Consider the following 115,343-nt stretch of genomic DNA (forward strand, 5'->3'; position numbering starts at 1 on the left):
AGATATCAAAGCTTCCGAACCAGCTCTCACCAGCCCACAAAATCCCCAATACCAGGCCAAGCCAACCCCAAAACGCTCCCGCGTCAGGCTAAGGGCGCCGCCAACGTATCCCTTCCATTCCATATGCTACTGTCAAAGAACCACAAGGCAAAAACGCGACCGCAGCCCACTTTCAGTAGGCCCGCAGCCCGGATTGCTTTGCTTGAGCACCCAATCCGGTACAGACCGGAGAAGGTAGTCTGCGCGGCGAACCGAAGCAAGTGAAATCGTCCGTCGCGGTGGACGGCGATTTAGGCCGATCGCCCCACCCCGTCAAGCGCGTTTTTCAAAATTTTTGCCCCAACCCGTCGGGCTCCCCCTCCGACCACGCCTTGAACCACGCCACAAACCGTGGAATTCCCACCGAAAGCGACGTCGCCGGCGCAAATCCCGTCAGCGCCGAAATCGCATCGATCGAGGCATACGTCGCCTCCACATCCACCGCCGGACGCGGCGCCGACCGGATCACCGCCTTCCGTCCCAGCCCCTCCTCCAGCAACCGGACCAGCTCCCTCACCTCTTCCACCCGGTGATTTCCGATATTCAGCAGGCGCGGCGGTGCCCCGGTCTGTGGCGGGCGATCCAGGCTCGCCACCACGCCGGCCGTGATATCGTCGACAAAGGTAAAATCACGTCGCAGCCGCCCGCCGTCGTACAGCGTGATCGGCTCCCCGGCGACGATCGCTCTGGCGAAGCCGAAATAGGCCATGTCGGGCCGCCCCCACGGGCCATAGACGGTGAAAAAACGCAGGCCGGTCTGCGGCAATCCGAACAGATGGCCATAGGCGTGGCTCATCAACTCGTCCGCGCGCTTCGTCGCCGCATATAGCGACACCGGTGAATCCACCCGGTCCGTCTCCCGGAACGGCATCTCCGTATTGCTGCCGTAGACCGAGGAGGTGCTGGCGTAGACCAGATGCCGCAGCCGCGTCAGCCGCCGCGCCGCTTCCAGCACCACCAGATGCCCCATCACGTTGGCCTGCACATAGGCATACGGGTCCACCAGAGAATAACGGACCCCCGCCTGCGCGGCCAGATGCACGATCCCCTCGATATCCGGATGGGCGGCGACCATGGTTCCCACCGCCTCCCGGTCCGACACATCCAGCCGTGTGAAGGCAAATCCGTCCCGCGGAGTCAGCCGGTCCAGCCGCGCTCGTTTCAGCCGCACATCGTAATAGTCGTTGAGATTATCGACCCCGACCACCGCGTCACCGCGCGCCAGCAGCGCCTCGGCTACGTGGAAGCCGATGAAGCCGGCGCAGCCGGTGACGAGGATCTTCACGAAAGCGGCCGAGCGACGAGCCGATCCTCGAGCAGTTCCAGCACGGCGTGGCCGAGGGCGATGTGGCATTCCTGGATGCGCGCCGTCTCGGAGTCCGGCACCAGCAGGGCCAGGTCGCACCGGCTCAGCGCCGGCTCACCCGCGCCACCCAGCAGGCCGACGGTCACGATGCCCATCTCCCGCGCCGCCTCCATCGCCCTGACGATGTTGGGAGAGCGGCCGGACGTCGTGATACCGAACAGCACATCGCCGCGCTGGCCGATGCCGCGCAATGGCCGCTCAAACACCCGATCATAGCCGTAATCGTTGCCGCAGGCAGTCAGCATGGCGGGATCGAGCGTCAACGCCAGCGCCGCGATCGACGGCCGTTCCACGCTGGAGCGCAGGCGGATCAGCATCTCCGTCGCCAGATGCTGACTGTCGGCCGCCGACCCGCCATTGCCGCAGAACAACAGCTTGCCGCCCTGCCGCAGGCTGGTCTCACACACATCGACGACCTTGATCACCGCGTCGGCCAGTTCCACGGCGATGCGCCGCTTCAGGTCAGCCGACTTGGTCATCATCGCGGCGAAACGCGCCGCTTCCTGCGTATGCATGAAAACTCCGGGGTCAATTCAAGACCCCGGTCGTTTACACAATTACTGGGCTGTCCATCCACCATCGATCGACAGCGGCACACCCGTCATCGTCGCTGCGGCGTCGGAGCACAGGAATACCGCCAGCCCGCCGATCTGAGCCGGCGTGGTGAACTGCACCATTGGCTGCTTTTCCGCCACCAGCGCATGGGTCTGGTATTCGACGGTGGTTCCCTCCTTGTCGGCGCGATCCTTCAACTGCCGTTCCACCAGAGGGGTCAGCACCCAGCCGGGGCAGATGGCATTGACCGTGATCCCGGCGTTCGCCAGTTCGATCGCCGCGACCTTGGTGGCGCCCATGACCCCGTGCTTGGCCGCGACATAGGCGACCTTCTGCGCGCTGGCGACCAATCCGTGCGCCGAGGCGATGTTGATGATCCGTCCCCACCCCTTGGCCTTCATGCCCGGAATGACCGCCTTCATGCCGTGAAAGACGCCGGACAGGTTGACGGCAATCACCTGGTCCCATTTCTCGTCGGGAAAATCCTCGACATTGGCGGTGAACTGAATCCCGGCGTTGTTCACCATGATGTCGACGCCGCCCAGCGTCCTCGCCGTGTCCGCAACCATCGCCGCGATCGCCGCCGGCCGGCTGATATCCGCGCCGTTGTAGCCAACCCTGACGCCATGCGCGGCCGCGATCCCGGCCCGCAGTGTCTCGATCACCGCCGCGTCACCGAAGCCGTTGAGCATCACGTCCGCGCCGGCACCGGCCAGCGCCCGAGCGATGCCAAGACCGATCCCACTGGTCGAGCCCGTCACCAGGGCGACCTTTCCCTTCAAAGTCATCCGCGTCTCTTCCTTCCGCGCCATCACGTATTGCCCATCACGTATTGCCCGTCACGTATTGCATTGCATCATGGACGAACGGCGCCACCGCGAACAGGCTGCCGCGACAGCACGGTTCAGCGCGTGCGCAGCAAGTTGCGCGCCAGCCCGTACAGGCTCATCGCTCCCCAGAATGCCTCCAGGATAACCGAAGGCAGGTTCCAGGCGTCATACAGCGACACCAGCACCAGCAGGGCCCCGGCCAGATTCAGGGCCGGGAATCGCCAGTTGTTGGGCACAACCCACCCTTGCAGCGCCGCGAAATAGGCAAAGATGAAGAAGCCTGCGCCGGCAATGCCGGCCAGGGTAAAGGGATCCAGTTGCATCCCGCCCCTTTACCGTCTGCCACCGCCAGCCGAAACCATCCCTTATATGCCTCCCTCCAGGGCCGCGTTTCCCGCGTTGCACCCGCGGGCCGGCAGCGCTACCCACCGGCCAGACCATCCCGCTGGAGGCGGCTCGACCCGATGAACCTGCCCAGCAGCTTCCTTCTGACCGTGCATGGTTCCGCTGTCTGGTTCGATGAACAGACCAACACGCTGCGCCACGGTCCGGTGGAGGCAACCCCCCGCACCCTGCGGATCGAGAACCGCTTCGGCCGCGATGCGCTGATTGCCGCGACGCCCAGCGGACCCGCCGCGATCGACGGCCTCCGACCCGATGGCCGGCTCGGCCGTTCCCCTGGCGGCGCACCGCTGACGCTGCGGCGGCACCAGTTGCAGGACGGGTTGTTCGCGCTGGAGGCGAACGGTATTTTCCTGTGCGCCGAAGCCGATGGCACGCTGTCACTGACCCGCTCGCAGCAAGGCGCCTGGGAGGTTTTTGCCCCAGTCGACGAGACCGACCTCGACTGGCTGGCGGAACTGGTTCGGCGCGCCTGGCTGTCGGCCAGCCACGACACGGTGCTGCCGGCCGGAAGCATCCGTCCGACGACCGGCTTCACCGTGCAGGTCGGACAGATCACGATCGGGCTGGCGGAGGTCCTGGCAGCCCGGCCGGCAGCGACGGCGCGGCACGATATCACCCTGCATTACGACGGCTGGAAGGTCGAACGCCTTTCACCGTGGCGCCCACTGGTCTATCTGACCGCATTCGGTGCGGATGATGTTTTCGAGCGACTGAGCCTGGCACTGCAGTCATTGCGCCAGTTCGGACGGTATGACGGGGAAATCCTGCTGTTCACGGATCGAATGCCGGAGCAACTGGGCGGGGCGGTCCCGCCCGGCATGGAGCGGCAGATCACCCTGGCCACCGCGCCGGCGCGTGACAGCCTGGACCACGCCGCGGCGAAGTACCGCATCCACGATATTCCGGCTTTAGCCGCCCACCGGCCACTGCTTTATCTGGCTCCGGATGTGCTGTGCGATCAGCCGATCGGCGGTCTGCTGCGGGCGATCCATCGCGCCGATCGCTTATGTCTCGCGTTGGAGGATGACCTGCTTGGCACCCACAATCTTTACGGCGCCAACCTGTTTGCGGCCGACCAGACCGCTCGGCCGCGCAACGAACGCGGCGCGACGGCAGGGCTGATCGGCATTCCCGACATCCATCTCGCGCGCCGCAGCTTTCCGGTGGTGCTGTCCTGCCTGTACGCCCTGGCGCGCGGCACCGGCACCCGTCAGCCGCTGGAATGGTATGATCAGCCAGTGCTGAACTACGTCCTGCACAAGACCGATGCGGCGGCGTTTGACGTACTGACCCCGCGCGTGGTGCCGCAGGTCGATCCGGCCGTCTCGCCATCCGGTACACGCCGGCTGGGATTCGCTCATTTCGGCGGCGATGCCGGGGACAGGCTGGCGGCGATGCGCGGGTACCTGGCATGGCTGCGCCAGAACGGGTGAGATATAACGGATGAGATATGTGGATGAACAATCGACGCCGCGTGGCGGGCTGCGGCAAGGGTGACTCTGTCCGGATGGGTCTGGTGGGGGTGACTCTGGCCGCGGACGGGGTTAGGAGTCGCACCCTGTCGTTCCTATGGCTATGGCAGGTATTCCGGTAACACTTGCGGGGAGCAAGCAACCATGACGATCAAGGTCGGTGACACAATTCCGTCAATGAAACTGACGGTCGCGACCGCGGACGGCCCGAAGGAAATTTCCACGGATGACATCTTCAAAGGGAAGAAGGTGGTGCTGTTCGCCGTCCCCGGCGCCTTCACGCCGACCTGCAGCGCCAAGCATCTGCCGGGCTTCGTGCAGAACGCCGAGGCGATCAAGAGCAAGGGCGTCGATGAGATTGCCTGCGTGGCGGTCAACGACGCATTCGTGATGGGCGCCTGGGGCAAGGACCAGGGCGCCGGCGGCAAGGTCACCATGCTGGCCGACGGCGCTGCCGCGTTCGCCAAGGCACTGGGCCTGGAACTCGACCTCAATGCGCGTGGCATGGGCATCCGCAGCCAGCGCTATGCCCTGATCGCCGAGGACGGCAAGGTGACCTATCTGGGCGTCGAGCAACCCGGCGGCTTCGAGGTCAGCAAGGCCGAAGCCGTCATGGCGGCCCTCTAAACCGGTTTGGCGGTCGGGCCGCGTCTGTCGTCCGGCCGCCACGCCATCCCTAGGACACGTGCCGCCATGCGCGCACGAAGAAGCCCAGCGTCACCAGGGCACTGAGTGCCACGATGAACCGGCGCAGCATCGGCGCCGGCAGATACAGCGCAAACCGCGCGCCCAGATAGCCGCCCAGGATGGCTGACAGCATCATCGCCAGCATCTCCGGCATCCGCACGGCACCGGCCAGCAGGAAGCAGATGATCGCCGCGCCATTGGCGGTGCTGACCAGCAAAGTGCGTGTGCCGGCCAGCATCTTCAGGTCGGCCGCGTCGATCAGCGTCCACACCGCCAGCATCATCAATCCGACCGCACCACCGAAATAACCGCCGTACACAGCCAGCAGAAACTGGATCGCAATCAACGTCGGCCGTCCGATCCGCGCGTGCTGACGCAGCCAGGCGCCCGGCCGCGGCCCGGCCGCGAAGGTCAGCGTCGCCAGCAGCAGCAGCCAGGGAATCACCAGATCGAAGGCGGCGCCCGGCGTCACCAGCAGCAGCACCGCGCCGGTTACACCACCCGCCAGCGTGATCGGCAGCAGCAGGCGCAACGAAATCCCCGCGACGCCAGGCAGCGACGCACGATACGCCCAGGTGCTGGCGATCGTCCCCGGAAACAATGCCACGGTGTTCGTCGCATTCGCCGCGATCGGGGGCAATCCGGCCAGCACCATCGCCGGAAAGCCCACGAAGGATCCACCTCCGGCGATGGCGTTCATGGTCCCGGCAACCAGTCCCGCAACAATCAGCAGGCCATAGCGAGCGAGATCACTGTTATTCAATCGGTACCTTCCGTTCCAGCTCCGCCAGCCACGCCGCCGCGTTGCCGTCGGATGGTGCGCGCCAGTCGCCGCGTGGCGACAGCGATCCACCGGCCGACACCTTCGGGCCGTTCGGCATCGCGCTGCGCTTGAACTGGCTGAACGCGAAAAACCGGCTGAGGAAGACCTGCATCCAATGGCGGATCTGCTTCAGGTCGTACGCCACGCGCCGATCGTCGCTGAAATGCGGCGGCCACTTGCCGCGCCCCGCGTCGGACCACGCATGCTCCGCCATGAAAGCGATCTTCGATGGCGGGAAGCCGTAGCGAAGGATGTAGAACAGGGTGAAATCCTGCAGGGCATAAGGGCCGATCTTTGCCTCGGTGCTTTGCGGGATCTCGCCCTCCGCCACCGGCACGAGCTCCGGAGAAATTTCGGTCGATAGAATCGCGTTCAGCGTTGCCAAGACATCATCGGGAAAGCGCTTGGTCCCGATGATCCAACGGATCAGGTGTTGAATAAGCGTCTTCGGCACACCGGCATTGACGTTGTAATGCGCCATCTGATCGCCCACGCCGTAGGTGCACCAGCCCAGCGCCAATTCAGACAGATCGCCCGTGCCGATCACGATACCACCGTTGTGGTTGGCTAACCGGAACAGATAATCAGTCCGCAGGCCGGCCTGCACATTCTCGAACGTGATGTCGTAGACCGACTGGCCGGCGGAATACGGATGGCCAAGATCGCTCAGCATCTGTTTCGCGGCAGGCTTGATATCCAGCTCGTTCGCCGTCACGCCCAGCGCGCGCATCAGCTTCCAGGCATTCGACTTGGTATGATCGGACGTGGCGAATCCCGGCATGGTATAGGCCAGGATGCCCTTGCGCGGCAGGCCGAGCAGATCGAAGGCCTGGGCGCAGACCAGCAGCGCCTGCGTGGAATCGAGGCCCCCGGAAATGCCGATGACGACCTTCTTCAATCCGGTCGCGCGCATTCGCTGCGCCAGGCCGGAGACCTGGATATTGTACGCTTCGTAACAATCCTGTTCGAGCCTGGCAACGTCGGCGGGCACGAACGGAAATCGTTCCAGCGTGCGGCGGAAGCCAATGTCGCCCGTGGGCGGCGCCAGCGTAAGGCCGACCCGGCGGTACGGGCGGGCATGCCGACGGCGATTGGTATCGAAGGATCCCATCTGCAGACGCTCCTGCAGCAGAAGGTCCAGATCGATATCGGCGATTGCCGCCTGGTCCGCCACCGGAAACCGTTCGGTCTCGGCCAAAGTATTCCCATTCTCGAATACCGAGGCCTGACCGTCCCATGCCAGGTCGGTGGTGGATTCGCCCGCCCCCGCCGCCGCATAGACATAGGCGGCCAGACAACGCGCGGATTGCGAGCGGCACAGCAGCCGCCGCGTTTCCGCCTTGCCGATGGTGATATTGCTGGCCGACAGGTTCGCCAGCACCGTTGCCCCGGCCACGGCGGCCTCGCCGCTGGGCGGGTTCGGTACCCAGACATCCTCACAGATTTCGGCATGGACGACGAAGCCGCGCAGATCGGCGGCCGCGAACAGCAGGTCGGCGCCGAATGGGACGGTTTCGCCGGCCAGGACGATGCAGCCGCCGTCATGGCCGTCGCCGGATACGAAATGCCGCGGTTCATAGAATTCACGATAATTCGGCAGGTGGATTTTCGGCACCACGCCCAGCACCTTGCCACGGTGGATGGCGACGGCGCAGTTGTACAGTGCACCCAGGTGACGCAGCGGCGCACCGACGAGCAGCAGCGGCAGCAGCTCGACCGATGCGGCGCGAATGGTCTCGATCTCCGCCTCGACCTGGTCCAGCACCGTCACCTGCTGCAGCAGATCGCTGATCGCATAGCCCGACAGGCCCAGCTCCGGAAACACTGCCAGAGCCACGCCCTGCCGGTCACAATCCCGCGCCATGCGCAGGATCGCCTGAGCGTTCACCGCCGGATCGGCGAGCGATGTGCGGGTGGTACAGGCGGCCACACGGACGAAGCCGTGTCGGTAGAGGGAGCGGAAACTCATGGCGGGAACCCGGATGATCTCAGCGGCCACTATGCCGGGACGGTGCGCATCGCGCCATCCGAAGGCGGGCGATCCAGGGGCGGGCGGTCAAAGGGCGGGCGGTCAAAAGGCCGGCGACCAAAAGGCCGGCGACTGTGGCGCTGATAGCCCCATGGCGCAGATAGCCCCTCGGCGCAGGCAGCTCTCCGGCTTGGACCTCCTAGACGACCCCGGCCGGTAGCCCCGGCAGTCCCGACCGTCTATCACCCGCCAGTGCCGTTCGACCGTCCCGCCCTGCCCGTCACCGAAGCCCTCCCGGCGCTGCTCGATACGCTGGCCACCGGCCGCAACGCCGTGCTGATTGCCCCGCCTGGCGCCGGCAAGACCACGCTGGTGCCGCTCGCCCTGCTCGATACCCCCTGGCGCGGCGATCGACGCATCCTGATGCTGGAACCAAGGCGCCTCGCCACGCGTGCCGCCGCCACCCGCATGGCCGCTCTGCTTGGCCAAAAACCAGGCCAGACCATCGGCTACCGCACGCGGCTGGACGGGGCGGGCGGTCCCGACACGCGCGTCGAGGTGATCACCGAGGGCTTGCTGCTCCGCCGTCTGCAAGCGGATCCCGGCCTTGAAGGCGTCGCCGCCGTCATCCTGGACGAAATCCACGAACGCTCCCTGGAATCCGACCTCGGCCTGGCGCTGTGCCTGGACCTGCAGAAGATGCTTCGGCCTGACCTCCGGCTGCTGGCAATGTCCGCGACCGCCGACGGCGCCCGCCTGTCCGGCCTGATGGACGCCACGGTGATCGAAAGCGCTGGCCGCCTGTTTCCAGTGGCGGTCGAGCATCAGAAGCGTGACATCGCCCATCCGCGTGACCTGCCTGAAGCCGTGGCTCGCGCGATCAAGGCCGCGCTGGCGCAGCATGCGGGCGATATTCTGGCCTTCCTGCCCGGCATGGCGGAGATCAGCCGCACCCAGGCGGCACTGGCAGGCTGTGGCGCCCTGGTCCTGCCGCTGCATGGCGCGTTGCCGCCGGCGGAGCAGGACCGGGCGCTGCGTCCCGCCGAGACACGCCGCGTCGTGCTGGCCACGTCGATCGCCGAAACCTCGCTGACCGTTCCCGGCGTTCGCATCGTCGTCGATGGCGGCTGGCGGCGGTCGCCGCGGCTGGATCCCTCCACCGGACTGACCCGGCTGGCGACGGTGCGGATTTCCAAGGCCGCCGCCGACCAGCGGGCCGGCCGAGCCGGCCGGGAAGCGCCGGGCGTTGCCATCCGCGTGTGGTCGCAGGCGCTGCATCGCGGCCTGGCCCCGTTTGACCGGCCGGAGATCCTCGAGGCCGAATTGTCCGCGCTCGTGCTGGACTGCGCTGCCTGGGGCACGCCGCCGGCCGAGCTGCGCTTCCTGGATCCGCCGCCGGCCGGCGCACTTGCCGCCGGAGCGGCGCTGCTGACGGAGCTGGGAGCGCTGGACGGCCAGGGTCGCATCACTGAAGCGGGTTACGACATGGTGCGGATCGGCGCACATCCGCGTCTGGCGGCAATGATGCATGCGGCCGCGACGCCAGCGCAGCAGGCCCTGGCCGCCGACATTGCCGCGCTGCTGGAAGAACGTGATCCGCTGCGCGCGCAGGATGCGCCGGCGGATATCGGGCTGCGTCTGGACGCCATCCGGGATGGCGATCCTGCCGCCGATCGAGGCGCCTTGGCCAGCATACGCCAAGCCGCCAGACAATATCGCCGCCGTCTGCAGGTGCCGCCAGACGTCATCGCCGCAGGCGATGCCGGTGCCCTGCTCGCGGCGGCCTTCCCCGACCGCGTCGCCCAGCGGCGGGGCGAACCGGGCTCCTTCCGCTTCTCGGGCGGCGGCGGCGGCCGGCTTGGGATCACCGATCCGCTGGCGAGGGCCGGCCTGCTGGCGGTCGCGGCAATCGACGTCAGGGCGTCCGCGCGTATCCGCCTTGCCGCCCGGCTGGACCCCGATGCCTTGCCCGAGACCATTCTCGCCCGCTGCACCGAGTCGGTGGAGACCGGGTTGGACCCGGTCAGCGGAGGATTTTTATCACGGCGCCGCCGGCGGTTGGGCAGCCTCGTGCTGTCGGACCGTACCGAACCGGCGGACCCGGCGCAGATCGCCGCGGCACTTGCCGCCAAGGTGGCCGCCGATGGCCTGCGACCGCTGCCCTGGACAGACGCGGCGCGACAGTTCCAGGCGCGGGTCGCTTTGATGCGGCAGGTGGAACCGGACGGGCCGTGGCCGGATCTGAGCGACCCATCCCTCATGGATTCCATCCAGAGCTGGCTGCCGCCCTATCTGGCCGGCATGTCCCGGATGGCTGATCTGCAGCGGCTCAACCTGCAGGATATGCTGCGCGCCCAGCTCCCTTGGGCCCTGAATGTGCGCCTGGACCGCGATCTGCCGACCCATCTGCCCCTGCCGGGCGGCCGGGCGGCGATCGATTACATGGAATCGCCACCGCTGGCGTCGGCGCGGGCGCAAGCCTTCTACGGGCTGGCCGCGACTCCGCCGCTGGCCGGCGGCCGGATTCCCCTGCGCCTCGCCCTGCTGTCTCCGGCCGGCCGGCCTATCGCCGTCACCGCCGATCTGGCCGGTTTCTGGAAGGGGGCCTGGGCCGATGCACGCCGCGATATGCGCGGCCGCTATCCCAAGCACAATTGGCCGGAAGACGGTGGCAAGCCGACCTGACCGGCGTTCGTCCGTTCCACCGAAAACTGATCGCAGCGGATTCTTGTTACGCCGACGTGGCCGTGCCATCTGGAGGCGGGCGTATCAGCCCGCATCGGAGGCCGATTCCCTTATGCCCGCCGTTCCCTTTCTATCCTCGGCCGCCACGGCATTGTCTCGCCGCGGTGTGTGGCGTGGCCTGGTTCTCAGCGTCGTGCTGACCACCGCCGCTTGCTCCGGCGCAAACAATGCCACTGCCCGGGCGGCTCCGGACAGCTTCGCCCCGTTGGTGAAAAAGATACTGCCGGCCGTCGTCAACATCGCGGTGACGGAGACCGTTACGGGTAGCGAGATCGCCAGCGACCTGCCGCCGGAGCTGCGCGATACACCGTTGGGGCGGGAGTTCCGCCGACGCTTCAACAACCGCCGCCAGCAGGTCGCCGGTGCGGGGTCAGGGTTCATCGTCGACCCAACCGGAATCATCGTCACCAACAATCACGTGGTCGGACACGCCGACAAGATTATCGTGTCCCTGGCGGACGGACGGCAATTGCCGGCGAAAGTACTGGGCCATGACGAATTGACCGACGTTGCCGTGATCAAGGTGGATAGTCCTGGCACTCTGCCGGCCGTGTCCTGGGGCGATTCGCGGAAGGTGGAGGTCGGCGACTGGATTCTGGCCGCCGGTAATCCGTTCGGGCTGGGCGGCTCCGTCTCGGTCGGCATCATCTCGGCTCGGGGACGCGATCTTGGCGCGGGGCCGTTCGACAACTTCCTCCAGCTCGATGCCCCGATCAATCCGGGTAACTCGGGCGGTCCGGTCTTCAATATGGAGGGACAGGTGATCGGCGTCAGTTCCGTGATCGTCTCTCCAACCGGCGCCTCGGTCGGCATCGGCTTCGCCATCCCGTCCGATACCGTCAGCCATATCGTCGCGCAATTGCTCGATCAGGGCTCCATCGCGCGCGGCTGGCTCGGTGTTTCGGTTGAAGACCGGGAGAACGCGGTTATCATCGCCGCGCTGGACCGCAACGGGCCGGCGGCGAAGGCTGGTATCCGGGCGGGCGACCAGGTCGTGGCGGTCAATGGCGACCCGATCGACAGCTCGCGCGGGTTGATCCGGGCGGTCGCGGCGGAACGGCCGGGAAGTGCCATTCGCGTGACGATTCGACGCAGTGGGCGCGAAATGGATATTCCTGTGAGCGTCGGCCGACGGCCGGCGGAACAGGCAGGCTAGGGAGAGGATCATGCGTATCCTGGTGGTCGAGGACGACAAGGACGTCGCCGGCTTTGTCGTTCGGGGCCTGCGAGAGGCCGGACATGTGGTCGAGCACGCCGACAATGGACGCGACGGCCTGTTCCTGGCTGCCAGCGAGAGTTTCGACGCCGTGATCCTGGACCGCATGCTGCCCGGCGGAATCGATGGACTGAAGATCCTGGAAACACTGCGCAGCCAGAAGAACAGCGTGCCGGTGCTGATCCTGTCGGCGCTGGCCGACGTGGATGACCGCGTGAAAGGCCTGAAGGCCGGCAGCGACGACTATCTGACGAAGCCCTTCGCCTTCGCCGAGCTTCTTGCTCGGGTCGAGGCCCTCGCCCGGCGGGGCAAGGGCGAGGGGCCGGTCACCAAACTGGAGGTCGAGGACCTGGAACTGGATCTGCTGTCCCGCCAGGTCAAGCGCGCCGGGCAGAAGATCGACCTGCAACCGCGCGAGTTCCGGCTGCTGGAATACCTGATGCGCCACGCCGGCCAGGTTGTGACCCGCACCATGCTGCTGGAGGGTGTGTGGGACTATCATTTCGATCCGCAGACCAATGTGATCGATGTGCATGTCTCGCGGTTGCGGCAAAAAGTGGACAAGCCCTTCCCGTCCCCGCTGATCCACACCGTCCGCAATGCCGGCTACATGCTGCGGGCGGAGCCGACCTGATCCCCGTCCCGGGGCGGATGTTGAGCCGTCGCCTGTTTCGCTCCGCCGGCTTTCGCTTCGGCGCGATCTATGCCGCCCTTCTCGGTGCCAGCGCGATCGCCCTGGCGGTGTTCGTGTGGTGGACCACGGCCGGCCTGTTGGATCGGGAGACCCAGGCGACAATCTATGCGGATGCCTCCGACCTCGCGGCCCGTTGGACAGAAGGCGGGCTGCCCTTGCTGGCTACGACGATCGAGGATCGGTTGGCCCAGAATGTCGATGACGATGCCGTCTATCTGCTGGTCGACCGCTCCATGCACCGGATAGCCGGCAACCTGACCACGTGGCCATCCGGCATCACCGAACCCAACACCGCCTATGAGTTGATGCTGCGCCGCGCCGGCTTGCTGTCGATGGCCTATGTCCAGCGTTACGATCTGCCGAACGGCTTCCATCTGCTGGTCGGCCGCGACGTGAAGCTGCGCTCCCAGCTGCGTGACCTGCTGACCGACGCGTTGATGTGGGCGATGCTGGTCGTCATGGTGCTGGCAACCGTGGGTGCGCTGATCATCCGCAGCCTGATGCGCCGCACCCTGGCCGACATCTCGGCTACCGCCAGCGCCATCGCCGCCGGCGATTTTGCCCGGCGCGTGCGCATCAGCGGCCGGGGTGACGAGTTTGACCAGCTCGCCGAGGTGCTGAACGATATGCTGGATCGTATCGGCCGGCTGATGGACGGCGTGCGCCAGGTCTCCAACGCCATCGCCCATGACCTGCGGACCCCGATCACGCGCGCCCGCACCCGGCTGGAGGACGCGGCCCTGCATGCTGAGACGACCGACGACCTCCGCGCCGCGATCGAACGGGCGATCGCGGATCTGGATGGGATCGTCCAGGTCTTTCAGGCGTTGCTACGCATCGCTCAGATCGAGGCCGGTTCTCGCCGCTCGGCCTTCACCAACATGGATGTCGTGCCTGTGCTGGCTGAAGTGGCCGACCTGTACGACGCCGTGGCCGAGGATCGCGCCGTGGCCATCCAGGTCGATGCATCCGGCAGCGTACCGGTCTTTGGTGATCGGGCGCTGATCCAGCAGGCGATCGCGAACCTGGTCGACAATGCCGTGAAGTTCTCGCCACCGGGCAGCACGGTGCATCTGACCGCCGTCGACGGCGACCCGGTAACCGTCACCGTGGCCGATGAGGGGGCGGGCATTCCGGAAGTCGACCGTCACAAGGCAACGGACCGCTTTTTTCGTGGCGAGACGGCACGGCACACCCCGGGGGCCGGGCTGGGCCTGTCCCTGGTGCTGGCCGTCGCGCAGCTGCACGGTGGACGCCTGCTGTTGGAGGACAATCAGCCGGGACTGCGTGCCAGCCTGATCCTGCCGCATCCGTCCGGAAGTTCGCCCAATCAGCCTCAGTCCCCCGCCGAGGACGGGAGGCCGATTGTTCCCTAACCGCTTTGTCACCTCCGCAACAGGACGGTGTGACCCAAGCTATGGAAAGAGGCGGGCTATGCTGCGTGCGGCCCGCTTTACTGGACTGACCACCGTGCTTGCCAGCCTCTGCTTCCTGGCGGGCGCGGGTGTGGAGGCCGGCGCCCCGTCCGATGCGGTGGACGTGACGACCGACACGCTGACCTATTGCCACCATTTGTCCGATGAGGTGAGCGCGCGGGTCAAAAGCGCGGCGATCGCTCCACCGCCGGAAGTGGCGGTGCTGGCCGGTGAAGGCGATCGGCTATGCGATGAGGGTCAGGTGCGTGGCGGCATCCAGCGGCTGCGGCGCGCCTGGCTGCTGGTGACGCATCCGGAGCGGATCGGGGTCCAGCAGTAACGGCGATCAAAAAGGAAGGTGCCTGGCGAGTGGTCCGGGGGCCTCGGGCTGGCGGTGAAATGGAAAATGAATTGGAAAATCGTTCATTGTCCGCAGTCCGGTTCGCAGCCGATCACCGTCACTCTGGTCAACGTAACTCTGGTATATTTTTCAAAGATTTCTTGGTGAGCCCGGTGGGAATCGAACCCACGACCCCAAGATTAAAAGTCTCGTGCTCTACCGGCTGAGCTACGGGCTCCGAAGGGCGCCATCAACGCCAAGAATCCCCGCGGGTCAAGCACCACCCGCGGGGGCGTCATAAATTAACCAGCGTCGGCGGCGATCTGCGCCTTCACCAGCTTGTCGGGATCGGAAACCATCCCGTTGCCGCCGGCGCCACGCTTGATCGCGTCCACATGCTCCATGCCGGATACGACCTGGCCCCAGACCGTGTATTGGCCGTTCAGGTGCGGCGCCGGTTCGAACATGATGAAGAACTGGCTGTTGGCGCTATGCGGGTTCTGGCTGCGCGCCATGCCGCAAGTGCCCCGCACGAACTTCGCGTTGGTGAATTCGGCCCGAAGATCGTCCAGATCGCTGCCGCCCGTGCCGGTGCCGGTCGGGTCGCCGCCCTGGGCCATGAAGCCCTCGATCACACGATGGAATACCGTGCCGTCGTAAAAACCGCGGCGCACCAATGTCTTGATCTGGTCGACGTGCTGGGGCGCAAGATCGGGCCGTAGCTGCACCACCACCCGGCCGCCCTTCAGGTCCAGATACAGTGTGTTCTCGGGATCGAGGTTCGCGTCGCTCATGGAAAATCTCCTGTCCTGACCCAGCCTACTTCACATCCGCCGCGACCCGCATCTTCAGGATGCGGTCGGGCTGCCCCTTCACGGCACCGTTGTCGGACGCATCGCCACGCTTGATCTGGTCGACATACTGCATGCCGCCGATCACCCGGCCAAAGATCGTATACTTGCCGTCAAGAGACGGCGCCGGCGCGAACATGATGAAGAACTGGCTGTTGCCGCTGTTCGGATCATTGGTGCGCGCCATGCCAAGCACGCCGCGCACGAAATGCATCTGGCTGAACTCGGCCGGCACGTTCGGTAGCTTGCTGCCGCCGGTGCCGGTGCCTGTCGGGTCGCCGCCCTGGGCCATGAAGCCCTCGATCACACGGTGGAACGGTGTTCCATCGTAGAAACCCTGCCGCGTCAGCGTCTTGATCTGCGCCACCGTCTTCGGCGCCACGTCCGGGAACAGCTCGATATACACGTCGCCGTTCTTCAGCGTCATGATCAGCGTGTTTTCGCGATCCTTGATCTCCGGCTTGCCTTGCGCCAACGCGGGCATCACGGACGCGGCCAATCCGGCGGCACCGGCAAGGCTGGACAACAATAGGCTGCGGCGGTTCATGCGCCCTCCTGGGGAAACAAACGGATGGGGATGTGTGCGGTTCAGCCCCTGATCCGCTGCAGCACGCGCTGCAGCGTGGTCGGCGGAACGAATGACGCGATATCGCCGCCCAGCTTCGCCACTTCCTTCACGAGGCGGGAGGCGATGAACTGATGCGTCTCGCTGGCCATCAGGAACACGGTCTCGATATCCGGCGCCATGCGATAGTTCATGCCCGCCATCTGGACCTCGTAGTCATAGTCGGAGACGGCGCGCAGTCCGCGCACGATCATGCTGGCGCCGACTTTCCGAGCGAAATCGACCAGCAGCGATTCGAACGGCAGAACCTCGATGATCATGCCGTTGCGGCTGGCGATCGGCGCAATCTCCATCTTCACGAGATCCACCCGTTCCTCGAGAGAGAATAGCGGCCCCTTGCCGGTATTGATCGCCACGCCGACCACCAGCTTGTCCAGCAGCCTGGCGGCCCTGCCGATGACATCGAGGTGCCCGTTCGTGACCGGATCGAACGTGCCCGGATACAACCCGATCCGCTGCTTGTGGGGCACTATCTTCTCAACCATCGCTTCCATCCTCGGGGGGGCCTGGCGCATCGTCTTCCGCGGCGCTGCCGTTATCGTCTGAATCCTCTTCCAACACAGGGAAGACGCTTGTCACACGCTCGCCCGCGTCGACCCGCAGCAGGGTCACACCCATCGCCTGCCGGCCGGTCACGCGCACCTGGTCACCCGGCACGCGGATCAACCGCCCGGCATCCGTCACCATCATGATGTCGTCGCCCGGCCGCACCGGGAAAGTCGCGACCACCGCCTTGCCGGTGCGCGCACCCAGCGTGACGTTGGCAATGCCCTGGCCGCCGCGCCCGCTCACCCGGTATTCATAAGCCGAGGTCTTCTTGCCGAAGCCCAGATCGGTGACGGTCAGCAGCATCTCCTCCCGCTCCGCCATCTCGGCTTCCCGCTCCGGCGTCAACGTCACGGCAGCCGCGGTTTCCTCCTCATCCGAGGCCGCGGAAGCAGTCTCCGCCTCTTCCTCCGCCGCACCGACCGCCCGCCGGCGGGCATTGGCGGCGCGAACATAGGCTTCGCGTTCCGCGATCGTGGCATCGACATGCTGCAGCACGGACAGGCTGATGACCTCGTCCTTGTTCAGCAGCCTGATACCCCGCACGCCGGAACTGTCGCGGCCGGCGAACACCCGCACCTGGTCGTCGGTCAGCTGGAAGCGGATGCAGCGCCCGTTACGGGTGGCCAGCAGCGCGTCGTCGCCTTCCCGGCAGGTGGCAACGCCGATCAGGTGGTCGCCTTCGTCCAGCTTCATCGCGATCAGGCCGGAGGCTCGGACATTGCGGAAATCCGACAGCCGGTTGCGGCGGATGTTGCCGGACGCTGTGGCGAATACCAGATGCAGGCTGTCCCACAGGCTTTCATCCTGCGGCAGCGGCAGCACGGTGGTAATCTCGTCGCCGCCCAGTTCCGGCAGCAGGTTGACCAGCGCCCTGCCCTTCGCGGTCGGTCCGGCCTCGGGGAGTTTCCACACCTTCTCCCGGAACGCCTTGCCGCCGGAGGAAAAGAACAGCACCCATTGGTGGGTATGGGCGTTGAAGCTGCGCGTGACGATGTCGTCGCCGCGCGTGGAGGCGCCGGACCGGCCGCGCCCGCCGCGGTTCTGCGCGCGATAGGTTTCCAGCGACGTCCGCTTGATGAAGCCATCGCGGGTAATGGTGACCACCATCTGCCCCGGCTCGATCAGGCTTTCATCATCCTGATCAGCCGGCGCGTCGGCGATGTCCGTCATGCGCGGACAGGCGATTTCCTTGCGCGCCTCGGTCAGCTCCTCGGTCATCACCTCCATGCGGCGGGTGCGGGAGCTTAGGATCTCCAGCAATTCGCGGATCTTCTCAGCGACCTCCTGCATGTCGGCCTGAATCTTCTCCCGCTCCAGCCCGGTCAGGCGTTGCAGCCGCAGTTCCAGGATGCCGCGCGTCTGTTCCTCGGTCAGCCGGACCGTGCCGGCGGGGGAAATGACGTTGCCGGGCTCATCGATCAGCGCCAGCAGCGCGCCGATATCGGCGGCCGGCCAGTCGCGGTCCATCAGCGCCGCGCGCGCGGCGGCCGCGTCGGGGCTTGCCCGGATCAGCCGGATGACCTCGTCGATATTCGCTACGGCAATCGCCAGGCCTACCAGGTTGTGAGCCCGGTCGCGTGCCTTGCCGAGTTCGAAGCGGGCGCGGCGGAGGATCACATCCTCCCGGAAGCGGATGAAGGCGAGCAACGAGTCCCGCAGCCCCATCTGCCGCGGCTGACCGTTATCCAGCGCCAGCACGTTGACGCCGAAGCTGACCTGCAGCTGGGTGAAACGGAACAGCTGGTTCAGCACCACCTCCGGCGTGGCGTCGCGCTTCAGCTCCATGACGATGCGCATGCCGGAGCGATCGCTTTCGTCCCGCATCTCGCCGATGCCCTCGATCACCTTGCTCCGCACCAGCTCGGCAATCTTTTCGATCAGCACCTTCTTGTTCACCTGGTACGGGATCTCCGTAACCACGATGGCGGTGCGGTCCTTGCGCAGTTCTTCGAATTCGGTCCGCGCCCGGATCGTGATCGAATCGCGGCCGGTCTCGAACGCTCCGCGGATGCCGGAGCGGCCAACGATGATACCGCCAGTGGGAAAGTCCGGGCCCGGGATGATCTTCAGCAACTCATCCAGCGGCGTTTCCGGATCGCGGATCAGCGCCAGCGTCGCGTCAATGATCTCGCCCGGATTGTGCGGCGGGATGTTGGTCGCCATGCCGACGGCGATGCCATTGGCGCCGTTGATCAGCAGATTGGGGAATTTGGCCGGCAGGACCCGCGGCTCATGCTCCGATTCGTCGTAGTTCGGCTGGAAATCGACCGTATCCTTGTCGATATCCTCCAGCAGCAGCGCGGACGCCTTGGCCAGCCGGACCTCGGTGTAGCGCATGGCCGCCGGATTATCGCCGTCGACCGATCCGAAATTGCCCTGCCCGTCGATCAGCGGCACACGCAGCGAAAACGGCTGCGCCATGCGCACCATGGCATCGTAGATCGCCGCGTCGCCATGCGGGTGGTACTTACCCATGACGTCGCCGACGACACGCGCCGACTTGCGATATGGCTTATCCGGCGTGTAGCCGGCCTCGTGCATGCCGAACAGAATGCGGCGATGCACCGGCTTCAGCCCGTCCCGGGCATCCGGCAATGCGCGGGCCACGATCACGCTCATCGCGTAGTCGAGGTAGGAGCGGCGCATCTCTTGCTCGAGCGTCACCGGCTGCATGTCACCCTGCGGACCGGTCGGCTGTGCCTGGGGATCGTCTGTGTCGCTCAACTCTCACTCGATGCGTTGCCGTGCGCCGTCGCGATACGTTTGTACGCGCCGTCGCACGATACGTCTGTACACGCCCTCATGGCCCGTAACGGGCCGGCAGGCGCAAATGGATGCACGGTAGATAGGCCGATTCCGTCGTAAAGGCGAGGGGCACGGGCCGATCCGGCCGGTTCAGGCGGTCTCCACTATCGAATTGTCCCAAGATTGATTTCGGCCGCCAGTCTGTCGACCAGGGCGCCGGTCAATGCCACGACGTCCTGGTCGGTGCCGACCGGCCCGTCAAGAACGATCCGCGTCCGTTGTCGGCGCTCCGGCGACCGGTCATCACGCGGGACAACGGCCCAGTCCGCATCCAGTACGCCCGTCCCGTCGGAACCGACGGTCAGGCGCGAGATGCTGACCCGCAGCGTCATCGCCGTCGCGTCGGTTGGCTCCTGGCTCAGGACCAGAGCCTGCGGGTAGCGTGCCGCCAGGCGTTCCACCAGCCGATAGGTGATGCCGATCGCCAACCGGCTGCCCCAGCGGCCCGTGATGCTTCGCCGCAGCACGCTGCCGTCACGCACGATCAGGTCGGTGTTGTCGACTTCCGCTGGCAGCAGTACCCGCGGTACCGCGACGATCGGCGCCTGGCGGCTGCTCGGCACCTCCGGCGTAACGTTCGGCGGCAGGGTGATCGTATAGGTCGTGAGCGGCGGCCCGGCGCAGGCGGCCAGCCCCAGCACGGTCACCCCCAGCACGGCCGCCCCGACCACGCCTCTCCATACATCCACGTGCGACCGGGATCGGATGGACGCCTGGCGTGTCAGGCCCTGGTGGCTCATTTGCTTGTCCCCCGCCCGGTCAGCAGCAATTGCGGGTTCTGCTCGATATCGGCGGTGAAGCCGCGCAACGACGCGGCCGCCGCGGCGAGGTCGCGCAGCAGTGAATCGACATTCTGGCGTGTCGCCGCGCGACTCGACCCGAAATCCTTGGCTTCGTTCAGTACGTCACGCGCCTGGGTAACGGCCTGGTTGGCGTTGCTCAGCAGCGTGTGCAAATCGGCTCCGCGCTGGTTCAACTGCTGGTTGCCGGTAACGGCAAGCGTGTTGACCTTGGTCAGCGTACTGTCCAGGTTGGCCAGCACCGGCTCCAGCCGCGCCTGCAACGTCTTGATCGCGCCCGTGGCCGCCTGCATCGTGTCCCCCGACCGGTCGGAGGTCACCTTCAGACTCTCCAGCACCGCCGGCAGCGTCTTTTCCAGACCGTCAGCCAGCTCCGTCAGGGCTTTCAGCGCGTTGTTGGCGTTGCCGGCAAGTTCGCGCAGCGGCAGGTCCTGCAGCTGCTCCCGTGCTTTCTGGAAGGCTGAGGCGCGCGTCGGAATTTCCGGCAGATTGGCAATGCCCGGATGCATGTCCTCCGGCGACCGCGGATCGAAATCCAGATCGATCTGCGCCTGGCCGGTGACGAAGCTTTGTGTCTGCAACTGCGCCCGCAGGCCGCGCTTCACCAGGTCCTCGACATCGAAGGCGGCGTCCGGGGAGCCGACATTGGCGATGATCGTACGGGCCACCTCCAGCCGGACCCGCACCGGGATGTAAGCGGTATTGGTGGATGGCTGATACTTGATGGAGATCCCCGTCACGGATCCGATCGGCACCCCGCGGAACGTCACCGGCGCGCCGACCGACAGCCCGGCGATGGAGTCCTGGAACACGACCACCGCCGCCACCGACCGGCTGAACAGGCTGAAATTGCCGAACATCACGGCCGCCGCGACCGCCAGCGCGACACCGCCCAGGACGAACGCGCCGACCGTCGTGTTTCGATCCAGTGTCATGCCGCTCTCGGTTCCCCTTCGTCCCCGGGTCGCTCTCGCCGCATGAATGCCTCCACTTGTGGATCGCTGCAGTGGTCACGCATCTCCGCCGGCGAGCCATGGGCAATCGCCGTCTTCGTCTGCGCGTCCAGGAATACGCCGTCATCGGCGATCGCAAACAGGCTGGGAAGTTCATGGCTGACGATGATGATCGTCGCGCCCAGACCGTTGCGCAGGTTGAGGATCAGATCGTCCAACCGGCTGGACATGATCGGGTCCAGACCAGCCGACGGCTCATCGAAGAACAGCACGTCAGGGTCGAGTGCCAGCGCCCGCGCCAGGCCCGCCCGCTTGCGCATGCCGCCACTGAGTTCCGACGGATACTGGTCAATCGCTTCCTCCATCCCGACCAGACCCAGCTTCACCCGCACCATGCGCCGGATCGCGTCGGGCGGCATCTTGGTGAACATCTGCATGGGCAGAGCCACGTTCTCCCCCACGGTCATCGAGCTCCACAGCGCCCCGTTCTGGAACAGGACGCCGAAGCGGCGGCCGATCTCGGTGCGCCTGGCATCGTCCGCGGCCCAGTAGTCCTCCCCATCGATATGGATCGACCCGACCCGCGGGCGGACCAGCCCGACCATGGATTTCAGCACCGTGCTCTTGCCGCAGCCGCTGCCGCCCATGACGGCAAAGATGCTGCCGCGCTGCACATCGAAGGACAGGTTCTGCTGGATGATCTTCGAGCCGAAGGCCAGGGTCACGTCCCGCACGGCGAATAGCGGCTCATCCCCATGCTGTCCGGGGGCATGTTGTCCGGGGCTCTGTTGTCCGGCGCTCTGTTGTCCGAGGGTATGTTGTCCGGGGGCGCTCAAGCGACGGGCCTCACAGGTCGATCATGGTCGCGAACACCGCGAAGGCGGCATCCAGGGCGATGACGCCGACGATACCGGTTACCACCGCGCTGGTGGCGGCGGAGCCGACATCGGCAGCGCTGCGGCCAGCCTTCAGGCCGATGCGGCAGCTGGTCACGCCGATCAGGATGGCGAAGGCGATGCTTTTTACGAAACCGAAGACGAACTGGTCGAATCCGACCGCCCCAATCGTCTGGTTCAGGAAGCCGGCGCCGGTGATCGTCAACATGGAGATCGAGACGATGAAGCCACCGAAAATCCCGACCAGGCACCCATATAGATAGAGTAGCGGCATGGTGAACGCCAGGGCGAGAATGGCCGGCAGAACCAGATAGTCAGAGACGGGGATGCCAATCACCGTCAGGGCGTCGATCTCCTCATTGCCCTGCATCGTCGCTATGCGGGCGGCATAGGCGCCCCCTGTGCGGCCGGCCATGATGATCGCGGTCATCACGGCAGCCATTTCCCGCACCATCGCGAGGCCGACCAGATCGGCCACGTAGATGTCGGCCGCGAATTTCCGCAATTGGACGGCGCCGACGAAAGCCAGGATGGCACCCACCAGGAAATTCACCACGCTGACGATCGCCAGCGCCGACGGCCCCGCCGCCCGGATGTTCCCCAGCAGATCGACGGTCCGCATCCGCGCTCGGCCACCCAGCGCCCGAGCGCCGCCATGCGCCGTCGACCCCAGCAGCAGGATGACGATGCCGAGTTCCGACAAAGACCGCAGCACCGTCGCGCCCAGCGTGGCCAGGGGGTTGAAGCCGGGGCGCCGGGGCGCCACCGGTTCGGGCGGCTGGTCCGCCAGCAACCCCAGCAGCGTACGGGCCGATTCCGGCAGGCTCTGCTCGTCCAATGCCACGCCGGACGACGTGGCCGCGACCTTGACATCGCGCAGAAACGCGATGAGGCCGGAATCCCACCGGCCGACATGTTCCGCGTCGAACCGCAAGGCTGACCCCGCGCCAAGCTGCTTCAGCCCGTCCGCGGGGAAAACAGGGATAGTCTCGGCCTGCGCGATCCAGTCACCGCTCAGGCTGAGGCTGGGCTTGCCTGCTTCGGTTTCAAGCCGCCAAGCAGGCGCAACGAGAGCGGTCGCGTCGATCGTTCGAATCCAGCGATCTGTCGAGAAAGGGGCTTCCCTCTACACCCCGCGCCGGTTCTTGGCCACCGAAAGTGAGTCCGCACGGCCACGCTCGTCCGCTGATCCAGACCAGGCATGTCCGGGCGGGGCGTGGTTGCTTGACTGCGGCGGCACCAGACCCAAAAGTTAAAAATCACACATCCTTCGCGGGGTGAGCACGATATGCCGTCTCTGACGCAGACATTGCTGGAAAGCGTCCTGCGCGGTTTCCTCACAAGGGGCCGCATGGTCGTGACGTGGCCCGATGGCGACACGAAGTCCTATGGACCCGGCTCCTGGAAAGAAGCCCGGTTCGCCATCCGTGACTCACGTACGGTCCGCCGCCTGCTGCTGAATCCGGAGCTGGCGGTTGGTGAGGCCTACATGGATGGCACGCTGGAGCCGCTGGAGTGCACCATCTACGACGTGATGGAAATTCTTCTGGCGAATGTCGCCCACAAGAGCCCGCCGATCATGCGGCTGCGGGAGAAGCTGAAGCAGGTGTCGCGCCGGCTGGTGCAGAACAATACGCCGCGGCGGTCGCACCGCAACGTTGCCCATCACTACGATTTGAATGGCGCGCTGTATGGGCTGTTTCTGGATCCCGATCGCAATTACTCATGCGCCTATTTTCCGGACGGCGACGAGACGCTGGAGGAGGCGCAGGCGAAGAAGCTGCGCCATATCACCGCCAAACTGCGGATGGACCGGCCCGGCCTGCGGGTGCTGGATATCGGATCGGGCTGGGGCGCGATGGCGATGTATCTCGCCAGCCAGCACGGTGCGCGCGTGACCGGCGTCACCTTGTCCAGGGAGCAGCTGGAGGAAGCGCGCGGCCGAGCGGCGGCACGTGGGCTGAGCGACAAGGTGAATTTCGAGCTGCTGGATTATCGCAAGGTGACCGGAACATTCGACCGGATCGTCTCGATCGGGATGTTCGAGCATGTTGGCGTCCCGCACTATAAGGCGTTCTTTGATACGGTGCGGGCACGGCTGGAGCCGGATGGCGTGGCACTGCTGCACTCGATCGGCAACAGCGGCGTGCCGTCATCGTCGAACAAGTGGCTGGAAAAATACATTTTTCCCGGCGGCTACTCCCCAGCCTTGAGCGAGGTGGTCCCGGCGATAGAAAAGTCCGGCTTGATTGCCACCGATATCGAGATCCTGCGTCTGCACTATGCGCACACGCTGCGCGAGTGGCGCCGGCGGTTCGACGCCAAGCGAGACATCATCAAGAGCCTGTATGATGAACGCTTCTGCCGGATGTTCGAATTCTACTTCGTCGGCTGCGAGCTGGCTTTCCGCTATTGGGGAGAGATGAACTTCCAGATCCAGCTGATGCCGCCGGAGGCGCCGATGTTGCGTAACCGCGACTACATGATCGACGATGAGCGCAAGGTGCCGTTGTCGAAGCCTGCCACCCAGCAGCTGGAAGCAGCGGAATAGGGACGGCCGGCGACCGGCCCGTCTCCCCAACGCCGCTACGGACCCCCGACCGCTTTCTTTGCGAACAGGCTGTCGATCTCGGCGGCGGAGTAGCCATGCTCCGCCAGGACATCCCGCGTATGTTCCCCCAGACGCGGCGCATGGGCGCGGCGCGTGCCGCTTTCGAACGGCGGCAAGCCCGGAATGTTCGGCATCGGCACCTTTTCCGGCACGCCGGGCTGTTCAAGCCAGGAGATGATGCCGGTGGCGGCAACCTGGGCTTCCTTCAGGAATTCCTCGTAGGTGTTGACCTTGCCATTCATGATGCCGTTCGCCGACAGCCGCTCCGACAGCCAGGCGGTGGTTTTCGAGGCGATGACCGGCCGCAACACCTCATAAAGCTCGTCCAGGTTCTGGGCGCGGGCGGCATGCGTGGCAAAGCGGGGATCGTCGAGCAATTGCACCTGGTCGATCGCCTCGCAGAACGGCTTCCAGTCCTGCGGTCGCACCATGGTGATGTTCAACTGCCCATCCGCCGTGTTGTAGACGGCGTTTGGCATGCTGGTGCGCTGGGTCTGCCCCCGCTCCAGGTGATGCGCCATCAGGCGGATGACGGACAGCATCGCGCCGCCCTGCATCAGGCTGGCCTCCAGATACCGGCCCTGCTTCACCTTCTGCTCCCGCCGCACATACAGCGACGTGGCGATCGCCTGGAACCCCAGCAGGCCGGTGAACATGTCGATCAACGAGATGGCGATGCGGTGCGGGTGGTTGTCGTACTCGCCGCGATTCTCGTTCACGATGCCGGTCATCGCCTGCAATACCGGATCCATTGCCGGGCGTGCGGCCATCGGCCCGGTCTGTCCGAAGCCGGAGATCGAATAGTAGATGATCCCCGGTTCCTTGGCGCTGACCGCGTCATAGCCGAAGCCGTAGCGCTGGATGGTGCCAGGCCGGAATCCCTCGATGAACACATCGGCGCCCTTCACAAGGCGCCACAGGATCTCCTTCCCCTCCGGCGTCTTCAGATCGAGTGCGACACTGCGCTTGCCCAGCGTGCCGTACAGCGAAAATGCCGAGTGATCCTGATAGGTGCGGCCCAGGATGCGGGACCAGTCGCCGCCATTGTGGGGCGTCTCCACCTTGATCACGTCGGCGCCGTGCTGACCCAGCATCATCGCGCAGGACGGACCCGCCACGCCGCCGCTGAGATCGATGACTTTCATGCCGGCGAATGCCGAGTGGTAGTCCATGGGTCCCCCCGTCTTCATTCCTTCGGATCGGATGATAGGGGCTGGTCCGGCCGGTAGGCTAGAGGCGCCCGCCGCGTGTCGCCCCGCCGCATCAACGTCGGCGCTTGACATGCAACCTTTTAGTTGCATATAGATGGCCATGGATGACGACGCCGTCTTCAAGGCGCTGGCGGACCCAAGCCGCCGGATGCTGCTGGACTGGTTGCGAGAGAGGAACGGCCAGTCCCTGGCGGACCTGTGCCAGGGACTGGCCATGAGCCGGCAGGCGGTCGCGAAGCACCTTGGTATCCTGGAGGATGCCAATCTGGTCGCCACGCGCCGCAGGGGGCGGGAAAAGCTGCACTACCTCAACCCGGTGCCCATAAACCGGATCGCGGAACGATGGATCAGCCGGTTCGATCAACCGCGACTGGATGCCTTGTCCAATTTGAAACGAAGACTGGAAGGAGAGGAGTCATGACTGCTGCTGGAAGCTCCGAATTCGTCTACGTCACCTATATTCGCACCACGCCTGAACGTCTGTGGTCAGCCCTGACCGAAGCCGACTTCATGCGGCAATACTGGTTCGGAATGCATATCGAGTCCGATTGGAAAGCCGGATCGCCCTGGCGGCTGCTTTTCACGGACGGCCGCGTGGCGGACTCGGGCGAGGTGCTGGAATCGGACCCGCCCCGCCGGCTCGTCCTGCGGTGGCAGCATCGCCTGCGCCCGGAACTGGAGGCGGAAGGGCCGGCCCGCTGCGAGATCGAGATCGAGCCGGTGGGAGACGCCGTGAAACTGGCAATCGTCCATACAATGGACCGCCCGCGATCGGGTCTGATCGGTGCGGTCGGCGATGGTTGGCCGAAGATCCTGTCCAACCTGAAATCGCTTCTGGAAGCAGGGCGGGTGGCGCTGGATACGAAGTTGTAAAGTCCGCGGCATCGGCACCGCCCCCATGTCCCGCCCCGTGATGCTGGCCATGGAATGCCATTCAAGCTTTTGCCGAAACGGCGCCGTCCCGGACCGAAACTCCGATCGCACGGCGTAACCGGTTGGCCCACGCCAACCATGAGGGGTGGCTCTGTCCAGGCAGCGTCAAGCCACCCGGGGTGATGGCCTTCCGCCGGCAGGCCATCACCCGCCATGGCTACCGCTCCGTCTGCAGAACGGCCGGATTGGTCACACGCACCGGCTTGCCGTCCAGAAATGCCAGCGCGTTTTCCACCATCTGCGGGTAGAACGTATCCCAGGTTTCCTTGATGCAATAACCCAGATGTGGCGTCAGCACGGTGTTCGGCGCACTGCGCAGCGGGTGGTCGGGCGGCAGCGGCTCATGATCATACACATCCAGCGCGGCGATGATCTTGCCGGCGTGCACCGCGTTCAGCAGCGCCGTTTCATCGATGATCGGCCCTCGCGACGTGTTGATCAGGATCGCGCCCGGCTTCATCCGAGCGATGTCGCCGGCGCCGATCAGGCCGCGGCTGCGGTCGGAGAGGACCATGTGGATGCTGATCGCATCCGCGGTCGTCATCAGCTCATCCTTCGGGACGTAGCGCGCGCCCGCCGCCTCGGCTTTTTCCGGGGTCAGGTTCTGGCTCCAGGCGATCACGTTCATCCGCAGCGCCTTGCAATAGGTGGCCATGTAGCTGCCCAGCCGACCCAGGCCGACGATGCCCATCGTCTTGCCGGCCAGTCCGATCCCGACCGGCACACCCATCTGGAAGCCCCCCGCGCGGATTCGCTCATCCCCCACCGCAAGCCCGCGCGCCGCCGCGATCAGCAGGCCCAGCGCCAGTTCTGCCGTCGCCGAATCGCTGTAGCCGCCGCCCTGCGTGTTGCAGACAGGAATGCCTCGCGCGGTGCAGGCCGCGGTGTCCAGGGACAGGTTGCGCGCCCCGGTCATGCCCAGCATCCGCAGCTTCGGCAGGCGGTTGATCAGCGACGCCGGCAGCTTGGTCCGTTCCCGCATCGACAGCACGATGTCGAAATCCGCCAGCCTGGCGACCGCGTCGTCCTCGTCGGCGAAGGCATCGGCGAAGAACACGACATCGGCACGCGCCTCCAGCCTGGACCAGTCGGCCGCACCGCGCGCGACACCCTGCCAGTCGTCCAGCACCGCCACCCGCGACCTGTTGCTCATCGTCGTCTCCTCCTGCATCTCTGGCGCGGACACTGACAACCAAACCCCGCGTCGCGCAAGCGGCGGGACAGGCAGGAAGGAGTCGCCATGACCAATGTCGCCGTCATCGGGGCCGGGCTGATCGGCCGCGCCTGGTCCATCGTTTTCGCGCGCGCCGGGTTCAGTGTCGCGCTTTGGGACCGGTTCCCGCAGCAGACGACGCAGGCCAAGGCCTATATCGCCGACCGGCTGCCGGAACTGTACGCGGCCGGCCTGTTACAGGACGATCCCCAGACGGTGCTGGATCGCGTCACCCCGATGGCATCGCTATGGGAAGCCGTCCGTTCCGCCGATTACGTCCAGGAGAACGGGCCGGAGCGGGTGCCGATCAAGCAGAGCATCTTCTCCGAACTGGACCGCGCGGCACGGCCGGAGGCGATCATCGCATCTTCATCGTCCGGCATTCCGGCCAGCGCCTTCACCGAAGGGCTGAAGGGCTGCGCCCGCTGCCTGATCGCGCATCCGGTCAATCCACCCTACCTGATCCCGGTGGTGGAGATCTGTCCGGCGCCCTGGACATCGGCCAAGGCAGTGGAGACGACGCGGGAGGTCATGACGCGGGCAGGCCAGGTGCCGGCCACCGTGAAGAAGGAGATCGACGGGTTTGCCCTGAACCGGCTGCAGGGTGCTTTGCTGGCCGAGGCATTCCGGCTGATCGCCGACGACGTGATCTCCCCCGCCGACCTGGATGCGCTGGTCAAGCACGGCCTTGGCCTGCGCTGGAGTTTCATGGGACCGCTGGAGACCATCGACCTGAACGCGCCGGGCGGCCTGGCCGACTACTGCAACCGCTATGGCCCGCTCTACGCCACGATGCAAAAGCAGATGACGCCGCTGGACTGGGATGAGGCGCTGGTCGGCCGGCTGCACGACGCGCAGCGGGCACAGTTGCCGGCCAATATGCAATCGGTGCGTCAGGAATGGCGTGACCGCCGGCTGATGGCGCTGTTGGCGCACAAGGCCACGCAACCGGAGTGACGGACGGGGATCGCCCCAAGGGAGCCGGCGACAGAGACTCGCTTCGCCCTGTCGCCGGGCCTTGCACGCCGCCGGTTCCACCGCCAGATCACGCGGATGCGGCAGGCGATCCACGACATCCAGGTGTGCACGCAGGGGCAAGATCTGTACGATGTCACCGGCCTGATCCGTGCCTGGATCGCGCAACAGGGCATCCGGACCGGATTGCTGACGGTCTGGTGCCGCCATACCTCGGCTTCGCTGACGGTGCAGGAGAATGCGGACCCGGATGTCCGTGCCGACTTGCTGGATTTCTTCCGCCGAACGGTCCCCGAGAGCACGCGTTACCGCCATCAGGAGGAAGGGCCGGATGACATGCCGGCCCATATCAAGGCGGCGCTGACCCAGCCCTCGGTGTCCATCCCGATCCGCGACGGCGAGCCCGCGCTGGGTACCTGGCAGGCGGTCTATCTGTTCGAACACCGGGATGCTCCGCACACGCGCGGCCTCACCCTCCACCTGATTGGCGTCTGAATACAGGTCAGGCGCGCCGCGCGCCCTCGCCCAAGCCACCGAACAGCCCGCGCACCCGCTGGAACCAGGCCTCGATCGGATCGTCGTCGGCCAGCACGGCGAACCGGCTGGCGCAGCGCGGCCACATCAACGTCCCCGCCACGATAAAATCCGCATAACTCGGCGCCGTCCCGCCCAGCCAGGGCTGGCTGCGCAGCACCAGCCGCACAGCCTGCAGGGAGTTGCGGAATTCCGCGACGCCTTCCTCCCGCCCCACCTGCACGTCTTCCAGCCTGCGACCGAAACGCTGTTCCCGGCTGGTTCGGAAATAGTCCCGATGCGCCGGATCGATGATGTCCAGTATGTCCCGCACGATCAGCCGGCCGATCCCGCCCGTCAGAACACTATCGGCCCAGGCGTTGACGAAGCGCGCATGCGCCTTTCCCAGCGCGCCGCCGAACAGGGCTGGTCCGTCATATCGGTCCTCGAGATATTCGGCGATCGCCCAGCTGTCGGAAACCACGCGATCCCCGTCCCGGATCACCGGCACCTTGCCCTGACCGGAGAAAGCCAGCTTGTCGGTCTCGGTGAAGCGCCACGGAACCGTCTCCACCGGCAGCCCCTTGTGCGCCAGGGCAAACCGGATCCGCCAGCAATAGGGGCTGAACCGCAGCTCAGGGTCCGCGCCCGCCAGGTCATACATCACGATGCTCATACCCGCAGCATGCTGTGATGCTTGAGCTTCGTCCAGTTTCGCTGGGCCGAGCGCGCGCCGGCATGGTAACGACCGGACCGTGCCAGAGACACCCGCCACCACCGATACCCTGCTGCACCGCACGGCGCGCGGAGCCGGCTGGGTCATGGCCTGGCGCTGGGGCATGCGGGCGCTCGGCCTGGTTTCCACGCTGATCCTGGTGCGCCTGATCGCGCCGGCGGATTTCGGCATCATCGCCCTGGCCACCAGCTTCATGCAGACGATCGACGGCATGCTGACCCTGGGGACCGAGGAAGCCGTCATCCGCGAACGCGCCCCTGGCCGTGACTTCTATGACACCGCCTTCACCATGAACCTGCTGCGCGGCCTGTCGGTCACCGCCCTGGTCGCCGCGCTGGCATGGCCGGCGGCCCATTTCTACGACGACCCCCGGCTCGGACCCGTGCTGCTGTTCATCGCCGCACTGCCGCTGCTGGACGGGCTGTCGAACATCGGCACCGTCGATTTCCGCCGCGACCTCACCTTTCACAAGGAATTCGCGATCATGGTGCTGCCCAAGCTGGCCGGCATCATTGCTGCCATCAGCGCGGCTTTCCTCACTCATTCCTATGTCGCGATGCTGTGCGGCATCGCCGCCAACCGTTCCCTGCGCGTGGTCATGAGCTACGTGATGCACCCGTTCCGCCCCCGCCTGTCCCTGACGGCATGGCAGGGCCTGGCCGGCTATTCGGTCTGGACCTGGGTGCTCAGCCTCGCGGTGCTGGTGCGGGACCGAGCCGACAGCCTGATGCTGGGGCGCATGATGAACACCACTGCGGTCGGCTTCTATGCGGTGGGTGCCGAAATCGCCGCTCTGCCGATGACCGACCTGATCGAGCCGCTGGGACGGGCCGCCTTCTCCGGCTTCGCCGCCGCTCGGACGCATGCAGTGGACCTGGCCGAGACGTGGCTGCGGCTGATCGGCTCCGCCGCCCTGCTGACCCTGCCGGCCGGCGTCGGCCTTTCGCTGGTGGCCGCGCCGCTGGTGGCGCTGGCCTTCGGACCCGGCTGGGACGAGGCGGTACCGGTGCTGCGCATCCTGTCGCTGAGCTTCACCATCCTGGTCTTCGGCCACATGAGCGAGCACCTGCTGAGCGTACATGCCCTGCTGGGACGGCTGGTGGGCATGACCTTGCTGGGCGCGGCGGTGCGCGTCGCGCTGTTGTTCGCGCTGATCCCGCCGCTGGGCCTGACCGGCGCGGCACTGGCCGCGGCCATTGGCATCCTTGTGGACCAGACGTTGCGGGTCGGCAGCACGATGCGGCACTTCCGCATTCGCGTCACGCGGTTGCTGGCACAGGTGTGGCGACCCGCCTGCGCGACCGCGGCAATGGCCGCCGTGCTGATCTGGACCGGCCTGGGCTGGACCAACGCCACCGGCACCCTGCCCCTGATCGCCGCCACTATTCTCGGCGCTGTCGTGTATAGTGGCATGCTGCTGCTGTGCTGGTGGGCCGCCGGCTCCCCGTCCGGGCCGGAGCGCGATCTGCTGACGGTGCTTCGGCGCAAGGCGGCCTCTCTGTAGCCAGCCCGCACCATCCGGCCACCCCGGCGGCGATTACTTGCCGCTCATTCCCAGCTGCGCCTCCTGCACGAGACCGGGACACAGCACCGCAACGTCGGACTGGAAGCGCGACAGCACAGGCTGGCTGACACCCAGCGCCTGCACCGACGCTTCGTCCGCCCCGGCGAGCAGATGTTCGTCTTCATGCGAGGTCACATTGAACAGGTCGCGGATCATGTGAGGAAAGGAAAGATGCACCTGACAATCCTTTTTCTGGAATCCGTCAGCGGTGGCAGCATGACGGATGTCCATACGGTGGGCACAGTCATGCTGCATTGCAACATGATCCTGCCCGACACATGGCTGCCTTTCCGAATCCGGGGGAGCAGATCAACAGGGACCAGTACGCTCCGCGACCTCATCAGATGGCAGCCGTACCGGCCGGTTTCTCACGGGTGCCGGGCGCTTGGTCTTCGCCGGCCGCCGCGCTAACAAAGCCGCAGGACAAGGAGACGTTCCATGAGCCGGCTCTATCGCATCGCCTCGATTCCCGCCGACGGGATCGGACCCAAGGTCATTGCCGCGGGGCTGGAGGTGCTGGACGCTGTCGCCTCTCGCGATGGCGGCTTCGCGCTGGCGGTCGACCATTACGACTGGGGATCGGACCGGTATCGCAAGCATGGCGCGTTCATGCCGGCCGACGCGCTCGCCTGGCTCCGCACCGCCGACGCGATCTATTTCGGCGCGGTGGGCGATCCGGACATCCCCGACCACGTCACGCTATGGGGCCTGCGCCTGCCGATCTGCCAGGGCCTGGACCAATACGCCAATGTCCGGCCCACGCGCATCCTGCCGGGTGTCACCTCACCGCTGCGCGATGTCGGGCCCGGCGACCTGGACTGGGTGATCATTCGTGAAAACTCCGAGGGCGAGTATGCCGGTCAGGGTGGACGCACCCATCGTGGGCTGCCCGAGGAAGTCGCCACCGAGACCGCCATTTTCACCCGTCGCGGGGTGGAACGCATCATGCGCTACGCCTTTGCGACGGCGCAGGCTCGTCCCCGCAAGCTCCTGACGGTGGTGACCAAGTCCAATGCGCAACGGCATGGCATGGTGTTCTGGGATGAGATCGCCGCGCTGGTCAGCCGCGACTTCCCCGACGTGACCTGGGACAAGGAACTGGTGGACGCGATGACCATGCGCATGGTCCGCAAGCCGCAGTCGCTGGACACGATCGTCGCGACGAACCTGCACGCCGATATCCTGTCTGACCTGGCGGCCGCGCTCGCCGGTTCCCTGGGCATCGCCCCGACCGGCAACGTGGATCCGGAGCGGCGGGGGCCGTCCATGTTCGAACCGATCCATGGCTCCGCCTTCGACATCACCGGCAAGGGCATTGCCAACCCGGTCGCGACATTCTGGACCGGCGCGATGATGCTGGAGCATCTGGGCGAGAAGCCCGCCGCCGAGTTGTTGATGCGCGCCGTGGAGCAGGTTTGCGCCGCCGGCGTCCTGACACCCGACCTGGGCGGCAAGGCGACGACCAGGGACGTGACCGCGGCGGTGGTGGAGGCGGTGCGCGGGATGAACCGGTAGGCGGCGGATCGCCCTGGACCGTGGACGCCGGCCGTGCCACCGAGGTGATGGCGCCGGCTGACCCAGCCACGACACCGATCTGAGGGGTTCGTCGTCCAGGCCGGACTTGATCTCATCCGGTCGGTGCACAAGCATGCCAGAGCGCGATCGCCTGAAGCCGGCGGCTGGAGGGCGTCAATCATGCTCTTGAGTCAAAGCGTTGATAGAGCATGACAGGGTCAACCTGAGCCTGTCATGCTCTATCCCGGCTCGCGACCAGAGGGACGTTTCAAAGGAACCGTCATGGACATCGGTGCCACGAAGGTTTTGCCGCCCGACTGTGACGTGCTCGCACCCGACGGAGCGGAGGTGCGGGTGCTGCTGGCCCGCGCCGGCGGCTCGATGGCGCATTTCCGCCTGCCGGCGGGCCAGGTGTCGCGCGCGGTGCGGCACCGGACGGTGGAGGAGATCTGGTACATCCTGTCCGGAACCGGTGCGTTCTGACGCGGTGCCGGCGGCAACCAGTCCTTCGCTACCCTGGCCGCCGGAGTCTGCCTGACGATCCCGGCCGGGGTTGCGTTTCAATTCCGCGCCGATGGCGACGCCGCACTGGAGGCCATCGCGATCACCATGCCGCCCTGGCCTGATCCCTCTGGTCCCAATCCCTCGGGTCCCAATCCCTCTGGTCCCAATCCCTCTGGGCCGCACGAGGCGGAGCCGGCGGAAGGGCCATGGAAGGAGACGTCGGATGGCGCTTGAGTTACGTCCCAACTGCGAGTTCTGCGACAGGGATCTGCCGCCCGAGGCGGGGGATGCGCGTATCTGCTCCTATGAGTGCACCTTCTGCGCCGATTGCGTCGAAACACGTCTGCGCAATGTCTGCCCGAACTGCGGCGGCGGCTTCGTGCCGCGGCCGATCCGGCCGGCGCACGAATGGCGCCCCGGCGTGTCCCGCGCCCGGCAGATGCCCGGCACGAAGCGCGCCGCGCTAAAATACAGCGCAGACGATATCGCCGCCTTCATGGCCCGGGTCTCCGGCATTCCGCCAGCAGAGCGGTAGCGCTGCCTACTCCGCGCCCCAGCCGCCATCGATGACGAGGCTCTGCCCGGTCATGAACGCCGAGGCATCGCTGGCCAGGAACACCACGCCGCCCGCCATGTCGCGCGGCGTCGCGAAGCGGCCCAGCGGGGTGCGCTCCAGCATCCGCTTGCCGTGCACGTCATGCGTCAGCAACTGGTGCGTCAGCGCCGTATCGACCCAGCCGGGCGCGAGCGTGTTGGCGCGTATGCCGCGCTGGGCCCAGTCGATCGCCAGCGCCTTGGTCATCATCTCCACGCCGCCCTTGGACGCGCAATACGGCACGGAGCGGGGCAGCCCGCCATGGCCGGCGACCGAGGACACGTTGATGACGGAGCCGCCTTGCCCCATCGCGCCGCCGAGATACTTGCAGCACAGGAACGTCCCGGTCAGGTTGATGTCGATGATATGCGTCCACTCATCCAGGCCGGTCTTCTCCGCGGTCTTGAAGATCGGATCGACGCCGGCGTTGTTCACCAGCACGTCGATCCGCCCGCAGCGGGCCAACACGGCGTCGCGCAGCGCGATCACCTGATCCTCCCGCGATACATCGCAGGCGATCGGGATCGCACGGTCTCCCATTGCCGCGGCGGCTTCCTCCAGCACCGCCAGCGTGCGGCCGGAGATGACGACGGTAGCGCCGTGGCGGTGCAGGCCCTCGGCCATGCCGCGGCCGATGCCGCGGCCGCCGCCGGTGACGATGCAGACCTTGCCCGTCAGGTCGAAATCCCGGGTCGCGCTCACCAGTTGGCTCCATTGCGGGCAATGCGCTGGGCGATGCTCCAGCGATGGACCTCGGACGGACCGTCATAGATGCGGAACCCACGCATCTCGTTGAAGATGCGCGAAACCAGGGTTTCGCCGGTGACGCCCTGGCCGCCCAGCACCTGCACGCAACGATCGACGACGCGCCAGACCGCTTCCGAGACGAATACCTTTGACATCGAGGATTCGACCGTGCCGCGCGCGCCCTGATCCAGCGTCCAGGCGGTATGCAGGATGGACAGTCGGCTCATGCGGATATCCATTTCGTTGTCAGCCAGCATGAAGCCGACGCCTTCGTGCCCGATCAGCTTCGATCCAAATACGTCCCGTTTCAACGCATAGGCCGTGGCGATGTCGTGGGCGCGCCGCGCGGCTCCCAGCCAGCGCATGCAATGGGTGAGCCGAGCGGGGGCGAGGCGGACCTGGGCATAGCGGAATCCCTTGCCGGGCTCGCCCAGGATGTCAGCCGCGGGGACCCGCAGATTGTTGAAGCGGACGACGCCGTGGCCGCCGGCGAAAGCATGGTCCAGGCTGTCCATCTGGCGCACGATCTCGATGCCCGGCGTATCCATGTCGGCCAGGAACATCGTTGCGTTTCCGTCCTCATCCTTCGCCATGATGATGGCGAAGGCGGCGCCGGTGGCACCGGTGATGAACCATTTCGTGCCGTTGATGACATAGTGGTTGCCATCCTTCACCGCCGTGGTGGCCAGCGCCGCAGGATCCGATCCGGCGCCGGGCGCGGGTTCCGTCATGCAGAAGCAGGATCGCGTGGCGCCGGATGCCAGCGGGCGCAGCCAGCGTTCTTTCTGTTCGCGCGACGCAACGGCTTCCAGCAGGTGCATGTTGCCTTCGTCGGGGGCGAAGATGTGCATCGCCACCGGGCCCAGCAGCGAGTAGCCGGCTTCCTCGAACACCACGGCCTTGCCGACATGCGACAGACCCAGGCCGCCATACTCGGTGCCGACATGCGGCGCGACCAGCCCCTCGGCGGCGGCCAGGGCCACCAGCTCTTTCCGGAATTCTTCCGTCGGACCGTGATGGGTCTGACGCGAATCACCTTCCAGCGGAATGATCTTGTCGCGGATGAAGGCTTTGGTCCGTTGCCGCAGTTCCTGCAGTTCTGGTGAAAGCGAAAAGTCCATCAGGCATTTCCTTGCAATTGCTCTGGGTCATTCGCTGCGGGCGCGAGCGCCGCCCAATCGGGTTCGGTTGCGCGCGGGGCCGGACGGCCGGCGATCAGCGCCCACCAGCCGGAGAGGCCGGGATGGCGCGCCAGCATGACCGCTGCCGTAGCGGCGGGCCTGGAAAGGCCTCATCGACGGAGCGTGTGATCGCCACGGTTTCGTAGCGGACGAAATCGCCATGCGCCAGCATCGGTACGCGGCCAAACGGGTGCATCGCGCGATCCGCCGGTAGACGCTGAATATGTAGCCATGCAGCCCGCCGCTCATGGTTCCGGGCCGCTTCAGAACGCCCGTCCTTGGGCGATCTCGTGGGTGAATTCCAGGATGCCGGTACCGATCCCGGTCAACGGTGCATAGCGCGGCTCCCGCGTCACGCCGGTGCGATAGCGCAGGCCGAGCTGCAGGAAGATCACCGACAGCTTGTACATGGCCAGCACACGGTGGAACAGGAAGTCGGACATATCGCGGCCGGACAGCCGGGCATAGGCCGCGACCGCGTCCTGGCGGGGGCACAGGCAGGCCTCCACCGCCGGCATCTGTTCCATGTCGTGCATCGCCGGCGGATCATCGGCATGCACCCAGTAGCTCAGCAGGGTGGCGAAATCGAACAGCGGGTCGCCGCGCGTGCCCTGGTCCCAGTCCACCACCGCGCGCGGGGCGAAATCGTTGGGATCGAGGATGATATTGTTCAGCTTGAAGTCGTTATGCAGCAGCGCCGGCTTGCCGTCGGGCACCAGGTTTGCCTCCAGCCAGGCGCCGACGTCCCGGTGCAGCGTTTCCGTCCCCTCCTCCAGCGCCGCCAGGCCGCGCTTGCGCCAGCCAGCGACGCCGCGTGCCAGGAACCCCTCCGGCCGGCCAAGATCATTCAGCCCCACCGCCTTCGTATCCACCGCATGGATCGCCACCAGCGTCTCCAGCAGCACCTGCGACAGCCGCGCGCCGATTTCCGGCCGATGGGCGAGATCGGGGGGCATGTGCTCACGGATCACCAGGCCCGGCCGGTATTCGATGATCTGGAAGCGCTGCCCGATCACCGACGGGTCGTCACACAGGAACAGGCCGCGCGCGATGAACGGCAGTGCGTCCGGCAGCCGCGACAGGATGCGGAACTCGCGCGCCATGTCATAAGCGCCGGCAGGCAGCTCTCCCATCGGCGGGCGCCGCAGCACGGCCGGCTTGCCGTCGAAGCTGACCAGGTAGTTCAGGTTCGCCAGCCCCCCGGCGAACTGGCGCGGCGGCGGATCGGCATCAAGGCTGTGCCCGTTGGCGGCCAGATAGGCGCCGACCGCCGCCCAGTCCAGGGACACGCTTTCGGCGACGGACCGCAGGCCGGTATCGGATGCCACGCTTCCTCCTGCTGCTGTTCAGGGTGTCATACAGCAGGCCGCGAAACGCGCAACCGGATCGATCGGCCCGCCCCCGCCGTCCTGGACAGGGGACGGGGCGCGGGGTACGGTACGACGAACCATCAACGAGGAAACGCCGTGGCGGACCTGTCATGAAGCTGGGCGTGTTCGACCACATGGATCGCGGGCAGGCGCCACTCGACCGCCTTTATGAGGAGCGGTTGGCACTGGTGGAGGCCTATGACCGCGCCGGCTTTTACGGCTATCACGTCGCGGAGCACCACGCGACGCCGCTGGGGGTCGCACCGTCACCCGGGGTTTGGCTGGCCGCCGTGGCGCAGCGGACAAAGCGATTGCGGTTCGGACCGCTGGTCTACCTGCTGCCGCTGTACCATCCGATCAAGCTGCTGGAAGAGATCTGCATGCTGGATCAAATGAGCAGCGGGCGCTTCATGCTGGGCGTCGGGCGCGGCATCTCACCCATCGAGATGGGTTATTACGGCCTGGACCCGGAACAGACCCCCGCGATGTACGCCGAGGCGCTGGAAGTGATCCTGCACGGCATGACCGGCCCCGTGCTGAATTTCCAGGGTAAGCACTACCACTATCGTGACGTACCGATCGAAATGACGCCGTTCCAGCGGCCCCACCCACCGTTGTGGTACGGGCTCGGCCGGCCGGAAGCGATTCCCTGGGCCGCGCAGAACAAGGTCAACATCGTCGGCAACCTGCGGGGTGAGGGCATGCGGGCGCTGACCAGCCGCTACCGCGAGGAATGGGTGCGGCTGGGTCACGACCCTGCCGACATCCCGCTGATGGGCGCCGGCCGACATGTCGTCGTTGCCGAAACGGAAAAGGAAGCGTTGGAGATCGCCCGGCGCGGCTACACGAAATGGCGGACAAGCTTTCTGAAGCTCTGGCTGGCGCATGGCCAGATGCCGTCGCCGCACGCCGTCTTCCCGGAACGGTATGAGGATGCCGAGGCGCAAGGCCGCGCGGTGGCCGGGCCGCCAGACAAGGTGCGCGAGGTGCTGATGCGGGCGGCCGACGATGGCGGCCTGAACTACCTGCTATGCCGGTTCGCCTTCGGCGACATCACCGGCGCCGAGGCGTTGCAGTCGCTCGACCTCTTCACCCGGCACGTGATGCCGGACCTTGTGTCCTATCAGCCCAAGGCATGACCGATGACCGCTGAATACGAACTCTTCGCCCTCCGCTATGCCACGCGCCAGGCGCGGCGGCATGAGCATTTCATCGGTGGCGACCCGCATGACGGGCCGATGCCGATGGACTACTTCGTCTGGCTGGCCCGCAACGCGGACCGGGCGGTGGTGATCGATATCGGCTTCACCGCCGAAAGCGGCGGCAAGCGGGGTCGGACGCTGGAACGGGACCCGATCGATTCGCTGACATTGCTGGGCGTCGATCCGGCCACGGTGAAGGATGTGATCCTGACCCATATGCACTACGACCATGTGGGCAACTTCCATAAATTCCCCAACGCGCGGTTCCATCTGCAGGAGCCGGAGATCCATTACGCGGTCGGTCGCCACATGCGGCACAAGCAGCTGGCCAAGAGTTTCGAGCCCGACGATGTCTGCGGCATCGTGCGGCTGAACTTCGACGGCCGGGTGCACTATCATAACGGTCCGGCCGACATCCTGCCCGGCATCAGCCTGGTGCCGACCGGCGGCCATTCGGCGGGGCTGCAATTCGTGAAGGTGAATACGCGGCGCGGGGTTGTCGTGCTGGCCTCCGACGTCTCGCACTACTATGAGAATATGGAGACGTACCGGCCGTTCACGACGGCGTTCCATATCGGCGACATGCTGGATGCGTTCGATACGCTGCGTACCCATGCGGCCTCGCCCGACCTGATCGTTCCGGGCCACGACCCCCTGGTGATAAAACGCTATCCGCCGGTGTCGCGGGAGCTGGAGGGGATCGCGGTGCGGCTGGACGTGGCACCTACGGTATAACGGCCCGGGCTGAAGGGTCCGGCCACAGACGCGGCTGCCACAGGCGCTGCTGTCCGACGGTCTCTCCCGGCGGGAGATTCCGGTTCGGTCTGGGTTCGATGGTAAGGTCCGCCGCCATGCAGAGACGGCACGAAGAGAGGGATGATGCAATGAACGCCGACGAGCTTCGCGCCCTGCAGGCACCGCTTAAACAGTCCTACCGCGACGATCCGGCGGCCGCGCTGGTGAAGGCCCATGCCGAGGGCAGCCTGGACCCGAATGATATCGCCATCGAGGTCGATGCCTGGCACGGCAAGGTGACGGCCGGGCTGCATCCGGCCGGCGGCGGTACCGGCAAGCTGGCCTGCTCCGCCGATATGCTGCTGGAGGCGCTGGTGGGCTGCGCCGGCGTCACGCTGCGCGCGGTGGCAACCGCGATGGGTGTGACGGTGCGCGGCGGCAAGGTGACCGCCGAGGGCACCTGGGACGCGCGCGGCACGCTGGGCGTGGACAAGGCCGCGCCGGTGGGACTCACGGACATCACGCTGACCTTCGACGTGGATTGCGACGCCGACAAGGCGAAGCTGGAACGGATGATCCAGACGACGGAACGCTACTGCGTCATCCTGCAGACGCTGAAGAACCCGCCGAAGGTGGATTTCAAGGTCGCCTGAGAGACGACGGGCCGCCACGCGGCGGCGGAGCTTTCTCGGGCGGAGGCTGCCTACCCATCCCATACGCTGGACGGCATCGGCAGATCGGCGAAATCCGCCTCATCCAGCCTGACCACGGGCGTGATCCCCGCCCTGTCCAACAGCATGAACCACTGCCGCACATGCTGGCCGCTGTGCCAGGTGGTCCGCTCCATCAGCTCATGCAATGATTGTGGACCGTAATAGGTTTGCACCGTATCGCATGCGGTTTTATCCGCCCGCCCACCCCACCAGGCTTGCAGCCGCCCCAGCACATCCTGTCCATAGGCAGCGATCGCGGTGAAGGACCGCATGTCGTCCGGCGGCGGCAGGTTGCTCGTCTGGCTGTCCAGATAGCCGCCAGCCGCCACCTCCAGCATTGCCTCGGGGATACGGAAGATGTGGTGTCCCAGCACGCGGTAGCTCCGTGGACGGTTCGGCACCTCGGTGTCGAGCGCCGCGTCCGGCATCTGCGCGACGATCCGCACCGCCGTGGCCAGGAAGGTGGTCAGCCGCCGCACCAACTGGTCCGGCGGCAGAACCGGCCCGACATCCTCGGTCAATCCGATGAACTTGACGACATGGCCCAGGTTCTGCGCGAACACCCAGTCGTCGCCGCGCGAGAGCACGGGGACGGAACGGGCTCCGAGCCGGCGCAAGTCCGCAAGCCCATCGGGGTCTTCCAGCACGTTGATAGAGGCGAAAGCGACCGCACGGGCCGACAGAAACTCCTTGAGTTTCAGGCAGCTCGTTCATCCAGGCTGCCAGAACACCTTCAGCTGCGAGTCGCCCTGCATCGCCGCCCCTCCGACACACTGGATTCCTATGAACCCGCGCCTGATCAGCGTCAACGCGATCACGCCTCCCGCATCGCCCGAGCTTGCTTCGCTGCCGGACGGGACCAGCAGCGTGTCAGCCAGTCCTGGACATGCGGCCAGCGCCCCAGATCCATCGAGAGCCCGCGATACAGCGCGCTGGCGACGTTCAGGTCCGCCACCGAGAAATCCGGACCGGCCAGCCAGGGCGTCTTGCCCACGGCGGAGTTCAACACATCCAGTGCCGGCTGGACCGCTGACCAGGCCGCCTCGGCGACCGCCGCGTCGCGCTGCTCGGCCGGCAGCGCGCTGGTGTGGTTGACGTAATTGACGAGCTGACGGTCCAGCTTGTCGGTCTCCCACAGGCTCCATTGCCAGGCCAGGGCCTCATGCCGCGGGTCGGCGGGATACAGCGGACTGCCATGCTTCTTCGCCAGATACAGGTTGATCGCCATCGATTCCGCCAGCACGAACCCGTCATCGTCGATGACCGGCACCTGGCCGTTCGGGTTCATCGCCAGAAACGCCGGTGTGCGTGTTTCGGGGGAACGCGGCAGATAATCCTCATGCCGATATGCGATGCCCAGTTCCGCCAGCATCCATAACGTGCGCACCGCGCGGGAGCGAGCCGACCCGTACAACGTCAACATCGATGTTTTCCCTCTCGTGTTCCGCCTTTGCCGGTCAGTGTGCCGGCGCGACCGCAATGTCCAGCCAGCCCCTTCTGTCGAACCGCGCCTGATCGCCCGGACGCAGCAGGACGGTGGTCGTATCCGATTCGACCACCGCGGGACCGGGCACGACCTGGTCACCCGCCAGCTCCCCGAAGGCGAACACCGGCACCGACCGCCAACCGCCCAGGAACACACGGCGCTGTGCCTTGGGCACCGCCCGCGCCTCCATGTTGCCGCGCAGCGCGGAGGGAAGCGGCCGCAACCGACCCACGGCGGACAGCCGAGCGTTCACGAGGACGACTTCCTGGTCACGCAGGGCGTACGTGTACAAGGCTTCATGCGCGGCGTGAAACCGTTCGGCGAGCCGGACCGGCAGGTCGGACGCGGACCATTCGATATCGTCCAACGGAACCGCGATCTCGAATACCTGCTCCCCATAGCGCATGTCGGCGGAACGGTGCAGCACCACGTTCCCCTCGAACCAGGCCAGCCGCGCGCGGCCTTCCTGTTCCATCGCGGAGAAGGCATCGGTCAGCGCCCCGATGTCGATGGCGCCGGACTGGCCCAGGCTGCGGCTGAGTTCGACGCGCAGATCCGTGTTCAGCATGCCCCAGGCGGACAGCACCGAGGCCGTTTCCGGTACGGCAACCCGCGCCATGCCCAGTTCGGCGGCGACGGCAGTGACGTGAAGGCCGGCGGCGCCACCGAAGGCCAGCAAGATGAACCGCCGCGGATCGACCCCGCGCCGCACTGTCGCCACGCGCACGCCATCAGCCATGCGGCTGTTGACCAGCCGATGGATGCCCCCGGCCGCCTCGGCCACGGAAACACCCAGTTGCTCCGCCAGCCGCGTGACGGCGGCGGTCGCGGCGTCCAGGTCCAGGCGCGTTTGGCCACCCAGGAAATTCGCCGGATCCAGATAGCCCAGCACCAGGTTCGCATCGGTCACGGTCGGCGCCGTACCTCCCTGCCCGTAGCAGGCCGGCCCTGGCACCGCGCCAGCGCTTTCCGGCCCCACCGCCAGCAGCCCGGTCCGGTCCAGCTTGCCGATCGATCCACCGCCGGCGCCGAGGGTGACGATATCGAGGCTTTGCAATGCGATGCGGGCGGTACCGACGGCCTTGTCGCCAGCCAGCAATGGCCGGCCATCGCGCACGACGGCGATATCGGTCGACGTGCCACCCATATCGAATCCGATCACGTTCTCGGCCAGTCCCGCTCGGCTGAGCGCCACGGCCGCCGCGACGCCGCCAGCCGGACCGGACAGCGCGGTGCCGGCGGCCAGCCGCGTGGCCTCATCGACCGAGGCGACCCCACCATGCGACAGGATGACCAGCAGTTCAGCACCGAACCCCGCCGCTCGCAGGCGGGTTTGCAGCCGGCCCAGATAGTGGCGGATCACCGGCCCCACCGCGGCATTGGCAACGGTGGTGGAGAACCTCTCGAACTCCTTGATCTGCGGCAGCACGTCGAAGGAGGTGGTGACATAGACGTCCGGCATCGCCGCCCGCACCGCGTCGGCCGCCTGTTGTTCGTGCGCCGGATTGCACCAGCTATGCAGGAAGCAGATCGCCACGGCCTGGACACCGGATTGTGCCAGCCTATCGATGGTGTTCTTCAGCGAGACGGCGTCCAGCGGCGTTTCGACCGTGCCGTCCGCCCGCATCCGCTCCCGCACCGCCAGGCGCAGATGGCGCGGCACCAGCGGGGCCGGCGGCGCCATGCGCAGGTTGTAGCGCTCGGGCTTCAGCCCTTCCCGCATTTCGATGACGTCGCGGTGACCCTCCGTGGTCAGCAAGCCGACCGGTGCGGTTTTGGCTTCCAGCAGGGCATTGGTGCCGGCCGTGGTGCCATGGACGATGCGGCTGGTTGCCTGAAGCAGGGAGGCGGTAGAGAGGCCGAGACGCTTCGCCGCCAGGGCGATGCCGTCCAGCACGCCGTCCGACTGGTCGGCGGGCGTCGTGGGGGCCTTGGCGATGATGGTCGCGCCGGCGGCGTCGGCGACGACGATGTCGGTGAAGGTGCCGCCGACATCGATGCCGATCGTATAGGAATCCGTCATGGGTTCGTCATGCAATCAGATCGGTGCCGACATAGATGTCGGCCAGCGGGACGCGGAAACCGATGGCGCTCAAGACCAGATCGCCGTCGGTGATCCGCTCCGGCGTCTCCGGCCAGGCGCCAGTCGCGTCGCGGCCCAGCAGGTGGGCGCCAACGGCGTCACTCAGCAGGACGAGAATCTCCCGGACCGACGGAATACTCGTATAGGTCCAGACATTCGACCACGTTTCGGCGCGATTGCTGGTCGACAGGATCTCGATCAGCAGGATGGGATCGGTGATCGTCTGTTGGCCTAGCCGGACAGGCGTGCAGGTTACGCCAAGATCCGGAACCCGAACATTATCGGCCGACAATACACCCGACAATACACGTGGAATGACGCCTGGCGCGGTGATTACCTGACAGCCTTTTCCCTGCCGCCGCAGATGGTCGCGGATCAGGCCGGACGACTCGCTCTGCAGCAGACCATGCAGGAGCAGACCATGCAGGACGTTCGCCGGCGCCATCGCGCGCGGCTGTCCGTCGACCAGCTCATAGCGCTGGCCGTCCCCGGGTTCCCAGCGGAGGAACACGTCGGCCGTCATCTGATCCGGCCGTTCCAGCGATACGATCATACCATCACCCTACCACCCCGCCCCCATCCGGTCACGCCAACCCCGCTTTTGCATCCGCCGCACGCGCCGCGTCATCCCGCGACGCCGGATCGCCCCAGCCGCCACCGCCACCGGACAGCACGTGAATGACGCTGCCCGTGGGTACCGGCACGTTCACCTCCTTGCTCTTCAGCTTCCGAGGTTCGGCGTTTGGTGCCAGCAACGTGTAGTCATGGGGCGTGCCATCGCATCCGCCGCACATGCCGCGGGCGCCGTGCACCACGCCCTCGCCGGCGGTGTTGGCCATCGTGGTGCCGGCCGCCTCGATCCGCAGCCGCATGTCGCCGCCATAGCCGCCGCGGAACTGGCCATCGCCCGCCGAACCGCGGCGGTATTCATGTGTCTCGAACACCAGCGGGAAGCGGGTTTCCGCGACTTCTATGCTGCCGAACTTGATGCCGCCCGCACTGTGCCATTCGCCGATCGTGGAATACCCGTCGCCGGCGACCGAACCGCCGCCGCCCGGCCGCGCCTGAAACATGTGCCAGATGAAGCGCCGTCCGGTGCGCGGATCGGTGCCGTTCAGCGCGATGCGCAGACGCCGTCCCCAGCCGCCCATCGCCCGTTCGGGACAGGCTTGCGACAGGGCGACGATGATCGCCTCGATGACCTCGTTGGAGCAGTGGCTGGTACACATCGTCACCGGCGCACCTTCCCGTGCCCAGACAATCGTTCCCTCTTTCAGCTTCACCGTCAGCGGCCGGAACGCGCCCTCGTTCTTGGTGATGTCGGGATCGAGCAGGAAGGCGAAGGCGATCGCCACCGCCGACTGGGTGTTGGCGTGGGAGGAGTTGATGAAGCCGGTCACCTGCGGGTCGGACTCGGTCAGGTCCACCGTCACGTCGCTGCCAGCCTTGGTCACGCGCGCACGGATGACGATGTCCTTGCGGTCAAAACCGTCATCGTCCAGGACGGCCTCGCCATAATAGACCCCGTCCGCCCAGCCGGCGACGATATCTCGAGAGTAGCGTTCGGTCGCGTCCAGCATCGCCTCGATCGACGCCGACAGGGTTGCCGCGCCGAATTCGGCGATCACCGAAGACAGCCGCACCTCGCCCAGCCGCGCACTGCCGATCTGCGCGGCAAGATCACCACGGAAGTCGCGGGGATGGCGGACATTCAGCGCCAGCATTTCCAGCAAATCCTCGCGCAGCACGCCGTTCTCGGTCAGCCGCACCGGCGGCAGGCGCAGCCCCTCGTGCCAGATTTCCGTCGCCGCCGGGTTGTAGGCGCCATGGGTGGCGCCCCCGATGTCGGAATGGTGCGCGCGCACCACCGACCAGAACATCAGTGCGCCGTCGGCAAAGACAGGCACGAAGACGGTCAGGTCCGGCAAATGCGACCCGCCGCGATACGGGTCGTTCAACAGATAGACATCGCCCGGGCGCGGATCCGGGAATCGCGCCGCCAGCGCCTTCACCGCCCAGGCCATGGCGCCGACATGCACCGGGATATGGTCTGCCTGTGCGACAAGACGGCACTGCGCATCCACCAGTGCGATCGAGAAGTCGCGGGACGAGTTCAAGATCTGGGAGTAGGCGGTCCGCAGCATCGCCTCGCCCATCTCCTCGGCGATGGCATTCAGACGATTCTGCAGCACGGCGATGGTGATCGGATCGGTCATGCCGCCATCGTGCACCCGCGGAGGCCTGGCGGAAAAGCCATCATCGCGACCGGGAGCGCCATTTCAACATTGTTCCGCCACGGAGCGTTTGCGTTGCCAGGGGGCTCGTGCCAGGGGGCTCGTGCCAGGGGGCTCGTGCCAAGGGGTCGTTGCCCCCAAAGCCGGCGGCCTGTAGCTTGCGTCCAGAAAAAAGGAACCGGAACCCCGTCCGTTCATGCCCGCCCGCTCGTTTCTGGCCGCCGTGGCTGTTGCCTGCGCCACTCTTCTGGCCAACCTCCCGGCGTTTGCCGGCCCTGGCGATCTGGTGATCGTGACTCGGGAGGCATCCTTCCAACGGTCCCTGCAGGAGGCCTATGTCCAACCCTTCACCGCCTTGACCGGCTTTCCGGTACAGCAGCAGACCTGGGAAGGCGGCATCGACGCGCTCCGCACACAGCTCAAGTCGGCCGACAATGACTGGAGTCTCGTACTGGTCGATCCCGATGAGCTCGCCGTCGGTTGCAGTGAAGGGCTATTCGAAAAGCTGGACTGGTCCGCCATCGGCGGCAAGGACCACTACATGCCGCTCGCCGTCAGCGACTGCGGCGTGGGCGCCCTGGTGTCCAACACCGTGCTGGCCTGGGACCGCGACAAATTTCCGGTCACGCCAACCTGGGCCGATTTCTGGGACGTCGCCAAATACCCGGGCAAGCGCGGCCTGCACAAAGGCGCGCGCGGCAATCTGGAGATCGCGCTGATGGCCGATGGCGTCGCGCCTGGAGACGTCTACAAGACCCTGGCCACAGCCGAGGGCGTGGACAGGGCCTTCCGCAAACTCGATCAGCTGAAGCCCTATATCCTGTGGTGGACCAAGGACGATGAACCGGCGAAGGCACTCGCGTCGGGCGGGGTGCTGATGACGACCGGCCCGAGCGGCTCCATCGCGACACGCGGGCGGGAAGAGCATCGGAATTTCGGGCTGCAGTTCGCCGGCAGCCTGTATGAGGTTCAGTCCTGGGCCATCGTCAAAGGCAGCCCCGCCCTGAAGCAGGCCCAGCAATTCCTGTATTTCACCGGCATGCCCGCGGTGGAGGCGCGCCTGCTGCGTGAAGCGGGCACCACCGGCCTGACGAAAGGGTTGAATGACAACCTGCCGACCGACGCCCAGGCGATCTCCCCCAGCAATCCGGCAAGCTTGAACAACGCCTTGCGGACCGATCCCGGCTTCTGGCGCGACAACGGCGCCAAGCTGCGCCAGCGCTTCGAGGCATGGCTGGATCACTGACGCCTGACAAGGTCAGGTTGATCCGATCATGCTCTATCAACTTGTTGATTCAACAGCGCGATTCACACCTTCTCGCCGCCGGCTTCAGGCGATCACGCTCCAGCCCGCCACCCGATTTGGTTGAGCGTTTGACGTGTCTACAACCATAAAGATGGGTATCCTCGCTCGAATCGCGGCGATTGGCACTTGGCGCGGCGCGGAGAGCGATGCAATAAAAACCTGGGATGCGCATCCTTCATCACCTTCCCCTGTCGCCCTATTGCCGCAAGGTTCGTCTGGTTCTGGCGGAAAAGCGCCTGCCTTTCGACTTGCGGGTCGAGAAGGTGTGGGAGCAACGGCCCGAGTATCTCGAGCTGAACGCCGCCGGGACGGTACCGACCCTGCAGGAGGATAACGGGCTGGTCATCCCCGACTCCTCGGTGATCTGCGAGTACCTGGACGAAGCCTACCCCGACCAGGGGCTGCTGGGCCGCACCCTGGCGGAGCGGATCGAGGTCCGACGGCTGAGTGTCTGGTTCGATGGCCGTTTCGCGCAGGAAGTCACCAACAACCTGTACGGTCAGAAGCACCTGCGGCGCTTGACGGGTCGTGGCAATCCGGATCCGGCCGCGATCCGCACGGGCTACACGGCACTGCGGTATCATCTGGACTATATCGGCTGGCTGGCGGAGACCCGGAAATGGCTCGCCGGCAGCATGCTGTCACAGGCCGATTTCGCGGCTGCCGCGCATCTGTCCACCCTGGACTTCCTGGGGGAAATCGACTGGTCGATCTCCCCGCCAGCCAAGGAATGGTATGCTCGGATCAAGTCCCGCCCGAGCTTCCGGGGCTTGTTGGCGGACCGGGTGGCCGGCGTATCGCCGCCGGCGCATTACACCGACCTGGATTTCTGAGCCCTCGACGGTCGGGGGCGCCTGGTCTCGGCGCCTCCGGTCCGCGCCGGATCAGGCCGGGTGTCGGCCGCCGGTTCCCATCAACAAGGCAATCGGGTTGGACAGCAGCAGCCGCACAAGCTCCGCCTGCCGGTTCGTATCGGTCTTGAGGAATACCTGCTTGAGTTGCGTATTCGCCGTGTTGACGCTGATGCCAACTCGTCCGGCGTATTCCCTCACCCGTTCACCGGCCAGCAACGGATCCAGCAGACGCGCCTCGGCCGGCGACCCGGGACGCTACCGGACCGCTTCGGCCACGATCTCCAGGGCCTGGCGGATATCGGCCGCATTCACGTCCAGATGCGTGCAGGCGCGCATGCGATGGCGCCCAACCACGGAAATCGACACGCCATGGCGCCGCAGCCGCGCGGCCAGTTCGTCCGCCGTCAGGCCCGTCCCGCGCGTGTCGAAGAACACCAGGTTGGTCTCCGGCGCCTCGACCGCCAGGCCGGCGATGCCACCCAGCCCCTCGGCCAGGACGCGGGCATTCGCGTGGTCCTCGGCAAGCCGACCGATATTATGGTCCAGCGCATACAGACAGGCAGCCGCGCAGATGCCGCCCTGGCGGAGCGATCCACCCAGGCGCTGCTTCCACCGCCAGGCCGCATCGATGAAGGGCGCGGACCCACACAGCACCGCCCCCAGGGGTGCACCAAGGCCCTTGGTGAAATCCAGCCACACGGAGTCGCAGCCCTGCACCATCTCCGCGGCCGGCACACCGGCCGCGACCACCGCGTTCATCAATCGGGCCCCGTCCATATGCGTCGCCAACCCGTTCGCGTGGCCGGTTTCCAGCACGTCCGACAGCATGGCCAGAGGCCAGACCGACCCGCCGCCGGCATTGGATGTCTGCTCCACCGCCAGCAGCGTCTGCGGCGGGGCATTCCGCCGCTTCTCGCGCAGTGCAGCGGTCACGGCGGCACTGTCGAACATGCCGCGGGCGCCGCGCAGTCCGTTCACGACAGCCCCGGCCAGGGCAGCAGGACCGCCGCCCTCATTGGCAATGATATGAGCGCTCTCATGTGCCAGGATCTCATCGCCCGGCCGGCAATGCGTCAGGATCGCGATCTGATTGCACATGGTACCGGTGGGGAGGAACATCGCCGCTTCCTTCCCCAGCAAGGCCGCCATGCGGTCACATAGCGCCTGGATCGTCGGATCATCACCGTTTTGCTCGTCACCGACCTCGGCGCGCATCATGGCGTCCTTCATCGCGGCCGACGGGCGGGTTTGCGTGTCGGAAAACAGGTTGACCCGGACCGGCGGCAGGGACCGGTCGAGGCGCGGCGGCGCGAATGTCATGAGACTCTCCTTGTCCCCACGGTTTCCGGCGCGGCCTTCGCCGGCCTTGCCTCGCCCCCTTGTGCCGCGGGTGGCGGGCCATAGACGTCGCGCGCCCGCTTCAGAAAGGCATTCACCATCCGCCGCACGGCTTCGTTGAACACGACGCCGATCGCGGCTTGCAGGATGCGGCTGCGAAACTCGAAGTCGACGAAGAACGCGACTTCGGTGCCGCGCTCATGGCGCCGGAAATCCCACTGGTTGTTTAAATAGCGGAACGGGCCGTTCTCGTAGCGGACTTTGACCCGATGCGGCCGATCCAGCACGACCCGGCTGGTAAAGGTCTCCCGAAACGGCCCGAAGCCGATCGTCAGGTCGGCGACCAATGTCGTATCGGTCGCCCCGCGTACCCGCGCGCCAATGCACCACGGCAGGAACTGTGGATATTTGCCGACATCCGCGACCAGATCGAAGAGCTGCTCCGGCGTATAGGGGACGATCTGGCGTTCGGCGTGGGTGGGCATCAGGCGGCGGGAGCCGTTGCCGCGACACGCAGACGGTCCGCTCGGGCCGCGCGCAGGGCGGCAAAGTCAGCATCCGCGTGGTAGGAGCTACGGGTCAGCGGTGTCGCCGACACCAGCAGAAAGCCCTTGGCGCGGGCAATCGCCGCGTAATCGGCGAATTCTTCCGGCGGAACGAACCGATCCACCGCGGCATGCTTCACCGTCGGCTGCAGATATTGGCCGATCGTCAGGAAATCCACATCGGCGATGCGCAGGTCGTCCATTACCTGGGTGATCTCCGCCTTGCTTTCCCCCAGCCCGACCATCAGGCCGGACTTGGTGAAGATCGACTGGTCGATCTGCTTCACCCGGTCCAGCAACCGCAGCGACTGGTAGTAGCGCGCGCCAGGGCGGATAGTTGGATACAGGCGCGGCACCGTTTCCAGATTGTGATTGAAGACGTCCGGTCGCGCCGCCGCCACGACCTCGACAGCGCCGGGCTTGCGCAGGAAGTCGGGCGTCAGGATCTCCACCGTCGTGTCCGGCGCGGCGGCGCGGATCGCCTGGATCACCGCGGCGAAATGCGCCGCGCCGCCATCCGGCAGGTCATCCCGGTCCACCGAGGTGATGACGACGTGCCGCAGCCCCAGCCGCGCCACCGCGTCGGCCACGCGAACGGGCTCGTCGCCTTCCAGCGCGTCGGGCTGACCGGTGCGGACGTTGCAGAAGCTGCAAGCGCGCGTGCAGGTATCGCCCATGATCATCATCGTCGCATGGCGCTGCGACCAGCATTCCCCGATATTTGGGCACGCGGCCTCTTCGCACACCGTCACCAGCCGATTATCGCGGATCAGGGCACGGGTCTGGTGATAGACCGGGTGGGTCGGTGCCTTGACCCGGATCCAGGCCGGTTTCCGCTGGATCGGATTGTCCGGCCGATGCGCCTTCTCCGGATGCCGGGCGACGGCGGCCGGACGCGCGAGGCGATGATCGATCGTGAGGCGGGTGCTGGCCATGTCGGTCGACACATGGATGGCCGCCTTGGAACCGTCAAGCGCGCTGTTGGCCGTCGCCGCCACGCCGCCCCGTAACGGCGCGCGATGGGACGTCATGCTCCCGGATCGGACGCATTGTATCGTGCGGGGTATCGTGCGGGTCAGTATTGCCATGGCGGCACGACCCGCGGGCCCGGTTGACGCGCAAGCTCCTTGCGTTGGCGTAAACCCGTCCAATACAATGGGACGTAACGCTTTATTATTGGCACATGCCCCCATCGTGCCTTCCCTGGCGTCGCCTTCTCGGTTTTTGGGGACCATGCATGGGTCTGGAGTGTGATCTTACGATCAGGTTCGGCACGGCGGGCAACAGCCTCGCCTATCTGGGCGGCGGCTGGGCGCCGTCCGAGCCGGAGTTCACCTGGTGCCTCGGGGCGGAGAGCCATATCATGCTTCCGCGCCTGGACATGGCCGACGAGTACATCATCACCCTCGATGTGGTGCCGTTCGTACACGCGCCGGAACTGCCGGGCCAGCGGCTGATCGTCTCGGTCAACGACGCGGTGGTGGGAACCTCCAATCTCACACGGCCGACCTTGCTGGGATTCCGGCTGCCACGCGCCATGGTGAACGGATCGGAGAGGGTCCTGATTACCCTGCAGCACCCGGACGCCGCGCGCCCAAAGGACTTCTCGGACAACGGGGACAGCCGCGAGCTGTCGTTTTCCTTGTCCGAGTTCAAGGTCTATCGCGTCACCGACACTGCCGGCGCCTACCCCAAATTGCCGCCCGGACTCATGCTCGGTCCGGGCTTCGACCGGCTGCATGCGCGCGGCCATGTCGACATCGTGGAGTGGGCGACGCAACGGACCGGGCTGACGATCCCGCAGATCGCCATGCGCTTCGAATCCGTCGGCGAGAATTGTGAGTTCGGTTTGTTCCAGCGTCGTTGCGATTCCGAGCCGCTGGGCCTGCTGCGCTTTTCCAGCACCTTCATGCGCAACCTGATCCGCGGGATCGACGGCGGCTTCCAGGGCCTGGGCACGATCGAGGATATCGAGCCGCGGCTGGAGGGAGGTCCGCCGCGCGAGTACATGATTCACGAAAAGCGCTATGGGCTGGTCTACCACACCTTCGTCTACGAAGGGCAGCGCAGCATCTGGCTCATGCGGGAACAGGAGTCCGCCCGGCTGAAATTCCTGCTGCGCAAGTTCATGGAGGAGCTGGAGGCCGCCGAGAAGATCTTCGTGTACAAGCGCGACGCCATGGTCTCGGAGGAGGAGGTGCTGCCGCTGTACATGGCGCTGAACCGGTATGGCGACAACACGCTGCTGTGGGTGATGCCCGCGGCCCCGAACCGTCCTCCCGGCACGGTGGAAGTCGTGCGGCCGGGGCTGCTGAAGGGCTACATCGACCGCTTCGCCCCCGACGACAACGCGCATGATTTCTCCTTCGACGGCTGGTTGCGGATCTGTGCGAATGCCTGCGCACTGACCGGATTGCAGCGCCGGGGCGCCGACGGCGCGTGAGTACGCCGACCGAACGTCCCACCGTTCTGCTGTACGACTGGGACAATACTTTGGTGGATGCCTGGGCAGGCATCACCGCGGCGCTGAACGCGGCTTTCGCGGCCTTCGCGTTGCCGGCCTGGACCGTCGAGGACACCCGCAACCGAGTCCGCGTCTCGATGCGGGAGAGTTTCCCGGTGATGTTCGGCGACCGGTGGGAGGAGGCGCGCGACATCTTTTATCGGTCGCTGACCCGGAACCACCTCGACCACGTCACGCCGATGCCCGAGGTGGCCACGATGCTGCGCGCCGGCTCCCGCTTGCCGCAGGGCGTCGTGTCCAACAAGAACGGGACGTTCCTGCGCCGGGAGGTCGCCCATCTGGGATGGGCTGACTATTTTGGAGCTGTGGTCGGCGCGGGCGATGCCGTCATCGACAAGCCCGACCCGGCTCCCTTGCTGCTTGCCCTGGGCAGAATGGGCGTCACGCCCACCCGGTCCGTCTGGTATATCGGCGACACGGCCCTCGACATGGTGGCGGCACGGGCGGCGGGGCTGACCGCGGTGCTGCTGGGCGATGCCGGACATGACGGGGGCGTTGACCGCGCGTCCCCGGACCTGCATTTTCGCGACGCCGGGGCTCTTGCCTCCCGGATTTGTGACCTTACCTGACTGATTTCTTCGCGTACATGGACGACTGGACGGCCGTGCCACGAGCCGTCGAGACACTATGGACCGCCCCCACAACCCCCAGGCGCAAAAAACACGCCTGGGCAACAAGAAGGAAGATGGCCGTGGCCAATGAGAAGTCGCAGAACGTTCAGGACGTGTTCCTGAACCATGTGCGCAAGAGCAAGACGCCCGTGACGGTCTTTCTCGTCAACGGCGTCAAGTTGCAGGGAATCATCACCTGGTTCGACAATTTCTCCGTGCTGCTGCGCCGGGATGGACATACCCAGCTGGTCTACAAGCATGCCATCAGCACGGTGATGCCGGGCGCGCCGATCCAGCTGTTCGACGCCAGCAAGGTTGAAGGCACCGCCGCCGCACCGGCGCGGGAGATGTCCACCGCCGGGGGGAACGACTGACATCGCGCAAAGCCTGACGGGACAAGCCCCGGGATCGGCCAGCGCCTCCGTCAGCGCCTCCGGCGCGACGCGGGCCGCCATCATCTTGCCGTGGGAACGCGGTGCTCGCGGCCCGGACGGCGGGCCGGTCGACCAGACGCGCGCTGCCGATGCCCGGCTGCAGGAGGCGGTGGGACTCGCCGCCTCCATCGGGCTGGTCATTGTCCACACCGCCATCTTGCCACTGCGGGCACGCCGGCCCTCCACCCTGCTGGGCGAGGGCCAGGTGACGGAACAGGCTCGTGCCCTGGCGGAGGCCGGCGTCGAGGTCGTGGTGGTGGACACCGCGTTGACCCCGGTCCAGCAGCGAAACCTGGAGCGTGCCTGGTCCTGCAAGGTGATCGACCGCACAGGCCTGATCCTGGATATCTTCGGCGAACGAGCGGCCACGCGCGAAGGCACCTTGCAAGTGGAGCTGGCGCATCTGGAATACCAGCGCTCGCGCCTCGTCCGGTCCTGGACGCATCTGGAACGGCAGCGGGGCGGCTTCGGCTTCCTGGGCGGTCCGGGTGAAACCCAGATCGAGGCCGACCGGCGGCTGATCGGCGAACGGCTGGTCAAGCTGCGCAAGGAGTTGGAGCAGGTGCGCCGCACCCGCGGCCTGCATCGCTCCGCCCGTCGGCGCGTGCCGTTCCCGGTCATAGCCCTGGTCGGCTACACCAATGCCGGCAAATCGACCCTGTTCAATGCCATGACCGGCGCGACCGTCGTCGCGCGGGACCAGTTGTTCGCGACCCTGGACCCGACCATGCGCGGTCTGGTGCTGCCGTCCGGCCGGCGTGTCATCCTGTCGGATACGGTGGGCTTCATCAGCCAGCTGCCGCATGAGCTGGTGGAGGCGTTTCGCGCCACGCTGGAGGAGGTCGCCGAGGCGGACATCATCCTGCACGTCCGCGATGCCGCGCATCCCGAGAGCATGGCGCAACGGTCAGACGTGATCCGCGTGCTGGAGGACATGGTGCATGATGGGACACTGGATGCCGCGTGGCCGCAACGCACGATCGAAGTGCTGAACAAGGCGGATCTGCTGGGCGGCGTCCAGCAGGTGCCCGCGCGGCCCGGTACCGTTGCCGTGTCGGCGATCACCGGCGAAGGGCTCGACACGCTGCTGGCGGCGATCGACCACCGCATCGGCGAGGGCATGGAGACCGCCGATTACGACCTGCCCGCCGCGGACGGTGCGCGCCTCGCCTGGCTGTATCGCCACGGGGAAGTGGTGGAACGGCACGATGACGACGGTGCGATTCACCTCAAGGTCCGTCTCCTTCCGGCCGATCGCGCGCGGTTCGAGCGGTCGTCGCCGCAGGATTTGAGTCCGTAGCGTTAATCCAATCTTAAGGGTCGGGCGGCAAGCTTCGGGCACGTCATTCAGAAGGAGTGATCCGTGCCGAACCTGTTGCCGTATGTTTTGCTGCCGGTCCTGTTTGTGCCGGTGCTCGCCAATGAAACGGTCCCGTCGATCCCGCCGCCGGCGCAGACGCATGCCGTCGTGCAGCCGGTATCGCCCGGCGCATCAGGTGCCAGCACGGCGGCACCGGCGCCCGACCCGACGACCACCACGGCCGCACCGCAGGGAAGTTCGGCCGCCGCGGCCACCACGCCGCACAAGCGCAGCAAATGGGAAGAACGTTTCGCCCAGGCCAATCTGGCCCATGACGGTCATCTGACGATGGAGGAGGCCAAGACCGGCTACAAGGCCATCGCGAGGCATTTCGGCGCCATCGACACCACCAATAAGGGATATGTCACGCTGGACGACATCCGCGCCTGGCATGCTCTGCGCCGGTCCGGCAAGCCGGCGGCCGACCCGGCCGAGTCAGCACTGCACCCGCGGCCGGCGTTCCAGCCGCAGGTCCCGGCGGAGACGCCGCACCGGCTCAACACCAGCGCGAGCCAGACGATTGGCGCGAGCCAGACCATTGGCGCTAGCCAGACTGTGGGCGCGAGCCAAACAATTGGCGGAAGCCAGGCCATGGGCGGACCGTCCAGCCAGGCGGAGGAGCCCAAACCCCCCGCAGCCGGGGAGCCGTAGACGCCAGGGGCTGGGGAGCTCGGCACCCTATGCCCCGGCAGCATCGGCTTGTCACACGCGGTGGATCGTGCTTTGCGAACCGACTTGGTACGCTGACCGATCTGCCGCGAGGAGCAACCGATGTTCCACTATCCTGCCGATACGATTACCGGCCTGCTGGCACGTGGCTCCGACCAGGCGCCGGCGATCGGCGCGCCGGGGCGTCCCTGGCTAACGCATGGCGGGCTGCGAACCCTGGCCGAGAAGACGGTGGCGGCGCTGAATGGCATGGGCATCGGCCGCGGCGACCGCGTGGCGCTGGTATCGCCGAACGGGCCCGAGGCGGCTTCCTCCTTCCTGGCGATCGCCTGCGGGGCCACCACGGCACCGCTGAACCCGGCCTATAAGCAGGAAGAATTCGCTTTCTACCTCGGCGACCTGAGGGCCAGGGCGCTGGTGGTGCAAGCGGGCATGGACACACCGGCGCGGGCGGCGGCCGCGACCCAGAACGTGCCGGTGGTGGAGCTGGCGCCGGATGCCGGCGGGCCGGCCGGCACCTTCACCCTCACTCCCAACCCGGCATTGACCGGGCCGGCGGCGCGACCCGGCTTCGCCGAAGCCCAGGATGAGGCGTTGGTGCTGCACACCTCGGGCACCACTTCGCGGCCGAAGATCGTGCCGTTGCGGCATATCAACGTCACCGCCTCGGCCTATCATATCGGCGCAACCCTGGCGCTGACGCCGGACGATGTCTGCCTGAACATCATGCCGCTCTTCCACATCCACGGGCTGATCGCGGCGACCCTGGCATCGGTCGCGGCAGGCGGCGCGGTATCCTGCTCCCCCGGCTTCAACGCGTTTCGCTTCTTCACATGGTTCAATGAAGTACGGCCGAGCTGGTACACCGCCGTTCCGACCATGCATCAGACGATCCTGGAGCTGGCGGCTCGCAACAAGGACGCGATCGCGGCGGGTCGGCTGCGCTTCATCCGCTCCTCCTCCTCCTCGCTGCCGGGTCCGGTGATGACGGCGATGGAGACCATGTTCGGCGTGCCGGTGATCGAGGCCTACGGCATGACCGAGGCGTCACACCAGATGGCCTCCAACCCGCTGCCGCCCAGGCCGCACTATCCGGGCTGTGTCGGCGTCGCCGCCGGGCCGGAAATCGCCATCATGGATGAGGCCGGCAACCTGCTGCCCCCCGGTGGGCTGGGGGAGGTCGTGATCCGCGGCCGCAACGTCACCGCTGGCTATGAGAACAATCCGGCCGCCAACGCCGCGGCCTTCACCAATGGCTGGTTCCGCACCGGCGACCAGGGGACCTTGGACGCAGACGGGTATCTGCGCCTGACCGGCCGGTTGAAGGAGTTGATCAACCGCGGCGGCGAAAAGGTGAGCCCGCTGGAGGTGGATGAGGTCCTGATGGACCACCCCGCCGTCGCCCAATGCCTGACCTTCGCAATGCCGCACGCCAAGCTGGGCGAGGAGGTCGCCGCCGCCATCGTCCTGCGCGACGGGATGGCGGCGAAGGACACCGAACTGCGCGATTTCTGCGGCGAGCGCCTGGCCGGCTTCAAAGTGCCGCGCAAGATCGTCTTCCTGACGGAAATCCCCAAGGGCGCCACCGGCAAGCTGCAGCGTATCGGCCTTGCCGAGAAGCTGGGGCTATCGGCGTGAAGGTCGCGATCTTCGGGGCGGGCGCCATCGGCGGCTTCCTCGGCGTGAAACTGGCGCAGGTCGGCGCCGATGTCACCTTCATCGCGCGCGGGCCTCACCTCGCGGCGATGCAGGCCAACGGCGTGGTGCTGCGGTCCGGCGGCGACACGGTCACGGTCCGCCCGCGCTGCGTCGGTTCGGCCGCCGAGGCCGGTGTGCAGGATTATGTCCTCGTGACACTGAAGGCGCACGGCCTGCCCGGCGCCGCCGACCAGATCGCCAGCATGATGGGCCCGGACAGCGCGCTGGTGACCGGAATCAATGGCATCCCGTACTGGTATTTCTACGGGCTGGACAGCCCGTACCGCGACCGGGTGGTACAGAGCGTCGATCCGGGCGGCCGCCTCTGGCAGGTACTGCCTCCGCGCCAGGCGATAGGCTGCGTCGTGTATCCGGCGGCGGAAGTGACCGAGCCGGGCGTGATCGAGCATACCTATGGCGACCGCTTCACACTGGGCGAACCGGACGGCGCGCGGACGCCGCGGATCGAGGCGCTGTCGAAACTGATGATCGCCTCCGGCCTGAAGGCACCGATACGCCCGAAGATCCGTGACGAACTATGGGTCAAATTGTGGGGCAACCTGGCATTCAATCCCATCTCCGCCCTGACCTGCGCGACCTTGGACCGGATCACCGGCGATGCGGAGCTGCGAGCGCTTTGCCGCGGCATGATGCTGGAAGCGAAGGCGGTGGCAGAGGCGCTGGGGGTGCGTTTCGCCATCGACGTGGACAAGCGCATCGCAGGCGGCGCCGAGGTGGGCGAGCACAAGACGTCAATGTTGCAGGACCTCGAGCGCGGCCGCCCGATGGAGATCGACGCACTGCTCGGCGCCGTGGTCGAGCTGGGACAGGTCGTCAGCCTGCCAATGCCGCTCTGTGCCGCCGTTCTGGGACTGGTGCGCGAACGCGGCCGCCAGGCGGGATGCTACGCCGGACCGTAGCCCGAACGGCCGTCTCCCGCTCCGGATGGCGGGAGACATGACGGTCCCGGATGCAACGATGGCCGCCGGCCGGTTCAATTGGCGTATTTGAACGCGGGCAGACCCTCCAGCGCCTGCCTGGATCCGCCAGGCAATTCGACCTTGTCCTTCACCATTTTCAGCGCCGTGACCGGCACGACCACGTATTTGCTGCCGATGCCCAGGAAACCGCCCACCGACAGCACCGCGTAGGGTGCCTGACCGCCCGGCGTCACGATCAGGTCATCGATGGTGCCGATCGTCTGATTCGCCTCGTTGGCGACGCTGCTGCCGATGATCTTCGACGCGCGGAAGCCGGTGGCCAGGCTCTGCGGGTCCACCTTCATCAGCACGACGGTCTGCGGCGTACCTTGCGCGAGGGCCGGGCCGCCGAAAGCCGCGACGATCATGATGGCCACGGCAAGCGTGGCAAGGATGTGTTTCATGCGATTCTCCCTCTTGGCATCCTCTTGGCATCCGGGTCCAGGCCCGAGAGGCCGACCGCAGATGGGTTGCCGGCGGCGGGGCACAAACCGGTGCATGCCCACACAAACCGTTGAAGGGCGAAACGTACACGCGCAGTTGACGCTCGCGTGCCGCCGCCACAGGCCATAACCCATCTTCCAACGCGGGTCATTGGGGGAAAGGCTGGGCCTGCCATGGTCTGATGGCGACGGGATCGGACGAGCCGTGGCACGTGATTATGCCACCGGACCAGATGATCGTGTCACGATCGGGGGCAATCAGGTATCAGCCGCGAACAGGAGCCCATCGAGGTGCCGAACGATCTGCTGGGGTTGAATTCCCGGCCCAACATGAACATTCCGGCCGCTGAAACCCCCAGGCCAGGCGCCCTGCTGAGCCTCGCGACCGGCGTGGTCATCGTGGCCGCGCTGTATCTCGCCCGCGAAATATTGATCCCAATCACGCTGTCGATCTTCCTCAGCTTCTTCCTAGCTCCGCTGGTGCGTCTGCTGCAGCGGGCACGACTGCCAAAGGTCGTTGCCGCGATCGCTTCCGTCGTCGCGGCACTGGCCGTCGTCCTGCTGATCGGCATGCTGATCGGATCGCAGCTGGCGACGCTGGTCGGCAACCTGCCGCAATACCAGGCGACTGCCTTGCAGAAATATGAGACCATCCGAGGCACGGTTACCGATGCGGTCCACGGCTTGACGCGCCATCTGGGCACCACCCCGGGACATCCGCTGCCGACGGCCGAGTCGCTGACCGGTGTGAGGCCGGCGCGCGAACCGATGCCGGTGGTGATCGAATCGACGCCCACCACCTATCTGGAGGCTGGGCGTGAATTCCTGGCGCCCATCCTGTCGCCATTGGGTACTTTGGCGATCGTCCTGGTCGTAACGATCTTCATTCTGACGCAGCAGGAGGATCTGCGGGACCGCCTGATCCGGCTGTTCGGGTCGAACGATCTGCACCGCACCACCCTGGCGATCGATGATGCCGTGCACCGGCTGACCCGGTATTTCATGACCCAGGCGGCCATTAATGGCAGCTTCGGCCTGTTCATCGGCTTCGGCCTGTTCTTCATCGGCCTGCCAAGTCCCGTGCTGTGGGGCGTGTTGGCGGCCTTGCTGCGGTTCGTGCCGTATATCGGCGCCGTCAGCTCCGCCTTTTTCCCGGTCGCCCTGGCGGCGGTCGTCTATCCGGGCTGGTCGGTCATGCTGTGGACCGCCAGCCTGTTCGTGGTGGCGGAACTCGTCACCAGCCAGGTGCTGGAGCCGCTGCTGTACGGCAGCAGCGCGGGATTGTCGCCGACCGCTGTCGTGCTGGTCGCGATCTTCTGGAGCTGGATCTGGGGTCCCATCGGCCTGATCCTGTCGACACCGTTGACGTTGTGCCTGGTCGTGCTGGGACGCCATGTCCGGCACCTGGAATTCTTTGACGTTCTGCTGGGCGACCGACCGGCGCTGACACCGACTGAGACGTTCTATCAAAGGTTGTTGGCAGGCGATCCGGACGAAGTGGTCCAACAGGCGGAATCGCTGCTGCACGCACGCTCTCTGTCCGCCTACTACGACGACGTCGCCTTTCCGGCCTTGCAGTTGCTCGCCCGTGACGTGTCGCGGCGGGCGATCCTGCCCGCACAGCTGGCCAAGATCCGGGATGATATCGACAGCGTGATCGAAGATCTGGACATGCACGACGACGTGACGCCTGACACCAGCAAGGCAAGGACGCACGGCTCGGCCGTCGAGGTGTCGGGCGTTCCACGTGGCGATGCCCGCCCGTCGGCGATCTTCGAGATCACGAACGACCATGGCGAACCCGTCGGTCCGGCCTGGCAGGCCGAGGGCAGTGTGCTGTGCGTCGCCGGCCGCGGGCCGCTGGACGACACGGCGGCAGAAATTCTGAGGCAACTGCTGCGGAAACGAGGATTCGGCGCACGCGCGGTGCCACATCAGGAGGTCTCGCGGGCATCCATCGACCGCATCGATCCAGCCGGCGTCGGCCTGATCTGCATCACCTACCTGGAGATCGCTGATAACCCGCCGCACATGCGCTACCTGATTCGCCGGGCACGGCAGCGCTTTCCCGATCGTCCCATCCTGGTGGGTTTCTGGTCGCCGGACGACCCGTTCCTGCGCGACCCTTCGGCGAAGGAAATGGCCGGCAGTGCAATCTTTGTCGGCTCGCTCCGCGACGCGGTGAACGAGTGCCTGGCGATCGCCCATAAGCCGGGTCAGGGCGTGGCTGCCTGAACGGCCTGAACCGCGTCGCCGCCGTTTCGTACCAGCATTGGATGAAAGGTGGCCGCGGTTCGGTCATGCAGTTGTGATCGGTCTCTCGGGAGGTTCACAAACTGTTTGGTGCCCCGGCAACGCGGGCGATGCAATGCTTCCGACCACCTGATGAAAGGCCTGTGTTTCCGGAGGGCGAAGTGGCAGTCACCAGTGCTTTCGATACCGAGTTTCCCGATCGATTTCCGGCCATGACCCGGCAGCGGCGCATCCTGGTGGTAGAGGACCAGGAGCCGCTGGCCGTGGTCATCGCCGACGTGCTAGGCGATTCCCATGAAGTCGTCTGCGTCTCGAACGTGACGGACGCCGTCGACTACCTGTTGAGCGATTCGATCGATCTCGTCCTGCTGGATTGCGTGCTGCCCGATGGTCCAAACTGGCAGGTTGCATTGGAAGCGGATCGCCAGCAGATTCCGGTCATCCTGATGACGGGGGATGCAGAGCAGGCGAAGGAATTGATTGCCGGCCAACGCATCTATCTGTTGAAACCCTTTGCGATCGCGGCCCTGCTGGACGCAGTGCATCGCGCCGACGCGTCGCCGGCGGTGTAACGACGATCACAATGGGGACTGAGGTGTTGGACAGGGCGGGCCATGTTCTCGGTGATCTTCGAAGTCCAGCCTCATGCCGAATCCTGGGACGCCTACATGGCCATCGCTGGAAGCCTGCGGCCGGAACTGGAACGGATGGACGGCTTCATCGACAATATCCGGTACCGCAGCCTTACCCGCCCGGGCTGGCTGCTGTCGCTGTCCTGCTGGCGCGATGAAAAGGCGCTGGTACGCTGGCGAACCCAGGCCCGCCACCATGCCGCGCAGGCACAGGGACGGGATGCGATTTTCCAGGACTATCACCTGCGCGTCGGGCAGGTCGTGGCGGATACGCAGCCGCCGCCGGGTCACACGCTGCGGGAGCAGCGCCTGGATGAGACCGAGGTGGGAGATGCCCCGGCAATCACCCTGGTCGATGCTCCGGCGGATACCTCATCCGCCGGCGCCGACACGGCGGACTCGATTGCCCGCCGCCTTGGATGGGCGCCGGATGCATACGGCCTGGTCGGCTGGGATGTGTTCGATGCGGTCCTGACGCCGGGCGCCGCCATTCTGATGCTGGCATGGCACGACCGGGCGGCGGCCGACGCGTTCCGGACCGCGGCTCGCCTCCCCTCGCGCGGACGGCTGCGCCAGATCCGCGTGGTGCGGGATTACGGTTTGCGGGACCGGCGGGAGGCGCCGCAATATTTTGCGGATCCCCGCTGATCCGACGATAAGGCCGTCGGAAACCGTTCCATAGCTGTGCCTTTTCGGCGAAGGTGCGGATGGCTTGAGGCAACGGCGAAACGGAACAGCCGGTATCAGCGCCGTTTGATGTCAGGCCGGCCTCGTCCGCCGTGCCCGCCGCAACCGGAACTGCTTTACCTGCCACGCATCCCGCCACTGCTCATAACGGATCGTGCCGCGGGGGTGCGGGTTGTCGGCCAGGCTCTCTCCGACCTCATCCGGCGTCACGGTGCGATCCCGCTCAATCCGCGTCTCGATGTGCCGGATCTGCCAGCCCCGGCGCCAGTCGTCGAACCGCATCGTGCCCGGCGGATAGGGGTTCCGATCAAGGCCAGATCCGGCCTGGGCGGCGCGATAGCCTTCCTCCTCCTCCCGATCGGGGTCGCATAGGGCCACGTCATTCTCCCTCCCGCCGCCAGAGCACAACAAGCTGCAGATCCACCCTATTGTGCGCTGCAATCTTTGATTCGAGAGCGCCTTCGGCGCCTTCCGGCCGTCGGCCCCCGGCGCTCGCGGTGTAGGCTATACGAAAGCGGGCCAACGCCAAACCGGACGGCCGGCGCGGAGGTGAGCGGGGCACGAAGCTAGCCCGCGCTGCGGCCTCTCCACGCCCGCAAGCGCTATTTCCGTTTCATTACAGCGATGCGAGCGATACGGCGGAGATACAATCAGCGGCGTGCCGGACAGGCGTGTCGGGGGCAGGCGTGTGTTGGACAGGCATGCCGGACAATCGGCCATATGGAGAAGACACGCATGCAGTATCGGCGACTGGGAAACAGCGGGCTGGTGGTGCGCGATATCGAGGAGGAACTGGTGCCGGCCTGCGCGCCGAAGGGCGTGGGCATGGTCGTGTGGTCGCCGCTGGCCGGCGGCTTGGCGGGACATGCGGCGGCCGACATGCGTACGCCAGCCGCCCTGTCTCCGTCATGCCGTCAGGCGCGAAACGTTCTTCACCACCGTGTAGCACTGCAGCCCCTCGACCCCGCCTTCGCGACCGATACCGCTATCCTTGACACCGCCGAACGGCGTTTCGGCGGTGGAGGCGGTGAAGTGGTTGATCGACAGGTTGCCGACCTCGACCCGTTCCGCCAGCAGATCGGCATTGCGGGCTGAGTTGGTAAAGGCATAGCCGGCCAGGCCATACGGCACCGCGTTTGCCTTCTCGATCGCCTCATCCAGATTGCGCACGCGGCTGATCAGCGCCAGCGGGCCGAAAGGCTCCTCCCGCATCGCGCGGGCATTGTCGGGAATATCGGCGATCACGGTGAGCGGGTAGTAGTATCCACGGTTACCGATCCGGCTGCCGCCGGTGGTGACCCGAGCCCCCTTGGCCTTGGCATCGGTCACCAGCGCATCCATCGCCGCCAGCCGGCGTTCGTTCGCCAAGGGTCCCATCTCGATCGCCGGATCCAGGCCGTTGCCGATCTTCAAGGCCGCGGCCTTCTGGGTAAAGGATTCCACGAAGCGGTCATGGATTGCGTCCTCGACGAAGAAGCGCGTCGGGGAGACGCAGACCTGGCCGGCATTGCGCGACTTGCCGACCACGGATTTCGCGGCCGTCGACGCCGGATCGACGTCGTCGCAGACGAACACAGGCGAATGGCCCCCCAGTTCCATGATCGCGGGCTTCATGTGCGCGCCGGCCAGGGCGGAGAGATGCTTCCCCACCGGCACGGAGCCGGTGAAGGTGACCAGCCGGACCGAAGGCTGCGGGATCAGGTATTCGGAAATCTCCGACGGAACGCCGAATACGAGGTTCAGCACGCCGCGCGGCAGGCCGGCATCGGCGAAGGCCTGCACCAGCTGTACCGCCCCGGCGGGCGTTTCCTCGGACGCCTTCAGAATGATGCTGCAGCCCGCGGCCAGCGCGCCGCCCACCTTGCGCGCAGGCGAGCTCATCGGGAAGTTCCACGGAGAGAACCCGGCCACCACGCCGATCGGCTGGCGCAGCACGGAATGGCGCATGCCGGGCTCGCTGGGGATGATCCGTCCATAGACGCGGCGGCCTTCCTGCGCGTCCCATTCGATGATCTCGCAGCCGCGGATGATCTCCAGCCGGGATTGGGCGATCGGCTTGCCCTGCTCCAGGGTCATGGCAACGGCGAGGTCCTCGACCCGCTCGCGGATCAGCTGGGTCGCCCGCAGGATGATTTCGGCGCGCCTGGCTGGCGCGGTGCGCGACCAGGCGCGGAACCCGTCCTGGGCGGCGGCCAGCGCGTCATCCAGGTCGGCGCGGCTGGCATGCGGGACGGTGCCCAGCGTGGTCTCATCCGCCGGGTTGATGACAGGCGCACCGCCCGCTGTCCGCCATTCCCCGGCGATGAACAGCTTCAGATCCGGATATTGTGCCATGGCCACGCTTCCTTTCGGTTCATGCGCTTCGATGTGTGCGCTTCGGTTCATGCGATCGCCATTCCCTTGCGCTATTCCTTTGTGGATATATCGAAGATGGCCTGCCGTCCAGTCCGGGTGACCCTGGCCGGCTTTGCCTTACGGCGTATCCCGCCGTATATAGCGTCGGTCGAAACCCGCCCCGGAGGAGGCAGCACGTGCAGCACGAACGCCAACATTATGTAAACGGCCAATGGGTCGATCCGTTGCAGCCTTCCCTGGTGGATGTGGTCAATCCGTCGACCGAGGAAGCCTTCACCCAGATCGCCGTTGGCGGGCCCAAGGATGTCGACCGCGCTGTCGCGGCCGCCAAGGCGGCCTTTCCATCCTTCTCCCGCACTTCGCGCAAGGACCGGCTGGACCTGCTGCGGGCCATCCTGTCCGAATACAACAAGCGGAAGCAGGACATCGCGGAAACCTTGTCGCAGGAGATGGGCGCGCCGCTGAAGTTCGCGTTGGAGCGTCAGGCCGCCACCGGCACCGGCCACCTGACCCGGATGATCCAGGTGCTGGAAACCTACCCGTTCGAGGGCGTGGAGGGCACCACGCTGATCGCACGCGAGCCGATCGGCGTCGTCGGCCTGATCACGCCCTGGAACTGGCCGATCAACCAGATCGTGTGCAAGGTGGCGCCCGGCATCGCATCCGGCTGCACCATGGTGCTGAAACCGTCCGAGGTGGCGCCGCTGAACGCCATCATCTGGTCCGAAGTGTTGCACGCCGCCGGCGTGCCGGCCGGCGTCTACAACATGGTGCAGGGCGAGGGCGCCGTGGTCGGAGAGGCGATGTCGTCTCATCCCGATATCGACATGATGTCGTTCACCGGCTCGACCCGCGCGGGCATCCTGGTGGCGAAGGCCGCCGCCACGACGGTCAAGCGCGTGTGCCAGGAACTGGGCGGCAAGTCGGCCAACATCCTGCTGCCGGACGTCGATTTCCAGACCGCCGTGACCAAGGGCGTGCTGGGCATGATGGGCAACAGCGGCCAGTCCTGCAACGCGCCGACCCGGATGTTCGTTCCCGCCGACCGGCAGGACGAGGTGAAGGCGATCGCCAAGGCCGCCGCCGCGCGCGTCGTGGTGGGCCACGTCGACGACCCGAACACGACGATCGGCCCGGTGGTCAGCGAAGTGCAGTTCAACAAGATCCAGCGCCTGATTCAGGCCGGAATCGATGAGGGCGCGGAACTGGTGTGCGGCGGCCCCGGCCGGCCGGAAAGCCTGAACCGCGGCTATTTCGTCCGCCCCACCGTCTTCGCCAATGTCCGCAACGACATGACCATCGCGCGCGAGGAGATCTTCGGGCCGGTGCTGTCGATCCTGCCGTACAAGGACGAAGCGGAAGCGATCCGGCTGGCGAACGACACGGTCTATGGCCTGGCCGCCTATGTCCAGTCCGCCGATCTGCAGCACGCACGCCGCGTCGCCGCCGAGATGCGGGCCGGCAACGTGTTCGTGAACTATCCGGCCGGCGACACGGCGGCCCCGTTCGGCGGCTACAAGCAGTCGGGCAACGGCCGTGAATACGGCAAATGGGCGATCGACGATTTCACCGAAATCAAGGCCGTCATCGGCTACGACGCCGCCTGATCCCCTCCCGCTCGGCGGTTCCCTCCGCCGAGCGGGTCGATCTGATATCGTTTTATGATCAGATCGGCTGTCGTTTCTTACGATAAAATATCTTTTAGCGGAAATCCCTGCGGCGGCGGCCAGGAGTCGTGATCAGTGCAGCGATTTCCTCGGGACAGGCGCCGCGCCGCCGTAAGTGGCGATGGTCGCCATTCCAGCGACCTGCCATGGCTTCAGCGCGAACGTCATGGCCTGCCCTCGCGGGGTGCGCAAGGTCAGCAACAGATCCTCCCCATTGCCGCGATCGATGCTCCAGCTTGCCACCGCGTGGACTTCGTCACCCTCGGATGGCCACGGCAGCGCCGCCAGCATGGCGCCCAGCCAGTCGGACGGCAGCGTGATCGTCCTGGGCCGCCCGTTCCGGTCGCGCAGCCGCAGCCGCAAGCCCCGGCCTCCATCCATGGCTCTGACGCTGATCAGTTCGCCGCCCTCGATGTCGGGACGATCGGTCATGCCCGAGCCTCCTGGATCGCCTGCCAGATGCGGTGCGGGGTGGCCGGCATGTCGATATGCGTGATGCCGAACGCCGACAGCGCGTCGACCACGGCGTTCATCACGGCGGGCAGCGAACCGGCACAGCCCGCCTCCCCGCAGCCCTTGGCGCCAAGCGGATTGGTGCGCGCCGGGACCGGGTGGCTCTGGAACCCCAGGTTCGGAAAATCCGATGCCCGCGGCAAGGCATAATCCATGTAGGAGCCGGTGATGAGCTGCCCGGTCTCATCATAGGCCACCCGCTCCATCAGCGCCTGGCCGGCACCCTGGGCGATGCCGCCATGCGCCTGGCCGGCGACCAGCATCGGGTTGATCAGCACGCCGAAATCATTCACCGAGCTGTAGCGGACGATCTCCACCACGCCGGTTTCCGGGTCCAGCTCGATCTCGGCCACGTGGCAGCCATTCGGAAACGCCGACGGCACGCCCTTGAACACGTGGCTGACATCCAGCGTGGCCGGCACGTCGTCCGGCAGCGCGGGCGCGGCGCGCAAGGTCGCCGCCAGCTCCATGATGCCGATGCCGCGATCGGTGCCGGCGATGGAAAACCGGCCATCGGCGAATTCGATATCGACCTCGGCCGCCTCCAGCACGAAGGCTGCCGCCTTCTTGCCGCGCTCGATCACCAAATCGCTGGCCTCGACGATCGCCCCGCCGCTTTGCATCATCGAGCGCGAGCCACCGGTGCCGCCGCCGGCCAGCAACTCGTCGGAATCGCCCTGCAGCAGCTTTACCTTCTCGAACGGCACGCCCAGCCGGTCGGACAGCACCTGCGCGAACGGCGAGGCATGGCCCTGCCCATAGTCCAGCGTGCCGGTGATGATGGTGACGGCGCCGTCCTCCTCGAACCGGATGCCGCCCATCTCGGCGCCCGCGTCGGCCGTTACTTCAAGGTAATGTCCTATGCCGCGCCCCCGCACCTTGCCGCGCGCCCGCGTCTCGGCCTGGCGCGCGGCATAGCCGTCCCAGTCCGCCGCTTCCAGCGCCTGGTCCAGGATCGCGGTGAACTCGCCGCCGTCGTAGACCATGCCCGAGGGCGCGCTATACGGCATCTGCTCCGGCCGGATGTGGTTCAGCCGGCGCAGCGCGATCGGGTCCATGCCCGTCTCGCGCGCCGCGGTCTCCACCAGCCGCTCCATGTAGTAGTTGCCTTCGGGCCGGCCGGCGCCGCGATAGGCACCCACCGGCGTGGTGTTGGTGAACAGGCATTGAGTGGAGACCTGGATCAGCGGCGTCGCGTAGACGCCGATGATGTTCTTCACCGTGTTCATGGTGGGCGGGATCACCGTCGCGTTGCTCAGCCAGGCACCCAGGTTGCCGTAGCCGGTCACCCGCACGGCCAGGAACCGGCCACGGGCGTCCAGCGCCAGCTCCGCCACCATCTCATGGTCGCGGCCATGGCTGTCGGACATGAAGCTGTCGGACCGCTCATCCGTCCATTTCACCGGCCGGCCCAACCTGCGGGCGGCATGGAGCAGGCAGATATATTCCGGATAGGCGGATGCCTTCATGCCGAACGATCCGCCGACATTGCCGGTCAGGACATGCACCTTCTCCCGCGGCACGCCCAGGATGCCGCTGATCAGCGCCCGCTGTCCGAACACGCCCTGGCAGCCCAGGCGCAGGACATAGCGGTCGGTCTCGGCATCGAAGTCGCCGATCGCGGAGCGCGGCTCCATCGGGCAGACCACGATGCGGTTGTTGCGCAAGGACAGCCTGGTGATATGCGCGGCGCGTTCGAAGGCGGCGGTGACCTCCTCGGTCGGGCCGAAATGGAAATCCAGGCAGAGATTGCCGGGCGCGCTGTCGTGCAGCAGCGGCGCGCCGGGCGCCGCCGCCTCACTGGCGGTGGTAACCGCCGGCAGCGGGTCGATGTCGACGAACACCGCCTCGGCGGCGTCCCTGGCCTGCTTGACCGTGTCGGCCACCACCAGGGCGACCGGTTCGCCGACATAGCGCACCCGGTCGGTGGCCAGGGGCCGCTGCGGCGGGCGCGGCGTGGCCGATCCGTCCCGGTGCTTGCCGGAGGCGGCCGGCATGTTGCCGATGCCGGCGGCGTCCAGGTCGGCGGCCAGGATCACCGCGCGCACCCCCTGCATCGCTGCGGCGTCCTGCGTGTGGATGGCGTTGATCACCCCATGCGCGACCCGGCTGCGCACGATCACGCCGTAAAGCTGACCCGGCCGGTTCAGGTCATCGGTGTAGCGGCCCCGGCCTTGCAGCAGGACCGGGTCCTCCTTGCGGGACACCGGCTGACCGATGGCGAACTTGCCGCTACGCAACTGGCTTGGGTCGAAGGGTGCGTTCATCAGTGGCCCTGGCGGTGAGTGACGCCATATCCAACAGGATACAGCGCATGACCGCAACCCGCCATCACGCCCTCTTTTTGTTCTGCAACCGGGACGTGCCGCGATCTGAACGTGACGGATTACGACCGATTTCAACGTATCGTCATGAATAGGCCACGGCATGTGCAGTATTTCATATCAGTGGAAACAGGTGTTCGCGAATGATCCGTTCGGCCGGTGGATGACCTGGCCAGTATGGGTGAATGACAGGTCGAATAATCTTGAGTCGCGGTCCAATGGACTCCATAATTCGTTGCGCCACCCGGCTGGACGCTCACCCGGTCCTGTCCCGGTAAATTCGGGGAAAGCCCTCATGTTTCCTGTTCCAGAGCATGATCAGGACGGCAAGGCCGTGTCATACCCGTTGCGGCTGGTCATCGCATCCGACATCCGCTTCGTGCGCGAAAGCCTGACCGAAGTGCTGGGGCGCCATCCCGACCTCACCGTCCTCGGCCAGGGCGCCGACACGACCGAGACCCTGGGCCTGTCCCGCGACCTGCGGCCTGACATGATCCTGCTGGACGCCGCCGCGCGGCACGGCAGGGAAGCGATCGGCCGGCTGCGGGCCCTGCGCGCGAGCCTGAAACTGGTCGTCTTCGCGGTGTCGGAGACCGCCGAGGCGGTGCTGTCCTGGGCCGATGCCGGGATCGACGGCTATATTCCCAGCAGCGCCGCCACACGGGACTTGCCCCGGCTGATCCGCGATATCGGCCTGGGCCGGCAGGCCTGCTCTTCGCTGGTGGCCGCGGCCCTGTTGCAGCGGGTCGGCGCCAGGCCGCCCGCGGCGGCGAAGGCAAGCCCGGACCAGGCCCTGACGCCGCGGGAACTGCAGATCGTGCGCCTGGTGGGCACCGGTCTCAGCAACAAGGAAATCGCCCGCCGCCTGGATATCGGCCTGGCCACCACCAAATCGCACGTCCACAATGCCTTCGCGAAGCTGAACCTGCAGCGGCGCAGCCAGGTCGCTTCCTGGATGCATGACGGCGGCGCAACGAATCCGGCCGGGAACTCGGTTGGCGGTCCCATCGGGGACTGCATCGGGGGCTGAGCCCGGCTCCATCCTTTCTCCACCGAGCGGTTGATATCCCGTGCGGTCGGGCCGACGCAGGATGCGGTCCTGACACTGCTTGACGGGATCGGACCGTGACCCGCGTTCGCACTGTGATCGTGACAACGCCGCCTCTGCTCCGCACGTTGATTGTCGATGTGTTGCAGCCGCATGTCGATATCGACGTGGTCGGCGTGCTGGACTCTCGCGACACGCTGCCGGATGGCCTGGTCGGGTTGGCGCCCGACCTCGTGGTGCTGGGCCTGCCGGGGACCGAGGATGACCGCAGCGCGGTTCCCCTGCTGCGGGCCACGCCGGACGCCAAGGTGCTGGCGGTGACCGCGGACGGGGGTGGCGCCTGGCTTTACGAAATGCGCCCGCACCGCTCGGCGATGGCATCGCTGTCGGTCTCTTCATTGGTTCGCCTGCTGAAGCGGCATTTGCCCGGTCGTCCATCCTCGGGTTGAGCCGTATCCGGCGCAGGGGGAGGGGCCGCCTCCACCGCGTCTCCATCCAGCCTCCGCCCCCTGATGGATGGTTTCGCATGTAATGGCGGCGTTACAAAAGCCGCGGCCCACAATGGCCGGGGCACCTGGGGGGGAGAAGTCCGGATGGCGACCTATGCCGCCGTGCAGGGCGTGATGGCAGCCATCGAGGGCATGCTGGCGGAGCGTTTTCCACCCGAACTGAAAGCGACGCCGGTGAACGCATCGGTCCAACTGTTCGGCAGCCAGTCCTTCAAGCAGACCAGCATCAGCAATACGCTGGCGCTGTGGCTGTATCGGGTCAGCATCGACCCCACCGTTCCCGGCGGCTTCGTCCGCCGCCTCCCCGGCGCCGCCGGCGGCCAGGTCCCCGAAGTGCCGCTGATGCTGCATTTCCTGATGGTCGCCATCGCCGACACCGCGCTGGCCGAGAACAGCCTGATCGGCTGGGGCTTCCAGCAGCTGGCGATCACCCCGATCCTGGGCGCCGACCGGATGGCGGCGCAAACCCTGGCCCTGCCCGGCCAGAGCCTGGACTGGGACGATGCCGACGACGTGCAGATCGCGACCGAGGAGCTGACCCGCGAGGAGCTGATGCGGATCTGGGACACGTTGCCGCTGAAATACAGCGTCAGTGTTCCGTATGTGGTGCGCGGCGTGCGTGTCGCCCTGCAGCCTGACATGCGGCAGTACGCGCCGGTGACGGACCGCAGCCTCGGCTTTGGCAACGCGCCATGACCGAGGCGATCCGCATCCCTTCCGCCGGTGCGGTATTCTGGGCCGAGGCGATGCCCGACGGCTCTAGCGCCGTGCGGGCGATCGCCGGACCGCCGCCGAACCTGAAGGTGACGCTGACCGACCCGCTGCCCAGCGGCATCAGTGCCCGCATCGGCAGCCGTGGCATCGTCTTGCTGGCCTCGGCGATCGTGTATGACCATGTACCCACGCAGGCGGACCTGGCGAGCGTTCCATCGCTGCCGGCGGTGACCGTCGCCGGATCGGCGGAACCGCTGGACGGGCGGTTTCACCCGCGGCAATTCCGCGTCACGCCGACACCGGCGGCGCCGACCTACCTGCCGTTGCGGCCCAGCCTGCAGGCCACCCGGATCGGTGAGGCCGGCGCGGTCGTGCTGACCGTCACCTGGCAGGGCGGCGGCCCGGCCTCCTGGTGCGTGCTGAAACTCAGCTGCACGCGCAACGCCACGACATTCGGCTTTTCCGGTCAGGCGGATCGGAACGGCGACGTGATCATCCCGCTGACCGGCCTGCCCCCGCTGGCTCCGGCGCAGACCCAGGATTCAATGACCCTGACCGCACTGGGCCTGGCGGCACAATCCGATCAGCCCTTGGCCGATCCGGATGCGCTGGCCGCCGTCCAGGTCTCCACCGGCGGTGCCTTCGCCACCCAGCAGACGCTTTCCATCACGCGCGGCCGCATCACCGACGCGGCCGCGCTGGGGATCGCTGGCGTAACGCTGCAGCCCGTATGACAGCATAGGACGCATCCATGCCCGAATATCTCGCGCCCGGCGTCTTCGTCGAGGAGACCAGCTTCCGGCCATCGCAGATCCTGCCGGCCAGCACCAGCGTCGCAGCGATCGTCGGCCCGACGGCTACCGGCCCGCTGCGCGGCATGCCAACGGTGCTCAGCAGCTATAATGATTTCATTTCCTATTTCGGCGATGGCGACGAGCTGACCTTCGGCAATACGACGGTGCCGAACTACACAGCCGCCTCCGCCAGGGCATTCTTCGACAACGGCGGCCAGATTCTGTACGTCGCGCGGATCGCCAACGACATGGCGCAGTCCGGAGCCGCCAGCGCGCGGCCGGCGACCGCCCAGCGCGTGGTGCCGAACACCGGCACCGCGCTGGTGACGTTCCGCAGCCGGTTCCCCGGATCGGGTGGCAATGTCGATCTGGTGTTCACGCCGCGGCATCTGCAGCCGCTGCTGCAGCTTCACGCGCCCGGCGCCGCCGACACGGTGGTGCTGACCCTGACCAACGTGCCGGCCAGCGCGCTGGTCGGATCGGCGGTGCCGGCCGCGCAGTTCCCGCTGGCCAGCGTCACCATGCTGGCCACGCTGACCGCGGCGTCCCCCGCGCCTGCGCCGGCCCCAACCCCCGCGCCGGCTCCAACCCCTGCGCCGGCACCATCGCCCGCGCCGACACCCACGCCGACACCGGCGCCGGCTCCCGCACCGGCCCCCACGCCGGCCCGCTATACCCCGGTGGCCGGACAGAGCCTGATCTATGTCGACCAGGCGGGCACCAGTCACAAGGTGCTGCCCGCGGCTTTCGGCACCGGCGTGCTCGCCAGCGCCGTGCCCGCGGGCGCGGCGCAGGCGGTGACGTTGCAGACACCGGCCGACGCCGGTGCCTCCCCGCTCTATTCCATCCCTGTCGGCACCATGACGCGGTCGTTGCTGAACCTGCCGGCCCGCACCCAGACGCTGTACGGCACCGTCACGGGCACGACGGTGTCGCTGACCAAGGCGACCAACCCGGACCTCGCGGCGGATACCTCCGTCCCGCTGGCGCTGTTTGCCATGAGCGGACAGAACGGCGACGGGAACTTGTATCACGACAGCTACGACATCAGCGTCCAGATCAATGGTCTGGAGACCTATCGTTTCGCTGCCGTCGACCTGGAGCAGGATGCGGCCAACAACCTCGCCGTCGCACTGCCGGCAAGCCCATCGAACGGCACCGCCCAGGCGACGCAGCCGGTCGCGGCCAGCTACAACGGCACCGTCGGCGCCGCGGCGCTGTGGGCCGCGCTGCTGGCCGGCTTCGATCCGGCATTGCTGAACCCGGCCAACCCGGGCACCGCGCGCAGCTTCGTGCTGCACCTGACCGGCGGCACGGATGGCGCGTCGCCCGGCGCCGCCGACTATGCCGGCCAGGTGGATGAGTTGAATGGCAGTTACGGGCTGGCGGCACTGGAATCGGTGGACGAGATCTCCATCGTGCTGTGCCCGGCCGCCGCCGCCGATCCGGCGGTGCATCAGGCCGTGGTGTCCAGCATCCAGGCGCACTGCACCAAGATGCTGTATCGCGTGGGTGTCATCGATTCGCCCCTGGGTGCCGGCATCGCCGATGTGCAGCAGTTCGGCGGCCAGTTCTCCGACAGCCGGCTGGCGCTGTACTACCCATGGGTGAAGGTCGCGTCCGACCAATCGGATGGCAGCCAGGTGCTGTTGCCGCCCAGCGGCTTCGTGGCCGGGATGTATGCCTATACGGACGTCACGCGCGGTGTCCACAAGGCACCGGCCAATCAGGTCGTGCAGGACGCACTGGACCTGGAGCTGCACATCAACACCGGCCAGCAGGGCGTATTGAATCCCCTCGGTATCAATTGCATCCGTTCCTTCCCGGGCCGCGGCATCCGTGTCTGGGGCGCGCGCACCCTGTCGGACGATCCGGACTGGCTGTACGTCAATGTCCGCCGCTATTTCCTGTATCTGGAACATTCGATCGCCGACTCCACCAACTGGGTCGTGTTCGAACCGAACGGCCAGCAGCTCTGGTCGCGGGTGCGCGGCGCCATCGAGGACTTCCTCTACAATGAATGGTTCAACGGACGGCTGGCCGGCAAGCGGCCGGAGGATGCGTATTTCGTCCGCTGCGACCGCACCACGATGACGCAGGCCGACCTGGATAACGGCCGGCTGGTCTGCCTGATCGGCGCGGCGCCGCTGAAGCCGGCGGAGTTCGTCATCTTCCGCATCGGCCAGATCACCGCCGCGAGCTGATCCGAACCGGACCCGTTTCCCATAGCAGCAGGACCATCCGATGTCCGATCGCACCACGCCCTATCTTGGTTTCAACTTCCTCGTCGCGCTGGATGCGGGGTCCGGCGGCGTCGGCAGCCCGATCGGCGGCTTCTCCGACGTCAGCGGCCTGCAGACCGAGATCACGGTGGCCGAATACCGCGCCGGCAATTACGCGGAAAACCACGGCGACAAGATCCCCAGCATCTACAAGACCGGCGACGTGACGCTGAAGCGTGGCGTGATGAAGAACACCGACATCTCAGCCTGGGTGGAGCAGGTGCGGACCACCGGCGTGGCGGCGAAGAAGCCGTCGGTGGTCATTACGCTGCTGGATGAGACGCACCAGCCCGTCGCCTCCTGGACCCTGCGGCAGGTGATGCCGCTGAAATGGACCGGCCCGACCCTGGCGGCGAAGGGCGGTGCCGATGTCGCCATGGAGGAACTTGTCCTGTCGGCGGAAAAGATCGAATTCGCGTTCACCTGAGCCAAGGTGCCGTTGTGCTGATTTCCCCCGATCACCGCATCAGCCTGGCCGACCGCTCGCCGGTTCCGGTGACGCCGGAGCTGGAGGCCGTGTTCATCGGCGCGGCCGCCGCCACCGTCGACGCCGATGCGGCGGCGGACGCGATCGCCGCGGCGGTTCAGCTGGGCTTTCCGGTGGAGGCGGCCGACACGACGCTGACCAGCCTGCCGCTATGCTTCACCAGCGCGGCGTCCTTTGCCGCATCCTTTCCGGACGACACGTCCTGGCTGGCGCTCGCCGTGCGCGATTATTTCGATGCCGGCGGGCTGCGCGCCTGGGTGGTCCGGGTGGTGCCCGATCCGGCCGCGCCGACCGATGCGTATTTCCGGCGTGCCGGCTTCAGCCTTGCGGCGCAGACGCCCAGCGGGATCGACGTGGCGATGCAGGTGCCCAGCGCCGGCCTGCTGCTGTTGCCGGACCTGGAGGGGCTTTGCGTTGCAACCGCGGTGGCCGCGGCGCCGGCCCTGCCGAGCGCGCCATCGCCGATCCCGGGGTTTCGGCCGATCAGCGAGTTCTCGGTGGCGACCGCGGCCCCGGCGCCCGCCAGCCCGGCCGCAGCCGTTGCCGTGACGCCAAACCAGGTGCTGACGCGCGCCAACGCCGCGCTGGCGGGCACACGGCCCGACATGCTGTGCCTGTTCGCCCTGCCGGTCGGCGCGGATGAAAGTCTTTCCACCGCCACGCTGCTGCAGCGCGCGTCATCATATTTGTATGGCACCGCCACCGGTCCCGATCTGCCGCAGGTGCAGTCCTTCGCGCCGCTGGCACGTGGGGCTGACGGCGCACTGGTCAGCCCCAGCGGCCTGGTCGCCGGAACCCTGGCAGCCTCGGCACAGACGGATGGCGTGTGGCGCTCCATCGCCGGCAAGGCCCTGCCGCTGGGCTACACGCCGCTGCGGCGCATCGAAAGCGCCGCGCTGGACCGCATGCGCCGCGCCGGTATCTCATCGTTGCGATATGATAGCGGTTCGCTGGTGCTGGATGATGACATCCTGGCTGTCAAGGCGGCACCTGGCAGCGCGGCGCGCGGATCGGCCGGCACGCGCCGGCTGATGGGCTGGCTGCTGCGCAACCTGCGCCGCTTCGGCGAGCAGCTGGTGTTCGAGAATGTGCTCGATGGCGGGCTGGTGGAGATGGTCCTGCTGGACCTGTTCACCACCTTGCAGCAGCGCGGCGCGCTGAACGGCAGACAAGTCGCGGATGCCGTCCGCATCACGCCCGGCAGGACCGGCGATACCGGCATCCAGTTCGATATCGCCATCGACACCGCCTACGCGCTGGAAACCATCCAGCTTCGCTTCCAGGACGGCGGGCTGTCCACGTCGCTGGGGGCCGCCGCATGAGCCGCCCCTTCGTTCCGTTCCGTTTTCAGGTCAGCCTGACCGGCAGCAACCTGCCGGACGGGCTGGGTCCCGCACCGCTGTGCGGCGGCGGCTTCAGCGAGGCGACCGGCCTGGAGGCGACGATGACACCCCGAAGCATCCGCGAGGGCGGGCGCAATTTCGGCCAGGTGCAGCGGGCCGGTCCGACCGCCTTCGGTACCGTGACGTTGAAGCGCGGCGTCACCTCGCCCTTCGACCTCTGGACCTGGTTCAACCTTGTCACCAACCGCGAGGCCTATGGCCGCCGGCTGAACGGCCGCATCGACGTCTATGCCGACACCGCGATCGCGCTGACCTGGAAGCTGGTCAACGTGCTGCCGGTGAAGTTCAAGGCGCCGGACCTGTCCGCCACGGCGACACAGGTGGCGATCGAGGAAGTGCAGCTGGTGTTCGAGCAACTGACGATGGAGCCGGCGTGATGTCCGACACGCTGCAAAAAGCCCAGCTCGTGCCGATCGATCCGAACACGCAGCAGGCGCTGACGGACAAGGCGATCCCGGTCCACTTCAATCCGGACACGCTGAAGCTCAGCTACACCGTCACGGTCAAGGCGGACACGGCCAGCAAGAACAGCTCCGACCAGTCCGCCCAGCAATCCAGCAACAACAGCGCCAAGCTGGCGCTGGACCTGGTGTTCGATACCACCGACCTGTTCGAGGACAAGCAGGACGACGCCGATGTCCGAAAGGTGGTGACGAACCAGATCGTCTCCCTGTTCGTTGCGCCTCCGCCGCCGGACGACGCCGGCAAGGGCAAGCCGATCCCGGCCAATCCCTGCCTGTTCCTGTGGGGCACGTTCCAGTTTACCGGGCTGGTCGACAGTTACAATGAGACGCTGGAGTTCTTCTCGGCCAGCGGCGTGCCGCTGCGCGCGGCGGTGTCGCTGTCGCTGACGCAGAACCGCTACAATATCGCGAATATTCCGCAGCGCGTGCCAGGTCAGGCGCAAAGCGTGCCGACCGGGGGCAATATCAGCCAGGCCCTGTCCGCCGCCGGCATGAGTCCGACCGACTGGCGCGGCACCGCCCTGACCAACGGGCTGGAAACGCCGCGCTTCTCCGCCGCTCCCAGCGTCGATGTCGGCATCGCGGCGGGCTTCTCCGCCGGCGCCAGTGCCTCCGGCGGCACCGGCTTCGCGGTCGGTGCGTCCGGCAGCCTGGGCACCTCCATCGCCGGCGCGTTCTCGGCCAATTCCGGTTCAGCAACCATCGCCACACCGGGCTTCGGCGCCTCCGCGTCCGCCGGCCTGAGTTTCGGATAGCCGCCATGCCGATCCTGATCGACGAATTGCTGGTCGAAGCCGAACCGCCCCGCGCACCCGCCGAGACGAACGTGGCGGCGCAGGGCGCCCGGCCGGCGCAACCCGGCCAGGGCGACCGCATGCTGGAGCTCGCCATCGTCGCCGACCGCCATTATCGGCTGGAGGTGGATTAGCCATGCCGGACGGCGCCTCCTATGTCTCCCCGCGCCCGGCCGTGACGGTGAACGGCACCGTCAACCCCGACATCGCGACGGCATTGCTGGATATCGCGGTGCGGGCGCCGGAAGCCGGCATGGCCTCGGCGGAGCTGCGGCTGGTGAACTGGGGCAATCAGTCCAGCGGACCGGTGAGTTTCCTGTTCAACCAGATCGCCCTGGGCGACCGGATCGAGATCGCCTTTGGCCTGGCGCAGCAGAAGACCGTGTTCAAGGGCGATATCACCGGCATCGAGGAACGGTATGGCGACGGCGTGCCGCAGATCGTGTTGCTGGCCGAGGACCCGCTGCACCGCCTCGCCCGCCACAGAGCCAGCCGCACCTTCGAGCAGCAGAGCCCGAATCAGATCGTCGGCACGCTGGCGTCGGACGCCCGGCTCACCCCGGACGCGCGGCTGTCGGACACGCCCGGCGACTACATCCAGCTTAATGAAAGCGACTTGCATTTCCTGCGCCGGCTGGCCGCGCGCTATGGCGCCGCGCCGCGCGTGGTTGACACGACGCTGACCTGCCGCCGCCGCGAGCAGCCACCAGCACCGGTGACCCTGGATGCCGGTGACACGTTGAAACGGCTGCGGGTGATCGCCGACCTGGCGCGCCAGCCGACCCAGGCAACGGTGAAGGGCCAGGACCTGACCGCCGGCCAGGCCGTCACCGCTGATGCCAACAGCCTGATGGTGAACGCATCCGGTTCCACCGCCGCCTCCGCGCTCGGCCGGCTCGGCTGGGACGCGGCGGAGATTTTCGGCTTCCCCGCCCCCGCGACGCAAGCCGAGGCAACCGATTACGCCAAGGCGGCGTTCGATGCCCAGGGCCGCCGCTTCCTGCACGGCGACCTGGTCTGCACCGGCAATCCCGATGTCACGGTGGGCGGCGCGGTGTCCCTGACCGGCGTCTCATCGCGCGTGACCGGCACCTATAACGTCGTTGCGTGCGCGCACCTGTTTGATGAAAGCGCCGGCTACCAGACCTACGCGCGCATCGAGCGCGCGGATAGCGGTTAGCCGCCATGGATGGCATGCAGCACCTGCTGTCCCCGCCCACCGGCCTGGCGCTGGGACGCGTCAAGGACACCGCCGATCCGCAATCCCGCGGCCGCGTCAAGGTCGCGCTGGTGGCGACCGACATGGAGGTCTGGGCGCCCTGCGTGGTGCCCTCGGCCGGCAGCGCGGGCGGCGTGAACTACGGCGTGTCCTTCCTGCCAAAAACGGATGAGATCGTGCTGGTGGCGTTCCTGACGCCGGACCAGCCCTTCATCCTGGGCGCGGTCTGGTCCGGCCAGAATACGCTGCCATCCGAGGCGGCGCCGGTGGCGCAACGCTATGCGATCAAGACCGGTGCCGAAACGACGATGGTGTTCGACGACAGCGCGCCGTCCTTCAGCGTGTCCACGCGCAACCAGAACGAAATCACCCTGACCGATGCCGGCGACACCTGCACGATCAAGGTGGGCTCCACCACGATCCAGGCGACGACGACGGGGGTGACCATCACCACCACGTCCTCCATCGAGCTGCAGACCGCGTCGCTGACGGTCACCGCCGCCTCGGTGAACGTCAATGCCGGCATGTCGCAGTTCAGCGGCGTCGTGCAATGCGACACGCTGATCACCAATTCGGTCGTGAGCGCGGCATATACGCCGGGGGCGGGCAACATATGGTGACCGTCGCGGAAGCCCATGATGTCGCGGTCCTGCCGCCGTGGTACGCTCCGGCGCCGCGCAAGGTGGCGATCCACCGCTACCTGGACGCCAATTTCGTCGCGCAGTTCCAGGCCGATGCCGCCTCGTCCCCGCAATCCAACACCGCCCTGTTCAGCTGGGAGCAGGAGGATCGGATGCCCGCGACGCAAGGCGGGTTGCTGAAGTTGCGCCGGCCGATCCATCGCACCTTCCATGTCGTCGCCTGGGAAGCATCGTGCAAGCTGCCCATGTCGCCGGCCGGCCAGCCTGCCATCGCGCCGGAAAAAATCGCCTCTGCCGGCTTCGTGGTCCGCACCGGCACCGCCGCCGCGCCGCAAGGCTTCCAGATCGTGAAAAGCAAGCCGCAAGGCTGGGGCGCGGTGGAACCCGGTGTCGATCCCGATGCCGCGCGCCAGGTGAAGGCGTTGGGCCTGGTTCCGCGCGCGGCCACACCGGCGCCGGGTTATACCGGGGAGGAAACCTTCCCGCTGCATCCTCTCCTGGTGCAGGATTCGGATCGGCCGCACACCCTGCTGTACGGCTACCTGCCGATCGGCGGCGGCGATTTCGTGCCGCCCGGGGCACCCGCGACGCCGACCGCGACCGACGACTATCTGATGGACCTGCCCTGGCCATTCGGCCTGGCCGGGTACAGCAACGGTCCACCCAGCCAGTACACCGCCGACCAGCAGATCACCGACGGCCAGATCAGAAGCCCGATGGCCGCGCTGCTGCGGGTCCTGCTGGGCCGCTACCAGCTGGCCGACAGCAATGCCTGGACCGATCCGCAGAATGCGCCGCTGATCCAGATCCTGGATGGATTGTCCTTCTACGACGCCCCACCCATGCACCGGACAGGCGCGCTGCTGCGCGTGTGGGCCGCGGCCAATCAGGTTCCCGGCGGCACGCTGGGCGCGGTGCTGCGGGCCTATGCCGCACGCTCCGCCAACGGATCATTGACCCAGGCCGACCAGTTGCTGGCGAGCCTGGTGCAGGCGGACCCGACCAGCAACAGCGTGACCCTGCCGCCCACCGGCACGCTGCCCGGCAACGGCCGCAACCTGCTGGTCACCGAAACACAGGCGCAACAACTGCGCGCGGCCCTGCGCCTGCGCGCCGCCCAGCTCGCCGCCGTCTCCACCGCGTCCGTGCCGGTGCCGAAGCTGGCGTCCGGCCCGGCCGGCCGCTATTTCCTGGTTCCCTTCGTCCGCACCGTCTGCCCCAATGGCTGCGAACGCATCTTCTGGGGCGCCGCCAGCGACCCCTTCGCCGTCGCCGCCGCCTTCGATCCGGACGCGGCGCGGCCCTCGCTGATCGAGATGCCCAGCCTGGCCGATGCGCGCAAGGGTGCCGCCCGCGGCGCGGCCTTCGACATGCCGCCCGACCTCGCCGACCTGGTGAACGGACTTTCCAACAACGCCGCGACGCAGAACATGATGAGCGGCAGCGGCGGCCCGTCCGGTGGCCTGGGCATCCGCTTCCTGTGTTCCTTCAGCCTGCCGGTGATCACCATCTGCGCGATGATCATGCTGTCAGTGATCATCAACCTGCTGAACATCTTCCTGGGCTGGATGGCCTGGGTCAAAATCTGCCTGCCACTGCCGAGCAAGAAATGAGCACGTCATCTCTTTTCGTCGGGTGGCCGTTGTCCGGTCCTGATCTGTCGGGACGGCTGGCCTATGCGGCCGACGCGCAGTGCCTGCGGGAAGCGCTGTGGAACGTGCTGATGACTGCGCCGGGGGAGCGGATGATGCGCCCGTCCTTCGGCGCCGGGCTCAGCCGCTGGGTCGGCAGGCCGAACACCGAAAGCACGCGCCAGCTCATCGCCTCCTCGATCACCGCGGCGGTGGCGAAATGGGAACAGCGCGTGGCGCTGGCGGGCGTGTCGGTCGTGGCCGATCCAACCGATCCGACCAGCGCGATCGTGACGGTTTCCTATACCGCGCGCGGCCAGGCCGGCGCGGCGCCGCAACAATTGTCGCTGACACTCACCCTGGGGGGAGCCGGCTGATGCCCCTTCCCATTCCCAACCTGGACGACCGCCGCTTCGACGATCTCGTCGCCGAGGCGACCGCTCGGGTCGAGGCCCACACGCCGGAATGGAGCAATATCGCGCCCGGTGACCCGGGCTCCGCGCTGATCGATATGTTCGCCTGGCTGGCCGAGACGATCCTGTACCGGCAGAACCTGATCCCGCTGCGCCAGCGCCGGGCATTCATGAACCTGCTGTCGCTGCCGTTGCGGCCGGCGGCGCCGGCGACGGGCGTGGTGTGTGTCGACGCGGGCGCGCTGCCCTTGCCAAGACCGCTGGCGGCCGGACAGGCCGAATTCAAGGTCGATGCGGTCACCTTCACCTCCACGACCGACCTGCAGCCGACACCGTTGCAGCTCGTGCCAATGATGAAGGCGCGCTACCAGGCCGATGCGCAGACGCTCAGCTTGTTGCGGACCCTATACAATTACGACCAGCCGGTGCCGTTCGTGGCGCAGCCGGCGGCCGGCGCCGATGGCGCGGTGCATCTCGCCGACGCGGCCGATGGCCAGGTGTGGCTGGCGCTGGTGACGCCGAAGGGATTTGCCGGCACGCCCGCCCAGCTTCGGTCGGCGCTGGCGGGGTTGGCGGCGAATGGTACGGCGCTGTCGGTCGGGCTGGCGCCGGTGGCGGATGTGCCGGGCTACAGCGCGTTCGACCAGGCGACGTCGCTGCCCGCGCGGACCCTGCAATGGACCGTCGTGACGCAAGACCAGACCGGCGCGGTGCGCCAGGTGCCGCTGCAGGTGCAGGCCGACACGTCCATGGGCGGCCGCACCGCCGGCGTGGCGCTGCTGCGCCTGCCCAGCAGCGCCGATCTGCTGGCACCGCCCGCGGCGATCAACGGCGGCGATCCGATGTTCGCCGGCACGGTCGGCATGCCGCCGGAGCTGCCCGTCGGCGTAACGCCGGACCGTGTCGTGATGTGGCTGACCCTGGCTTGCGCCGACGCACCGGACCTGACGCTCGGCTATCTGGCGATCAACGCCGTCTCCATCATCGCCCGCGCGGTGGAGCACAACGAACCGCTGGGCACCGCAACCGGCGCCGGCGATGCCACCTTCACCCTGTCCGGCACGCCGGTCGATCCCGCCAGCCTGACCATCCAGGTCTGGCAGGGCAGCCAGGCGGCAACCTGGACTCAGGTCGACAATTTCGGCCGGGCCGGCCGGAACGACACGGTGTACGTGCTGGACCCCGCCGCCGGCACCGTCACCTTCGGCGATGGCATAAGCGGCCTGCGCCCACCCGCCGGCGCCGTGATTGTCGCACAGTCTTATGCGCATGGCGGCGGCAGCGACGGCAATCTGGCCGCCGGCAGCATCAGGGCCGTGCAGCCTTCGGTCGGCACGGTGCGGCACGAATGGCCCACCAGCGGCGGCAGCGATGGCGAAACGGTGGAGCAGGCGGAACGCCGCATTCCCGCCTTCCTGTCCAACCGCGACCGCGCCGTCACCTTGGAGGATTTTCAGCAACTGGCCTTCGACACGCCCGGCGTGACGCTGGGCCGCGCCGAGGTCGTCCCCGGCCTGATGCCCGGCGCGACGGCCGAGCTGACACGGCAGAACGTGCCCGGGGTGGTCAGTGTCTTTGTCTTCCCCGACCAGCCGGTGGCATTCGGTAACGGTCCGGTGGCGACCCTGGCGCAGTTGCAGGATGTTTTCGCCTGGCTGCGCCAGCGCATCCTGATCGGCACCCAGCTTTTCGTCCTCAGCGCCGAACCGGTGCCGGTCTACGCCAGTGTCAGCGTCCGGCTGCTGAACGGCGCCGACGCGGTCGCCACCACGCAGGCGGTGCAGCAGGCCCTGGCCCAGTATCTCTGGCCCCTGCCGCCCGGCGGCCCCGACCAGGGCGGCTGGCCACTCGGCCGCTCCGTCGTGCCCGACGAGTTGCTGACCCAGGCGGCGCGCCAGCCCGGCGTGCTGGCGGCGGATGCGGTGCTGCTCTACGCGCAGTCGGATGGCGCGTGGGTGACAGCGTCGTCGATCTCGCTGTCACCGTGGCAGGTGCCGGCCTTGCAGGGTGTCGGCGTGTCCACCGATGGATCCGCGCCACCGCTGCCGCTGGCGACCACCGGCCAGTCGGACGCCACATCGGGCCAGACGCTCGTCCCCATCGTTCCGAAACTGTGTTGAGGCAGCGATGCGGGACGTCAACGGCTCCTCCTTCATCCTGCTCGCTGGTCCCGAGGACTGGACCGTCAGCCAGGGCATGGCGTGGTCCGGCTGCGCCTGGTCGCTGGCGGGTCAGCAGACGTGGCGGCTGCCGCCAGCCATGACGGCCGCCGGCGCGGCAGCGGCGCTCGCGAATTCCCAACCCTTCGTGGTGGACGAATTCGGCGGCGTCGCGCGGATCAAGGCCGACGGGTCGGGCGTGGAATCGCTGGATGGCGGCGCCTGGGTGCCGGTCACCGACCTCGATGAGACGCCGCTGGCGCCGAAGACCGGGCGTTTCGTCGACATGGCGTTGGGCGGCGGACGGCTGGCGCTGCTGGCAAGCGACGGCACCACCAGCTTCCTGCAACTGTTCGACCTGCGCGGGCGCTGGACGCTGGACACGCCGGCAAACCCGTCGATCCCGCTGACCTTGGACCCCACCGGCACCGGAATGGCAACCGGCGCGGACGGCACGATTTACGTGCTGATCCAGGGCGGCGTCGCGCTGTTCCAGGGCGGGCCGCGCAACGAATTCATCGCCATCGACGACATCCGCTTCCTTCCGGAAGCGCCGAACCCGGACCCGCTGCGGCAGACGCGGCTGATCGGCAACCGGCCCGGTGGCGCGGCGGTCGGCATGGCGGTGGATGCGGACCGGCTGGCGATCCTGTCGAACCAGCCCAGCGGGCCGCAGACCCTGGCGCTGCTGGACCTGTCCACCGGCCTGTGGACGACCGCACCGGTTACCGCCGTCGACGGCACGCCACTGCCGTTGATGACCGGCGTCGCGTTGCTGCCGGATGCGCTGATCGCGCTGATGGCACCCGCGGCCGCGGCGGACAAAGGCAGCCCGCTGGACTGCGCCGTGGTGACATTGGCGCCGACGCGGGGCGTGGTTCTGGCGCCGAACCGGTATCCGATGCTCAATCAGGATGCGCCGCGCTTCGCCTCGGTACCGGGTCCGGATGTCTGGTATTCCGGCACCGATGGGCCGCGCCCGCTGCTGCCCCTGCCCTATCCGGCCTACCTCACCCTCGGTGCGCTGGGCGCCTTCTCCCTGCTGGCCGACGACCCGGACCAGATCTGGCACCGGCTGTACGCCGAGGCATATCTGCCGCCTGGAACCGCGCTGTCGGTCTGGGCCAGGGCCGCCGAGATGCCGCTGGCCGCATCGGATCAGAGCGTGCTGACGACGGCACTGCAACACGCCCCGACGACCGTGACACGGGTCGACGCCGACGCCGCGCGAGCGATCGCCCAGGCCAATCCGGGGGTGGTGCCGACAATCCCGGCAACCCTGATGGCATCGCTGACGCTGGCACCGTTTCATCGGCAACCGGCTCTGGCGGCCAGCGACCTGGCCTCGGAACTGCCATTCCATCCGGGCCTGTCCGCGCAGGCCGGGATGCCGGGCCAGCTATACGAAGCGCTGCTGCAACGGACCGGCGGCGCCAACCGGCGCCTGGTCGGCAAGCGCCTGGACGTGGTCGCCATCGGCACCGGCGACGGGCGCCACAGCCCGTGCCTGCGGGCGCTGCGCGTCTACGGCCCACGCTTCTGCTACCAGGACCAATACCTGCCGGCGCTGTTCCACCAGACCGAGTTCGCCGACGAAACCGACCAGGCACCGCAGGCCACGCCGGCGGATTTCCGCGAACGCCTGCTGGCCAACCTGGAAGGGCTGTTGACGCCGATCGAAAACCGCGTGGCGGCGGCGGAGTATCTGGTCGACCCTTATGCCGCGCCGCCGGCCACGCTGCCCTGGCTCGCCAGCTACCTGGGACGCACCGTGGACCCTGGCTGGCCGGAGGCGCGGCAGCGCCGAGCGATCGCGGCCGCCGGACAATTGCTGCGCCAGCGGGGAACCTATCCCGGCGTCTGCCTGGCGGTGGACATCGTCACCGATGGCGCGGTCGGGCGCGGCGAGGTGGTGCTGCTGGAAACCCATCGGCTGCGCCGGACCAACGCCACCATCCTGGGCATCGCGCTGAGCGGGCGGAACACGTTGACCCAGTTCGGCGTGCCCAGCGGCAATTCGATCATTGGCGATACGCTGGTCCTGTCGGCGGAACGGGCGGTGGAGGTGCTGGCCCTCCTGGCGCCCGACGCCGCCACCGGGGCGGACGCCCAGGCAGTCGCCGACTTCCTGGACGAATACGCCGACAATGTGCAGGTCGTTGCGATCGTGCAGGGACCAAGCGCGGCCATGCTGGCGCCGGCGGTGAGTTCGGTGCTGCGCACCGAACTGCCGGCGCAGCTGCGCTACGAGGTCGTGATCAACCCGCACCGGTTCATCCTCGGCCTGTCGCCGCTGCTGGATGTCGATACGTTCCTCGATCCGGCCGACCCGCCCACGCCCCTGACGCTCAACACCAGCACGCTCGGCCGCGACGCGCTGGTGCGCGACCCGCCGGCGTTGCGGCAATGACGGAGGTGCCCGCATGAGTGACTCCACCACCACCGTCGACCAGGACGAGCTGGCCACCGACGCGCGGTTCGACGACATGCTGACGCGGGTATCGTTCCAGCCGGGAATCCTGCTGGGCGCCGAGGCGCTCAGCGCGGAGCAGACCTATCACCTGCGCCGCCTGACCCGGCACCAGCGCTGGCTGCTGGGGCCCGGCACCATATTCGGCCTGCGGGTGGACGTGATCACGCCCGCGGACGATCCCACCGATGTGCGGCTGACCGTCGGACCCGGCTATGCGATCGACGGGCTGGGCCGGGAGGTGCTGGTCAGCGAGGGCTACGCCATCTCCTTGCGCGACTGGCTGGCGGCGGAGAACGCGAGCCCCGACGTCGCCGGCAATTTCACCGGCGGCACGCTGTTCCTGCGCGTGACGGTGCGCGCCCGGGCGGCGCCGCAGGCGCTGCAGCCGGTCGTGTCGGAACTGTTCGATGCCGGATTGGACCCGGTGGTGACGGCCCGCATCGGCGACAGCTTCCTGCTGGAAGTGACCGGCGACGCGCAGCACCTGGGTGATACGCCGGCGAGACCACTGGACAGCTGGTCTCCCGACCACACCACGCCCGCGGCGGCGGACCTGCCGGGAACGGTCACGACGCGGGAGCAGGCGACACTGACCGGCCTCACCGACGCGGCACAGGCCGCCGCCATGCGTCTGCAGGCCTGGCTGCTGCGGCGGGATTTTCCGGCTTTCGACGACAGTCCCGGTGCCTCGGCGGAATATGAGGAAGCATCCCGCCTGCTGCTGGCCAGCGTGCATGTGACGCTGGCCTCGCTGACTGCCGCACCCACGACGGCCGGCACCGCCGTCAACAACCTCGTGCGGCCGTTCATCCGACCCAACGCCTTGCTGGCAGCGCTGCCGCTGCCCTGACCGGAGGCCACCATGTCCGCCAGCAACGCCAGCTCCAAGATCCTGTTCACCCCGCTGCAGGGAACCGCCGCGACGACGGCCAATGCCGATGTCCTGAAAGTCGTGCAGGCGGAGCCGCAGCTCAGCCGCACCTATTACCAGGACGGGCGGCTGCTGACGGCGCTCGACCTGAACCGGGACTATGCCTATCTGGACCGGCGGCTGCTCGATCTGGGGCTGGCGATCGGCGACGGCATCGCGCAGGGACTGACCGCCAGCATGGCGGACGGGCACACGATCACGGTCACCCAGGGACGCGGAATCGCACCCAGCGGACGGGTGGTCGGCTACCGCTCGACCGATGCCAACGCCGTGCTCAGCGCCAATCTGGCCGATGCCGGCACGCTGTCCACGCTGAACGGGGCCAGCTTCGCCGGGATCGGCGACGGGCTGTACGCGGTGGTGCTGCTGCACACGCAGCAGCCCAGCGGCATCGAGGAAATCTTCCCCCGCGACCTGACCAGCACGCGCGTCGCCTTCCAGACGATTGTCGATACGGTGGAGATCGCGCTGGTGCCGCTGCCACAGCCGATCCCCTCCGGCACGCAGTTCCAGGCGCGCGCGCAGCTGGCCGTGCAATTCGCCGGCGGCCAGAACCCGCCGTCGCTGCCGTATGACAGCGTCTCGCTGGGCGTGGTGGCGATACAGAAGGGCTTACCCGCCTGGTTCGACCCGGCGCTGCTGCGGCATCCGTTGCGTGATCCCGACGATCCCACAGCCGTTGCCGATGACCTGGCACGTCACTACACGCAGCTTTACACCGACCTGATGGCCTCGCTGGCGCAGCAGGGCAGCGGCAGTTTTCGGGCCGCCGACATCTTTTCCCTGCTGCCGCCACGCGGCCTGCTGCCCGGCGCATCGCTCAATCCCACGGCCGGGTCCCAGACCTTCTTTCCGGATCAGATCGATGTCGGTCTGGTACCCGCGCGCGCCGACGAGATCGATGCGCTGCTCGCGCAGACGGCCGGCGAGCCGCCCATCGACCTGACCGCGGGCACGGCGGCGCAGGTGCTGGTTCTGGTGCCGCTGGCTCCGGCGGATTACGCCACGCTGGCGCCGGCGCTGACCGGCACCGTCTCGACCACCGCCAGCGCGTTCAAGCCGTATCCCAGCGTGGCGTTGCCGCGAATCGACCCGCTGGTGCTGCGCCTGCCCGGACGGCTGCCGACGGTGACGACGCCCGCGGCGGCCTGGACGCGGATCTGGCAGTTGGCGCCGGCCAGCCTGCCCTGGATGGTACGCCCGACGGATGGCGGGATCGGCGGGATTCGGGCAGCGGTGCTGGCGGCCGGCTTCGCGGTGCCGGCGGCTCCCGCGCCGAGCCCGACGCCCGCGCCGGCGCCAGCACCAGCACCGGCACCCGCGCCAGCACCGGCACCCACGCCGTCGCCAGGGACGTCGCCGCCCATCACGCCGGCACCGGCGCCGACACCCGGTTCAGCGGCTTCCACAGCCCCGTCCGCTGGCGCGACGCCGACCCCGGCGCCCACCACGACGACGACACCCGCACCAGCGCCGACACCCACGCCAACCGCGACCCCGGCGCCGAGTCCAAGCACCAGCGCAACGCCCACGCCCACGCCCACGCCCACGCCGAGCCCAGCCACGACGGTGACGCCAGTTCCATCGCCGGTCCTGCCCGGCACGATCATCGCCCGGCCAACCCTGATCGCGACACCGATCGTCAACCGCACCACGATCTGAGCCGCCATTCGAACCATGACCCGCCTGCCGTGAAGACCGCCGCACACCACCAGACAGACCCGGCCGCCCGGGAAAGGAGGCCGTCTTGGGCACAGTGATCCATCTCGCGCCGCCGACGCCCGCCGGCCCCGACGCCGACCGCGTCGCCTATTCGGTGGGACGCAGCCTGACCGCGGCGGATTTCGCCCGGCAGGATCGCTATATCGATGCCCGGCTGCTCGACCTGGCCCCCGCCGTGCCCGGCGTCATCAGCGGCATGGGCATCACGCCGGCGCGTTTCGATGCCACCACGGCGGTGCCGTCACTGGCCACACTGACCATCGGGGTCGGCACCGGCATCGGCACCGACGGCCGCGTGGTGCGCGTCACCACGCCGATGCAGGTGCAATGGGCCGATCTGGTCCAGGCCGTCACCGGCGGCCAGGCGCTGGCGGATGGCGCCTATTTCCTGATCGCGCGCACCGCGACCTTCGACGGGCTGGATGGGCCGGCCCCGGATCCCAGCGCGGGCACGACCTCCGACCCGCTGCTGGACATCCGCCAGGACAGTTTCGTGGCGGCATGGCTGTCGGCGCGCATCGGCGCCCTGCCTGCCTCGCGGACGGCGGCCGGCCTCGCGTTGGCCCTCAACACGCTGGTCGGCGGACTGACCGGTGCCAGCCTGGCGACGGCGGTCGGTTCGGGCGTGCCGCTGGCGCTGGTGCTGGTGCAGAACCGCCAGGCGATCCTGTTGAGCCAGGCCGCCGGGCGCCTGCCCGACGATCCCGACGCCTTGAACGCCATGCTGCTGGCGCAGGTGCGGGAGGCGTTCGCCATGGCGCTGGCCGAGACCGGCGCCGCGCCCGGCACGGCCAGCTGGCAGGTCGCCTTGCGCACACGGTTCCGCTTCCTGCCGGGGGCCGGCGAACTGCCGCCGGGCCTGCTGCTGAGCCCGGAAGCAGCCACCGCAAGCTGCCCGTTCTTCCCCACCGGCATGGCCGTCTACCTGGAAACGATCCGCGCCAGCCAGGTGCCGCACGTGATGCGCAAGGCGCTGGGACGACCGCTTCTGGACCTCACGGCCAACACCGCCCAGGCGGTCACGCTGGCGCTCGCCGTCCCCGATGCCGCCTGGACGCAGGCGCTGCTGGACATCCCGCGCGGCGATCCGGTGCTGGCCGCCGATCTGCATCTGGCGTACGCGCGGGCGCGGGTGGATCAGGTGACCCAGCGCAAGGCCTGGATCGCGCTCTATGGCGGCGTAGCGGCCACCCTCGCCGGGCAACCGCAGGCCATCGCCTTCCTGCTGGGTGCGGACGCGGCGGCGCAGAACCTGTTCTTCCTGCTGCGCGGCGGCACCATCACGCCGCAGGACCTGCTGACCGCGGCCGACACCGCGGACACCCCGGCCACGCTGCTGAGCTGGATCACCGCGCGCATCGCCAGCCTGGCCGCGGTTGCCGGCACCGCCGCGCCGCCGCCGATGCCGCTGCCCAGCGCGGATGCGACCGCGGCGGCGAAACTGTTCGGCGCCCGCGGCTATCAGGTGATCGACGCTGAACCGGCCGATGCCAATCCCGCGACCGCCACGCATGCGCCGCCGACCTCGGACAGCCTGCTGGCGCCGTTGCTGTCGGCGCTGCCCGCCGGGTCCGGGTTCGCCGCCTGGTCGACGGCGATCGCCGCCAGCACACCCGATGCAGCCTTGCTGCAACCGCTGATCGATGCCGGCATCGTCGATCCGAACGCCTCGGCGGCCGACCGGGCCGCCGCCATCGCGGCACTGCTGGCGCTGCCCTCGGCGAACGACACCACCTATATCGATTCGCAGCCGGGCGCATTGCTGACGCTGGCGCTGCTGCAGCTGTTCTACGCGATCTTCGTCCAGGTCGCGCGCTCCTATGAGCTGGCGCTCGACTCGCACAGCCGGCTGATCGCGCTGCAACGGCAGCATCTGGACATCATGTCCACGTCGGTCTCGGCGCTGGCGGGCGGTATCATGCCGGACGGCAGCGGGTTGAGTTTCGCGCGGCTGATCCCCTTCGTGACGCTGACGCCGACGCAGCAAGGCACCACCGCCACGCCGACACCGGCCACCGCCGCGGCGGCGGCCAACACGACCCCGACCACGGCGGTGCGCACCTTCACGCCGCTGACACTGTCCAGCGTGCTCGGCAACGCCACCGTATCGAATACGGTATCCAGCACCCGGGTATCGTCTTCCGCGTCCACGCTGGGTTCGCTGATCGGATCGACCTCCCTGGCCAGCCGGACCGTTTCGACGCCGGTCAGCACCGCGCTGGGCAACATCCTGGGCCAGCAGACGGACGTCGCGCAGGAAGTCGCGCAGCAGATCGGCGTCATTTCGCAGGCACCCACCTTCCAGTATCAGCCGGTCCAATACGCCACCGCCGCGCATATCACCGCTGGCGCCACCCTGCTGAAATCGGCGGTCGAGGGCGTGACCAACCTGCGCGGCATCATGCAGGGCGCGCCCTTCAACATCGTGCCGACCGCAACCATCTCGGCATCCGCGCTGAGCGATGAACCCAGCCGCTATGCCGGTATCGTGCAGACCACCAGCGGGCTGCTGCAGGACATCGACCAGGTTCAGGTCAACGCCTTGCAGTACGAGCGGGCCTATCTTCAATTCCGCGACCGTATCAACGCGCTGGAGGCGCGGATCGCCCAGATGACGGACACGCTGGCGGACGCGCGCGACGCGCTGCGCAACGCCCAGGCGGCAGCGGCGAAGACGGCCGGCGACTACGCCGCCGCCCAGCAACTGGTGCAGGAGGAAACGGCACGGGTGACCGCCGCCGTCGCCGCCCGGCACCAGGCCCTGTCCGCCGCCACCGGGCTGTTCCATATCCGCGAGCTGCAGACCGTCACCGCCAGGGCGCCGTTGACGCCGATGCCGCTGACCGCCGACAGCATCGGCGACCTGGTACCCGGCTGCGACAGCGACCATGAGGGGCCGCCGGCCAGCCTGCAGCCCTTCCTGGACCTGCTGCTGGAAACGCCCCTGTCCGATTGGGGACCGTTGCGCGAGCAATGGCGCTACCTTCCAGATCAGACCGGCCTGCAACGCCTCGGCGCCATGCGCTCCGCTCGGTTGGCCAACTGGACCTCGCCCGATTCGTTCGGCTCCGGCGCCGCCGCCGGCGATCTCGCCAGCCTTGCCAGCACGACACGCAATACCTTCGATCCGGTGTTCGCGGGGACGATCAACATCGCCGCCTCCCTGGCGGTGACACAGCAATCCGCCTTCGCCGTGCTGTCGCTGCCGGACATCGTCATGCTGCCGGTGAACATCCTGCGGCAGCAGGCCGAGGCATTGCGTGCCCGCATCGAAAGCGCCACCGGCTGCCTGTTCGAGATGCTGTCGGCAACACCGCCCTCGGCGCGCTTCGCCTGGGCCTCGCTGGCACGCGCGGGGACATTGCCGGCGCTGGACTTCGCCCAATGGGCGGTGCCGCAAAGCCTGGGCACCGCCGGCGCGACCACCGTGCGCCGGCTGGGCGCGCTGGTGAACTGGATGGCGGCGCAGTTGCACAGCGACTCCAGCGCGGCATCGCGCACGGCCCTGGGCAATCTGGTGACGGCCGCGGTGATCGCCGCCGCCTATGGCGATCCGGACGATACGGTGACCGGAACGGTCTCAACCGGTGGCGGCGTGCCGCGGCCGGGCATCCCGATCCGTGTCGTCCTGAACCGCGCGGCCCCGATCGGCACGGTGCTGAACCTGCTGGACGAGACCCAGACAGTGGTCGGCACGCTGCGGGTGGACGATCACGATTCCGGCGGCACCACCGTCAGCGTGCTGACCAGCCAGGCCAGCACCGCCCCCACCAGCCAGTGGCGCGTCGCGACGCCGAAGGGCAGAGCGGCCTGGCTGCCGTCATGACGGGCCTGGCGCTGCCGGCGGATGCCGTCTCGGTCCGCCAGGTCCGCGCGCGCGGCGTGCCGGAACCGGTCTTGCGCCGGCAGCTTGCGCTGGTGGCGGCACCCGAGGTGAAGCGCTTCGTCTTCATCCGGCGGGTACGGTTGCGCGCCACCCCACAGTCCATCGCAACGGCGATGCGGACCGCCCTGGCCACCCTCGCCGACAGCGATCGGCCGGACGTGCTGACCTATCCGGATGTGCCGGCTCTGGTCGTCGCCTGTGCCAAGGCGGCCCTGAGCGGCGGGTTGGGAGGCTGGCACTGGCGAATGCTTGGCCTGTCGCCGGTTGCCAGCGCCGGCGAGGCGGTGGCGGCGCTGCTGGTCCAGCATCCGCTGGAAGCCGGGTCGGCCGTGGCCGCCTTGGCCGAGGCCGGGTTGCTCGGCGCCGTCTGGCGGCGGATGCCGGACGCGGCGGCTCGGGACCTGGCGCGCGCGCTGATCGCCGCCACCGGCTGCAGCCCGCCGCCATGGCCGGTCGAGCCGCTTGCCCCACCGCCCGCGTCGGCCGGCGCGATACCGGATGCCGCGGTAGCGTTCTGGCGAGCGGCCCTCTCACCGCTGCCACCGGCGCACCCGGCCGTCCTGGTCGCCGGCATACTGGCCGTTCTGCGCTGGTCGCCGCGGGTCTTGCGGTCCGTGGGCGATCCGGCCTGGCCTGCGCTGATCGCCCATATCGCTCCGGCACGGCAGGCCCTTCCCGCGCCGCGGCGGGACGCCGCCGAGGCGGTGACCGGTTCGGAGCCGCGGCCCGACCCGCAGCCGGCCGCCTGGGCCGGCGGTGCCATCACGGATGACAGGGGCGCCGACGCGCCGCGCGGAGACCGGTTCGCCACGCACTGGGCCGGGCTGCTGTTCCTGATCAACGCACTGAACCGCCTGGACGTCGAGGCGATCCTGGCCGCGATCGGCGGCCAGCCGCCCTCCACCCGGCCGCCTTCCGCCTGGCTCCTGCTCCACGCACTCGGTCTCGCCCACGGCATGCCGGCGCAAGAGCCGCTGGCCCGGTTCCTGTCGGAGCAGGCCCCGGACATGGTCGACCGGGACGCGGCCGGCAGCGACCTCGTCGCCGGCCTGATGGCGCGCATCGAGGCGCTGTACCGGCCGGCCGGCCCCTGGCCCTTGCCACTGCGGCAACCGGGCTGGCTGACGGCGACGGAGACGCATCTGGAGCTCCACCTGGCCACGACCACGGTCGACCTGGCGGTCCGGCTGGCCGGGCTGGATCTCAATCCCGGCTGGGTCCCCTGGCTGGGGCGCGTCGTGCATTTCCACTATGATGCGGTTCCGATCCACGCATCGGCGGTCATCACCCAGGGCGGGAGGATTGGCGGTGGCACCATGTCCTCCTGATGCCGCGCCGGCACTGCTGGACCTGCTGGTCTGCCTCGGCCTGGCAGAGTACGCAGAGGCGATCGAGGATCCCGACCCCGCGCTGACCCTGCTGCGCCAGCAGGCGGACACGGCGGCGCGGCGGGCGGGGCTGGCGGAGCTGGCCTGGCCGGCGCAGCGCGATCGGCTCGCCCGCATCCTGGCCGACGCGCCGGGCGCCTTGCCCGCGCTGGCGCGGCATCTGGGCCTCACCGCTCCGGACCTGTTCCTGGCCGGTCTCGCCGCTGGCTGCGAACGGCATCGCACCCTGGCGCTGGCCATTGCCGCCCTGCAGGCACCGACCACCACCGCACGGCCCACCGTGCATCTGGCCCTGGATGTGTTGCAGACGCTGTTCGCGGACGCGCCGGACGACGCACTGGACCTGGCCGCCGGCGGGCTGGTGGAGTCCGGGCTGCTGACGCTGGATGGCGAGGATGCGCTGCCGCAGCGTGTCCTCGCCATCCGCCTGCCGCTGTGGCGCGCCCTGGTCACCGGGATCGCCGCGTGGCCAGGCGCGCGGCGCATGGACCCGGCGGAACCGGCCGGTGCGATCCGGGACGAGACAAGCCAGCCCGTCGTGGCGCGTCCGGCCGCGACCCTGGCCGCATCCCTGGCCGCATCCCTGGCCGCGGGCGAGGCCGGCGGGATCGTGATCCGCGGCCCGCCCGGCTCTGGTCGCGCCGCCATCGCGGTGACGCTGGCCCGGCATCTGGGCCTGGTGCCGATCGAGGTGCCCGTTGCGGTGTTCCGGGAGGATCGGGCATTCGCGACGGCCTGCCGCTGCGCGGGCTGGCTGCCGGTGCTGCGCCTGGCCACCACCCTGGGTGACGCGGCGGACCTCGCGGGCGTCGCCTTCGGCATACCGGTCTGTGTGCTGGCCGGCACCCATGGCGCGGTGGAGGGAGACCGGCTGATCGATCTGCCCGTCACCCCGCCATCCGCCGCGGAGCGTCTGCGGCTTTGGGCGGCGGCGCTGGGCGATCAGCCGCACGCGGTGGATTCGCAAGCGTTGACCACCGCGGTGCTGTATCCGGGCGCCATCGCCGCCATCGGGCGGACGGCCCGGCTGCGCGCGGCGGCCGAGGCGCGGCCGGTCGCACAGGCCGACATCGCCGAGGCGCGGCTGGCGCTGGCACCGGACGGGCTGGGGCGGCTGGCGCATCCGGTGGTCCGCCGCGTCGGCCCCGATGCACTGGTCGCCAGCGCCGGCCTGGCGGAGGACCTGAACGCGCTGATCGGCCGCTGCCGGCGGCGAGAGACGGTCTGGCAGGCGCTGGGTCCCTCGCTGGCCGCCAGCCAGACGCGCGGCGTGCGGGCGCTGTTCGCCGGGGAGAGCGGTACCGGCAAGACGATGGCCGCCTCCTACATCGCCACCGCGCTGGGGGCACCGCTGTACCGCTGCGACCTGGGCGCGGTGATGAACAAGTATATCGGCGAGTCCGAGAAGAACCTGGGCGGCCTGCTCGACCTGGCCGAGGCGGCCGACGTCATGCTGCTGTTCGATGAGGCCGACGCCTTGTTCGGCCGCCGCACCGAAGGCGGCGAGACCGGCGAGCGCTACGCCAACATGCTGACCAACTACCTGCTGACGCGGCTGGAGGCGCATAACGGCATCGTGATTCTGACCACCAATTCGAAGACACGGATCGACCCGGCCTTCTGGCGGCGGCTGGATCACGTGGTCGACTTCCCGGTGCCGGATTATGCGGAGCGTCTGGCCCTGTGGCGCAGCCATCTGGGCGACCGGGCACCGCACCAGTCGGTGCTGGAACAGCTCGCCGCCTATTGCGACCTGGCCGGCGGCGGCGTCCGCAATGCCGTGCTGGCGGCGGCGGCGATCGCGCCCGTCGATGGTCCGATCGGGCTGGACAGCCTGACCAGAGCCTTGCAACGCGAATACGCCAAATTGCGGCGCACCCTGCCGGCCGGCCTCGCCCTGGTCATGCGGGCGGCAGCCGAATGAGCGGGCATCCATGAGCGCCGCCGCCCAGGCGGTGCGGCCGACCACGCGCGCGGCCGGCAAGGTTCGGCGGCGGGACAAGACGCCGCCACCGGTCCTGGGCGGGTCTCCCCGCTATCTGCGCGCCGGCGTCCGCCTGGGCGGCACCCATGATCCCGAGGAGCATGAGGCAGAGCAGGCCGCGAGTACGATCAGCGCCGGCGGCTGCCACAGGGTCGTCGATCCGGGCGGTTCGGCAAACCTGCGGGCCACCGGTGCCTCGGGGGCGGCCTCCACGCCGGCGGCGCGACCGTCGGCTCCCGCCGATCCGGCCAACCAGGGGGTCCGCGCGGCCACCCATGCCGGGACCGCGGTCCGTGCGTCGTCCGGCCCAACAATGCCGGAGCAGGCAACCCCGACGCGCCGCGTTGCGGCGACCGGCTCGGCCCAGCGCGCCGCCCCGGCAGCCGAGACAGCGCATCACGATGAGGCACACGGCGTGGCACGGCCCAGCATGGCGGCCGACACGGCACGACGCAGTATGGCGGCCGACACGGCACGACGCAGCATGGCGGCCGACACGGCAAGACCCAGCGTGGCGGCCGACACGGCACGACACGGCGCAGCGGCGGATCAGACGCGCGCCATGCACGGCCGCGTCATCGATCCCGGCGCATCCGGCCGCATCCGCAGCTCCCCTGCCGCCGAGCATCCCCAGGCGGTTCACGCCAAGCCGGCGCCCCGGGTGACCGATCCCGGCGGTACGGCGGCATTGCGGGCAATGGTCGCCGCGCCGGTGACCGACCCCGGCGCGGCCGGCCGTATCCGCCGAACCGCCCATGTGGGACCGGTGCGATCGGCATCCGGCCCGGATGCCGACAGGCATGCCGCCGACCGGATCGAGACCGCCCGCGCCGCCACCGGCCGACCGCTGCCATCCAGCGTGAAGACCAGGCTGGAACACGGCTTCGGCCAGACCCTCGATGGCGTCCGCGTCCACACCGGCGAGGCCGCCCATGCCGCCGCCGCTTCGATCGGTGCCCGCGCCTATACGGAGGGCGAGCGCATCACGCTGGGACACGGCGAAAGCGAGCACGACCTGCACCTGATGGCGCACGAGACCGCCCATGTCGTGCAGAACCGGCGCGCCGCCACCGCGCCGGAGACCCGGCGGAAAGTGCAGCCGGCGCCGGAGGAAGGCAGCGACGGCGGCCGCACCTACCGCATGCTGGACGGCCGCACGATCGAGCTGCCCGACGACATGACCGCCGCCGAGGCGCACCAGCTGGAAATGGATGGCATGGCGGCGAAGCGGCGCCTGGGCCTCGGCCCGCCGCCCAAGCCGGTACCCGATGGGCACAAGCCGGCCGAGAAGGGGAAGAAGAAGCCGGTCAAGCCGGTCCACAAAACGGACACGCGGGGACCCGGCCGTCACCATGCCGGCCCCCATTCGGCGGGCGTCACGGTGAAGCTGCATCCCGGCGGCTCCGTCGTCGCCCGTTATCTGACCCGCAAGGCCGCGCCGGTCCTCGCCCATGGTGTCACCAGGCTCGCCGCGCTGAGCCTGCACCAGCAGACCCATGCCGATGCCGGCACGAAGGTGAAGCAGGCGGAGCACGCCGTCATCATTCCGGAAAGCGACGGCCAGTCCAAAAGCAATTTTGGCCAGGTCTCCGCCGTCGCGGTGCGTCCGCCGCCCCAGCCCGACCCCGGCAAGGCGAAGCGGGAACTGACCGATTCGCTGGCTGCCAACATTCCGGCGACCATCGAGGATGTCGATAATTTCAAGCGCGACAAGAAAGCGCAGCACACCGGCGCCGACGTGCTGAAAGTGGTGCAGACGGACAAGAACGCCGTTGTCGCCACCTTCGGCGACGTCCGGCACACGCCGCCGCCGCAGCCGCCGGAACACCTGCCCGTGCCGCTGCCGCCGGCTGAAGCCGCGCCGCCGACCGGCGCGCTGAACCTGGGCCAGGGTGCCGTCCCGGCGCCGCTGCCCGAGCACACGGATGTCAGCGAATACACCGACCAAGCGGATGCGCGCCTGAAGGAGGAGGGCGTCACCCAGGAACAGCTCGACATGGTCGACAGTGGCGACCTGGCGGAGGCGAACAAGACCAAGAAGGGCCTGGAGAAGGCCGCCGCCACCCAGCCCGCCGCCGTGCAGGATTTCGCCCGGGATGCCGCCAGCAAGGCCGACCAGGACCTGCGGCAGCAGGAAAAAGCCGAGCGCGCCGCTTTGGCGAACCATCGCAGGCAGGGCCTGCACCGCACGGGCCGGCAGCAGACCGACGCCAAGGCCGCCCTGGAGAAGAAGCGCGAGGAGGTCGCGGCAAAGATCAACGCGATCTATCAGACCGCGCAGGACAGCGTGACGAAGAAGCTGGCCGACCTTGAAACGCAGTCCATGCAGCGGTTCGACGACGGGAACGCCCAGGCGTCAAAAACCTTCGAAGATGGCGTCCACCGCGAGCTGGAAGCCTACAAGGACGACCGTTACTCCGGCGTGTTCGGCTGGGCGCGCAGGGCGAAGGACTGGGTGCTGGGCATGGACGACCTGCCCAGGGTCAAGGAAATCTTTGAAACCAACCGCGGCCGTTTCGTCACCACGATCAACAAGCTGGTCGATGACATCAGCGCCGACAACAGGCGCGTGGTCGACGAATGCAAGGAGGAACTGGCCAAGGCCAGAACCGACATCAAGACATTTGTCGACAAGCTGGGCCCGGAGCTGAAGGACATCGCCAACAAGACCGCCGGAGAGGTCAGCGGCAGGCTGGACGAGCTGGACGGTTTCATCCGCAAGAAAGAGGAGGAGCTGCAGCAGAAGCTCGCCGACAAGCAGCAGGCCGCGATCAAGGCAATCGACGACAAGATTCAGAAGATGAAAGAGGAAATGTCGGGCGCCCTGGCCAAGCTCGGCAATCTTCTGCTGTGGGCGGCAAAGAAGTTCTTTACCTGGGCGCTGGGCCAGTTCGGCTACTCGCTGTCCGACATCGAGAGCATCATCGACAAGGGGGTCGCCGTCCTGAAGGCGATCTTCACGAAGCCGATCCAGTTCGTGAAGAACCTGATCGGCGCCGCCAAGCTGGGCTTCATGAATTTCGGCGGCAACTTCCTGACCCATCTGAAGGATTCGGTGTTCGAGTGGCTGACCGGGTCGCTGGAAGGCATCACCCTGCCCAAGAGCTGGGATCTGCCGGGCATCGCCAGCGTGGCGCTGCAGATTTTGGGGCTGACCTGGACCAACATCCGCGGCAAGCTGGTCAGCGTGCTGGGTGAGCCGGTCGTGAAGTCGCTGGAATCGGGCTTCGATCTGGTGGTCACGCTGGTGCGCGACGGACCGATGGCCGCCTGGGAGAAAATCCAGGAGATGGGCGATGAGATCAAGCAGGCTTTCATCCAGGGCGTGCAGGACTTCATCCAGAGCAAGATCGTTCAGAAGGCGATCGAAACGATCATCAGCCTGTTCGCCCCCGCCGCCGGGATCATCCGGGCGATCATCGGCATCTACGACACGATCGTCTTCTTCATCCAGAAGGCGAAGCAGATCATCCAGATGGTCGGCAACTTCCTGAGCAGCATTTCGGAAATCGTCGCCGGCAATATCGCCGCCGCGGCGGATGCGCTGGAGAAGGGCCTGGCGCGCGGGCTGACGCTGGTGATCACCTTCCTGGCGCGCTTCCTGCACCTGGACGGCATCACCGAGAAGATCCGGGTGGCGATCGGCAAGCTGCGCGCCAAGGTCGACAAGATGCTGGACAAGGTGGTGACTTGGATCGCCGACAAGGCGAGGAAGGCGGGCAAGTGGATCGCGGGCAAGCTGACGCGGCCGGACGACCGCACCGATGGCCAAAAGCTCGCAGACCTTCAGGCAGCGGTCGCGGCCGTCAGGAAGATCAATCCAGAGCAGCGGTCGAAGGCACTTCTGACACCGGCCTTGTTCCTGATCAGGAAACGGTACCGCCTGACCGATCTTTCGGTGGTGAAGGAGACCGGCGGCAGCATCACGATCCACGCCGCCGTCAATCCGGAGATGATGTTCGACCTGCCCGCCAGGAAGGAGGCGGGTTCCGATCGGTGGATCTCGGACAAGCTGCTGGAACTGTCACGGACGCAACTCCGCATGCTGCGCCAGAGCGACACGATCGATCGGGTGCGGACGATCCTGGCTGCCTCGTTTGCAAAGATCACCGGGTTGCCGGCTGGATCCTGGTTGGAAGTGGTCGCGGAATCCGATGGCCGCGGCGTCGTCAGGGTCCATATGGGCGGTGATCCGCCCCGCGTGGTTCTGGTCGGGCGCGTGATCCCGCCGAACGAAGGCTTTGTCGATATTCCGAACCCCGACCCATTGGGCGTCGCGCTTACCGCGCGCCATATCAGGACCGGCTTGCGGGTGGTGAAGGATGCACGCGGCGCCTTTCTGGGACCGAAGGTCATCCGCGATCTTTCCATGGATGATGCCCGCCGCCTTGCCAAGAAGAAGGGCATCGAGCCGGCCGCGCCCGGATCGCGCGCCACCATGCTGCAGCACACCGAGGGCCTGGGCTCCGACTACATCTCGACCAGCCGGGTGAAGCAAACGCAGCATATGCGGAGCGGCACGCGCGATGCCACCGGCGCGTTCAAACGCTTCTTCAATCCCAAGTCGGGGCGCGTGAAAATCAATTTGTTCCGCATTCCCTCGTCCCGTATCTTCGATCTGAGCAACCGCGTCGGGCAGGAGCATTGGGGCATTTTCGTGGAAGGCGCCGGACCCGCCCAGCAACAAGCCATTCTCGATACGATCCGAACCATGGAAGTGCTGATCAAAGGAGATATTCCGCCAGAGGCAATCGATTTCCTTGAACCTCCCACACTCGCCCCGGCGGATGATGAGGCGCCCATACCGTGACATCGAACGAACAGCGAGGGCTCTATCTGACCAATCTCTGGAGCACGCTGACGGCACGGGAGCGGGCCCTGATCGGGTACGCCGTCTCCACCGATGCCGACGATCGGTCCAATGCCTGGACATCCCTGCTGGCGGAGGGCGGTTGCGCGTCGATCGCCATGGCGCTGGACCTTCTTCTCGCGGACACGATCTCCGCCCGCATGGGCAAGCGGGGCGCCGAAGACCGCGACATGGTCAGGCAAGCCATCATGCGCGTTCTGAACGCGCCCGCGATGGAGGGAACAGATAGATTCGGCGGATCCGTTCCGGCTGCCTCGCACGTCGTGGCATTGCGTTGTTTGGCTGTCGTTCCGGATGAGGAGGACGCGCGGGTGCTGGTCGCCCAGGCACCGGTGCCGGAGGCGCCGAACGAACTCATCCGATCCTGGTTGCTGGCCGCCACGGAAGTGTTACGGAAGATGTCGGCGCCCGACGCGCATCCGCTGCTGCAACTGGCATGCCGCTTCGCGCGCCATCCCCGATTGGCGGACCCGATCCGCGCCGAAGCCGTATTGGCGGTTGATGCCGGTCACAGCCCCGAGGCGATCGACATGCTCCATGATCTCGTGACTACCGCGACCGGGGACGCGCGGGTGGAGGCGCTGGCCGCGCTGGCGGAGCGCGCGGCATTATGGCCGACGGAAGTCCGCGCCATCCGATCCTTGCTGGCGAACCCGCCGCAAAGCCCGACAATGCGGCTGCGCGCGGGCGTGTTGGCGGCGGCGCTGGCAAGCGACCCGCCGGCCTAAAGCGTGACAAGGTCGGACTGACCCTGTCATGCTCTATCAGCTCTTGGACTCAACAGCGCGATTCGCGCCTTCCAACCGCCGGCTTCAGACGACCGCGCTCTCCGCGGCGCACCCTTCCGCCTCCCCACGCTTCCCCCTATCGTCCCCGCCAACCATCCAGCCGGGGAACCACGTCCATGAAGATCACCCGTGTCACCGCCATCCCGATGTCCGCGCCAGTACCGCCGGACAAGCGCCATCGGACCGATCTGGGAACGAAGGTGAAGAGCGACGCCACGCTGATCCGCGTGGAAACGGACAGCGGCCTGATCGGCATCGGTGCCGCCCTCGGTTCACCGCCGATCGTCGCCGCCATCGTGGCGCACGAGCTGGCACCCGAATGCGAAGGCGAGGATCCGCTGTTCTCCGAACGCATTTTTGAGAAGATGTACAATGGCTCCCGCACACGTCCAGCCCTGGAACGCGGGGTGACGCAGGCGGATGAGAGTCGCCGGCGCGGCGTGATCATGGAGGCGATCGCCGGCGTCGATATCGCCATCTGGGACGTGAAGGCCCAGGCGCTGGGCGTCCCGCTGTACCAGGCCCTGGGTGCCGTCCGCAGCTCGGTGCGCGGCTACGCCAGCGGCGGCTGGGCACCGGGGGATGAGGCGGAGGCGGAACTGGGCGGCTATGCGGCCAAAGGGTTCACTGCCGCGAAGATGCGCGTCGTCGGCCGCGACGGCTTCTCCATCCCCAACTGCGTCCGGCGCGTCAGGGCGGCCCGCCGCGGGATCGGACCGGATGTGGAACTGATGATCGATGCGCATGGCTCCCTGGAAGTGGCCACGGCGATCCGGCTGGCGAAGGCACTGGAGGAGCATGACATTGCCTGGTTCGAGGAACCGGTGACGCCCGACGACCATGCCGGCCAGGCGGAGGTGCGCCGGGCCACCACCATCCCGATCGCGTCGGGCGAACGGGAATTCACCCGCTTCGACTTCGTCGACCTGCTGGACCGGCGGGCGCTGGATATCGCCCAGCCGGACGTGGCGCGGGCGGGCGGCATGACGGAGATCAGGCGGATCGCGGCGCTGACCAGCGCCCACGGGGTCCGTCTGGCGCCACACGCCTGGGGCAGCGGCGTATTGTTCGCCGCCAGCATCCACGTCGCGATGGCGGCGCCGAACTGTCACATCCTGGAAGTGTCGCAAGGCCATATGCCGATGATGTGGGAGTTGTTCGAGGAACCGTTCGACATCCGGCCTGACGGCACGGTGCACGCGCCGGACCGCCCAGGGCTGGGCTTCACCCTGCGCGCGGACGCCCTCGACAAGTTCCGCTATGTCGAGGGGCCGGAATACGTTTTCTAGGCCGCGATCGCCTGAAGCGGGCGCGGCGTTCGGCTCACCGCGCGCCTTCGCCATGACGGCAGGCAACGGCGGATTGGCCAGCGTCAATGCCACATGACACGCCATCGGGGCCGTACCCGCCGAGCCTGATGGCGTGACCAGCCGCCCGCCCTAGTCTAGACAGTCCTGATGGCAGGCGATGCGCGGGAGGAGGCCAGCATGACGACAATCGATGGATATGAGGTCCTGGGCCTGGGCCTGTATTTCGAGGATCTGCCGGTCGGCCGCAAGTTCCGCACCATCGGGCGCACGCTGACGGAAGCCGACCTGGTGAACTTCATCGGCGTCACCGGCATGACCGAGGTGCTGTTCTCCAACGTCGAGTTCCTTCAGCAGGAAAGCGACATCAAGCAGCGCGTCGTTCCGGGTGCGATGGTCTATTCCTTCGCGGAAGGCCTGCTGGTTCACGCCACCATGCAGCACACCGGCTTTGCCTTCCTGAACATGCAGCTGGACGTCAAGGGTCCCACTTTCGCCGGCGACACGATCCATGTCGAGTGCGAGGTGGTGGAAAGCCGCCGCAGCGAAAGCCGGCCCAACCGCGGCCTGGTGCGCAGCTTCAACCAGGTGAAAAAGCAGGACGGCAGCGTGGTGCTGACCTACAACCCGCTCCGCATGGTCAAGGCGCGCGCCTTCGCCTGATACCGCCTCTTACCTCACACCCTCGCGCAGCGGCACATCGCGGCGGCGTCCACCGGCCCGCGGCGAGGCAGCAGGCCGCGGCCCGGTCAGGACAGCGGCGCGCGATCCGATCCGGCAGCGATACCGGTCGCGGCCCGTCACCGTTCCACCACCGGATCAGAACAGCCCCTCGATCTCGCCGTCCGGCCGCAGATGGATGGATTCGGCGGCCGGCACGCGCGGCAGGCCCGGCATGGTCATGATGTCGCCGCAGATCGCCACCACAAAGCCCGCTCCGGCCGACAACCGCACTTCCCGCACCGGCAGGGTGTGATCCACCGGCGCGCCATACCGGGTCGGATCGGCCGAGAAACTGTATTGCGTCTTCGCGATGCAGATCGGCACGTTGCCATGGCCGGCCTGCTCGAATCCCTCCAGCCGGCGGGCCACGGCGTCGGGCAGCGCGATGTCGCTCGCGCGATAGATCTGCCGAGCGATGGCGCGGATCTTGTCGGCGAGCTTGAGGTCCAGGGGGTAAATCGGCGCGAACCGCGCCTCCCGGCTTTCGATCCGCTGCATCACGGCATGCGCCAGCGCCTCGGCGCCTTTGCCGCCATGCGCCCAATGGGTGCAGGAGATCGCCTCGGTCCCCTCCTCCGCCATCGCCTCGCGGATCGCCGCGAACTCCGCCTCCGTGTCGGATTGGAAATGGTTCACCGCCACCACCACGGGCAGGCCGAATTTCCGCAGGTTCTCGACATGCCGCTTCAGATTGGCGGTGCCGCGCGTCACCGCCGCCACATCCTCGGTGCCCAGTTGGTCCCGCGCCACGCCGCCATGCATCTTCAGCGCCCGCACCGTGGCAACGACGACGGCGCAGGAGGGTTTCAGCCCCGCCACCCGGCACTTGATGTCGAGGAATTTCTCACCGCCCAGATCGGCGCCGAACCCGGCCTCGGTGACCACGACCTCAGCGAGCTTCAGCGCCAGGCGCGTCGCCATCACCGAGTTGCAGCCATGCGCGATATTGGCGAACGGGCCGCCATGCACCAGCGCCGGCGAGCCTTCCAGCGTCTGCACCAGGTTGGGCGCGACCGCATCCTTCAGCAGCACCGCCATCGCGCCATCCGCCTTCAGGTCGGCGGCGGTTATGTTTTTCCCGTCGCGGGTCTGCGCGACGATCATGCGTCCCAGCCGAGCCTGCAGGTCGGCCAGGTCTCGTGCCAGGCAGAACACCGCCATCACTTCCGAGGCGACGGTGATGTCGAACCCGTCCTCCCGCGGGAAGCCGTTGGCGACGCCGCCCAGGCTGCCGATGATGCCGCGCAGCGCCCGGTCATTCATGTCCAGGCAGCGTCGCCAGGAGACACGGCGGGCGTCGATGCCCAGCTTGTTGCCCCAGTAGATACTGTTGTCGATCATCGCGGCCAGCAGGTTGTTGGCCGCGGTGATGGCGTGGAAATCGCCGGTGAAGTGCAGGTTGATCTGGTCCATCGGCACGACCTGCGCATAGCCGCCGCCGGCCGCGCCGCCCTTCATCCCGAAACTAGGCCCCAGGCTCGGCTCCCGCAGGCAGATCGCCGCGCGCCTGCCGATGCGGTTCAGCGCGTCGCCCAGGCCGACGGTCGTGGTGGTCTTGCCCTCGCCCGCCGGTGTGGGGTTGATGCCGGTGACCAGTACCAGCGCGCCGTCCGGCCGGGATTCCTGATCGGCAATGAAATCCAGGGCGATCTTGGCCTTGGTGCGGCCATAGGGTTCCACCGCCTCGGCGGGGATGCCCAGCTTGTCGGCGATCTCCTGGATCGGACGCAGCCGCGCTGCCCTGGCTATCGCAAGATCGGGATTCATGGTTCAGGCGACCCTCCGCTGCTTGACCCCGATCTCGCCCAGCGCGTCGCCCATCGCCGCCACCGCGCCGGCCATGTCGGCCGGCGTGATGGCGCCGATGCAGCCGACCCGGAAGGTCGGAACGGGTGTGTTATAAAAATTGCTGATCAGGACGTTGCGCGCCTTCAACGCGTCGACGAACGATTGCAGGTTCCACGCCGGATCTTCCGGCGCCAGGATATTGACGATGATCGGCCCCTGCCGGTCCGGCGGCAGGTAGGGCGTCAGGCCCAGGCCGCGCACGCCGTCGTACAGGGTGCGCATATTGGCGGCATAGCGCGCCAGGCGCACGGGCTGCGTTTCGGCGTCATGATAATCCAGCGCCACGTCCAGCGCCGCCAGCACCTGCGCCGGCGGGGTGAAACGGAAGCTGCCCCAGCCGGCCCTCAAGGCGTGGGCATAGATGTCGGACAGGTCCAGCGACCAGCTTCCGGCCTGGCCCGCGCAGGCCTCCAGCCGGTCGATCCGGGCGACCGCGAACCCGGCGCCCGGCAGCGCCTCCAGGCATTTGTTGGTGGTGAACACCACGGCGTCGACCTCGGGCATCGCCGACAGGTCCAGCGGCAAGGCGCCAAACGCCGAGACGGCATCGACGATCATCCGCCGCCCGGCCGCGCGCACCGCCGCGCCGATCGCCACGGCATCATGGATCACGCCGCTGCCGGTCTCGGAATAGACCACGCCAACATGGGAGAGGGCGGGGTCTTCAGCCAAGGCGCGCGCGACGGCCTGGGGATCGGTCGTCTCACCGTGCGCCAATGGCATCACCACCGGCACACGGCCGGCTTCCCGCGCCAGGCGGATCATGCGATCGGCGTAGGCACCGGTCGCCGGGATCAGGATGCGGCCGCCAGGCGGCAGGAAGGTGCGCAGCGCGGCCTCGGTCACGAAATGGCCGCAGCCCTGCAACGGCAGCGCCGCGTGCTGGTCGGGCAGGCCGCCGGCGACGCCGACGACGCGCTCGCGCAGCCGGGCCAGCACCTGGCGGAAATCATTGTCCCAGGGGGCGATGTCCTGGCACAGCGCGCGACGCACTTCCGGACGGGTGGTGACGGGACCGGGGATCAACAGCAACATGGCCGGAAAAGTCGCATGAGCGATCCGAGAAATCCATCCACCCCGCCCACAACGGTGCTAGAAGCGGCTGCATGAACATCCCTCTCGCATTGCCGGACTGGGTGCCCGGATGGGTCCCGCTGGTGCTGCTGGTGCCGGCGCTGCTATACGCGCTGGCATTTCTGTTCATGCCGTTCAGTGTCCTGGGCCTGAAATCCCGCCTGGAAATCCTGGAGGCTCGGTTGGACGAGATCCAGAATGAAATCCGGCTGCTGGCGTTGCGTCTGCCCGCCAGCCCGCGCGAAGTGGATTTTGAGGATGTCTACGCGCCGATCGCCGCCCCGGCGTCCCGGCGCACACCCCCGGCGCCCGAACGCCCCGCGGTGCCGGAGCGGCCGCCGATCCCGCCCGCCGCGTATGATCGCCCCACCGCTCGCGACCATTATGAAGAAGATGACGAGGACGGACCGGTGGAGCGGGAGGCCCCGCCCCCGCATATGCGCCCGGTCCGGCGGTTGGATTCGCCCGCCGTCGTGCGGCCTGAGCGGCAGGAGCCGCGTTTCGACCGGCGGCGGTAGAAGCGCGACCGGCGGCAACGGCCGATGACAGGACGCCCGTCGATGACAGGACGCCCGTATCGACAGAAGCCAAGCGCCGGCCGGTCTGACCCTTTCCTGGCCTACTCTTCCAGAGCCGCCACGCCGGGCAGCGTCTTGCCCTCCAGCCATTCCAGGAACGCGCCGCCGGCGGTGGAGACGTAGCTCATCTTGTCGATCACCCCGGCATGCCGCAGCGCCGATACCGTGTCACCGCCCCCGGCCACGCTGCGCAGCGCGCCGGCCTCGGTCGCCCGGGCGACGGCCTTGGCCAGCGTCACGGTCGCCGCGTCGAAGGGCGGCGTCTCGAACGCGCCCAGCGGGCCATTCCATACCAGCGTCTTCAGCGTGGGCAGAAGGTCGGTCAGCACCTTCACGCTTGCCGGGCCGACGTCCAGGATCATCGCATCCGCCGGCACGGCGTCCACCGAGACGGTCCGGGTCGGCGGGTTCGGCTTGAACTCGGTCGCCACCACCGCGTCCACCGGCAGCACCACGCGGCATTTCGCCTTCTCCGCCTGGGCCAGGATCTGCCGAGCGGTGTCATGCATTTCGGCTTCCTGCAGCGATTTGCCGACGCTCCTGCCCTGCGCCGCCAGGAAGGTGTTGGCCATGGCGCCGCCGATCACCAGCACGTCGACCTTGCCGACCAGGTTGCCCAGCAGCTCCAGCTTGGTGGAGACCTTGGCGCCACCGACGATCGCCGCCACCGGCCGCCGGGGATTGCCCAGCGCGGCATCCAGCGCCTCCAGCTCCGCCTGCATCAGCCGGCCGGCATAGGCGGGGATCAGATGCGCCACGCCCTCGGTGCTGGCATGGGCGCGGTGGGCGGCGCTGAACGCGTCATTGACGAAGATGTCCGCCAGCTTCGCCAGCCCCTTGGCGAAGCCGGGATCGTTCTTCTCCTCGCCCGCATGGAAACGGGTATTCTCCAGCACCAGCACGCCGCCGGGCTTCAGCAGGTCCACCGCCTGCTCCGCCGCGACGCCGGTGCAATCCTCAACGAAGCGGACATGCTGGCCCAGCACCTCGCCCAGCGCGGCCGCCACCGGCGCCAGCGACATCTCCGGCACGCGCTTGCCCTTCGGCCGGTCGAAATGGCTGCATACGATGACCTTGGCCTGCTTGCCGACCAGCTCGCGGATGGTCGGCGACAGCCGCTCGATCCGGGTCAGGTCGGTGATCTTGCCGTCCCGCACCGGCACGTTCAGGTCGGCGCGCAGCAGCACGCGCTTGCCGGCGACATCGACGGTGTCGAGGGTGCGGAATGGCATGGTGGTCTGGATCCTTGTGATCGATGGCGTCTTTTACGCGGAACCGGCCGCACATTCTATCCGGCCTTCGCGGCCCCGCGTTCAGGATCACCCCGTGATCATGATCACCCCGTGGTCATGATCACTGGGTACGGAACGTATCGCAGGCCGAGACGCTGCCGCCCTTCAGCCCCGTGGTCAGCCAGCGCACCCGCTGCTCGGCGGACCCGTGGGTGAAGCTGTCCGGCACCACATAACCCTGCGCCGCGCGCTGCAACCGGTCATCGCCGATCGCCGAGGCCGTCGCAACCGCCTGCCGCACGTCGCTTTCGTCGATATTGGCATGCCGCCGGTTCATCCAGTACGCCCAGACGCCCGCCAGGCAGTCGGCCATCAGCTCGGTCCGCACCGAGTATTCGTTCGCCTCGGTCCGGTTGGATGCCGCACGCTGCGCCGCCTGTACCTTCGGCAGGATGCCCAGCAGGTTCTGCACGTGATGGCCGACCTCATGCGCGATGACATAGGCATAGGCGAAGTCGCCCCCGCCACCCAGACGGCGCTTCATGTCCTGGAAGAACGCGGTATCCAGATACACCTTGCGGTCGATCGGGCAGTAGAACGGCCCGGTCGCCGACTGCGCGGTGCCGCAGGCCGATTGCGTGGCGCCTGAGAACAGCACCAGCTTTGGCGGCACGTAGGGCCGGTTGGTCTGCGCCGGCAGGACCTCGGACCAGACATCTTCGGTCTCGCCCAGCACACGGGCAACGAAGTTGCCGGTCTGGTCGACCGGCGCACCGGTGCGGCCCTGCGGCGCCGTCATCTGCGGCTGGCCGCCGCCGGCGACCATCTGCGCGCCCTCGATCAGCACCAGCGGGTTGATCCCCAGCACCCAGCCCAGCAACCCCAGGCCGATGATCGTGCCTACGCCCAGCCCGCCGCGCCCCATGCGGAACCCGCCACCGCCGAAACCCCCGCCCATGCCGCGGCGGTCCTCGATATTGTCCGATGGCCTCAGGTCGTCGTCGCGCATCCGGCACCCTCCCCGACCGCGTGCCGATTGACACCGGCGGTCCATGGCTCATGCTGCGATCAAAATAGGGAGGCCCGGCCGTGGCAACAGCAGAAGCGATCACAGCTCGGACAGTGGACAGGGCGCCGATCGCACCGGATCTCTTCGCCCATTTCGTGCTGCGGACCTCCAACCTGCCGGCGATGCGGGACTGGTACCGCACAGTGCTGAACGCGCGGGTCGTGCACGACAACGGAACGATCTGCTTCATCACCTATGATGAGGAGCATCATCGCCTGGCGCTGATCAATGTTCCCGGCCTGCACGCGCCGGACGCCGAGAGCTGGGGGCTGGCCCATGTCGCCTATGCCTACCGCACGCTGGGGGACCTGCTGTCGACCTATGCCCGCCTGCGCGATGCCGGCATCACGCCGGTGCGGCCGATCAACCACGGCCCCACCGTATCGCTGTACTACCGCGATCCGGACGGCAACGCGGTCGAGCTGCAGGTCGATGCCTTCCGCACCAAGGCGGAGGCCGCCGCCTTCTTCGAGACCGAGGATTTCAAGGACAATCCGATCGGCGTGCTGTTCGATCCCGAGGACCTGCTGCGCCGCTACGAGCACGGAGAGCCGGAAGAAGCGCTGCTGCGCCGGCCGAAGGGACCGGCGCAGCAGGCGATGGGGAGCCGCCGGTAGGGCGAGCCGGCTTCACGCCGTCGTCAATCCGACGCATTGGTCCAGCCCGCGCGGCGGGAGCGGCCTTGCGGCATGAGGATCGGCACCCCTTCATCCACGGAGGCACAGTCCAATGAACCCCTTCTGGAGCCAGCGCGCGCGTGACCTTTCGCCCTACGTGCCCGGCGAGCAGCCGCGCATCGCCAATCTGGTGAAGCTGAACACCAATGAGAGCCCGTACGGCCCGTCGCCACTCGCGCTGGCTGCCATCCGAGCCGCCGCCTCGGACACGATGCGGCTCTATCCCGATCCCGAAGCGACGGAACTGCGGACGGTCCTCGCGGCCCATCACCGTGTGAAGCCAGAGCAGGTATTCGTCGGCAACGGATCGGACGAGGTGCTCGCGCATGCTTTCGTCGCGCTATTGAAACAACCACGGCCGCTCCTGTTCCCGGACATCACCTACAGCTTCTATCCGGTCTGGGCGCAATCGTTCGATCTCGCCTGGGAGACCGTGCCGGTGGACAGCGGCATGTGCATCAGGGTGGAGGATTATCGGCGCGCGGCGGGATCGATCGTGATCGCGAATCCCAATGCGCCGACCGGAATCGGGTTGCCGCGCGCGGCGATCGCCCGTCTGCTGGAAGACCATCCCGACATCCCGGTACTGATCGACGAGGCCTGTGTCGATTTCGGCGGTGAGAGCGCGGTTCCGCTCATTGCCGACCACCCCAACCTGCTGGTCGTGCAGACCATGTCGAAGTCGCGCGGCCTGGCCGGCCTGCGCGTCGGCTACGCTCTCGGCGACGAAGGGCTGATCGAGGCGCTCCGCCGCGTCAAGGACAGCTTCAATTCCTATCCGCTGGGCAGACCCGCGCAGGCCGGCGCGGTGGCCTCGGTCGGCGACGAGGCCTATTTCAACGAGACCTGCGCGCGGATCGTCGCTGGCCGGCAGGCGATGACACGAGAGCTGCTCAGGTTGGGCTTCTTCGTCCTGCCGTCATGCGCGAATTTCGTATTCGCCCGGCATCCGGCATGGGCCGGCGCCGACCTGGCCACGGCGCTGCGTGAGCGTGCGGTGCTGGTGCGCCATTTCAACAAGCCGCGCACGGCGCCTTATCTGCGCATCACCGTCGGAGCCGACGGCGACACGGAACGCCTGATCGCGGCGGTCGCGGACATCCTCGGGACCAATCCGCGGCAGGGCGCTGGCTGACCGGGACCAGGCGAGCCGCGGACATGCCGAGGCTCGCTTGCATGGTGCGTCACGGTCCGCCGGACCGGACGCGCCCGGCGGCGACCGGGGCTCGTTACGGGCCGCGCCCGTTCCGGCCAACCAATAACCCTGCCGGAAGCGGGCGGACCCCAAGGCCGGTTCTACAAGCCGCCGAACAGTGCCGCCGTGTCCGACATGCGGTTGGAGAAGCCCCATTCGTTGTCGTACCAGCCCATCACCCGGGCCAGCGCGCCATCCACCACCGTGGTCTGCGTGGCGTCGAAGGTGCAGGAGGCGGGGCAGTGGTTGAAATCGACGCTGACGAGCGGCGCGGTGTTGTAGTCCAGGATGCCGGTCAGCTCGCCCTTGGACGCATCCAGCATCGCCGCGTTGATGTCGTCCTTCGTCGCGGTCTTCGACAGGTTCACGTCCAGCGAAACCAGCGAGACGTTCGGGGTCGGGATGCGGATCGCCGTGCCGTCCAGCTTGCCCTTCAGCTCCGGCAGCACCAGGCCGACGGCGCGGGCGGCGCCGGTCGAGGTCGGGATTGCCGATACCGCCGCCGCGCGGGCGCGGTGCAGATCCTTGTGCAGCGTATCGACGGTGTTCTGGTCGCCCGTATAGGCGTGGATCGTCACCATGTAGCCGCGCAGGATGCCGAACCTCTCGTGCAGCACCTTCGCCATCGGCGCCAGGCAGTTGGTCGTGCACGACGCATTCGAAATGATCGTCATGTCCCTGGTCAGCGTCTTGTGATTCACGCCGTAGACGATCGTCGCATCCACCCCGTCCGCCGGTGCCGAGATCACCACCTTGCGCGCGCCGGATGTCAGCAGCGCCGCCGCCTTGTCCTTCGAGGTGAAGATGCCGGTGCATTCCAGCGCCACATCGACGCCCTGGTAGGGCACCTTGGTCGGGTCGCGTTCGGCCGACACCGTCAGCGGGCCATAGACCTTGCCGTTGTGCCGGATGGTGATGGTGTTGCCGGAGACCTCGATCTGGCCGGGAAAGCGGCCGTGGACGCTGTCATAGGCGAACAGATGGGCATTGGCTTCGACGCTGCCCAGGTCGTTGATCGCCACCGGCACGACGTCGTCACGCCCGCTCTCGACAATCGCCCGCAGCACGAGGCGTCCGATACGCCCAAATCCGTTGATTGCGACCTTGACGGCCATACTTCGCGTCCTTCCTTGCCTTATGGTGATGCGGCCAGTGTAGCAGCATGCCGCCGGAGGTGAAACGGGCGGTTTCGGGCCCGTTCCGGCGCCGCCCGGCCACGCGGCACCTGTCCGGAAACGACCTGTCCCGCGGCAGGCGCCTATCCCAGCCGCCGCAGCACCGAAGCGGCCACGGCCTCGGCGGTCAGACCGAAATGGCCGTACAGATCCGCCCCGGGCGCCGAGGCGCCGAAGCCCGGCACGCCCAGGAACAGCCCGCCCTCCCCCAGCCAGCGCTCCCAGCCGAAACCGCACGCGGCCTCGATGCCGACCCGCAACACACCGCCCAGCACCTGCGCCCGATACGACTCATCCTGCCGGGCGAACAACTCCCAGCTTGGCAGCGATACGACCGCCGCGGCGATGCCGCCGGCCGCCAGCCGCTCCCGCGCCGCCAGCGCGATGCCGACCTCGGAGCCGGTGGCGATCAGCGTGACCTGCCTGGACCCGTCCGCCTCGGCCATCACATAGCCGCCGCGGGCACACCGGTTCTCGCCGGCATCGGCGCGGCACGCCGGCACCGCCTGGCGCGACAGCACCAGCACGCAGGGGCCGTCGGAACGGCGCAGCGCCAGCTCCCAGCACTCGACGGTCTCCATCGCGTCGGCCGGCCGGTAGACGTGCAGGTTCGGCATGGCGCGCAGGCTGGCCAGGTGCTCCACCGGCTGGTGGGTCGGGCCGTCCTCGCCCAGCCCGATCGAATCATGCGTCAGCACATGGATCACCCGCTGATGCATCAAGGCACCCAGACGCAGCGCCGGCCGCAGATAGTCGCTGAACACGGCGAAGGTGCCGACATACGGGATGATCCCGCCATGCAGCGCCATGCCGTTCGCCGCCGCCGCCATCGCGTGCTCGCGCACGCCGAAATGCAGGAAGCGGCCGCCATAGTTGCCGGCGCCGATGATCCCCATGCCGCGCGGCAGCGTCTGCGTGGCATCCGCCAGATCCGCCGACCCGCCCAGCAGTTCCGGCACCGCGGGCGCCAGCGCCTCCAGGCAGCGCAGGCTGGAGGCGCGGGTCGCGCGCCTCGGCTTCCGCTCCGCGATCTCCTGCTTCAGGGCCGACAGGGCCTCATGCCAGTTATCCGGCAGCCGCCCTGCCATCGCGCGCTCAAAATCCGCGCGCTGCGCATGGCGGGTCAGGCGCTTCAGCCAGGCGCGGCGGGGCGCGGCGCCACGCCGGCCGACCACCTGCCAGTGCATCAGCAAGTCTTCCGGCACGCGGAACGGCGGTTCGTCCCAGCCCAGGTTGCGCCGCGCGCCGGCGCCTTCCGCCAGGCCCAGCGGGGCGCCATGCGCGGCGGCGGTGCCGGCCTTGGTGGGCGCGCCCAAGCCGATCACCGTCTCGCACGCGATCAGGGTCGGCTTGCGGGACCGCACGGCGAATGACAGCGCCGCGGCGATCTGCGCCGGATCGTGCCCGTCCACCCGCTTGGTCGCCCAGCCATAGGCAGCATAGCGCTTCAGCACATCCTCGGACGAGGCCAGTGCCGTATCGCCCTGCATGGTGACGTGGTTGTCGTCGTACAGCACCGTCAGCTTGGACAAGGCGAGGTGCCCGGCCAGGGCCGCGGCCTCGTGGTTGATGCCTTCCATCAGGTCGCCGTCGGATGCGATCACCCAGGTCCGGTGATCCACCAGCGACCGCCCGAACCGCGCCGCCATCGTCCGCTCGGCGATCGCCATGCCGACCGCGCAGGCCAGGCCCTGGCCGAGCGGACCGGTGGTGGCCTCGATGGCCGGGTGAGACCCGAATTCGGGGTGGCCGGCCGTCGGGGATTGCCACTGCCGGAACCGCTGCAGATCGCGCAGCGAGAGCCCCTCGTGCCCGGTCAGGTACAGCAGCGCGTAGAGCAGCATCGACCCGTGGCCGGCCGACAGGACGAACCGGTCGCGGTCCGGCCAATGCGGATCGGCGGCATCGAACTTGTGGTAGCGCGTCCACAGCACGGTCGCCGCATCGGCCATGCCCAGCGGCAGGCCGGGATGGCCGGAGCCCGCCCGCTCGATCGCGTCGATCGCCAGGGCGCGGATGGCGTTCGCCATGCGGCGGGCCGGATTGATCGGGCGCGTCAGAACCTCCGCCTGGCGCGTCAGGATCGGTTCGTCGGCCAGGGCCTCGGCGAGGACGGGCATCCTGTCTCCATAGGCGGTCGGGCAGGCAACGGGCAACCCCGGCCAGGCGGCGGCCGGCTGAGCGACGTTCCGTTGGGCGACGTTCCGTTGGGCGACGTTCCGTTGGGCGACAGTGGGCTGGGCGTGCCGCTCAGGCCGGCGCGCGGGCGGCGCGCCGCACCCGTTCGCGGTGCGCCGTATAAAGTCCGCTGAGCACGATGATGACGGCGCCGGCGACGGTCCACGCATCCGGCAGGTTGCCGAACACCAGCAAGCCGGTCAGCGTCGCCCAGATCAACTGCGTGTAGAACAGCGGCGCCAGGGTGGACGCAGGGGCGATGCGGTGCGCCAGGATGACCAGCCACTGGCCGATCGACGCCAGCACGCCCATGGTGACCGCCAGAGCCAGCTCCCACG

At 67.6% G+C, this 115,343-nt stretch carries 102 protein-coding genes, 1 tRNA gene and 1 pseudogene (1 of these 104 running past the window's edge); 60 read left to right on the plus strand and 44 right to left on the minus strand.

Going from position 1 to position 115,343, the window contains the following annotated elements:
* Window positions 1-325: 325 nt before the first annotated feature.
* The 4 genes from VHC04_RS12840 to VHC04_RS12855 form a co-directional block, all read right to left on the minus strand.
* Window positions 326-1,324 (minus strand): NAD-dependent epimerase/dehydratase family protein, encoded by a 999-nt coding sequence (locus VHC04_RS12840; protein WP_325681773.1) that lies wholly within the window; start codon window positions 1,322-1,324, stop codon window positions 326-328.
* A complete protein-coding gene (locus tag VHC04_RS12845) occupies window positions 1,321-1,920 on the minus strand; it encodes a D-sedoheptulose-7-phosphate isomerase (protein ID WP_325681775.1) in 600 nt (199 codons plus the stop codon). Before VHC04_RS12845 ends, VHC04_RS12840 begins: the two co-directional genes overlap by 4 nt.
* Before the next feature lie 42 nt (window positions 1,921-1,962).
* On the minus strand, window positions 1,963-2,748 hold the full coding sequence (locus VHC04_RS12850) for a 3-hydroxybutyrate dehydrogenase (protein WP_325681777.1): 786 nt from the start codon (window positions 2,746-2,748) through the stop codon (window positions 1,963-1,965).
* 116 nt (window positions 2,749-2,864) lie between these two features.
* The gene (locus VHC04_RS12855) at window positions 2,865-3,113 is read right to left on the minus strand and encodes a CBU_0592 family membrane protein (protein ID WP_325681779.1); all 249 of its coding nucleotides are present in this window, start codon (window positions 3,111-3,113) and stop codon (window positions 2,865-2,867) included.
* 141 nt (window positions 3,114-3,254) lie between these two features.
* Here VHC04_RS12855 and VHC04_RS12860 point away from each other — a divergent pair, with 141 nt between their 5' ends.
* Together VHC04_RS12860 and VHC04_RS12865 are read left to right on the plus strand one after the other, a co-directional pair.
* Window positions 3,255-4,628 (plus strand): hypothetical protein, encoded by a 1,374-nt coding sequence (locus tag VHC04_RS12860; RefSeq protein WP_325681781.1) that lies wholly within the window; start codon window positions 3,255-3,257, stop codon window positions 4,626-4,628.
* A 183-nt stretch (window positions 4,629-4,811) separates the two neighbouring features.
* Window positions 4,812-5,294, plus strand: a complete 483-nt coding sequence (locus tag VHC04_RS12865) for a peroxiredoxin (protein WP_325681783.1) — start codon at window positions 4,812-4,814, stop codon at window positions 5,292-5,294.
* Window positions 5,295-5,343: 49 nt separating this feature from the next.
* Here the strand turns inward: VHC04_RS12865 and VHC04_RS12870 are convergent, their stop codons facing one another.
* Both VHC04_RS12870 and VHC04_RS12875 read right to left on the minus strand, forming a co-directional pair.
* Window positions 5,344-6,117 carry a sulfite exporter TauE/SafE family protein gene (locus tag VHC04_RS12870; RefSeq protein ID WP_325681785.1) on the minus strand — a complete coding sequence of 258 codons (774 nt, stop codon included), beginning with the start codon at window positions 6,115-6,117 and terminating at the stop codon, window positions 5,344-5,346.
* Complete coding sequence (locus VHC04_RS12875; RefSeq protein ID WP_325681787.1) at window positions 6,110-8,146, minus strand: NAD(+) synthase; 2,037 nt, start codon at window positions 8,144-8,146, stop codon at window positions 6,110-6,112. The genes VHC04_RS12870 and VHC04_RS12875 overlap by 8 nt, the downstream gene beginning before the upstream one ends.
* Window positions 8,147-8,398: 252 nt before the next feature.
* Between VHC04_RS12875 and hrpB the strand changes: the two genes are divergently transcribed.
* The 5 genes from hrpB to VHC04_RS12900 all read left to right on the plus strand — a co-directional run bounded on the left by hrpB (window position 8,399) and on the right by VHC04_RS12900 (window position 14,556).
* Window positions 8,399-10,831, plus strand: a complete 2,433-nt coding sequence (gene hrpB, locus VHC04_RS12880; RefSeq protein ID WP_325681789.1) for an ATP-dependent helicase HrpB — start codon at window positions 8,399-8,401, stop codon at window positions 10,829-10,831.
* 112 nt (window positions 10,832-10,943) lie between these two features.
* Window positions 10,944-12,047 carry a trypsin-like peptidase domain-containing protein gene (locus tag VHC04_RS12885; protein ID WP_325681792.1) on the plus strand — a complete coding sequence of 368 codons (1,104 nt, stop codon included), beginning with the start codon at window positions 10,944-10,946 and terminating at the stop codon, window positions 12,045-12,047.
* A 10-nt stretch (window positions 12,048-12,057) separates the two neighbouring features.
* A complete protein-coding gene (locus VHC04_RS12890) occupies window positions 12,058-12,741 on the plus strand; it encodes a response regulator transcription factor (protein WP_325681794.1) in 684 nt (227 codons plus the stop codon).
* Window positions 12,742-12,758: 17 nt separating this feature from the next.
* The gene (locus tag VHC04_RS12895) at window positions 12,759-14,177 is read left to right on the plus strand and encodes a sensor histidine kinase (protein WP_408903812.1); all 1,419 of its coding nucleotides are present in this window, start codon (window positions 12,759-12,761) and stop codon (window positions 14,175-14,177) included.
* Window positions 14,178-14,235: 58 nt separating this feature from the next.
* Window positions 14,236-14,556 carry a hypothetical protein gene (locus VHC04_RS12900; RefSeq protein ID WP_325681798.1) on the plus strand — a complete coding sequence of 107 codons (321 nt, stop codon included), beginning with the start codon at window positions 14,236-14,238 and terminating at the stop codon, window positions 14,554-14,556.
* A 162-nt stretch (window positions 14,557-14,718) separates the two neighbouring features.
* Here the strand turns inward: VHC04_RS12900 and VHC04_RS12905 are convergent.
* The 9 genes from VHC04_RS12905 to VHC04_RS12945 form a co-directional block, all read right to left on the minus strand.
* Window positions 14,719-14,794, minus strand: a tRNA-Lys gene (locus VHC04_RS12905).
* Between the two features lie 64 nt (window positions 14,795-14,858).
* The gene (locus tag VHC04_RS12910; RefSeq protein ID WP_325681800.1) at window positions 14,859-15,350 is read right to left on the minus strand and encodes a peptidylprolyl isomerase; all 492 of its coding nucleotides are present in this window, start codon (window positions 15,348-15,350) and stop codon (window positions 14,859-14,861) included.
* Between the two features lie 25 nt (window positions 15,351-15,375).
* Window positions 15,376-15,954, minus strand: a complete 579-nt coding sequence (locus VHC04_RS12915; RefSeq protein WP_325681802.1) for a peptidylprolyl isomerase — start codon at window positions 15,952-15,954, stop codon at window positions 15,376-15,378.
* A gap of 41 nt (window positions 15,955-15,995) precedes the next feature.
* Window positions 15,996-16,517, minus strand: coding sequence for a pantetheine-phosphate adenylyltransferase (gene coaD / locus VHC04_RS12920; RefSeq protein WP_325681804.1), 522 nt, complete (start codon window positions 16,515-16,517; stop codon window positions 15,996-15,998).
* Window positions 16,510-19,254, minus strand: coding sequence for a DNA gyrase subunit A (gene gyrA, locus VHC04_RS12925; protein ID WP_325682007.1), 2,745 nt, complete (start codon window positions 19,252-19,254; stop codon window positions 16,510-16,512). The genes coaD and gyrA overlap by 8 nt, the downstream gene beginning before the upstream one ends.
* A 236-nt stretch (window positions 19,255-19,490) precedes the next feature.
* The gene (locus tag VHC04_RS12930) at window positions 19,491-20,126 is read right to left on the minus strand and encodes a PqiC family protein (protein ID WP_325681806.1); all 636 of its coding nucleotides are present in this window, start codon (window positions 20,124-20,126) and stop codon (window positions 19,491-19,493) included.
* Entirely contained in the window at window positions 20,123-21,121 is a 999-nt protein-coding gene (locus VHC04_RS12935) for an MlaD family protein (RefSeq protein ID WP_325681808.1), read from the minus strand. Before VHC04_RS12935 ends, VHC04_RS12930 begins: the two co-directional genes overlap by 4 nt.
* Window positions 21,118-21,873, minus strand: coding sequence for an ABC transporter ATP-binding protein (locus VHC04_RS12940; RefSeq protein ID WP_325681810.1), 756 nt, complete (start codon window positions 21,871-21,873; stop codon window positions 21,118-21,120). The genes VHC04_RS12935 and VHC04_RS12940 overlap by 4 nt, the downstream gene beginning before the upstream one ends.
* A 112-nt stretch (window positions 21,874-21,985) precedes the next feature.
* Window positions 21,986-23,122 (minus strand): ABC transporter permease, encoded by a 1,137-nt coding sequence (locus VHC04_RS12945; protein WP_325682009.1) that lies wholly within the window; start codon window positions 23,120-23,122, stop codon window positions 21,986-21,988.
* A 201-nt stretch (window positions 23,123-23,323) separates the two neighbouring features.
* Between VHC04_RS12945 and VHC04_RS12950 the strand changes: the two genes are divergently transcribed.
* Complete coding sequence (locus VHC04_RS12950) at window positions 23,324-24,586, plus strand: cyclopropane-fatty-acyl-phospholipid synthase family protein (RefSeq protein WP_325681812.1); 1,263 nt, start codon at window positions 23,324-23,326, stop codon at window positions 24,584-24,586.
* A gap of 35 nt (window positions 24,587-24,621) precedes the next feature.
* Here the strand turns inward: VHC04_RS12950 and VHC04_RS12955 are convergent, their stop codons facing one another.
* Entirely contained in the window at window positions 24,622-25,818 is a 1,197-nt protein-coding gene (locus VHC04_RS12955) for a CaiB/BaiF CoA transferase family protein (RefSeq protein WP_325681814.1), read from the minus strand.
* A gap of 139 nt (window positions 25,819-25,957) precedes the next feature.
* Here VHC04_RS12955 and VHC04_RS12960 point away from each other — a divergent pair, with 139 nt between their 5' ends.
* Both VHC04_RS12960 and VHC04_RS12965 read left to right on the plus strand, forming a co-directional pair.
* Entirely contained in the window at window positions 25,958-26,278 is a 321-nt protein-coding gene (locus VHC04_RS12960) for an ArsR/SmtB family transcription factor (RefSeq protein WP_325681816.1), read from the plus strand.
* Entirely contained in the window at window positions 26,275-26,730 is a 456-nt protein-coding gene (locus tag VHC04_RS12965) for an SRPBCC family protein (protein WP_325681818.1), read from the plus strand. Before VHC04_RS12960 ends, VHC04_RS12965 begins: the two co-directional genes overlap by 4 nt.
* A 217-nt stretch (window positions 26,731-26,947) precedes the next feature.
* Here the strand turns inward: VHC04_RS12965 and VHC04_RS12970 are convergent, their stop codons facing one another.
* Window positions 26,948-27,943, minus strand: a complete 996-nt coding sequence (locus VHC04_RS12970) for a D-2-hydroxyacid dehydrogenase family protein (RefSeq protein WP_325681820.1) — start codon at window positions 27,941-27,943, stop codon at window positions 26,948-26,950.
* A gap of 87 nt (window positions 27,944-28,030) precedes the next feature.
* Here VHC04_RS12970 and VHC04_RS12975 point away from each other — a divergent pair, with 87 nt between their 5' ends.
* Both VHC04_RS12975 and VHC04_RS12980 read left to right on the plus strand, forming a co-directional pair.
* Window positions 28,031-28,960 carry a 3-hydroxyacyl-CoA dehydrogenase gene (locus VHC04_RS12975; RefSeq protein ID WP_325681822.1) on the plus strand — a complete coding sequence of 310 codons (930 nt, stop codon included), beginning with the start codon at window positions 28,031-28,033 and terminating at the stop codon, window positions 28,958-28,960.
* A gap of 96 nt (window positions 28,961-29,056) precedes the next feature.
* On the plus strand, window positions 29,057-29,473 hold the full coding sequence (locus VHC04_RS12980; protein ID WP_325681824.1) for a secondary thiamine-phosphate synthase enzyme YjbQ: 417 nt from the start codon (window positions 29,057-29,059) through the stop codon (window positions 29,471-29,473).
* Window positions 29,474-29,480: 7 nt separating this feature from the next.
* Here the strand turns inward: VHC04_RS12980 and VHC04_RS12985 are convergent, their stop codons facing one another.
* On the minus strand, window positions 29,481-30,167 hold the full coding sequence (locus VHC04_RS12985; RefSeq protein ID WP_325681826.1) for a glutathione S-transferase family protein: 687 nt from the start codon (window positions 30,165-30,167) through the stop codon (window positions 29,481-29,483).
* Between the two features lie 79 nt (window positions 30,168-30,246).
* On the opposite strand from VHC04_RS12985, the gene VHC04_RS12990 reads away from it, so the two are divergent.
* Window positions 30,247-31,731, plus strand: a complete 1,485-nt coding sequence (locus tag VHC04_RS12990) for an oligosaccharide flippase family protein (protein ID WP_325681828.1) — start codon at window positions 30,247-30,249, stop codon at window positions 31,729-31,731.
* Between the two features lie 33 nt (window positions 31,732-31,764).
* On the opposite strand, the gene VHC04_RS12995 is transcribed toward VHC04_RS12990, so the two are convergent.
* Window positions 31,765-32,046 (minus strand): hypothetical protein, encoded by a 282-nt coding sequence (locus VHC04_RS12995; RefSeq protein ID WP_325681830.1) that lies wholly within the window; start codon window positions 32,044-32,046, stop codon window positions 31,765-31,767.
* Window positions 32,047-32,229: 183 nt separating this feature from the next.
* On the opposite strand from VHC04_RS12995, the gene VHC04_RS13000 reads away from it, so the two are divergent.
* From VHC04_RS13000 to VHC04_RS13010, 3 genes are all read left to right on the plus strand, one after another.
* Window positions 32,230-33,306, plus strand: a complete 1,077-nt coding sequence (locus VHC04_RS13000) for a tartrate dehydrogenase (protein ID WP_325681832.1) — start codon at window positions 32,230-32,232, stop codon at window positions 33,304-33,306.
* A gap of 282 nt (window positions 33,307-33,588) precedes the next feature.
* Window positions 33,589-33,789, plus strand: a complete 201-nt coding sequence (locus VHC04_RS13005) for a hypothetical protein (protein ID WP_325681834.1) — start codon at window positions 33,589-33,591, stop codon at window positions 33,787-33,789.
* A 244-nt stretch (window positions 33,790-34,033) separates the two neighbouring features.
* Complete coding sequence (locus tag VHC04_RS13010) at window positions 34,034-34,345, plus strand: DUF1272 domain-containing protein (protein WP_325681836.1); 312 nt, start codon at window positions 34,034-34,036, stop codon at window positions 34,343-34,345.
* 6 nt (window positions 34,346-34,351) lie between these two features.
* Here VHC04_RS13010 and VHC04_RS13015 read toward each other — a convergent pair whose 3' ends face one another.
* The 3 genes from VHC04_RS13015 to VHC04_RS13025 all read right to left on the minus strand — a co-directional run bounded on the left by VHC04_RS13015 (window position 34,352) and on the right by VHC04_RS13025 (window position 37,661).
* Entirely contained in the window at window positions 34,352-35,107 is a 756-nt protein-coding gene (locus tag VHC04_RS13015) for an SDR family NAD(P)-dependent oxidoreductase (RefSeq protein ID WP_325681838.1), read from the minus strand.
* The gene (locus VHC04_RS13020; RefSeq protein ID WP_325681840.1) at window positions 35,104-36,273 is read right to left on the minus strand and encodes an acyl-CoA dehydrogenase family protein; all 1,170 of its coding nucleotides are present in this window, start codon (window positions 36,271-36,273) and stop codon (window positions 35,104-35,106) included. Before VHC04_RS13020 ends, VHC04_RS13015 begins: the two co-directional genes overlap by 4 nt.
* A 323-nt stretch (window positions 36,274-36,596) precedes the next feature.
* Window positions 36,597-37,661, minus strand: a complete 1,065-nt coding sequence (locus VHC04_RS13025; protein WP_325681842.1) for a phosphotransferase family protein — start codon at window positions 37,659-37,661, stop codon at window positions 36,597-36,599.
* A 152-nt stretch (window positions 37,662-37,813) separates the two neighbouring features.
* Here VHC04_RS13025 and VHC04_RS13030 point away from each other — a divergent pair, with 152 nt between their 5' ends.
* The 3 genes from VHC04_RS13030 (at window position 37,814) to VHC04_RS13040 (ending at window position 40,293) form a co-directional block, all read left to right on the plus strand.
* On the plus strand, window positions 37,814-38,842 hold the full coding sequence (locus tag VHC04_RS13030; RefSeq protein ID WP_325681844.1) for an LLM class flavin-dependent oxidoreductase: 1,029 nt from the start codon (window positions 37,814-37,816) through the stop codon (window positions 38,840-38,842).
* Window positions 38,843-38,845: 3 nt separating this feature from the next.
* Window positions 38,846-39,640 (plus strand): N-acyl homoserine lactonase family protein, encoded by a 795-nt coding sequence (locus tag VHC04_RS13035; protein WP_325681846.1) that lies wholly within the window; start codon window positions 38,846-38,848, stop codon window positions 39,638-39,640.
* Between the two features lie 149 nt (window positions 39,641-39,789).
* Entirely contained in the window at window positions 39,790-40,293 is a 504-nt protein-coding gene (locus tag VHC04_RS13040; RefSeq protein ID WP_325681848.1) for an OsmC family protein, read from the plus strand.
* A gap of 50 nt (window positions 40,294-40,343) precedes the next feature.
* Here VHC04_RS13040 and VHC04_RS13045 read toward each other — a convergent pair whose 3' ends face one another.
* The 6 genes and pseudogenes from VHC04_RS13045 to VHC04_RS13065 form a co-directional block, all read right to left on the minus strand.
* Window positions 40,344-40,940, minus strand: a complete 597-nt coding sequence (locus VHC04_RS13045) for a DinB family protein (RefSeq protein ID WP_325681850.1) — start codon at window positions 40,938-40,940, stop codon at window positions 40,344-40,346.
* A gap of 3 nt (window positions 40,941-40,943) precedes the next feature.
* Window positions 40,944-41,054, minus strand: a pseudogene (locus VHC04_RS23060) (hypothetical protein); the annotation flags it as partial.
* 113 nt (window positions 41,055-41,167) lie between these two features.
* Entirely contained in the window at window positions 41,168-41,776 is a 609-nt protein-coding gene (locus VHC04_RS13050) for a glutathione S-transferase family protein (RefSeq protein ID WP_325681852.1), read from the minus strand.
* Between the two features lie 34 nt (window positions 41,777-41,810).
* The gene (locus VHC04_RS13055) at window positions 41,811-43,862 is read right to left on the minus strand and encodes a hydantoinase/oxoprolinase family protein (RefSeq protein WP_325681854.1); all 2,052 of its coding nucleotides are present in this window, start codon (window positions 43,860-43,862) and stop codon (window positions 41,811-41,813) included.
* 7 nt (window positions 43,863-43,869) lie between these two features.
* A complete protein-coding gene (locus VHC04_RS13060; RefSeq protein WP_325681856.1) occupies window positions 43,870-44,475 on the minus strand; it encodes a Uma2 family endonuclease in 606 nt (201 codons plus the stop codon).
* Window positions 44,476-44,506: 31 nt separating this feature from the next.
* On the minus strand, window positions 44,507-46,138 hold the full coding sequence (locus tag VHC04_RS13065; protein WP_325681858.1) for a hydantoinase B/oxoprolinase family protein: 1,632 nt from the start codon (window positions 46,136-46,138) through the stop codon (window positions 44,507-44,509).
* A 214-nt stretch (window positions 46,139-46,352) separates the two neighbouring features.
* Between VHC04_RS13065 and VHC04_RS13070 the strand changes: the two genes are divergently transcribed.
* Window positions 46,353-47,402 carry an extracellular solute-binding protein gene (locus VHC04_RS13070; protein WP_325681860.1) on the plus strand — a complete coding sequence of 350 codons (1,050 nt, stop codon included), beginning with the start codon at window positions 46,353-46,355 and terminating at the stop codon, window positions 47,400-47,402.
* A 224-nt stretch (window positions 47,403-47,626) separates the two neighbouring features.
* On the plus strand, window positions 47,627-48,295 hold the full coding sequence (locus VHC04_RS13075) for a glutathione S-transferase family protein (protein ID WP_325681862.1): 669 nt from the start codon (window positions 47,627-47,629) through the stop codon (window positions 48,293-48,295).
* Between the two features lie 51 nt (window positions 48,296-48,346).
* Here the strand turns inward: VHC04_RS13075 and VHC04_RS13080 are convergent, their stop codons facing one another.
* The 4 genes from VHC04_RS13080 to lipA are packed head-to-tail and all read right to left on the minus strand — an operon-like array spanning window position 48,347 to window position 51,134.
* Window positions 48,347-48,532: a helix-turn-helix transcriptional regulator gene (locus tag VHC04_RS13080; RefSeq protein ID WP_325681864.1), complete on the minus strand. Its 186-nt coding sequence runs from the start codon at window positions 48,530-48,532 to the stop codon at window positions 48,347-48,349.
* A 39-nt stretch (window positions 48,533-48,571) separates the two neighbouring features.
* The gene (locus tag VHC04_RS13085; protein WP_325681866.1) at window positions 48,572-49,636 is read right to left on the minus strand and encodes a threonine aldolase family protein; all 1,065 of its coding nucleotides are present in this window, start codon (window positions 49,634-49,636) and stop codon (window positions 48,572-48,574) included.
* Window positions 49,633-50,139 carry a type II toxin-antitoxin system RatA family toxin gene (locus VHC04_RS13090; RefSeq protein WP_325681868.1) on the minus strand — a complete coding sequence of 169 codons (507 nt, stop codon included), beginning with the start codon at window positions 50,137-50,139 and terminating at the stop codon, window positions 49,633-49,635. Before VHC04_RS13090 ends, VHC04_RS13085 begins: the two co-directional genes overlap by 4 nt.
* On the minus strand, window positions 50,139-51,134 hold the full coding sequence (lipA, locus tag VHC04_RS13095; RefSeq protein ID WP_325682011.1) for a lipoyl synthase: 996 nt from the start codon (window positions 51,132-51,134) through the stop codon (window positions 50,139-50,141). The genes VHC04_RS13090 and lipA overlap by 1 nt, the downstream gene beginning before the upstream one ends.
* Before the next feature lie 302 nt (window positions 51,135-51,436).
* On the opposite strand from lipA, the gene VHC04_RS13100 reads away from it, so the two are divergent.
* From VHC04_RS13100 to VHC04_RS13130, 7 genes are all read left to right on the plus strand, one after another.
* Window positions 51,437-52,642 (plus strand): hypothetical protein, encoded by a 1,206-nt coding sequence (locus tag VHC04_RS13100; protein ID WP_325681873.1) that lies wholly within the window; start codon window positions 51,437-51,439, stop codon window positions 52,640-52,642.
* Window positions 52,639-53,292: an HAD family hydrolase gene (locus tag VHC04_RS13105; RefSeq protein ID WP_325681875.1), complete on the plus strand. Its 654-nt coding sequence runs from the start codon at window positions 52,639-52,641 to the stop codon at window positions 53,290-53,292. Before VHC04_RS13100 ends, VHC04_RS13105 begins: the two co-directional genes overlap by 4 nt.
* Window positions 53,293-53,414: 122 nt before the next feature.
* A complete protein-coding gene (hfq, locus tag VHC04_RS13110) occupies window positions 53,415-53,708 on the plus strand; it encodes an RNA chaperone Hfq (RefSeq protein ID WP_325681877.1) in 294 nt (97 codons plus the stop codon).
* A gap of 85 nt (window positions 53,709-53,793) precedes the next feature.
* Window positions 53,794-55,068 (plus strand): GTPase HflX, encoded by a 1,275-nt coding sequence (gene hflX / locus VHC04_RS13115; protein ID WP_325681879.1) that lies wholly within the window; start codon window positions 53,794-53,796, stop codon window positions 55,066-55,068.
* 87 nt (window positions 55,069-55,155) lie between these two features.
* Window positions 55,156-55,779, plus strand: a complete 624-nt coding sequence (locus tag VHC04_RS13120) for a hypothetical protein (protein ID WP_325681881.1) — start codon at window positions 55,156-55,158, stop codon at window positions 55,777-55,779.
* A 120-nt stretch (window positions 55,780-55,899) separates the two neighbouring features.
* Window positions 55,900-57,435, plus strand: coding sequence for an acyl--CoA ligase (locus VHC04_RS13125; RefSeq protein WP_325681883.1), 1,536 nt, complete (start codon window positions 55,900-55,902; stop codon window positions 57,433-57,435).
* Window positions 57,432-58,415, plus strand: coding sequence for a 2-dehydropantoate 2-reductase (locus VHC04_RS13130; protein WP_325681885.1), 984 nt, complete (start codon window positions 57,432-57,434; stop codon window positions 58,413-58,415). The genes VHC04_RS13125 and VHC04_RS13130 overlap by 4 nt, the downstream gene beginning before the upstream one ends.
* A 74-nt stretch (window positions 58,416-58,489) precedes the next feature.
* Here VHC04_RS13130 and VHC04_RS13135 read toward each other — a convergent pair whose 3' ends face one another.
* Window positions 58,490-58,879, minus strand: coding sequence for a PRC-barrel domain-containing protein (locus tag VHC04_RS13135; protein WP_325681887.1), 390 nt, complete (start codon window positions 58,877-58,879; stop codon window positions 58,490-58,492).
* A 330-nt stretch (window positions 58,880-59,209) separates the two neighbouring features.
* Here VHC04_RS13135 and VHC04_RS13140 point away from each other — a divergent pair, with 330 nt between their 5' ends.
* The 3 genes from VHC04_RS13140 (at window position 59,210) to VHC04_RS13150 (ending at window position 62,451) form a co-directional block, all read left to right on the plus strand.
* Entirely contained in the window at window positions 59,210-61,153 is a 1,944-nt protein-coding gene (locus VHC04_RS13140) for an AI-2E family transporter (protein ID WP_325681889.1), read from the plus strand.
* 161 nt (window positions 61,154-61,314) lie between these two features.
* Window positions 61,315-61,743 (plus strand): response regulator, encoded by a 429-nt coding sequence (locus tag VHC04_RS13145; protein ID WP_325681891.1) that lies wholly within the window; start codon window positions 61,315-61,317, stop codon window positions 61,741-61,743.
* A 42-nt stretch (window positions 61,744-61,785) separates the two neighbouring features.
* On the plus strand, window positions 61,786-62,451 hold the full coding sequence (locus tag VHC04_RS13150) for an antibiotic biosynthesis monooxygenase family protein (protein WP_325681893.1): 666 nt from the start codon (window positions 61,786-61,788) through the stop codon (window positions 62,449-62,451).
* A gap of 111 nt (window positions 62,452-62,562) precedes the next feature.
* Here VHC04_RS13150 and VHC04_RS13155 read toward each other — a convergent pair whose 3' ends face one another.
* Together VHC04_RS13155 and VHC04_RS13160 are read right to left on the minus strand one after the other, a co-directional pair.
* On the minus strand, window positions 62,563-62,868 hold the full coding sequence (locus VHC04_RS13155) for a ribosome modulation factor (protein WP_325681895.1): 306 nt from the start codon (window positions 62,866-62,868) through the stop codon (window positions 62,563-62,565).
* Between the two features lie 528 nt (window positions 62,869-63,396).
* Window positions 63,397-64,824, minus strand: a complete 1,428-nt coding sequence (locus VHC04_RS13160; RefSeq protein WP_325681898.1) for an NAD-dependent succinate-semialdehyde dehydrogenase — start codon at window positions 64,822-64,824, stop codon at window positions 63,397-63,399.
* A 197-nt stretch (window positions 64,825-65,021) separates the two neighbouring features.
* Here VHC04_RS13160 and VHC04_RS13165 point away from each other — a divergent pair, with 197 nt between their 5' ends.
* Window positions 65,022-66,452 carry an aldehyde dehydrogenase family protein gene (locus VHC04_RS13165; RefSeq protein ID WP_325681900.1) on the plus strand — a complete coding sequence of 477 codons (1,431 nt, stop codon included), beginning with the start codon at window positions 65,022-65,024 and terminating at the stop codon, window positions 66,450-66,452.
* 132 nt (window positions 66,453-66,584) lie between these two features.
* On the opposite strand, the gene VHC04_RS13170 is transcribed toward VHC04_RS13165, so the two are convergent.
* Window positions 66,585-66,944 carry a hypothetical protein gene (locus VHC04_RS13170; protein WP_325681902.1) on the minus strand — a complete coding sequence of 120 codons (360 nt, stop codon included), beginning with the start codon at window positions 66,942-66,944 and terminating at the stop codon, window positions 66,585-66,587.
* The gene (locus tag VHC04_RS13175) at window positions 66,941-69,292 is read right to left on the minus strand and encodes a xanthine dehydrogenase family protein molybdopterin-binding subunit (RefSeq protein ID WP_325681904.1); all 2,352 of its coding nucleotides are present in this window, start codon (window positions 69,290-69,292) and stop codon (window positions 66,941-66,943) included. The genes VHC04_RS13170 and VHC04_RS13175 overlap by 4 nt, the downstream gene beginning before the upstream one ends.
* Before the next feature lie 352 nt (window positions 69,293-69,644).
* Between VHC04_RS13175 and VHC04_RS13180 the strand changes: the two genes are divergently transcribed.
* The 25 genes from VHC04_RS13180 (at window position 69,645) to VHC04_RS13300 (ending at window position 103,919) form a co-directional block, all read left to right on the plus strand.
* Window positions 69,645-70,379, plus strand: coding sequence for a response regulator transcription factor (locus VHC04_RS13180; RefSeq protein WP_325681906.1), 735 nt, complete (start codon window positions 69,645-69,647; stop codon window positions 70,377-70,379).
* Window positions 70,380-70,474: 95 nt separating this feature from the next.
* Entirely contained in the window at window positions 70,475-70,846 is a 372-nt protein-coding gene (locus VHC04_RS13185; RefSeq protein WP_325681908.1) for a hypothetical protein, read from the plus strand.
* Between the two features lie 144 nt (window positions 70,847-70,990).
* Window positions 70,991-71,602 carry a Pvc16 family protein gene (locus tag VHC04_RS13190; RefSeq protein ID WP_325681910.1) on the plus strand — a complete coding sequence of 204 codons (612 nt, stop codon included), beginning with the start codon at window positions 70,991-70,993 and terminating at the stop codon, window positions 71,600-71,602.
* Entirely contained in the window at window positions 71,599-72,354 is a 756-nt protein-coding gene (locus VHC04_RS13195) for a hypothetical protein (RefSeq protein WP_325681912.1), read from the plus strand. The genes VHC04_RS13190 and VHC04_RS13195 overlap by 4 nt, the downstream gene beginning before the upstream one ends.
* A gap of 17 nt (window positions 72,355-72,371) precedes the next feature.
* A complete protein-coding gene (locus tag VHC04_RS13200; RefSeq protein ID WP_325681914.1) occupies window positions 72,372-74,618 on the plus strand; it encodes a phage tail sheath subtilisin-like domain-containing protein in 2,247 nt (748 codons plus the stop codon).
* Window positions 74,619-74,658: 40 nt separating this feature from the next.
* Window positions 74,659-75,123: a phage tail protein gene (locus tag VHC04_RS13205; RefSeq protein ID WP_325681916.1), complete on the plus strand. Its 465-nt coding sequence runs from the start codon at window positions 74,659-74,661 to the stop codon at window positions 75,121-75,123.
* 14 nt (window positions 75,124-75,137) lie between these two features.
* Complete coding sequence (locus VHC04_RS13210; protein WP_325681918.1) at window positions 75,138-76,505, plus strand: hypothetical protein; 1,368 nt, start codon at window positions 75,138-75,140, stop codon at window positions 76,503-76,505.
* Window positions 76,502-76,963 (plus strand): phage tail protein, encoded by a 462-nt coding sequence (locus VHC04_RS13215; protein WP_325681920.1) that lies wholly within the window; start codon window positions 76,502-76,504, stop codon window positions 76,961-76,963. The genes VHC04_RS13210 and VHC04_RS13215 overlap by 4 nt, the downstream gene beginning before the upstream one ends.
* A complete protein-coding gene (locus VHC04_RS13220) occupies window positions 76,963-77,805 on the plus strand; it encodes a hypothetical protein (RefSeq protein ID WP_325681922.1) in 843 nt (280 codons plus the stop codon). The genes VHC04_RS13215 and VHC04_RS13220 overlap by 1 nt, the downstream gene beginning before the upstream one ends.
* 5 nt (window positions 77,806-77,810) lie before the next feature.
* Window positions 77,811-77,978: a hypothetical protein gene (locus VHC04_RS13225; protein ID WP_325681924.1), complete on the plus strand. Its 168-nt coding sequence runs from the start codon at window positions 77,811-77,813 to the stop codon at window positions 77,976-77,978.
* Between the two features lie 2 nt (window positions 77,979-77,980).
* A complete protein-coding gene (locus tag VHC04_RS13230; protein ID WP_325681926.1) occupies window positions 77,981-79,024 on the plus strand; it encodes a phage late control D family protein in 1,044 nt (347 codons plus the stop codon).
* A gap of 5 nt (window positions 79,025-79,029) precedes the next feature.
* Entirely contained in the window at window positions 79,030-79,683 is a 654-nt protein-coding gene (locus VHC04_RS13235; protein WP_325681929.1) for a phage baseplate assembly protein V, read from the plus strand.
* Window positions 79,677-81,317 carry a hypothetical protein gene (locus VHC04_RS13240; protein ID WP_325681931.1) on the plus strand — a complete coding sequence of 547 codons (1,641 nt, stop codon included), beginning with the start codon at window positions 79,677-79,679 and terminating at the stop codon, window positions 81,315-81,317. The genes VHC04_RS13235 and VHC04_RS13240 overlap by 7 nt, the downstream gene beginning before the upstream one ends.
* Complete coding sequence (locus VHC04_RS13245; protein WP_325681933.1) at window positions 81,314-81,712, plus strand: GPW/gp25 family protein; 399 nt, start codon at window positions 81,314-81,316, stop codon at window positions 81,710-81,712. Before VHC04_RS13240 ends, VHC04_RS13245 begins: the two co-directional genes overlap by 4 nt.
* The gene (locus tag VHC04_RS13250; RefSeq protein ID WP_325681935.1) at window positions 81,712-83,868 is read left to right on the plus strand and encodes a putative baseplate assembly protein; all 2,157 of its coding nucleotides are present in this window, start codon (window positions 81,712-81,714) and stop codon (window positions 83,866-83,868) included. Before VHC04_RS13245 ends, VHC04_RS13250 begins: the two co-directional genes overlap by 1 nt.
* A gap of 7 nt (window positions 83,869-83,875) precedes the next feature.
* Window positions 83,876-86,317 (plus strand): phage tail protein, encoded by a 2,442-nt coding sequence (locus VHC04_RS13255; protein ID WP_325681937.1) that lies wholly within the window; start codon window positions 83,876-83,878, stop codon window positions 86,315-86,317.
* 13 nt (window positions 86,318-86,330) lie between these two features.
* Window positions 86,331-87,230: a hypothetical protein gene (locus tag VHC04_RS13260; protein ID WP_325681939.1), complete on the plus strand. Its 900-nt coding sequence runs from the start codon at window positions 86,331-86,333 to the stop codon at window positions 87,228-87,230.
* A 12-nt stretch (window positions 87,231-87,242) separates the two neighbouring features.
* A complete protein-coding gene (locus VHC04_RS13265) occupies window positions 87,243-88,973 on the plus strand; it encodes a hypothetical protein (RefSeq protein WP_325681941.1) in 1,731 nt (576 codons plus the stop codon).
* Between the two features lie 85 nt (window positions 88,974-89,058).
* The gene (locus tag VHC04_RS13270; RefSeq protein WP_325681943.1) at window positions 89,059-92,859 is read left to right on the plus strand and encodes a hypothetical protein; all 3,801 of its coding nucleotides are present in this window, start codon (window positions 89,059-89,061) and stop codon (window positions 92,857-92,859) included.
* A complete protein-coding gene (locus VHC04_RS13275) occupies window positions 92,856-94,247 on the plus strand; it encodes a hypothetical protein (protein ID WP_325681945.1) in 1,392 nt (463 codons plus the stop codon). Before VHC04_RS13270 ends, VHC04_RS13275 begins: the two co-directional genes overlap by 4 nt.
* The gene (locus VHC04_RS13280; RefSeq protein ID WP_325681947.1) at window positions 94,228-96,231 is read left to right on the plus strand and encodes an AAA family ATPase; all 2,004 of its coding nucleotides are present in this window, start codon (window positions 94,228-94,230) and stop codon (window positions 96,229-96,231) included. The genes VHC04_RS13275 and VHC04_RS13280 overlap by 20 nt, the downstream gene beginning before the upstream one ends.
* 10 nt (window positions 96,232-96,241) lie before the next feature.
* Window positions 96,242-101,101 carry an eCIS core domain-containing protein gene (locus tag VHC04_RS13285; RefSeq protein ID WP_325681949.1) on the plus strand — a complete coding sequence of 1,620 codons (4,860 nt, stop codon included), beginning with the start codon at window positions 96,242-96,244 and terminating at the stop codon, window positions 101,099-101,101.
* Window positions 101,098-101,889 (plus strand): hypothetical protein, encoded by a 792-nt coding sequence (locus VHC04_RS13290; RefSeq protein WP_325681952.1) that lies wholly within the window; start codon window positions 101,098-101,100, stop codon window positions 101,887-101,889. Before VHC04_RS13285 ends, VHC04_RS13290 begins: the two co-directional genes overlap by 4 nt.
* 176 nt (window positions 101,890-102,065) lie before the next feature.
* The gene (locus tag VHC04_RS13295; protein ID WP_325681954.1) at window positions 102,066-103,238 is read left to right on the plus strand and encodes a mandelate racemase/muconate lactonizing enzyme family protein; all 1,173 of its coding nucleotides are present in this window, start codon (window positions 102,066-102,068) and stop codon (window positions 103,236-103,238) included.
* Window positions 103,239-103,436: 198 nt separating this feature from the next.
* A complete protein-coding gene (locus VHC04_RS13300; protein ID WP_325681956.1) occupies window positions 103,437-103,919 on the plus strand; it encodes a MaoC/PaaZ C-terminal domain-containing protein in 483 nt (160 codons plus the stop codon).
* 156 nt (window positions 103,920-104,075) lie between these two features.
* On the opposite strand, the gene VHC04_RS13305 is transcribed toward VHC04_RS13300, so the two are convergent.
* Window positions 104,076-105,746 (minus strand): formate--tetrahydrofolate ligase, encoded by a 1,671-nt coding sequence (locus VHC04_RS13305; protein WP_325681958.1) that lies wholly within the window; start codon window positions 105,744-105,746, stop codon window positions 104,076-104,078.
* A gap of 3 nt (window positions 105,747-105,749) precedes the next feature.
* On the minus strand, window positions 105,750-106,862 hold the full coding sequence (locus VHC04_RS13310; RefSeq protein WP_325681960.1) for a 2-aminoethylphosphonate--pyruvate transaminase: 1,113 nt from the start codon (window positions 106,860-106,862) through the stop codon (window positions 105,750-105,752).
* A gap of 71 nt (window positions 106,863-106,933) precedes the next feature.
* Between VHC04_RS13310 and VHC04_RS13315 the strand changes: the two genes are divergently transcribed.
* On the plus strand, window positions 106,934-107,419 hold the full coding sequence (locus VHC04_RS13315; RefSeq protein WP_325681962.1) for a hypothetical protein: 486 nt from the start codon (window positions 106,934-106,936) through the stop codon (window positions 107,417-107,419).
* A gap of 101 nt (window positions 107,420-107,520) precedes the next feature.
* Here the strand turns inward: VHC04_RS13315 and VHC04_RS13320 are convergent, their stop codons facing one another.
* Both VHC04_RS13320 and ypfJ read right to left on the minus strand, forming a co-directional pair.
* The gene (locus tag VHC04_RS13320; RefSeq protein WP_325681964.1) at window positions 107,521-108,711 is read right to left on the minus strand and encodes a phosphoglycerate kinase; all 1,191 of its coding nucleotides are present in this window, start codon (window positions 108,709-108,711) and stop codon (window positions 107,521-107,523) included.
* 121 nt (window positions 108,712-108,832) lie between these two features.
* Entirely contained in the window at window positions 108,833-109,720 is an 888-nt protein-coding gene (gene ypfJ / locus VHC04_RS13325) for a KPN_02809 family neutral zinc metallopeptidase (protein ID WP_325681966.1), read from the minus strand.
* Window positions 109,721-109,800: 80 nt separating this feature from the next.
* Between ypfJ and VHC04_RS13330 the strand changes: the two genes are divergently transcribed.
* Together VHC04_RS13330 and VHC04_RS13335 are read left to right on the plus strand one after the other, a co-directional pair.
* On the plus strand, window positions 109,801-110,397 hold the full coding sequence (locus VHC04_RS13330) for a VOC family protein (RefSeq protein ID WP_325681968.1): 597 nt from the start codon (window positions 109,801-109,803) through the stop codon (window positions 110,395-110,397).
* 112 nt (window positions 110,398-110,509) lie between these two features.
* Window positions 110,510-111,592: a pyridoxal phosphate-dependent aminotransferase gene (locus VHC04_RS13335; protein WP_325681970.1), complete on the plus strand. Its 1,083-nt coding sequence runs from the start codon at window positions 110,510-110,512 to the stop codon at window positions 111,590-111,592.
* A gap of 161 nt (window positions 111,593-111,753) precedes the next feature.
* Here the strand turns inward: VHC04_RS13335 and gap are convergent, their stop codons facing one another.
* The 3 genes from gap to VHC04_RS13350 form a co-directional block, all read right to left on the minus strand.
* Entirely contained in the window at window positions 111,754-112,767 is a 1,014-nt protein-coding gene (gene gap, locus VHC04_RS13340) for a type I glyceraldehyde-3-phosphate dehydrogenase (RefSeq protein WP_325681972.1), read from the minus strand.
* 143 nt (window positions 112,768-112,910) lie between these two features.
* Window positions 112,911-114,947 (minus strand): transketolase, encoded by a 2,037-nt coding sequence (gene tkt, locus VHC04_RS13345; protein ID WP_325681975.1) that lies wholly within the window; start codon window positions 114,945-114,947, stop codon window positions 112,911-112,913.
* Window positions 114,948-115,077: 130 nt separating this feature from the next.
* On the minus strand, window positions 115,078-115,343 hold the final stretch of the coding sequence (locus VHC04_RS13350) for a DMT family transporter (protein ID WP_325681977.1). Its footprint extends 610 nt past the window's final position; the window shows 266 of its 876 coding nt (coding positions 611-876); its start codon lies off the right edge, out of view — the gene reads right to left on this strand; it ends in the stop codon at window positions 115,078-115,080.

It is taken from the genome of Rhodopila sp., from assembly GCF_035548095.1.
In the GTDB taxonomy this organism is placed as follows: domain Bacteria; phylum Pseudomonadota; class Alphaproteobacteria; order Acetobacterales; family Acetobacteraceae; genus Rhodopila.

Bases quoted from the DNA above. Each gene is read 5' to 3' on its own strand.
- gyrA (WP_325682007.1), bottom strand. From the start codon at position 19,254: ATGCAGCCGGTGACGCTCGAGCAAGAGATGCGCCGCTCCTACCTCGAC.
- VHC04_RS13060 (WP_325681856.1), bottom strand. From the start codon at position 44,475: ATGATCGTATCGCTGGAACGGCCGGATCAGATGACGGCCGACGTGTTC.
- VHC04_RS12930 (WP_325681806.1), bottom strand. From the start codon at position 20,126: ATGAGCCACCAGGGCCTGACACGCCAGGCGTCCATCCGATCCCGGTCG.
- VHC04_RS12915 (WP_325681802.1), bottom strand. From the start codon at position 15,954: ATGAACCGCCGCAGCCTATTGTTGTCCAGCCTTGCCGGTGCCGCCGGA.
- VHC04_RS13160 (WP_325681898.1), bottom strand. From the start codon at position 64,824: ATGGCACAATATCCGGATCTGAAGCTGTTCATCGCCGGGGAATGGCGG.
- VHC04_RS13040 (WP_325681848.1), top strand. From the start codon at position 39,790: ATGAACGCCGACGAGCTTCGCGCCCTGCAGGCACCGCTTAAACAGTCC.
- VHC04_RS13180 (WP_325681906.1), top strand. From the start codon at position 69,645: ATGTTTCCTGTTCCAGAGCATGATCAGGACGGCAAGGCCGTGTCATAC.
- VHC04_RS12850 (WP_325681777.1), bottom strand. From the start codon at position 2,748: ATGACTTTGAAGGGAAAGGTCGCCCTGGTGACGGGCTCGACCAGTGGG.
- VHC04_RS13055 (WP_325681854.1), bottom strand. From the start codon at position 43,862: ATGACGGATTCCTATACGATCGGCATCGATGTCGGCGGCACCTTCACC.
- VHC04_RS13195 (WP_325681912.1), top strand. From the start codon at position 71,599: ATGACCGAGGCGATCCGCATCCCTTCCGCCGGTGCGGTATTCTGGGCC.
- VHC04_RS12860 (WP_325681781.1), top strand. From the start codon at position 3,255: ATGAACCTGCCCAGCAGCTTCCTTCTGACCGTGCATGGTTCCGCTGTC.
- lipA (WP_325682011.1), bottom strand. From the start codon at position 51,134: ATGGCCAGCACCCGCCTCACGATCGATCATCGCCTCGCGCGTCCGGCC.
- VHC04_RS12890 (WP_325681794.1), top strand. From the start codon at position 12,058: ATGCGTATCCTGGTGGTCGAGGACGACAAGGACGTCGCCGGCTTTGTC.
- VHC04_RS13245 (WP_325681933.1), top strand. From the start codon at position 81,314: ATGAGCACGTCATCTCTTTTCGTCGGGTGGCCGTTGTCCGGTCCTGAT.
- VHC04_RS13295 (WP_325681954.1), top strand. From the start codon at position 102,066: ATGAAGATCACCCGTGTCACCGCCATCCCGATGTCCGCGCCAGTACCG.
- VHC04_RS13275 (WP_325681945.1), top strand. From the start codon at position 92,856: ATGACGGGCCTGGCGCTGCCGGCGGATGCCGTCTCGGTCCGCCAGGTC.
- VHC04_RS13065 (WP_325681858.1), bottom strand. From the start codon at position 46,138: ATGACCGATCCGATCACCATCGCCGTGCTGCAGAATCGTCTGAATGCC.
- VHC04_RS13235 (WP_325681929.1), top strand. From the start codon at position 79,030: ATGGATGGCATGCAGCACCTGCTGTCCCCGCCCACCGGCCTGGCGCTG.
- VHC04_RS12935 (WP_325681808.1), bottom strand. From the start codon at position 21,121: ATGACACTGGATCGAAACACGACGGTCGGCGCGTTCGTCCTGGGCGGT.
- VHC04_RS13240 (WP_325681931.1), top strand. From the start codon at position 79,677: ATGGTGACCGTCGCGGAAGCCCATGATGTCGCGGTCCTGCCGCCGTGG.
- VHC04_RS12985 (WP_325681826.1), bottom strand. From the start codon at position 30,167: ATGAGCATCGTGATGTATGACCTGGCGGGCGCGGACCCTGAGCTGCGG.
- VHC04_RS13005 (WP_325681834.1), top strand. From the start codon at position 33,589: ATGGACATCGGTGCCACGAAGGTTTTGCCGCCCGACTGTGACGTGCTC.
- VHC04_RS13100 (WP_325681873.1), top strand. From the start codon at position 51,437: ATGGGTCTGGAGTGTGATCTTACGATCAGGTTCGGCACGGCGGGCAAC.
- VHC04_RS13335 (WP_325681970.1), top strand. From the start codon at position 110,510: ATGAACCCCTTCTGGAGCCAGCGCGCGCGTGACCTTTCGCCCTACGTG.
- VHC04_RS13035 (WP_325681846.1), top strand. From the start codon at position 38,846: ATGACCGCTGAATACGAACTCTTCGCCCTCCGCTATGCCACGCGCCAG.
- VHC04_RS12980 (WP_325681824.1), top strand. From the start codon at position 29,057: ATGCGGCAGGCGATCCACGACATCCAGGTGTGCACGCAGGGGCAAGAT.
- tkt (WP_325681975.1), bottom strand. From the start codon at position 114,947: ATGCCCGTCCTCGCCGAGGCCCTGGCCGACGAACCGATCCTGACGCGC.
- VHC04_RS13020 (WP_325681840.1), bottom strand. From the start codon at position 36,273: ATGGACTTTTCGCTTTCACCAGAACTGCAGGAACTGCGGCAACGGACC.
- VHC04_RS13135 (WP_325681887.1), bottom strand. From the start codon at position 58,879: ATGAAACACATCCTTGCCACGCTTGCCGTGGCCATCATGATCGTCGCG.
- gap (WP_325681972.1), bottom strand. From the start codon at position 112,767: ATGGCCGTCAAGGTCGCAATCAACGGATTTGGGCGTATCGGACGCCTC.
- VHC04_RS13315 (WP_325681962.1), top strand. From the start codon at position 106,934: ATGAACATCCCTCTCGCATTGCCGGACTGGGTGCCCGGATGGGTCCCG.
- VHC04_RS12895 (WP_408903812.1), top strand. From the start codon at position 12,759: ATGTTGAGCCGTCGCCTGTTTCGCTCCGCCGGCTTTCGCTTCGGCGCG.
- VHC04_RS13070 (WP_325681860.1), top strand. From the start codon at position 46,353: ATGCCCGCCCGCTCGTTTCTGGCCGCCGTGGCTGTTGCCTGCGCCACT.
- ypfJ (WP_325681966.1), bottom strand. From the start codon at position 109,720: ATGCGCGACGACGACCTGAGGCCATCGGACAATATCGAGGACCGCCGC.
- VHC04_RS13305 (WP_325681958.1), bottom strand. From the start codon at position 105,746: ATGAATCCCGATCTTGCGATAGCCAGGGCAGCGCGGCTGCGTCCGATC.
- VHC04_RS13215 (WP_325681920.1), top strand. From the start codon at position 76,502: ATGAGCCGCCCCTTCGTTCCGTTCCGTTTTCAGGTCAGCCTGACCGGC.
- VHC04_RS12960 (WP_325681816.1), top strand. From the start codon at position 25,958: ATGGATGACGACGCCGTCTTCAAGGCGCTGGCGGACCCAAGCCGCCGG.
- VHC04_RS13230 (WP_325681926.1), top strand. From the start codon at position 77,981: ATGCCGGACGGCGCCTCCTATGTCTCCCCGCGCCCGGCCGTGACGGTG.
- VHC04_RS13255 (WP_325681937.1), top strand. From the start codon at position 83,876: ATGCGGGACGTCAACGGCTCCTCCTTCATCCTGCTCGCTGGTCCCGAG.
- VHC04_RS12970 (WP_325681820.1), bottom strand. From the start codon at position 27,943: ATGAGCAACAGGTCGCGGGTGGCGGTGCTGGACGACTGGCAGGGTGTC.
- VHC04_RS13050 (WP_325681852.1), bottom strand. From the start codon at position 41,776: ATGTTGACGTTGTACGGGTCGGCTCGCTCCCGCGCGGTGCGCACGTTA.
- VHC04_RS13010 (WP_325681836.1), top strand. From the start codon at position 34,034: ATGGCGCTTGAGTTACGTCCCAACTGCGAGTTCTGCGACAGGGATCTG.
- VHC04_RS13190 (WP_325681910.1), top strand. From the start codon at position 70,991: ATGGCGACCTATGCCGCCGTGCAGGGCGTGATGGCAGCCATCGAGGGC.
- VHC04_RS13225 (WP_325681924.1), top strand. From the start codon at position 77,811: ATGCCGATCCTGATCGACGAATTGCTGGTCGAAGCCGAACCGCCCCGC.
- VHC04_RS12900 (WP_325681798.1), top strand. From the start codon at position 14,236: ATGCTGCGTGCGGCCCGCTTTACTGGACTGACCACCGTGCTTGCCAGC.
- VHC04_RS13205 (WP_325681916.1), top strand. From the start codon at position 74,659: ATGTCCGATCGCACCACGCCCTATCTTGGTTTCAACTTCCTCGTCGCG.
- VHC04_RS12845 (WP_325681775.1), bottom strand. From the start codon at position 1,920: ATGCATACGCAGGAAGCGGCGCGTTTCGCCGCGATGATGACCAAGTCG.
- VHC04_RS12875 (WP_325681787.1), bottom strand. From the start codon at position 8,146: ATGAGTTTCCGCTCCCTCTACCGACACGGCTTCGTCCGTGTGGCCGCC.
- VHC04_RS13320 (WP_325681964.1), bottom strand. From the start codon at position 108,711: ATGCCATTCCGCACCCTCGACACCGTCGATGTCGCCGGCAAGCGCGTG.
- VHC04_RS13150 (WP_325681893.1), top strand. From the start codon at position 61,786: ATGTTCTCGGTGATCTTCGAAGTCCAGCCTCATGCCGAATCCTGGGAC.
- VHC04_RS12865 (WP_325681783.1), top strand. From the start codon at position 4,812: ATGACGATCAAGGTCGGTGACACAATTCCGTCAATGAAACTGACGGTC.
- VHC04_RS12995 (WP_325681830.1), bottom strand. From the start codon at position 32,046: ATGCAGCATGACTGTGCCCACCGTATGGACATCCGTCATGCTGCCACC.
- VHC04_RS12885 (WP_325681792.1), top strand. From the start codon at position 10,944: ATGCCCGCCGTTCCCTTTCTATCCTCGGCCGCCACGGCATTGTCTCGC.
- VHC04_RS13175 (WP_325681904.1), bottom strand. From the start codon at position 69,292: ATGAACGCACCCTTCGACCCAAGCCAGTTGCGTAGCGGCAAGTTCGCC.
- VHC04_RS13000 (WP_325681832.1), top strand. From the start codon at position 32,230: ATGAGCCGGCTCTATCGCATCGCCTCGATTCCCGCCGACGGGATCGGA.
- VHC04_RS13300 (WP_325681956.1), top strand. From the start codon at position 103,437: ATGACGACAATCGATGGATATGAGGTCCTGGGCCTGGGCCTGTATTTC.
- VHC04_RS13310 (WP_325681960.1), bottom strand. From the start codon at position 106,862: ATGTTGCTGTTGATCCCCGGTCCCGTCACCACCCGTCCGGAAGTGCGT.
- VHC04_RS13090 (WP_325681868.1), bottom strand. From the start codon at position 50,139: ATGCCCACCCACGCCGAACGCCAGATCGTCCCCTATACGCCGGAGCAG.
- VHC04_RS12910 (WP_325681800.1), bottom strand. From the start codon at position 15,350: ATGAGCGACGCGAACCTCGATCCCGAGAACACACTGTATCTGGACCTG.
- coaD (WP_325681804.1), bottom strand. From the start codon at position 16,517: ATGGTTGAGAAGATAGTGCCCCACAAGCAGCGGATCGGGTTGTATCCG.
- VHC04_RS13200 (WP_325681914.1), top strand. From the start codon at position 72,372: ATGCCCGAATATCTCGCGCCCGGCGTCTTCGTCGAGGAGACCAGCTTC.
- VHC04_RS13075 (WP_325681862.1), top strand. From the start codon at position 47,627: ATGCGCATCCTTCATCACCTTCCCCTGTCGCCCTATTGCCGCAAGGTT.
- VHC04_RS12965 (WP_325681818.1), top strand. From the start codon at position 26,275: ATGACTGCTGCTGGAAGCTCCGAATTCGTCTACGTCACCTATATTCGC.
- VHC04_RS13170 (WP_325681902.1), bottom strand. From the start codon at position 66,944: ATGACCGATCGTCCCGACATCGAGGGCGGCGAACTGATCAGCGTCAGA.
- VHC04_RS12975 (WP_325681822.1), top strand. From the start codon at position 28,031: ATGACCAATGTCGCCGTCATCGGGGCCGGGCTGATCGGCCGCGCCTGG.
- VHC04_RS13220 (WP_325681922.1), top strand. From the start codon at position 76,963: ATGTCCGACACGCTGCAAAAAGCCCAGCTCGTGCCGATCGATCCGAAC.
- VHC04_RS13125 (WP_325681883.1), top strand. From the start codon at position 55,900: ATGTTCCACTATCCTGCCGATACGATTACCGGCCTGCTGGCACGTGGC.
- VHC04_RS13260 (WP_325681939.1), top strand. From the start codon at position 86,331: ATGAGTGACTCCACCACCACCGTCGACCAGGACGAGCTGGCCACCGAC.
- VHC04_RS13265 (WP_325681941.1), top strand. From the start codon at position 87,243: ATGTCCGCCAGCAACGCCAGCTCCAAGATCCTGTTCACCCCGCTGCAG.
- VHC04_RS13250 (WP_325681935.1), top strand. From the start codon at position 81,712: ATGCCCCTTCCCATTCCCAACCTGGACGACCGCCGCTTCGACGATCTC.
- VHC04_RS13030 (WP_325681844.1), top strand. From the start codon at position 37,814: ATGAAGCTGGGCGTGTTCGACCACATGGATCGCGGGCAGGCGCCACTC.
- VHC04_RS13285 (WP_325681949.1), top strand. From the start codon at position 96,242: ATGAGCGCCGCCGCCCAGGCGGTGCGGCCGACCACGCGCGCGGCCGGC.
- VHC04_RS12855 (WP_325681779.1), bottom strand. From the start codon at position 3,113: ATGCAACTGGATCCCTTTACCCTGGCCGGCATTGCCGGCGCAGGCTTC.
- VHC04_RS13085 (WP_325681866.1), bottom strand. From the start codon at position 49,636: ATGACATTCGCGCCGCCGCGCCTCGACCGGTCCCTGCCGCCGGTCCGG.
- VHC04_RS12955 (WP_325681814.1), bottom strand. From the start codon at position 25,818: ATGGACTACCACTCGGCATTCGCCGGCATGAAAGTCATCGATCTCAGC.
- VHC04_RS12950 (WP_325681812.1), top strand. From the start codon at position 23,324: ATGCCGTCTCTGACGCAGACATTGCTGGAAAGCGTCCTGCGCGGTTTC.